Source organism: Xanthomonas sp. (genome assembly GCF_017163755.1).
GTDB lineage: Bacteria > Pseudomonadota > Gammaproteobacteria > Xanthomonadales > Xanthomonadaceae > Xanthomonas_A.
In genome coordinates, this window is the sequence record NZ_JAFIWC010000001.1 from 1 (window position 1) to 115,343 (window position 115,343).

94 protein-coding genes and 1 other RNA gene (1 of these 95 running past the window's edge) are annotated in these 115,343 nt (G+C 70.1%); 46 read left to right on the forward strand and 49 right to left on the reverse strand.

Annotated features, from left to right (window positions below):
• Window positions 1–265: 265 nt before the first annotated feature.
• From zipA to rpsF, 5 genes are all read right to left on the reverse strand, one after another.
• Window positions 266–1,003 (reverse strand): cell division protein ZipA, encoded by a 738-nt coding sequence (gene zipA, locus JR065_RS00005; protein ID WP_206231261.1) that lies wholly within the window; start codon window positions 1,001–1,003, stop codon window positions 266–268.
• A gap of 58 nt (window positions 1,004–1,061) precedes the next feature.
• Entirely contained in the window at window positions 1,062–4,565 is a 3,504-nt protein-coding gene (gene smc / locus JR065_RS00010; RefSeq protein ID WP_206231262.1) for a chromosome segregation protein SMC, read from the reverse strand.
• A gap of 233 nt (window positions 4,566–4,798) precedes the next feature.
• A complete protein-coding gene (gene rplI / locus JR065_RS00015) occupies window positions 4,799–5,248 on the reverse strand; it encodes a 50S ribosomal protein L9 (RefSeq protein WP_206231263.1) in 450 nt (149 codons plus the stop codon).
• Between the two features lie 195 nt (window positions 5,249–5,443).
• Complete coding sequence (rpsR, locus tag JR065_RS00020) at window positions 5,444–5,674, reverse strand: 30S ribosomal protein S18 (RefSeq protein WP_005926280.1); 231 nt, start codon at window positions 5,672–5,674, stop codon at window positions 5,444–5,446.
• Between the two features lie 11 nt (window positions 5,675–5,685).
• A complete protein-coding gene (gene rpsF, locus JR065_RS00025; protein WP_206231264.1) occupies window positions 5,686–6,120 on the reverse strand; it encodes a 30S ribosomal protein S6 in 435 nt (144 codons plus the stop codon).
• Between the two features lie 409 nt (window positions 6,121–6,529).
• Here rpsF and JR065_RS00030 point away from each other — a divergent pair, with 409 nt between their 5' ends.
• On the forward strand, window positions 6,530–7,321 hold the full coding sequence (locus JR065_RS00030; protein WP_343237218.1) for a 4'-phosphopantetheinyl transferase family protein: 792 nt from the start codon (window positions 6,530–6,532) through the stop codon (window positions 7,319–7,321).
• Window positions 7,322–7,336: 15 nt separating this feature from the next.
• Here the strand turns inward: JR065_RS00030 and JR065_RS00035 are convergent, their stop codons facing one another.
• On the reverse strand, window positions 7,337–7,690 hold the full coding sequence (locus JR065_RS00035) for a HesB/IscA family protein (RefSeq protein ID WP_206231265.1): 354 nt from the start codon (window positions 7,688–7,690) through the stop codon (window positions 7,337–7,339).
• Between the two features lie 140 nt (window positions 7,691–7,830).
• Between JR065_RS00035 and asnS the strand changes: the two genes are divergently transcribed.
• The 13 genes from asnS to JR065_RS00100 all read left to right on the forward strand — a co-directional run bounded on the left by asnS (window position 7,831) and on the right by JR065_RS00100 (window position 20,624).
• Complete coding sequence (gene asnS, locus JR065_RS00040) at window positions 7,831–9,231, forward strand: asparagine--tRNA ligase (protein ID WP_206231266.1); 1,401 nt, start codon at window positions 7,831–7,833, stop codon at window positions 9,229–9,231.
• Between the two features lie 22 nt (window positions 9,232–9,253).
• A complete protein-coding gene (locus tag JR065_RS00045) occupies window positions 9,254–9,559 on the forward strand; it encodes a hypothetical protein (protein ID WP_206231267.1) in 306 nt (101 codons plus the stop codon).
• On the forward strand, window positions 9,556–9,870 hold the full coding sequence (locus tag JR065_RS00050) for a hypothetical protein (protein WP_206231268.1): 315 nt from the start codon (window positions 9,556–9,558) through the stop codon (window positions 9,868–9,870). Before JR065_RS00045 ends, JR065_RS00050 begins: the two co-directional genes overlap by 4 nt.
• Window positions 9,871–9,877: 7 nt before the next feature.
• On the forward strand, window positions 9,878–10,507 hold the full coding sequence (locus JR065_RS00055; protein WP_206231269.1) for an FMN-binding negative transcriptional regulator: 630 nt from the start codon (window positions 9,878–9,880) through the stop codon (window positions 10,505–10,507).
• Between the two features lie 143 nt (window positions 10,508–10,650).
• Window positions 10,651–11,460 carry an endonuclease VIII gene (gene nei, locus JR065_RS00060; RefSeq protein WP_206231270.1) on the forward strand — a complete coding sequence of 270 codons (810 nt, stop codon included), beginning with the start codon at window positions 10,651–10,653 and terminating at the stop codon, window positions 11,458–11,460.
• A 198-nt stretch (window positions 11,461–11,658) separates the two neighbouring features.
• Window positions 11,659–12,321: a carbonate dehydratase gene (gene can / locus JR065_RS00065; protein WP_206231271.1), complete on the forward strand. Its 663-nt coding sequence runs from the start codon at window positions 11,659–11,661 to the stop codon at window positions 12,319–12,321.
• Window positions 12,322–12,364: 43 nt separating this feature from the next.
• On the forward strand, window positions 12,365–12,889 hold the full coding sequence (locus JR065_RS00070) for a 3-hydroxyanthranilate 3,4-dioxygenase (RefSeq protein ID WP_206231272.1): 525 nt from the start codon (window positions 12,365–12,367) through the stop codon (window positions 12,887–12,889).
• A 37-nt stretch (window positions 12,890–12,926) separates the two neighbouring features.
• Complete coding sequence (locus tag JR065_RS00075; RefSeq protein WP_206231273.1) at window positions 12,927–15,053, forward strand: FUSC family protein; 2,127 nt, start codon at window positions 12,927–12,929, stop codon at window positions 15,051–15,053.
• Window positions 15,054–15,083: 30 nt separating this feature from the next.
• Window positions 15,084–16,355 carry a kynureninase gene (gene kynU / locus JR065_RS00080; protein ID WP_206231274.1) on the forward strand — a complete coding sequence of 424 codons (1,272 nt, stop codon included), beginning with the start codon at window positions 15,084–15,086 and terminating at the stop codon, window positions 16,353–16,355.
• 49 nt (window positions 16,356–16,404) lie between these two features.
• Window positions 16,405–17,772 (forward strand): FAD-dependent oxidoreductase, encoded by a 1,368-nt coding sequence (locus tag JR065_RS00085; protein ID WP_206231275.1) that lies wholly within the window; start codon window positions 16,405–16,407, stop codon window positions 17,770–17,772.
• 150 nt (window positions 17,773–17,922) lie between these two features.
• Window positions 17,923–19,362 carry an exodeoxyribonuclease I gene (gene sbcB / locus JR065_RS00090; RefSeq protein WP_206231276.1) on the forward strand — a complete coding sequence of 480 codons (1,440 nt, stop codon included), beginning with the start codon at window positions 17,923–17,925 and terminating at the stop codon, window positions 19,360–19,362.
• The gene (locus JR065_RS00095) at window positions 19,359–20,045 is read left to right on the forward strand and encodes a DUF2461 domain-containing protein (RefSeq protein WP_206231277.1); all 687 of its coding nucleotides are present in this window, start codon (window positions 19,359–19,361) and stop codon (window positions 20,043–20,045) included. Before sbcB ends, JR065_RS00095 begins: the two co-directional genes overlap by 4 nt.
• A gap of 42 nt (window positions 20,046–20,087) precedes the next feature.
• On the forward strand, window positions 20,088–20,624 hold the full coding sequence (locus JR065_RS00100; RefSeq protein WP_206231278.1) for a DUF2939 domain-containing protein: 537 nt from the start codon (window positions 20,088–20,090) through the stop codon (window positions 20,622–20,624).
• Between the two features lie 507 nt (window positions 20,625–21,131).
• Here JR065_RS00100 and JR065_RS00105 read toward each other — a convergent pair.
• The 4 genes from JR065_RS00105 to JR065_RS00120 form a co-directional block, all read right to left on the reverse strand.
• Window positions 21,132–21,944 carry a transferase gene (locus tag JR065_RS00105; protein ID WP_206231279.1) on the reverse strand — a complete coding sequence of 271 codons (813 nt, stop codon included), beginning with the start codon at window positions 21,942–21,944 and terminating at the stop codon, window positions 21,132–21,134.
• On the reverse strand, window positions 21,941–22,903 hold the full coding sequence (locus JR065_RS00110) for a 5'-nucleotidase (protein WP_206231280.1): 963 nt from the start codon (window positions 22,901–22,903) through the stop codon (window positions 21,941–21,943). The genes JR065_RS00105 and JR065_RS00110 overlap by 4 nt, the downstream gene beginning before the upstream one ends.
• 146 nt (window positions 22,904–23,049) lie before the next feature.
• Window positions 23,050–23,847, reverse strand: a complete 798-nt coding sequence (locus JR065_RS00115) for an NAD kinase (RefSeq protein WP_206231281.1) — start codon at window positions 23,845–23,847, stop codon at window positions 23,050–23,052.
• Between the two features lie 216 nt (window positions 23,848–24,063).
• Window positions 24,064–29,145 carry an NAD-glutamate dehydrogenase domain-containing protein gene (locus tag JR065_RS00120; RefSeq protein WP_206231282.1) on the reverse strand — a complete coding sequence of 1,694 codons (5,082 nt, stop codon included), beginning with the start codon at window positions 29,143–29,145 and terminating at the stop codon, window positions 24,064–24,066.
• Window positions 29,146–29,394: 249 nt separating this feature from the next.
• Between JR065_RS00120 and JR065_RS00125 the strand changes: the two genes are divergently transcribed.
• From JR065_RS00125 to JR065_RS00135, 3 genes are read left to right on the forward strand one after another with little or no spacing between them, the layout of a single operon-like run.
• The gene (locus JR065_RS00125) at window positions 29,395–30,048 is read left to right on the forward strand and encodes a TetR/AcrR family transcriptional regulator (RefSeq protein WP_206231283.1); all 654 of its coding nucleotides are present in this window, start codon (window positions 29,395–29,397) and stop codon (window positions 30,046–30,048) included.
• The gene (locus JR065_RS00130) at window positions 30,045–31,313 is read left to right on the forward strand and encodes an efflux RND transporter periplasmic adaptor subunit (protein ID WP_206231284.1); all 1,269 of its coding nucleotides are present in this window, start codon (window positions 30,045–30,047) and stop codon (window positions 31,311–31,313) included. Before JR065_RS00125 ends, JR065_RS00130 begins: the two co-directional genes overlap by 4 nt.
• Before the next feature lie 12 nt (window positions 31,314–31,325).
• Window positions 31,326–34,499: a multidrug efflux RND transporter permease subunit gene (locus tag JR065_RS00135; RefSeq protein ID WP_206231285.1), complete on the forward strand. Its 3,174-nt coding sequence runs from the start codon at window positions 31,326–31,328 to the stop codon at window positions 34,497–34,499.
• A 187-nt stretch (window positions 34,500–34,686) separates the two neighbouring features.
• Here the strand turns inward: JR065_RS00135 and JR065_RS00140 are convergent, their stop codons facing one another.
• Window positions 34,687–35,868, reverse strand: a complete 1,182-nt coding sequence (locus JR065_RS00140; RefSeq protein WP_206231286.1) for an acyl-CoA dehydrogenase family protein — start codon at window positions 35,866–35,868, stop codon at window positions 34,687–34,689.
• Between the two features lie 92 nt (window positions 35,869–35,960).
• On the opposite strand from JR065_RS00140, the gene JR065_RS00145 reads away from it, so the two are divergent.
• The 4 genes from JR065_RS00145 (at window position 35,961) to JR065_RS00160 (ending at window position 42,065) form a co-directional block, all read left to right on the forward strand.
• Window positions 35,961–36,944 carry an ArsR/SmtB family transcription factor gene (locus JR065_RS00145; RefSeq protein ID WP_206231287.1) on the forward strand — a complete coding sequence of 328 codons (984 nt, stop codon included), beginning with the start codon at window positions 35,961–35,963 and terminating at the stop codon, window positions 36,942–36,944.
• Window positions 36,941–38,077 carry a homocysteine S-methyltransferase family protein gene (locus JR065_RS00150; RefSeq protein ID WP_206231288.1) on the forward strand — a complete coding sequence of 379 codons (1,137 nt, stop codon included), beginning with the start codon at window positions 36,941–36,943 and terminating at the stop codon, window positions 38,075–38,077. The genes JR065_RS00145 and JR065_RS00150 overlap by 4 nt, the downstream gene beginning before the upstream one ends.
• A 75-nt stretch (window positions 38,078–38,152) precedes the next feature.
• Window positions 38,153–40,933 (forward strand): methionine synthase, encoded by a 2,781-nt coding sequence (metH, locus tag JR065_RS00155; RefSeq protein WP_206231289.1) that lies wholly within the window; start codon window positions 38,153–38,155, stop codon window positions 40,931–40,933.
• A gap of 235 nt (window positions 40,934–41,168) precedes the next feature.
• On the forward strand, window positions 41,169–42,065 hold the full coding sequence (locus tag JR065_RS00160) for an NAD-dependent epimerase/dehydratase family protein (RefSeq protein WP_206231290.1): 897 nt from the start codon (window positions 41,169–41,171) through the stop codon (window positions 42,063–42,065).
• A 171-nt stretch (window positions 42,066–42,236) separates the two neighbouring features.
• Here the strand turns inward: JR065_RS00160 and JR065_RS00165 are convergent, their stop codons facing one another.
• The 7 genes from JR065_RS00165 to JR065_RS00195 all read right to left on the reverse strand — a co-directional run bounded on the left by JR065_RS00165 (window position 42,237) and on the right by JR065_RS00195 (window position 49,207).
• Window positions 42,237–42,968, reverse strand: coding sequence for a transporter (locus JR065_RS00165; protein WP_429001822.1), 732 nt, complete (start codon window positions 42,966–42,968; stop codon window positions 42,237–42,239).
• A gap of 145 nt (window positions 42,969–43,113) precedes the next feature.
• Entirely contained in the window at window positions 43,114–45,237 is a 2,124-nt protein-coding gene (locus JR065_RS00170) for an acyltransferase family protein (RefSeq protein WP_241093266.1), read from the reverse strand.
• Window positions 45,238–45,258: 21 nt separating this feature from the next.
• Entirely contained in the window at window positions 45,259–45,993 is a 735-nt protein-coding gene (locus JR065_RS00175; RefSeq protein ID WP_206231293.1) for a DUF2058 domain-containing protein, read from the reverse strand.
• A gap of 21 nt (window positions 45,994–46,014) precedes the next feature.
• Window positions 46,015–46,251, reverse strand: a complete 237-nt coding sequence (locus JR065_RS00180; protein WP_343237219.1) for a SlyX family protein — start codon at window positions 46,249–46,251, stop codon at window positions 46,015–46,017.
• A complete protein-coding gene (locus tag JR065_RS00185; RefSeq protein ID WP_206231295.1) occupies window positions 46,241–47,587 on the reverse strand; it encodes a UDP-glucose dehydrogenase family protein in 1,347 nt (448 codons plus the stop codon). The genes JR065_RS00180 and JR065_RS00185 overlap by 11 nt, the downstream gene beginning before the upstream one ends.
• Before the next feature lie 15 nt (window positions 47,588–47,602).
• Window positions 47,603–48,580: an FKBP-type peptidyl-prolyl cis-trans isomerase N-terminal domain-containing protein gene (locus tag JR065_RS00190; protein ID WP_206231296.1), complete on the reverse strand. Its 978-nt coding sequence runs from the start codon at window positions 48,578–48,580 to the stop codon at window positions 47,603–47,605.
• 87 nt (window positions 48,581–48,667) lie between these two features.
• Window positions 48,668–49,207 carry a glutathione peroxidase gene (locus JR065_RS00195; protein ID WP_241093267.1) on the reverse strand — a complete coding sequence of 180 codons (540 nt, stop codon included), beginning with the start codon at window positions 49,205–49,207 and terminating at the stop codon, window positions 48,668–48,670.
• Between the two features lie 157 nt (window positions 49,208–49,364).
• On the opposite strand from JR065_RS00195, the gene JR065_RS00200 reads away from it, so the two are divergent.
• The 7 genes from JR065_RS00200 to JR065_RS00230 all read left to right on the forward strand — a co-directional run bounded on the left by JR065_RS00200 (window position 49,365) and on the right by JR065_RS00230 (window position 53,929).
• The gene (locus JR065_RS00200; protein WP_206231298.1) at window positions 49,365–49,598 is read left to right on the forward strand and encodes a hypothetical protein; all 234 of its coding nucleotides are present in this window, start codon (window positions 49,365–49,367) and stop codon (window positions 49,596–49,598) included.
• A 2-nt stretch (window positions 49,599–49,600) separates the two neighbouring features.
• Window positions 49,601–49,963, forward strand: a complete 363-nt coding sequence (locus JR065_RS00205; RefSeq protein ID WP_206231299.1) for a GntR family transcriptional regulator — start codon at window positions 49,601–49,603, stop codon at window positions 49,961–49,963.
• A complete protein-coding gene (locus tag JR065_RS00210) occupies window positions 49,960–50,841 on the forward strand; it encodes an ABC transporter ATP-binding protein (protein WP_206231300.1) in 882 nt (293 codons plus the stop codon). Before JR065_RS00205 ends, JR065_RS00210 begins: the two co-directional genes overlap by 4 nt.
• Complete coding sequence (locus tag JR065_RS00215) at window positions 50,838–51,821, forward strand: ABC transporter permease (RefSeq protein ID WP_206231301.1); 984 nt, start codon at window positions 50,838–50,840, stop codon at window positions 51,819–51,821. The genes JR065_RS00210 and JR065_RS00215 overlap by 4 nt, the downstream gene beginning before the upstream one ends.
• A gap of 50 nt (window positions 51,822–51,871) precedes the next feature.
• Window positions 51,872–52,693: a DUF4097 family beta strand repeat-containing protein gene (locus tag JR065_RS00220; protein ID WP_206231302.1), complete on the forward strand. Its 822-nt coding sequence runs from the start codon at window positions 51,872–51,874 to the stop codon at window positions 52,691–52,693.
• Window positions 52,694–52,729: 36 nt separating this feature from the next.
• Window positions 52,730–53,287: a DUF2884 family protein gene (locus tag JR065_RS00225; protein ID WP_206231303.1), complete on the forward strand. Its 558-nt coding sequence runs from the start codon at window positions 52,730–52,732 to the stop codon at window positions 53,285–53,287.
• A 198-nt stretch (window positions 53,288–53,485) separates the two neighbouring features.
• On the forward strand, window positions 53,486–53,929 hold the full coding sequence (locus JR065_RS00230; protein ID WP_206231304.1) for a hypothetical protein: 444 nt from the start codon (window positions 53,486–53,488) through the stop codon (window positions 53,927–53,929).
• A 153-nt stretch (window positions 53,930–54,082) separates the two neighbouring features.
• Here the strand turns inward: JR065_RS00230 and JR065_RS00235 are convergent, their stop codons facing one another.
• Window positions 54,083–55,501 (reverse strand): class II fumarate hydratase, encoded by a 1,419-nt coding sequence (locus JR065_RS00235; RefSeq protein WP_206231305.1) that lies wholly within the window; start codon window positions 55,499–55,501, stop codon window positions 54,083–54,085.
• 193 nt (window positions 55,502–55,694) lie between these two features.
• Window positions 55,695–56,633, reverse strand: coding sequence for a CAP domain-containing protein (locus JR065_RS00240; RefSeq protein ID WP_241093268.1), 939 nt, complete (start codon window positions 56,631–56,633; stop codon window positions 55,695–55,697).
• Window positions 56,634–56,843: 210 nt separating this feature from the next.
• Here JR065_RS00240 and purB point away from each other — a divergent pair, with 210 nt between their 5' ends.
• From purB to JR065_RS00275, 7 genes are all read left to right on the forward strand, one after another.
• Entirely contained in the window at window positions 56,844–58,211 is a 1,368-nt protein-coding gene (gene purB / locus JR065_RS00245) for an adenylosuccinate lyase (protein WP_206231307.1), read from the forward strand.
• Between the two features lie 186 nt (window positions 58,212–58,397).
• Window positions 58,398–59,654, forward strand: coding sequence for a cupin domain-containing protein (locus JR065_RS00250; RefSeq protein ID WP_206231308.1), 1,257 nt, complete (start codon window positions 58,398–58,400; stop codon window positions 59,652–59,654).
• 6 nt (window positions 59,655–59,660) lie between these two features.
• Window positions 59,661–60,563, forward strand: a complete 903-nt coding sequence (locus JR065_RS00255) for a GNAT family N-acetyltransferase (protein ID WP_206231309.1) — start codon at window positions 59,661–59,663, stop codon at window positions 60,561–60,563.
• Window positions 60,564–60,734: 171 nt separating this feature from the next.
• Window positions 60,735–63,560, forward strand: a complete 2,826-nt coding sequence (locus tag JR065_RS00260; RefSeq protein WP_206231310.1) for a 2-oxoglutarate dehydrogenase E1 component — start codon at window positions 60,735–60,737, stop codon at window positions 63,558–63,560.
• A gap of 43 nt (window positions 63,561–63,603) precedes the next feature.
• The gene (gene sucB / locus JR065_RS00265) at window positions 63,604–64,824 is read left to right on the forward strand and encodes a dihydrolipoyllysine-residue succinyltransferase (protein WP_206231311.1); all 1,221 of its coding nucleotides are present in this window, start codon (window positions 63,604–63,606) and stop codon (window positions 64,822–64,824) included.
• A gap of 137 nt (window positions 64,825–64,961) precedes the next feature.
• Window positions 64,962–66,401, forward strand: coding sequence for a dihydrolipoyl dehydrogenase (gene lpdA, locus JR065_RS00270; protein WP_206231312.1), 1,440 nt, complete (start codon window positions 64,962–64,964; stop codon window positions 66,399–66,401).
• A 145-nt stretch (window positions 66,402–66,546) separates the two neighbouring features.
• Entirely contained in the window at window positions 66,547–67,140 is a 594-nt protein-coding gene (locus JR065_RS00275; protein ID WP_206231313.1) for a TIGR00730 family Rossman fold protein, read from the forward strand.
• 166 nt (window positions 67,141–67,306) lie between these two features.
• Here the strand turns inward: JR065_RS00275 and JR065_RS00280 are convergent, their stop codons facing one another.
• Complete coding sequence (locus tag JR065_RS00280; RefSeq protein ID WP_206231314.1) at window positions 67,307–70,216, reverse strand: EAL domain-containing protein; 2,910 nt, start codon at window positions 70,214–70,216, stop codon at window positions 67,307–67,309.
• 222 nt (window positions 70,217–70,438) lie between these two features.
• Here JR065_RS00280 and JR065_RS00285 point away from each other — a divergent pair, with 222 nt between their 5' ends.
• The 5 genes from JR065_RS00285 (at window position 70,439) to JR065_RS00305 (ending at window position 74,871) form a co-directional block, all read left to right on the forward strand.
• Window positions 70,439–70,993, forward strand: a complete 555-nt coding sequence (locus tag JR065_RS00285; RefSeq protein WP_206231618.1) for an RNA polymerase sigma factor — start codon at window positions 70,439–70,441, stop codon at window positions 70,991–70,993.
• Complete coding sequence (locus JR065_RS00290) at window positions 70,990–72,078, forward strand: hypothetical protein (RefSeq protein WP_206231315.1); 1,089 nt, start codon at window positions 70,990–70,992, stop codon at window positions 72,076–72,078. Before JR065_RS00285 ends, JR065_RS00290 begins: the two co-directional genes overlap by 4 nt.
• A gap of 121 nt (window positions 72,079–72,199) precedes the next feature.
• Window positions 72,200–72,793, forward strand: coding sequence for an IMPACT family protein (locus JR065_RS00295; RefSeq protein WP_206231316.1), 594 nt, complete (start codon window positions 72,200–72,202; stop codon window positions 72,791–72,793).
• Window positions 72,790–74,556, forward strand: coding sequence for an ABC transporter transmembrane domain-containing protein (locus JR065_RS00300; RefSeq protein ID WP_206231317.1), 1,767 nt, complete (start codon window positions 72,790–72,792; stop codon window positions 74,554–74,556). Before JR065_RS00295 ends, JR065_RS00300 begins: the two co-directional genes overlap by 4 nt.
• 99 nt (window positions 74,557–74,655) lie before the next feature.
• Entirely contained in the window at window positions 74,656–74,871 is a 216-nt protein-coding gene (locus JR065_RS00305) for a hypothetical protein (protein WP_206231318.1), read from the forward strand.
• A 184-nt stretch (window positions 74,872–75,055) separates the two neighbouring features.
• On the opposite strand, the gene JR065_RS00310 is transcribed toward JR065_RS00305, so the two are convergent.
• From JR065_RS00310 to hrcA, 6 genes are all read right to left on the reverse strand, one after another.
• A complete protein-coding gene (locus tag JR065_RS00310; protein WP_206231319.1) occupies window positions 75,056–76,165 on the reverse strand; it encodes a prephenate dehydrogenase in 1,110 nt (369 codons plus the stop codon).
• Window positions 76,162–77,070, reverse strand: a complete 909-nt coding sequence (gene pdxY, locus JR065_RS00315; RefSeq protein WP_206231320.1) for a pyridoxal kinase — start codon at window positions 77,068–77,070, stop codon at window positions 76,162–76,164. Before pdxY ends, JR065_RS00310 begins: the two co-directional genes overlap by 4 nt.
• A 332-nt stretch (window positions 77,071–77,402) precedes the next feature.
• Window positions 77,403–78,530: a molecular chaperone DnaJ gene (gene dnaJ / locus JR065_RS00320; RefSeq protein WP_206231321.1), complete on the reverse strand. Its 1,128-nt coding sequence runs from the start codon at window positions 78,528–78,530 to the stop codon at window positions 77,403–77,405.
• 170 nt (window positions 78,531–78,700) lie between these two features.
• On the reverse strand, window positions 78,701–80,623 hold the full coding sequence (dnaK, locus tag JR065_RS00325; protein ID WP_206231322.1) for a molecular chaperone DnaK: 1,923 nt from the start codon (window positions 80,621–80,623) through the stop codon (window positions 78,701–78,703).
• A 143-nt stretch (window positions 80,624–80,766) separates the two neighbouring features.
• Window positions 80,767–81,288, reverse strand: coding sequence for a nucleotide exchange factor GrpE (gene grpE / locus JR065_RS00330; protein ID WP_206231323.1), 522 nt, complete (start codon window positions 81,286–81,288; stop codon window positions 80,767–80,769).
• Window positions 81,289–81,472: 184 nt separating this feature from the next.
• Window positions 81,473–82,534: a heat-inducible transcriptional repressor HrcA gene (gene hrcA / locus JR065_RS00335; RefSeq protein WP_206231324.1), complete on the reverse strand. Its 1,062-nt coding sequence runs from the start codon at window positions 82,532–82,534 to the stop codon at window positions 81,473–81,475.
• Between the two features lie 111 nt (window positions 82,535–82,645).
• Between hrcA and recN the strand changes: the two genes are divergently transcribed.
• Window positions 82,646–84,313 (forward strand): DNA repair protein RecN, encoded by a 1,668-nt coding sequence (gene recN, locus JR065_RS00340; protein WP_206231325.1) that lies wholly within the window; start codon window positions 82,646–82,648, stop codon window positions 84,311–84,313.
• A 609-nt stretch (window positions 84,314–84,922) separates the two neighbouring features.
• On the opposite strand, the gene fur is transcribed toward recN, so the two are convergent.
• Window positions 84,923–85,345, reverse strand: a complete 423-nt coding sequence (gene fur / locus JR065_RS00345; protein WP_179565169.1) for a ferric iron uptake transcriptional regulator — start codon at window positions 85,343–85,345, stop codon at window positions 84,923–84,925.
• A gap of 105 nt (window positions 85,346–85,450) precedes the next feature.
• Between fur and JR065_RS00350 the strand changes: the two genes are divergently transcribed.
• A complete protein-coding gene (locus JR065_RS00350; protein ID WP_206231326.1) occupies window positions 85,451–85,849 on the forward strand; it encodes an outer membrane protein assembly factor BamE in 399 nt (132 codons plus the stop codon).
• A 30-nt stretch (window positions 85,850–85,879) separates the two neighbouring features.
• Here JR065_RS00350 and JR065_RS00355 read toward each other — a convergent pair whose 3' ends face one another.
• Both JR065_RS00355 and JR065_RS00360 read right to left on the reverse strand, forming a co-directional pair.
• Window positions 85,880–86,143, reverse strand: coding sequence for an RnfH family protein (locus JR065_RS00355; RefSeq protein ID WP_206231327.1), 264 nt, complete (start codon window positions 86,141–86,143; stop codon window positions 85,880–85,882).
• Window positions 86,140–86,571 carry a type II toxin-antitoxin system RatA family toxin gene (locus JR065_RS00360; protein WP_206231328.1) on the reverse strand — a complete coding sequence of 144 codons (432 nt, stop codon included), beginning with the start codon at window positions 86,569–86,571 and terminating at the stop codon, window positions 86,140–86,142. The genes JR065_RS00355 and JR065_RS00360 overlap by 4 nt, the downstream gene beginning before the upstream one ends.
• Window positions 86,572–86,632: 61 nt before the next feature.
• Here JR065_RS00360 and smpB point away from each other — a divergent pair, with 61 nt between their 5' ends.
• A complete protein-coding gene (smpB, locus tag JR065_RS00365) occupies window positions 86,633–87,136 on the forward strand; it encodes an SsrA-binding protein SmpB (RefSeq protein ID WP_003467984.1) in 504 nt (167 codons plus the stop codon).
• A 250-nt stretch (window positions 87,137–87,386) separates the two neighbouring features.
• On the opposite strand, the gene JR065_RS00370 is transcribed toward smpB, so the two are convergent.
• Window positions 87,387–89,624 carry a S8 family peptidase gene (locus JR065_RS00370; protein WP_241093289.1) on the reverse strand — a complete coding sequence of 746 codons (2,238 nt, stop codon included), beginning with the start codon at window positions 89,622–89,624 and terminating at the stop codon, window positions 87,387–87,389.
• A gap of 647 nt (window positions 89,625–90,271) precedes the next feature.
• Here JR065_RS00370 and ssrA point away from each other — a divergent pair.
• Both ssrA and JR065_RS00380 read left to right on the forward strand, forming a co-directional pair.
• Window positions 90,272–90,623, forward strand: a transfer-messenger RNA (tmRNA) gene (gene ssrA / locus JR065_RS00375).
• A gap of 217 nt (window positions 90,624–90,840) precedes the next feature.
• Entirely contained in the window at window positions 90,841–91,827 is a 987-nt protein-coding gene (locus tag JR065_RS00380) for a diguanylate cyclase (RefSeq protein ID WP_206231329.1), read from the forward strand.
• Window positions 91,828–92,019: 192 nt separating this feature from the next.
• On the opposite strand, the gene JR065_RS00385 is transcribed toward JR065_RS00380, so the two are convergent.
• The 5 genes from JR065_RS00385 to JR065_RS00405 all read right to left on the reverse strand — a co-directional run bounded on the left by JR065_RS00385 (window position 92,020) and on the right by JR065_RS00405 (window position 99,517).
• Window positions 92,020–93,450, reverse strand: coding sequence for an efflux transporter outer membrane subunit (locus JR065_RS00385; RefSeq protein WP_206231330.1), 1,431 nt, complete (start codon window positions 93,448–93,450; stop codon window positions 92,020–92,022).
• Window positions 93,444–94,181, reverse strand: coding sequence for an SDR family oxidoreductase (locus JR065_RS00390; RefSeq protein ID WP_206231331.1), 738 nt, complete (start codon window positions 94,179–94,181; stop codon window positions 93,444–93,446). Before JR065_RS00390 ends, JR065_RS00385 begins: the two co-directional genes overlap by 7 nt.
• Before the next feature lie 30 nt (window positions 94,182–94,211).
• Window positions 94,212–97,382 (reverse strand): efflux RND transporter permease subunit, encoded by a 3,171-nt coding sequence (locus JR065_RS00395; RefSeq protein WP_206231332.1) that lies wholly within the window; start codon window positions 97,380–97,382, stop codon window positions 94,212–94,214.
• A gap of 150 nt (window positions 97,383–97,532) precedes the next feature.
• Complete coding sequence (locus JR065_RS00400) at window positions 97,533–98,747, reverse strand: efflux RND transporter periplasmic adaptor subunit (protein ID WP_206231333.1); 1,215 nt, start codon at window positions 98,745–98,747, stop codon at window positions 97,533–97,535.
• Entirely contained in the window at window positions 98,744–99,517 is a 774-nt protein-coding gene (locus JR065_RS00405; RefSeq protein WP_206231334.1) for an SDR family NAD(P)-dependent oxidoreductase, read from the reverse strand. The genes JR065_RS00400 and JR065_RS00405 overlap by 4 nt, the downstream gene beginning before the upstream one ends.
• A 350-nt stretch (window positions 99,518–99,867) precedes the next feature.
• Here JR065_RS00405 and JR065_RS00410 point away from each other — a divergent pair, with 350 nt between their 5' ends.
• On the forward strand, window positions 99,868–100,968 hold the full coding sequence (locus JR065_RS00410) for a LysR family transcriptional regulator (protein WP_206231335.1): 1,101 nt from the start codon (window positions 99,868–99,870) through the stop codon (window positions 100,966–100,968).
• Window positions 100,969–101,075: 107 nt separating this feature from the next.
• On the opposite strand, the gene JR065_RS00415 is transcribed toward JR065_RS00410, so the two are convergent.
• From JR065_RS00415 to JR065_RS00475, 13 genes are all read right to left on the reverse strand, one after another.
• Complete coding sequence (locus JR065_RS00415) at window positions 101,076–101,771, reverse strand: OmpA family protein (protein ID WP_206231336.1); 696 nt, start codon at window positions 101,769–101,771, stop codon at window positions 101,076–101,078.
• Between the two features lie 103 nt (window positions 101,772–101,874).
• Window positions 101,875–103,329 carry a WS/DGAT/MGAT family O-acyltransferase gene (locus JR065_RS00420; protein ID WP_206231337.1) on the reverse strand — a complete coding sequence of 485 codons (1,455 nt, stop codon included), beginning with the start codon at window positions 103,327–103,329 and terminating at the stop codon, window positions 101,875–101,877.
• Between the two features lie 299 nt (window positions 103,330–103,628).
• Window positions 103,629–105,047, reverse strand: coding sequence for a cryptochrome/photolyase family protein (locus JR065_RS00425; protein WP_206231338.1), 1,419 nt, complete (start codon window positions 105,045–105,047; stop codon window positions 103,629–103,631).
• A 127-nt stretch (window positions 105,048–105,174) separates the two neighbouring features.
• Window positions 105,175–106,344 (reverse strand): HD domain-containing phosphohydrolase, encoded by a 1,170-nt coding sequence (locus JR065_RS00430; protein WP_206231339.1) that lies wholly within the window; start codon window positions 106,342–106,344, stop codon window positions 105,175–105,177.
• A complete protein-coding gene (locus JR065_RS00435; protein WP_206231340.1) occupies window positions 106,341–107,447 on the reverse strand; it encodes an HDOD domain-containing protein in 1,107 nt (368 codons plus the stop codon). The genes JR065_RS00430 and JR065_RS00435 overlap by 4 nt, the downstream gene beginning before the upstream one ends.
• A gap of 3 nt (window positions 107,448–107,450) precedes the next feature.
• Window positions 107,451–108,587 (reverse strand): sensor histidine kinase, encoded by a 1,137-nt coding sequence (locus JR065_RS00440; RefSeq protein ID WP_206231341.1) that lies wholly within the window; start codon window positions 108,585–108,587, stop codon window positions 107,451–107,453.
• 2 nt (window positions 108,588–108,589) lie between these two features.
• Window positions 108,590–109,699: an FIST N-terminal domain-containing protein gene (locus JR065_RS00445; RefSeq protein WP_206231342.1), complete on the reverse strand. Its 1,110-nt coding sequence runs from the start codon at window positions 109,697–109,699 to the stop codon at window positions 108,590–108,592.
• Window positions 109,700–109,911: 212 nt separating this feature from the next.
• The gene (locus JR065_RS00450) at window positions 109,912–111,330 is read right to left on the reverse strand and encodes a replicative DNA helicase (RefSeq protein ID WP_206231343.1); all 1,419 of its coding nucleotides are present in this window, start codon (window positions 111,328–111,330) and stop codon (window positions 109,912–109,914) included.
• A 209-nt stretch (window positions 111,331–111,539) separates the two neighbouring features.
• Window positions 111,540–112,094, reverse strand: a complete 555-nt coding sequence (locus JR065_RS00455; protein ID WP_206231344.1) for an NADPH-dependent FMN reductase — start codon at window positions 112,092–112,094, stop codon at window positions 111,540–111,542.
• A gap of 71 nt (window positions 112,095–112,165) precedes the next feature.
• Window positions 112,166–112,828, reverse strand: coding sequence for a glutathione S-transferase family protein (locus JR065_RS00460; RefSeq protein WP_206231345.1), 663 nt, complete (start codon window positions 112,826–112,828; stop codon window positions 112,166–112,168).
• Between the two features lie 55 nt (window positions 112,829–112,883).
• The gene (locus tag JR065_RS00465; RefSeq protein WP_206231346.1) at window positions 112,884–113,435 is read right to left on the reverse strand and encodes a GNAT family N-acetyltransferase; all 552 of its coding nucleotides are present in this window, start codon (window positions 113,433–113,435) and stop codon (window positions 112,884–112,886) included.
• A gap of 34 nt (window positions 113,436–113,469) precedes the next feature.
• The gene (locus tag JR065_RS00470) at window positions 113,470–114,633 is read right to left on the reverse strand and encodes an acyl-CoA dehydrogenase family protein (protein ID WP_206231347.1); all 1,164 of its coding nucleotides are present in this window, start codon (window positions 114,631–114,633) and stop codon (window positions 113,470–113,472) included.
• A 106-nt stretch (window positions 114,634–114,739) separates the two neighbouring features.
• On the reverse strand, window positions 114,740–115,343 hold the 3' portion of the coding sequence (locus JR065_RS00475; protein ID WP_277420113.1) for a glycine zipper 2TM domain-containing protein. The gene runs 212 nt beyond the window's last position; the window shows 604 of its 816 coding nt (coding positions 213–816); the start codon falls outside the window, past its right edge; the stop codon is at window positions 114,740–114,742.

A 115,343-nucleotide genomic window follows, 5' to 3' on the forward strand; every position in this document is an offset into this window, starting at 1 on the left:
GGACTCGGGACTCGGGACTCGGGACTCGGGACGGCAGGATGATGTCCCGGGGCAAATCGCTGTCAAGCGATTTGATGCAAAAAGTGCCAGTTTCTTTGAAGAAAAAGCGGTTTTTCTAGCTACGGACCAGCCCATTTTTCTGTAGGAGGGGCTTCAGCCCCGACGCCTTACCGGTAGAGCGTCGGGGCTGAAGCCCCTCCTACAGAACAGCGCAAATGCGGTGAATTTGCGAAAATCCCGAGTCCCGAGTCCCGAGTCCCGAGATTCACCAGCGCGGCGCCTTCGTCAACGGCGGCGCCTGGTGCTGGCGGTCGTAGGCGCGCAGGTCGTCGCGGATGTGGGCGATGCGCTGGCGGCCCAGCGCGTTGCGGCTGTCGTCCAGCACCACGCCGTCGAGCAGTTCGCCCATGCGCTGTACGGTGGGCAGCATCTTTTCCCACGCGTCCAGCGCGGTCAGCGGCGCCGGCAGGGTCAGAAAGAACGCGATCGCCGGCGTCTCCATCTCGCGGATGTGCGCCATGTCGAAGCTGCCCGGCTTCATGATGCTGGCCATGCTGAAGATCGGACCGCGTTCCGGGTGGCCTTCGATCAGGCGATGGAACACGTTCATGTGGCCGAACACCAGGCCGGTCTTTTCCGCGGCCACGACGATGTCTTCGCCGCGCAGCACCTGTCCGGCGCGCGCGGCGACGTACAGCGAGACGATCTTGTCGAAGTCCTGGCTGGGCCGCTTGCCCAGGTCGGTGCCAGCGGCATCGGCATCGGCCTGGGCCAGGCCCAGTTCGGGCTGGCTGGGGGCAGCGTCGCCGGCCGGCAGTTCGTCGAACGCGGCCTGCGGATCGTCGCTGAGCACCGGCTCGCGGCGCGGCTTGGCCGCCGCGTCGGCCGGCTCCACGCGGCGGCCCTGGGTCTGTTTCTTGGGACGACCGAACAGGAAGATCGCCGCGATCAGCAGCAGACCGGCGGCGAGGATGCCGATGCGTAGCATGGCCATGTCGGACATTGAGGGGTTACTCCGGCAAGGTTGCGCAGGGGGAATGGATCTTGTCTAGCATGTCACGTCAGGCTGCGCCCGCCAAACGCGCCGCTTCCTCCAGATCGACGCTGACCAGGCGGCTGACGCCGGGCTCGCGCATGGTGACGCCGCTGAGCTGGTGCGCCGCTTCCATCGTCGCCTTGTTGTGGCTGACGAACAGGAACTGCACCTTCTCGCTCATCTCCTTGACCATCGCCGCCAGGCGGCCGACGTTGGCTTCGTCCAGCGGCGCATCGACCTCGTCGAGCAGGCAGAACGGCGCCGGGTTGAGCTGGAAGATCGCGAACACCAGCGCCACCGCGGTCATCGCCTTCTCGCCGCCGGACAGCAGCGAGATGCTGGACACGCGCTTGCCCGGCGGGCGCGCCATGATCGCCACGCCGGTGTCGAGCAGGTCTTCGCCGGTCAACTCCAGATAGGCGTGGCCGCCGCCGAACAGGCGCGGATACAGCGCCTGCACGCCGGAATTGACCCGGTCGAAGGTGTCCTTGAAGCGGCCGCGGGTTTCGCGGTCGATCTTGCGGATCGCCTCTTCCAGCGTCTCCAGCGCGGTGGTCAGGTCGGCGTTCTGCGCCTCCAGGTACTCGGCGCGCTGCGAGGCCTCGCCGTATTCGCTGATCGCCGCCAGGTTGACCGGCTCCAGGCGGCGCATGCGCGCGTCGATCTGCTGCACCGCCTGCTCCCACTCGGCCGCGTCGGCCTGCTCGGGCAGCGTGTTGATCACGTCCTCCAGCACGAAGCCGGCCTTGACCACCGCCGCCGACAGCTGCTCGGCGCTGAGCACCAGCGCCTGCTGGTCGAGGCGGCGCTGGGCGATGCGCTCGCGCTGCGCCAGCGCCTGCTCGTCGCGCTGCTGGCGGGTCTGCTCGAACGTGCGCAGTTCGTTGTCGACGCTGTCGAGCAACGCGCGCGCCTCGCCGAGCACGCGGTCGGTGCGCACGCGCTCGCTCAATGCGGCCTGGTGTTCGGCTTCCAGCGCGTGCACCGGCGAATCGCCTTCGGTCAGCTGCGCGCTCAGTTCGCCCAGGCGCGAATCCAGCTGCCCGCGCTGGCTGCCCATGCGCTCCAGCGCCTGGCTCAGCGAGGAAATCTGCGCGCGCTGCGATTCCAGGGTCAGCGCCAGCGCGTGCGCGGCGTCGCGCACCCGGCGCGCGGCGTCGCGCGCCAGGTCGCGCGCCTCGGTGAACTGGCGGCGCTCGCTTTCCAGCTGCTGCCGCGCGCCCTCCAGGTCGCCCATGCGGGTGACCGCGTCTTCCAGCCGCGAACGCGCCTCGCGCGCCTGCTCGCGGCTGCTGTCCAGCGTCTCCACCAGCTGCGCGATCTCGCCTTCGATGCGTTCGATGCGGGTGCGCGCGGCATCGACCTTGCCCTGCTGGCTCTGCAGCTGGCCGGCCAGTTCGGACACGCTGCGATGGGCCAGGTACAGCTGGCGCTGCGCGTCCTCGCGCTGCTGCTCGGCCGCCAGCAACTGGTCGCGGTAGCCGGCCAGGCGCTGCTCGAGTTCGGCCTCGCGCTCCTGCAGCGCGTCGATCTGCCCGCGCAGGGTCTGGATCTCGCGCTCGCGCAGCAGCGCGCCCTGCTTGGCCGCGCCGGAGCGCGACACGCGCAACCAGCCCTCGCCCAGGCGCGCACCGTCGCGGGTGATGACCGAATCGCCCTCGCCCAGCTGCGGCAGCAGGGCGCGCGCGGCGGCCAGGTCCTCGGCCGCGTGCAGCCGCGACAGCAGCCGGCGGATCGCGATCGGGCCCTGCACCTTGGCCGCCAGCGAGGTCGGCGCGAAGCTGCCGGCTTCCTCGTCGCTGCTGACCAGCGCGATGCGGCCTTCGCCCAGTTCGCCCAACGCGTCGACCAGGGTTTCCGGCGCCTGGACCAGCACGCCCTCGATCAATTGCCCGAGCGCGCCTTCGACCGCGTTTTCCCAACCGCTCTCCACGCTGAGCCGTTCGCCCACGCGCGCGGCCGAATCCAGCCCGCGCGCCTTCAGCCATGCCACCGCCGCGCCCTGCTCCTGGCCCAGCGCGGCCTGCTGCAGGGTTTCCAGCGACGACAGCCGGCCGCGCGCGGCCTGCGCCTGCTTGCGCACCTCGGCCAGTTCTGACTGCGCGCCGCGCTGCTGCTCCTGCAGCGCCGACACCGCCTGCTTGCGCGCCTCGACCTGCTCGTTGAGCCCATCCAGCGCCGTCCGCTGCGTCTCGTGCTGCAGCTCGACCTGCTCGAACGCCGCGGCCAGCGCGTCCAGGTCCAGCCCGGCGCGCTCGGCGGCCAGGGCCTCGCGGCGCCGCTCGGCCTCCAGCGACTGCCGGTCCAGATAGTCGACGCGGGTGCGCTCCACTTCGCCGGCGCGTGAGGACTCGGCCGCGTCGCGCTGGTGCGCTTCCCAGCGCTGCTGCCAGTCGGCCAGCCTGGCCTCGGCCTCGCGCAGGGCTTCCTGTTTGTATTCGTTGTCTTCCTGCAGTTGCTCCAGCTGCGGCTCGGCCACGTCGACCGATTCGCGCAGCAGCGCCAGCTTGGCCTCGTCGCCGCTGATGTGCTGGCCCAGCTCGGCCAGCGCCGCCTGGGTCTCGTCGCGCGCCTTGTGCAGGCGCTGCGACAGGTCGCGCTGGTGCTGGATCTGCTGCTCGATGCGGGCCAGGGTGCTGCCGACCCGGTAGACCTCGGCCTGGGCCTGGTTCAGCGCCTCGGCGGCTTCCTCGCGGCGCGCGCGCCCGGTCTCGATCCGCGCCTCGGCATCGCGCTGCTCGGCGATGAACTGCTGCAGGCGGGTCTCCTCCTGGCTCAGCGCTTCGCGCAGGCCCTGCAGCTTGCCGTCCAGGCCGCGGTATTCCAGCGCCTTCCACTGCGCGTCCTTGACCCGGCGCTCTTCCTGCAGCGCCTGGTACTGCTCGGCCTGCCGCGCCTGGCGCTTGAGGTGCTCGAGCTGCTTGCCGATCTCCTCGCGCAGGTCGCCCAGCCGCTCCAGGTTCTCGCGGGTGTGGCGGATGCGGGTCTCGGTCTCCTTGCGCCGCTCCTTGTACTTGGAGATGCCGGCCGCCTCCTCCAGGTACACGCGCAGGTCTTCCGGGCGCGCCTCGATGATCTGGCTGATCATGCCCTGCTCGATGATCGAGTAGCTGCGCGGGCCCAGGCCGGTGCCCAGGAACAGGTCGGTGATGTCGCGGCGCCGGCACTTGGTGCCGTTGAGGTAGTAGCTGCTGCTGCCGTCGCGGCTGACCTGGCGCTTGACCGAGATCTCGTTGAACGAGGCGTACTCGCCGGAGATGGTGTGGTCGGAATTGTCGAAGATCAGTTCCACCGTGGCCTGCGACACCGGCTTGCGCGCCGAGGAGCCGGAGAAGATCACGTCGGTCAGCGAATCGCCGCGCAGGCGGCTGGCCGAACTCTCGCCCATCACCCAGCGCACCGCGTCGATGATGTTCGACTTGCCGCAGCCGTTCGGACCGACGATGCCGGTCATGTTGGTCGGCAGGTGCAGCGTGGTCGGATCGACGAAGGACTTGAAGCCGGACAGCTTGATGGTGGACAGGCGCATGGGGCAGGCAATCCAGGCAGTGCGGCCGGCGTGCCGGCGACGGCTGCCGCTAATGAATATCCAGGTGAGGTACTACTTCCAAGCCATTGATACCACTGCGGTTGAATGGACGGGAAAGTGGTACGGATCGGTGAGTATAGCGGCACCGGCCGGCCGCGGGGCCGGCACCGGGCGGCGCAAACGAAACGGGCACCTTGCGGCGCCCGTTTCGGTATTGCTGCGTCGGCCGGGGATCAGGCTTCGGCTTCGACGACCACCTTGACCGTGGCCTCGACGTCGGCGTGCAGGCGCACCAGCACGTCGTACTCGCCGATGTTGCGGAACGCGCCTTCGCCCAGCACCACTTCGCCCTTTTCCAGCGGCAGGCCGGCGGCGGTGAACGCCTCGGCGATGTCGCGCGGGCCGACCGAGCCGTACAGCTTGCCTTCGGTCGAAGCGTTGGCCTTGACGGTCACGCTGGCGCCTTCCAGCTTGGCCGCGCGGGCCTCGGCGTCGGCGTGGATCGACTGCGCCTTGGCTTCGTACTCGGCGCGCTTGGCTTCGAACTCGGCGATGTTGGCGGCGGTGGCCGGCACGGCCTTGCCCTGCGGCACCAGGTAGTTGCGGCCATAGCCCGGCTTGACGTCGACCTTGTCGCCGAGCCCGCCCAGGTTGGTCACTTTCTGCAGGAGAATCAGTTGCATGGTGTTGCTCCGTTATTCGTTAGCGCCGGCCAGGCCGGCGCAACGCTTGCTGTCCGAATAGGACGGGGATGGGATTGCCGGGAATCGGGAATGGAGCACCGGGAGTGGAAAAATCCCCGCCGAAGCCAAGCTATTCCTTAAATAACCCGCACATGGATGTGCGGGCTCTTTCCGAGGGACTCGGATCAACTCACATCAAATATCGTGGTTGTCCGTGTACGGGATCAGCGCCAGGAAACGCGCGCGCTTGACCGCCGTGGCCAGCTGGCGCTGGTACTTGGACTTGGTGCCGGTCACGCGGCTCGGCACGATCTTGCCGTTCTCGGTGAGGTACTGGCGCAGGGTGTTGAGATCCTTGTAGTCGATCTCCTTGACGCCCTCGGCGGTGAACTTGCAGAACTTGCGACGACGGAAGAACTTGGACATGGCAGTGCTCCTTAAGCGGCTTCGGCGGCGTCGCCGTCGGTATCGGTGGCAGCGACGGGCGCATCGCCCTCATCGTCGTCGCGACGACGGCGCTCACCGCGCTCGGGCTTGTCGCCCTTCTCGTCCTTGCTCTTCATGATCAGCGACTGCTCGGTGTCCGGGCCGTCGCGCTTGATCACCAGGTGGCGCAGCACCGCGTCGTTGAAGCGGAAGCTCTCGACCAGCTCGCTCAGGATGGCCTGGTCCACTTCGATGTTGAGCATGACGTAGTGGGCCTTCACCAGGTTCTGGATCGGGTACGCCAGCTGGCGGCGGCCCCAGTCTTCCAGGCGGTGGATGGTGCCGTTGCCGCCCTCGACCAGCGACTTGTAGCGCTCGATCATGGCCGGGACCTGCTCGCTCTGGTCCGGATGGACCAGGAACACGATTTCGTAATGACGACTCATGTGGTTGTACCTTTCGGATGTGGCCCGAGGGCCGGACAGCCCCCCGTGAGACCCGGACTGGGTGCGGTGGGGCAAGGGTTCCCGCCACGACGGGCGCAGGAAGCCGGAAAGTATGGCAGCGCAGGCGGCGCGCCGCAAGGACCGGGGTTACGCTCGCCCAATGCAGCCCGTAGCCTGCTGACCGCAGCGCGACCGAGATCGCCACTCCAGGCCGCCGTCGGTTTTGCGACACTGGCCAGGTGAATCCCCTTTCCCTTGCCATCTCGAGCGCCGCGGCCACTGCACGGCGGCCTTCCCTGCCCGCTCCCGCAGGCCGCGAGCGCGTGCCCAGGCCCGCACGGAAGGGTCGCACCGCAAGGGACGCTGCGCCGCATTGCCCGCTGCGCGCCCCGCCCGCAGGACTCGCCCAGTGAGCGCCGACCTGCTCGCCAGCCCCTCTGGCACCCATGCCGGCCAGCCGCTGCGGCTGGACCTGCCGCCAGCGGTTGTCACGGCCCTGCGCAGCGCGCGGCGCTACCTGCTGGACAACGGCATGCCGCTGTACGCGCTGGCCTTCGATGCCGGGCGCTTCCAGCCGCAGGCCTTCGCCGCCGCGGCGATCGCCTGCCCGGACAGCGTGGCGCGCAGCGTGCGCAAGCGCCAGGCGGAGTTCCTGTTCGGGCGCTTGGCCGCGCGGCTGGCGCTGGGCGAGGCGCTCGGCTCGGCGCAGGCGCAGGCCGAGATCGCGATCGGTGCAGCGCGCGCACCATGTTGGCCGGCCGGCAGCCTGGGCAGCATTTCCCACAGCGACGGCTGCGCGGCGGCAGTGGCGCTGCCGGCCAGCCAGGCCCGTGGCATCGGCATCGACCTGGAACGGCTGCTCGCGCCCGCCGCGCGCGAGGCCGTGCTGGGCGTGGCGATCGATGCGGCGGAGGCGGCCCTGCTGGCGGCGGCTGCCGACGCGCAATGGCCGCACGATGCGTTGCTGACCGCGCTGTTCTCGGCCAAGGAAAGCCTGTTCAAGGCCGCGTTCGGTGCGGTCGGGCGTTATTTCGACTTCGCCGCGGCCCGCGTGTGCGCGGTCGATCTGGGGCAACAGCGCTTGCGCCTGCGGCTGACCGAGACGCTATGCGCGCAGTTCGTCGAGGGACAGGTCTGCGAGATCGGCTTCAGGCGCCTGGACCTGGATCCGCAGCTGGTGCTGACCCACTACGCGTGGTGAGCGCGGCGCGTGCGCTCAGGACGCGGCGGCGGACGCGTGCTCGGCGGCGGTGGTGAAGCTCTCGCCGCAGCCGCATTCGGCGGTGGCGTTGGGGTTGCGGAAGATGAACGTCTCGCTCAGACCCTGCCTGGCGAAGTCGATCTCGGTGCCGTCGACCAGCGGCAGGCTGTCGGCGTCGACGTAGATGCGCACGCCGTCCTGCTCGAACACCGCGTCGCTGGCCTTGGCCTCGCGCGCCAGCTCGGTGACGTGGCCCCAGCCGGAACAGCCGGTGCGGGTCACGCCGAAGCGCAGCCCCAGCGCGCCGGGGGTCTGGGTGACGAAACGCTGCACGCGCTCGTAGGCGACAGGGGTGAGATGGATGGCCATGCGTAGGACTCCGGGGACTGCGAACGATCATTATAGAAGCAAGCCGCGCGGCCGATGTCCGCCGACGCCTCGCAAGCGCCGCTGTTCAGCCAGTACACTTGCCTGTCCCATATCGAGTCGCTGCGGCGAGGATTCAAGTCATGACGGTGGTGAGCGTTGAGCATGCGCTGGCCGGGAAGATCCCGGCGGGCGGCGAGGTGACGGTACGCGGCTGGGTCCGCACCCGGCGCGATTCCAAGGCGGGGCTGTCCTTCGTCAACGTCAGCGACGGCTCCTGCTTCGCGCCGATCCAGGTGGTGGCGCCGGCCGAACTGCCCAACTACGAGTCGGAAGTGAAGCGGCTGACCGCCGGCTGCGCGGTGATCGCGCGCGGGCGCCTGGTCGCCTCGCAGGGCCAGGGCCAGAGCTTCGAGATCCAGGCTGAGGGCATCGAGGTGGTCGGCTGGGTCGAGGATCCGGAAACCTACCCGATCCAGCCCAAGGCGCATTCGCTGGAATTCCTGCGCGAAGTCGCGCACCTGCGCCCGCGCACCAACCTGTTCGGCGCGGTGACCCGCATCCGCAACTGCCTGGCGCAGGCGGTGCACCGCTATTTCCACCAGCACGGCTACAACTGGATCAGCACCCCGATCATCACCACCTCCGACGCCGAGGGCGCCGGGCAGATGTTCCGCGTGTCGACCCTGGACCTGGCCAACCTGCCGCGCGACGGCAAGGGCCAGGTCGACTTCGGCCGCGACTTCTTCGGCAAGGAGACCTTCCTGACCGTGTCCGGCCAGCTCAACGTGGAGGCCTACTGCCTGGCGCTGAGCAAGGTCTACACCTTCGGCCCGACCTTCCGCGCCGAGAACAGCCACACCACCCGCCACCTGGCCGAGTTCTGGATGATCGAGCCGGAGATCGCCTTCGCCGACCTGGCCGAGGACGCGCGGGTGGCCGAGGACTTCCTCAAGTACCTGTTCCGCGCGGTGCTCGAGGAGCGCGGCGACGACCTGGCGTTCATCGCCGAGCGCGTGGACAAGACCGCGATCAGCAAGCTGGAGGCGTTCATCAACTCGCCGTTCGAGCGCATCGAGTACGGCGACGCCATCGCGCTGCTGCAGAAGTCCGGGCACAAGTTCGAGTTCCCCGTGGAATGGGGCCTTGACCTGCAGACCGAGCACGAGCGTTGGCTGACCGAGCAGCACGTGGGCCGGCCGGTGGTGGTGACCAACTATCCCGAGCACATCAAGGCCTTCTACATGCGCCTGAACGACGACGGCAAGACCGTCGCGGCGATGGACGTGCTGGCGCCGGGCATCGGCGAGATCATCGGCGGCAGCCAGCGCGAGGAGCGCCTGGACGTGCTGGACACGCGCATGGTGCAGTTCGGCCTGGACCCGCAGCACTACGGCTGGTACCGCGACTTCCGCCGCTACGGCACGGTGCCGCACGCCGGCTTCGGCCTGGGCTTCGAGCGCTTGGTGGTCTACATCTGCGGGCTGAGCAACATCCGCGACGCCATCCCCTACCCGCGCGCGCCGGGCAGCGCGGAGTTCTAATGCACCCTTGCGAGATCGCCGCATGATCCTGTTCTTCGCCCTGTGCTTCGTCGGCGTGGCGATCGCCGGCTTCAGCGCGTTCGTGATCTTCTGGCCGCTGACCCTGGTGCACATCCGCGACCGGCATCCGGCGCTAGTGGCCGCCTTCGGCGTCGGCGCCTTCCTCAAGCCGGTGGCGCTGGGCTGGCTGCTCGCGCGGCGCTACCGCCCGCTCGGCGACCGCTCGCTGTCCGGGCTGGCGACGCCGGCCTGGCTGTCGCTGCTGACCATCTTCTTCGGCCTGGGCATGGCGGCCCTGCTCTGGCTGCTTTCCCGGGTGACCGCATGAGCTCACATTCCTCCGCCACCGACCAGTGGTTCCTGGCCAGCCTCGGCCGCATCCTGGTATGGGCGCGGCTGCGCGTGCGCGAAGCCGGCACCGCCGAGGTGCTGGACAGCGACGGCAACACCCTCAGCTACGACAGCGAGGACACCGCCCGCGCGGCGCTGTTCGACGCCGAGTTCGTCGCCTTCGACGGCCTGGACGAGGACGATGCGCTGGCGCGCGGCTTCTCGCTGAGCGAGATTTCCCCGCCGCAGGCCGACAACGACGCGGCGCTGCGCGAGCGTATGACCCAGACCCTCGGCACGCGCGCCTGAGCCGGCGGTGTACGCGCCCAAGGCCTTCGTCGAGACCGACCTGCGCGCGCTGGACGCGCTGATCGGGCGCGATCCGTTCGTCACCCTGGTCACCGTCGCCGACGGCCTGCCCTGCGCCACCCCGTTGCCGGTGCTGTACCGCCGCGACGGCGAGCGCGTCGTCATCGAAGGCCACTGGGCGCGCCCGAACCCGCAGTCGCGCCACCACGGCCCGGCGCTGCTGATCGTGCACGGCCCGCACGCCTACGTGTCGCCGGGCTGGTACCCGGACAAGGACGCGATGGCGCGCGTGCCGACCTGGAACTACGCCACCGCGCACCTGCATGGGCAATTGCAGGTCAGCGACGACGAAGCGCTGCTGGCCGACCTCGTGGCGCGGCTCAGCGAGCGCCACGAGACCGCGATCGGCAGCGACTGGCGCTACGAGCCCGACAACGACGCGCACCGGCGCCAGCTGCGCGGCATCGTCGGCTTCCGCTTCGAACCGGAGCGGGTGGAGCTGAAGTTCAAGCTCAGCCAGAATCACCCGCCGGCCAACGTGGCCGCGGTGGCCGCGGCGCTGCAGGCGCAGGCCGATCCGTCGGCGCAGGCGGTGGCGGCGCTGATGCGCGAGCGCTCGCGGCCGCCGGCATCCTGAAGTCGCGCGCGCAGATGCGTACGGGGCGCGACAGGCCCTGCCATTGCCGCCGCGCCCCGCTCCGCCGCAGCCGTCGGTAGCCGACGAATTCCCGCGCGCCACCGCTCACCGACTCTAGACGGTGCGCCTGCTGCAATCGGCGCATGCCCGAAGGCCCCGAAACCCACCACGTCGCCGACCTGCTCAACCAGGCGCTGGCCGGCAGGCCGCTGCACCAGGTGCGGCTCGCGCTGCCGGCGCTGGAAGGCTATCCGTCGCGCCTGCGCGGCCACCGCGTCGAGGCCTTCGAGGCGGTGGGCAAGGCGCTGCTCGGCCACTTCGACAATGCGCTGACCCTGTTCGCCCATAGCCAGCTGACCGGCGTGTGGCGGATCGGCCCGCCGGCGCAGATCCTGGCCGGCGCCGAGCGCGCGCGGGTAGTGCTGGTCGCCGACGATGCCGCCGCGGCGCTGTTCGCCGCGCTGTGGGTGGAGGTATGGCCGAGCGCCGAGATCGCCGCGCACCCGTTCCTGTCCAGGCTCGGCCCCGACGTGCTCGCCGCGCACACCACCGCGGCGCTGTTCGCGCACCGGATGCAAAGCGCGCCGTTCGCCCGGCGCAGCCTGGCGGCGTTGCTGCTGATGCAGGAGTTCGCCGCCGGCATGGGCAACTACCTGCGCTCGGAAGTGCTGTTCCAGGCGCGGCTGGCGCCGCAGCGCAAGCCCACCGAGCTCGCCGCCGCCGAACGCGACGCCCTGGCCCATGCGCTGCTCGAGGTGCCACGGCGCGCCTACCGGGCCAAGTTCGAGGACGCTGCCGGCATCGGCGAGCACTATCTTGCGCAGACCGCGCCGGGCTTCCGCTTCCAGGTGTTCGAGCGCCAGGGCCAGCCCTGCCCCGCCTGCGGCGGCCCGATCGTCATGCAACGCGTGGCCTCGCGGCGCCTGTATCTATGCCCGCACTGCCAACATTGACGCCGCGCGCGGCAGCCTCGCCCGCAGGTGGCGGCCGCAAACGCCGCTAGGCTGCCGTTCACCCTCACGCGTTCGTGGCCCGATCCGCCCCGCGTGCGCGGCGAGGCAGTTCCGGGGAACGCGTTTCTGGCAGCGCCGAGCCGAACGCTCAGCGATGCGCTCCCACCACGCTGCCGGCTTCTGGGATAATGCGCGCCCATGAGCACAATCGATCAGTTGCTGGAAAACAATCGCGCCTGGGCCGACCGCATCAGCCGCGAGGACCCGGAGTTCTTCACCCGCCTGTCCAAGCAGCAGACGCCCGAGTACCTGTGGATCGGCTGCTCCGATTCGCGGGTGCCGGCGAACCAGATCATCGACATGGCGCCGGGCGAGGTGTTCGTCCACCGCAACATCGCCAACGTGGTGGTGCATACCGACCTGAACTGCCTGTCGGTGATCCAGTTCGCGGTGGAAGTGCTGAAGGTGCGGCACATCCTGGTGGTGGGCCATTACGGCTGCGGCGGCGTGCACGCCGGACTGACCCGCGCGCGCCTGGGCCTGGTCGACAACTGGATCCGCCACGTCACCGACGTGGCCGAGAAGCACGAGGCCTGCCTGCACCGCGCCGGCGACCTGCCGCTGCAGCATGCGCGGCTGTGCGAGCTCAACGTGCTCGAGCAGGTGGTCAACGTCAGCCGCACCTCGATCGTGCGCGACGCGTGGAGCCGCGCCCAGCCGCTGAGCGTGCACGGCTGGGTCTACAGCCTGCGCGACGGGCGCGTGCACGACCTGGGCATCGACCTGGACGACATCGACGAACTGCCGGCGCGCTACGATGCCGCGCTGGCCCGCATCAGCCAGGACCGCCACGACCGCTGAGCGGCCACGCCCCCGCGCCACGGCGCTCCCGCAAGGACATCCCATGCTCCCCGCGCCGCTGAACCTGCACGCCTGGATCGACGAACACCGGCACCTGCTCAAGCCGCCGGTCGGCAACAAGTGCGTCTACGCCGGCGACTTCATCGTGATGGTGGTCGGCGGGCCGAACGCGCGCAGCGACTTCCACTACGACGAAGGCCCGGAGTGGTTCTACCAGCTCGAAGGCGAGATGGTGCTGAAGATCCAGGAGGACGGCGCGGTGCGCGAGATCCCGATCCGCGCCGGCGAGACCTTCCTGCTGCCGCCGAAGATGCCGCATTCGCCGCAGCGCATGCCCGACTCGGTCGGCCTGGTGATCGAACGCCGGCGCCTGCCGCACGAGAACGACGGCCTGCTGTGGTTCTGCGAATCGTGCAACCACCTGCTGTACGAAGAGTACTTCCCGCTGCGCGACATCGAGACGGACTTCCCGCCGGTGTTCGCGCGCTTCCACGCCTCCGAGGCGCTGCGCACCTGCGGCCGCTGCGGGCAGGTGCACCCGTTGCCGGCGCCCGCCGCCGCGCCGTGAGCGCACGCGCCATCCAGGATCCGCCCGTCCGGCCGCGATGCTGCGCAGCCTGATCGCGCTCAAGCCGCGCGACGTGCCGGTGCGCGTCGCCCTGCGCAACACCTTCGCGGTGGTCGCGCCGCTGGCGCTCGGCGTGGCCAGCGGGCATACCTCGATCGGCCTGGCGGTGGCCACCGGCGCGCTGAACACGATGTTCTCCGACCAGCCCGGCCCGTACCGGGCGCGGATGCAACGCATGCTGATGTCGGCGCTGGCGGCCGGCGGCGCCGCGCTGCTGGGCATGCTGGTCGGCGCCCATACCCCGGCGTTGGCGGCCGCGGCGCTGCTGCTGGGCCTGGGCGGCGGCCTGCTGGTGGCGCTGGGCCCGGTCGCGGCGCGGGTCGGGCTGACCAGCATGATCCTGCTGGTGATCAGCGCCGACGTGCGCCTGCCAGCGGCGCAGGGCGTGGGCGTGGCCGCGCTGATCTTCGCCGGCGGCGTGCTGCAGATGCTGATGGCGCTGGCTGCCTGGCCGCTGCGGCGCTACCGCCCGGAGCGTTTCGCCCTGGCCGAGCTGATGCGCCAGCTGGCCGGCATCGCGCGGCAGCGGCCGGAGGCCACGCAGGCGCCGCCGGCGACCGAGGCGGTGCTCGAGGCGATGGTGATGCTGCACGGCGAACACCGCTCGCGAGGGCTGGCGGTGCAGTCGTTCCGGATCATCGCCGAGCTGTGCGAGCGCACCCGGCTGGAACTGCTGACCCTGGCCGACCTGCACGCGCGCCTGGGCGAATCGCCGGCGCGGCTGCCGATCGAGCGCGTGCTCGAACGCAGCGCGGTGGTGCTGATGCAACTGGCCTATGCGCTGGACAGCGCCGAGGATCCGGCCGCCGCCGAGGCGTCGATGACCGGTTTCGACGACCTGGTGGAAGCGCTGGCGCAGGTCCAGGCCGACGCCGGGCAGACCCGCGAGCGGCGCCTGCTACGCATCGCCGTGGCGCGCGCGCAGGGCCTGGGCGGACAGCTGCGCGCGCTGGTGCGCAACGGCCACTGGGCCAGCAGCCGCGGCGAGATCCAGGCCGAACTGGCCGAAGCGAAGCTGCCGGCGGCGCTGCGCCCGCTGGCGCCGCTGCAGACGCTGCGCGCCAACCTGACCTTTTCGTCGGTGGCATTCCGGCATGCGCTGCGCTGCGGCGTGTGCCTGAGCCTGGCGGTGCTGTTCGCGCGCTGGCAGGCGATCCCGCACGGCTACTGGATCCCGATGACCACCGCGATCGTGCTCAAGCCGGATTTCGGCGGCACCCTGAGCTTCGGCGCGCTGCGCGTGGCCGGCACCTTCGCCGGCCTGCTGCTGGCCACGGTGCTGGCCCACTTCACGATGGACGGCGCGGCGGTGCGGCTGCTGTTGCTGACCGTGTTCTGCCTGGGCTTCCGCCTGCTGACCCAGGTCAACTACGGCCTGGGCGTGGCCTCGCTGACCGGTATGCTGGTGCTGCTGCTGTCCTTCGAGGACGTGGCGCCCGGCGCGGCGGTCGGCGCGCGGATCGAGGCCACCGTGCTCGGCAGCGCGCTGGCGCTGTTCGCCTACGCCGCGTGGCCGACCTGGGAGCGGCGGCACATCCGCGCCACGCTGGCGCAGCTGCTACTGACCTACCGCGCGCACCTGCTGGCGCTGCTGGAAGGACGCATGGCGGCGCTGGCCGAGACCCGCGCGGCGGCGCGGACCGCGCGCACCAACGTGCAGGCGTCGATCGAGCGCCTGCGCGGCGAGCCGCGGCGCCGGCGCAACCTGCAGGAACTGAAGCTGGCCGAATCGCTGCTGGCCAACGCCAACCGGCTGATCCGCGCGTCGCTGTCGCTGGAGGCGGTGCTGCGCGACAGCCCGCCGCTGCCGCCGCTGCCGGAACTGGACGGCTTCCGCGCCCAGGCCGCGCAGGCGCTGGCACAGCTGGCCGAGGGCCTCGGCGACGGACGCGCGCCACCGGCGGCGACGCTGCGCCAGGACGAGCGGCGCCTGGCCGACGCGCTGGCCGCGCGCGCCCAGGACGCGGACCAAGCCCCCGCCCTGCTCGCCCTGGCCGATACCTGCGACCGCGTCGCCGACAGCGTCGGCACCCTCACCCACCTGCTGCGCAGCGCGCTGCTGCCACCCGCTGCCGCCGACGAAGCGCTACGCCGCGACCGGTAGACTGTGCCGTCGTCTTGCCACTTGCCGCCGATGAACGAGATCCTGACCCGCACCCACGCCACCGCGCTCGATGCCGCCGACCCGCTGCGCGAGCTGCGCCGCGAATTCCTGTTCCCGCAGCACCAGGGCGCCGACCAGACCTACTTCGTCGGCAACTCGCTCGGCCTGCAGCCGCGCGGCGCGCGCGCCGCGGTGCAGGAGGTGCTGGAGAAATGGTCCACGCTGGCGGTGGAAGGCCACTTCACCGGCGACACCCAGTGGATGACCTACCACGAGCTGCTGGCCGCGCCGCTGGCGCGGCTGGTCGGCGCGCTGCCGCACGAGGTGGTGGCGATGAACACGCTGACGGTGAACCTGCACCTGTTGATGGTGAGCTTCTACCGGCCCACGCGCGAGCGCCCGGCGATCCTGATCGAGGCCGGCGCGTTCCCCTCCGACCAGCACGCGGTGGCCTCGCAGATCCGCTTCCACGGCTTCGATCCGGCCACCGAGCTGATCGAAGTGCAGCCGGACGGCGCCGACGGCACCGTGTCGATGGACGCGATCGAGCGCGCCATCGCCGCGCACGGCCCGCGCCTGGCGCTGCTGCTGTGGCCGGGCGTGCAGTACCGCACCGGCCAGGCCTTCGACCTGGGCCAGGTGGCGCGGCTGGCGCGCTCGGCCGGCGCCAACGTCGGCTTCGACCTGGCGCACGCGGTCGGCAACGTCGCGCTGAACCTGCACGAGGACGCGCCGGATTTCGCGGTGTGGTGCCACTACAAGTACCTCAACGCCGGCCCTGGCGCGGTCGCCGGCGCCTTCGTGCACGAGCGCCACGGCCACGGCGACACGCCGCGCCTGGCCGGCTGGTGGGGCCACGACAAGCGCACCCGCTTCCAGATGGCGCCGGACTTCGTCGCCGCGCCCGGCGCCGACGGCTGGCAGCTGAGCAATCCGCCGATCCTGAGCATGGCGCCGCTGCGCGCGTCGCTGGAACTGTTCGAACGCGCCGGGCTGCCGGCGCTGCGGCGCAAGTCGCTGCAGCTCACCGGCTACCTGGAGACGCTGATCCGCGCGCGCCTGGCCGACACCCTGCAGATCGTCACCCCGGCCGACCCGGCGCAGCGCGGCTGCCAGCTGTCGCTGCGCGTGGCCGGCGGGCGCGCGCGCGGACGCGCGCTGTTCGAGTACCTGCAGTCGGTCGGCGTGCTCGGCGACTGGCGCGAACCGGACGTGATCCGCATCGCGCCGGTGCCGCTGTACAACCGCTACCGCGATGTCTACCGCTTCGTCGAGGAAGTGGAAACCTGGGCCGGCGTCTGAGCCGTCCCGCCTTTCGCGGCGCGTGCCGCCCCTCCTGCCGGATATCTTCTTGAGCGTCGCCTCCCCCCGCAGCATCACCCTGATCGGCGCCGGCCTGGCCGGCTCCCTGCTCGCCATCCTGCTCTCGCGGCAGGGCTGGCGCGTCACCGTCTACGAGCGCCGCGGCGATCCGCGCATCCGCGACTACGAGCGCGGCCGCTCGATCAACCTGGCCCTGGCCGAGCGTGGCCTGCACGCGCTGCGCCAGGCCGGCGCCGACGCCGCGGTGATGGCCAAGGCGGTGATGATGCGCGGGCGCATGGTGCACTTCTCCGATGGCCGCCAGCAGTTGCAGCGCTATGGCCGCGACGACAGCGAGGTGATCTGGTCGGTGCACCGCAACGACCTCAACATCACCCTGCTGGAGCTGGCCGAGCAGGCCGGCGCCACCATCCATTTCTACCGCCGCCTGCACACGGTGGACTTCGACGCCGGCTACGCGCGCTTCATCGACGACCGCGACGACCAGCCGCACGACATCCGCTTCCACAGCATGATCGGCAGCGACGGCGCCGGCTCGGCGCTGCGCGCGGCGATGCAGCGCAAGGCGCCGGTGGCCGAGCACACCGAGTTCCTGGACCATTCGTACAAGGAGCTGGAGATCCCGCCGGGCGCCGACGGCGGCTTCCGCATCGAGGCCAACGCATTGCACATCTGGCCGCGCGGCCACTACATGTGCATCGCCCTGCCCAACGACGAGGGCACCTTCACCGTAACCCTGTTCCTGCCCAACGAGGGCGAGCCGAGCTTCGCCACCACGCGCAGCGGGCAGGAGGCGCTGGCGCTGTTCGCGCGCGATTTCCCCGACGCGCTGCCGCTGATGCCGCAGCTGGCCGAACACTGGGAACAGCATCCGCCCGGCCTGCTCGGCACGCTGAGCCTGGAGCGCTGGCACCTGGACGGGCGCGCGGTGCTGCTCGGCGACGCCGCGCACGCGATGGTGCCATTCCATGGCCAGGGCATGAACTGCGCGTTCGAGGACTGCGTGGCGCTGGCCGCGCACCTGCAGCGCGAATCGGACCTGGGCCGGGCGTACGCCGCGTTCGAGGCCGAGCGCAAGCCCAACGCCCGCGCGATCCAGCAGATGGCGCTGGAGAACTACATCGAGATGCGCGACCGGGTCGGCGACGCCGGGTTCCTGCTGCAGCGCCAGCTCGAGCAGGCGCTGCAGGAGCGCCACCCGACCCGCTTCGTGCCGCACTACACGATGGTCACCTTCCTGCGCACGCCGTACGCGCTGGCGCTGCGGCGCAGCGAGATCCAGCGCGATATCCTGGTGCAGGCCACGCAGGGCCACAGCGACCTGTCGCGGATCGACTGGGCCTGGCTGGAACGCATCGTGCACGCGCGGCTGGCGCCGCTGGACGGCGCGCATTGAGGCGATCTGTCTTACCCTGTAGGAGCGGCTTCAGCCGCGACCGGCATTACCGGTAGCGTTGGTCGCGGCTGAAGCCGCTCCTACAAAAGCGAGACCGCGCGTTTGCATCCGCGGCCGACGCGCACTACCCCACACCGCTCTGGTCCGACCATGCCCGACAGCTTCCTCTTCTACGACCTGGAAACCTTCGGCGCCGACCCGCGCCGCACCCGCATCGCGCAGTTCGCGGCGGTGCGCACCGATGCGGCGCTGAACGTGGTCGAAGAGCCGATCAGCTTCTTCGTGCAGCCGGCCGACGACCTGCTACCGTCGCCGATCGCCACGCTGATCACCGGCATCACCCCGCAGCAGGCGCTGCGCGACGGGGTCAACGAGGCCGACGCGTTCTCGCGCATCGCCGAGCAGATGGCGCGTGCGCAGACCTGCACGCTGGGCTACAACTCGCTGCGCTTCGACGACGAATTCGTGCGCTACGGGCTGTTCCGCAATTTCCACGACCCCTACGAACGCGAATGGCGCGGCGGCAATTCGCGCTGGGACCTGCTGGACATGCTGCGGCTGATGCACGCGCTGCGCCCGGAGGGCATCGTCTGGCCGCGGCGCGAGGACGGCGCCACCTCGTTCAAGCTGGAGCAGCTGGCGCTGGCCAACGACGTGCGCAGCGGCGATGCGCACGAGGCGCTGTCCGACGTCCACGCCACCATCGGCATGGCCAGGCTGTTCCGCGAACGGCAGCCGCGGCTGTGGGACTACGCGCTGAAGCTGCGCGACAAGCGCTTCTGCGGCGGCCTGCTCGACGTGGTGGCGATGAACCCGGTGCTGCACGTGTCGATGCGCTACCCGGCCACGCGCCTGTGCGCCGCACCGGTGCTGCCGCTGGCGCGGCACCCGCGCATCGACAGCCGGGTGCTGGTGTTCGACCTGGAAGGCGACATCGAGCCGCTGCTGCGCTACAGCCCCGAGCAGATCGCCGACCGCCTGTACACGCCGCAGGCCGACCTGCCCGAAGGCGAACAGCGCATCGCGCTGAAGGAAGTGCACCTGAACAAAGCGCCGGCGCTGGTGGCATGGAACCACCTGCGCGAGGACGACTTCGCCCGGCTGTGCATCGATCCGGCGCAGATCCAGGCCAAGGCCGCGCGCCTGCGCCAGGCCGGCCCGGAGCTGGCCGAGAAGGTGCGCCGGGTGTTCGGCAACGAACGCGCCGGCACTGTCGCCGATGCCGACGCCTCGCTGTACGACGGCTTCCTCGCCGACGCCGACAAGCGGCTGATGGCGCAGGTCCGCGCCACGCCGCCGGCGCAACTGGCGCCGCTGGAACACGGCTTCCGCGACCCGCGCCTGCCCGAGCTGCTGTTCCGCTACCGCGCGCGCAACTGGCCGCAGACGCTGTCGATCGTCGAGCAGCTGCGCTGGGACGACTACCGGCGCCAGCGCCTGCAGCACGACAACGAGCTGTCCGAACTCAGCTTCGACGGCTTCTATGCGCAGATCGCCGATCTGCGCCTGGCCCATTCCGACGACGCCGCCAAGCAGCGCCTGCTCGACCAGCTGGCCGCCTGGGGCAAGGACCTGCAACGCACCCTATGACCGCCTACTTCAGCGACGCCAGCTTCAAGTTCCTGCGTGCCCTGGCCCGGCACAACGACAAGGCCTGGTTCAACGAGAACCGGCCCAAGTACGAGGCGCACGTGCGCCAGCCGTTCCTGCGCCTGATCACCGACCTGCAGCCGGACCTGGCCCAGGTCAGCACCCACTTCCAGGCCGACCCGCGCGGCGTCGGCGGCTCGCTGTTCCGCATCCACCGCGACGCGCGCTTTTCCCACGACAAGTCGCCGTACAAGACCTGGCAGGGCGCGCGCCTGTTCCACGAGCGGCGCAAGCTGGTGCCGGCGCCGTCGTTCTACATCCACCTGCAGCCGGGCGAGAGCTTCGTCGGCGCCGGCCTGTGGCATCCGGAACCGGACACGCAGCGCAAGGTGCGCCAGTTCATCTTCGACAACCCCGGCAGCTGGAAGGCCGCCGCGCATGCGCCGAAACTGCGCCGCCGCTTCGACTTCGAGGCCAGCGAGATGCTGGTGCGGCCGCCGCGCGGGTTCCCGCCGGAGTTCGAGTTCATCGACGACCTCAAGCACAAGAACTGGGTGTTCTGGCGCCAGCTCGACGACGCCACCATGACCGGGCCGAAGCTGCGCGCGCTGATCGCCGCCGATCTGGCGACGCTGGGGCCATTCGTGGATTATTTGTGCGCGGCGCTGGATCTGGAATTCTGAAGATACAACGCTCCCTGTAGCTTGCTACCGAAGAGGCACACGATGAAAAAATGGCTGGCATTGCTGTTCCTCGCCCTGCTCGCCCTCGGCGGCTACGTCGTCGCCGGGCCGTACCTGGCGATCCGCGGGATCAGCCAGGCGCTGGAACAGCGCGACGCGGCGGCGCTGGAGCGTTACGTCGACTTCCCCACCCTGCGCGTGAACCTGAAGGCGCAGGTCGACGATGCGCTGCTGCGCCGCGCCGGGCCCGAGCTGCAGGCGGGCCTGTTCGGCGGCGCGCTGCTGTCGCTGGCCGGCAGCGTCAGCGGAATGGGCGTCGATGCGATGGTCACCCCGGCAGGGGTCGCCGCATTGCTGCAGGGCGATGCGCTGTGGAAGCGCGCCCGCGGCGACACCGTGGGCGGCGACACCTACGCGGCGCCGCGTCCGCTGCAACCGCTGCGGCAGGCCGAGCACCGCTTCGAATCGACCTCGCGCTTCGTCGCCACCCTCCACACCGCCGACGGCACCGCGGTGCCGTGCGTGTTCACCCGCGACGGGCTGCGCTGGAAGCTCAGCAATATCCTGCTGCCCCTGTAGGAGCGGCTCTCGTGGCCGCGGGCCATCAGCCGCGACATCGATGCCGGAAGAAATCTTCAGTCGCGACTGATGGCCCGTGGCCAGAGTCCCTACAGGAAGCTTGCGACCGACGCGGTGGGTGCAGGCTTCGCGCCCATCCCACAGATCGCGGAAACCATAGCGACTTCCACCTCCGTTCGTCGCGACTGAAGTCGCTCCCACAAGGACTTGCGGCACGCCAGCTGGCCTGCACTGTGGGAGGGACCTCAGTCCCGACTGCTCGATAGCATCCGCCCCAACAACGTACCGGAACCAGGATGGCATCCGCCTGCGCTCGTCGCGACTGAAGCCGCTCCCACAAGGACTTGCGGCAAGCCAGTTGGCTGCACTGTGGGAGGGACTTCAGTCCCGACTGCTCGATGCATCCGCTCCAACAACGTACCGGAACCAAGATGGTATCCGCCTGCGCTCGTCGCGACTGAAGTCGCTCCCACAGTGACGGGCGACCGACATGCGGAGCGAGGCCGCTCAGCGGCGCCAGGCCGTGGCCTCGAACGCCTGCTGCAGGCGCCGGAACGTCGGCCGCAGCTGCCAGCGCGCCGACCACGGCAGGCGCGCCAGTGCGGCGCCCGTATCCACCACCCGCAGATCGCCGGTCCACGCGAACACCACGAGGTTGTCCATCTCCGGCTCGTCCAGGCGCAGCACGCGGCCATCGAAGACCTGGCGCAGCCAGGCCACGTGCTGGCGGGTGTCGGTGTCGTACAGGTTGATCGCCAATACCCCGTCCTCGCTCAGCGCCGCGCGGCAGGCGGCGTAGAAGCCGGGCGTGGCCAGCGCCGCAGGAATGCCGTCGGCATCGTAGGCGTCGAGCAGCAGCAGGTCGTAGCGCCCGCGCCGCTGCGGCAGCAGGTGCGCCGCATCGCCGTGCTCGGCGCGCAGGCGCGCATCGTCGGCGGGAATGCAGAACGCCTCGCGCAGCGCGAGCACGTCGGCATCGCTCTCGATGGCCTCGATCCGCGCCTGCGGCAGGTGGCGGTAACAGAACTTGGCCTGCGAGCCGCCGCCCAGGCCGACGATGCCGATGCAGCGCGGCGTCGGACGCAGCAGCAGGCCGCCGAGCATGCTGCGGGTGTAGCCCACCTCCAGCAGGTCCGGCCACCAGGTGTACATGCGGCTCTGGGTCACCTCGCCCTTGAACTGCAGGCTGGTGTAGCGCCAGCCGCGCTCGACGTACGGCCTTCCCGGCGCAGGCGCAGGCGCGTGGGCGGCACCGCGCAGCAATGCGCGCAGCCGCGCCAGCCGGCTGCCGCCGCCGCTGGCACGCTTTTCCTCGTTCACGGCTTGGCGATGTCGTTGGCCACGCCGTGCGGCACGTGGCCGGCGGCGACGTGCAGGCGCGCGCTGTCGATGTTGTGCTGCGAATCGTCGAAGAAGATGTCGGCGCCGAACGCCTGCAGGAACGGCCCCTTGTGGCGGCCGCCGAGGAACAGCGCCTCGTCCAGGCGCACGCCCCATTCGCGCAGCGTGCGGATCACCCGCTCGTGCGCCGGCGCCGAGCGCGCGGTGACCAGCGCGGTGCGGATCGGCGATGCCTCGCCCGGCGGGAACGCCGCCTGCAGCGCATGCAGCGCGGACAGGAAATTGCGGAACGGCCCGCCGGTGAGCGGCTCGCGCGCGTTCTCGCGCTCGTGGCGGCCGAACGCCTCCACGCCCTGCTCGCGCGACAGCCGTTCGCCCTCGTCGCCGAAGATCACCGCGTCGCCGTCGAAGGCGATGCGCAGCTGCGTGGGCAGGCGCTCGGAATCGATCACCCCGGCCGCCGCGGCCGCTTCCTGCGCGTGTTCGCCGGGCGGCTTGGGCAGGATGGTAGCCGCGGCGATGCCGTGGCTGAGCGCGCGGCGCACCGATTCGGGGTTGGCTGACAGGAACAGGTCGGTGCCGAACGGCTTGACGTAGGGCCAGGTGGCCTCGCCGGAGGTGAAGGTGGCGCGGACGATGCCCAGGCCGTAGTGCTGGATCGAATTGAAGATGCGCAGCCCGGTGTCGGCCGAGTTGCGCGACAGCAGGATCACCTCCACCCGCGGCGTGTCCGGCGGCGTGCCCTGATTGAGCGCCAGCAGCTTGCGCACCACCGGGAACGCCATGCCCGGCGCCAGCACGTCGTCCTCGTGCTCGCGCTGGTAGGCGCTGTACGCCTCCAGGCCCTGCTGCTCGAACAGCGCATGGCCTTCCTCGAGGTCGAACAGCGCACGCGAGGTGACGGCGACGGTTAGCAGGCGGGGGGAGTTGTCGGACATGGGGATTCGCGGGCTGGAGCGACGGGACCGGGGACCGGGAAAGCGTCTCGCGGCAGAGTTTAGCCGAGCACTGGTGTTGTGGCAGCCGGCAGCGGCTGCCTTTACCGGGTCCCGGGTCCCTGGTCCCCGGTCCCCAGTCCCGGCATTCACACCATGAACTGCTCACTCAAGATCCGCTCCTCCAGATTGTGCTCCGGATCGAACAGCAAGGTGACCAGGCGGTCGCGCGATTCGCGGATGGTGACTTCGACCACGTCGCGGGTCTCGTGCGAGTCGGCGGTGACGCTGACCGGGCGCTTGTACGGATCGAGCACGCGGAAGCGCACTTCGGTGTCGGCCTTGAGGATGGCGCCGCGCCAGCGCCGCGGGCGGTATGGCGCGATCGGGGTCAGCGCGATGGTGTGCGAGCCAAGCGGCAGGATCGGCCCGTGCGCGGAGAAGTTGTAGGCGGTGCTGCCGGCGGTGGTGGCCACCATCACCCCGTCGCAGATCAGCTCGTCGACGCGGGTCTGGCCGTTGAGGTCGATGCTCACGTGCGCGGCCTGGCGGGTCTGCCGCAACAGCGACACTTCGTTGTAGGCCAGCGAGCCGGTGGTGGTGCCGGACTCGGTCTGCGCCAGCATCTCCAGCGGGCGCAACTTGGCCGGCTCGGCCTGCGCCAGCCGCGCGACCAGATCGTCGTCGCGGTACTGGTTCATCAGGAATCCGACCGTGCCCAGCTTCATGCCGAACACCGGCTTGCCCAGGCCGCCGTGGCGATGCAGCGTCTGCAGCATGAAGCCGTCGCCGCCCAGCGCGCACACCACGTCGGCGTCGGCCGGCGCGCAGTCGCCATAGCGCGCGATCAGCTGGTCGCGCGCCTGCACGGCCCCCGGCGCGGTACTGGCGAGGAAACAGATACGGGGATCGGAAGGAAGGACGGAAGCATTCATGGGCCCGATCATACCCGGCGCACCGTTACCCGCGCGCTTCAAGAGTCCATCGGTAACGCATGCCGTCCAGCGTGCTGGGCGACACGCAATGCCTCTGGAGCAAAGCCCCCCTTCTGTTAAGGGGGGCGCGGCGATAGCCGCAGGGGATAGGCGAAGCGGCCCGGTGGCGCCAAACGTTTGCGCAGCAAACTTTGGGTCAGGCCCGCAACGCGGGCCTGACCACGGGGGCTACGCCCCGTGCGCCGCCAGCTGTCCCAGCCGCTGCACCGCCACCGACACCGTCGGGTAGTCCAGCGTCTTCTGCGCCGACAGTTCCTGCAGCATGCCCAGGGTGAAGCGCAGGCTGGTGTCCTCGCGCTGCAACCATTGCTGCACCTTGGCCTCGGCGTTGGCGCCGGGCATCGACAGCACCTGCCCGGCGAGCGCGCCGTGGTGCTTGGCCAGCTCGTCGCGCAGCACGCCCCGCGCCACCGCGTGCCAGCGGCCGTTGACCTCCAGCGCGTCGATCTGCTCGAAGATCCACGGCAGCTGCAGCGCTTCGCCCAGGCGGAAATGCACCTTCGACACCTCCACCGGCTTGAGCTTGCGCGTCAGCGCCATCTCGATGATGTCGAACGCCGGCTCCAGGAACCGCAGTTCCGACAGCTGCTGCGCCAGCGCCGCCGGCAGGCCCTTGTCCTGCCACTCCTGCACCAGCGCCTCGTAGGCCGGGCGCTGCGAGTCCGACAGCACGCCGGACGCCACGCGGATGTCGTTGAACGGTTCGTGGTAGCGCGCCACCGCCGCGGTGATGCCGGGCATCGCGCCGGGGCGGAACAGCAGCCAGCGCACGAACGAGCGCTGCAGCTTCCAGATCACCTCCAGCGCATCGATCTGCACCGACTCGGGCACCTTGCCGTCCAGCGCGTCGATCTGCGTCCACAGCGCGCGCGCATCCAGCGTTTCGCGGCTGATCGTGTACGCCTTGGCGACCTCGGCGATGTTGCGCCCGGTGTCCTCCTGCATGCGCATCAGGAAGGTCGCGCCCATGCGGTTGATGGTGGTGTTGGTGACCGCGGTGGCGATGATCTCGCGCTTGAGGCGGTGCCGTTCCATCGCATCGGCGTACTTCTTCTGCAGCGGCTGCGGGAAGTAGCGTTGCAGTTCCTTGGACAGGTAGGGGTCCTCGGGGATGTCGGACTCGAGCAGCTGCTGGAACGCGACCAGCTTCGAGTACGACAGCAGCACCGCCAGCTCCGGCCGGGTCAGGCCCTGGCCGCGGGCCTTGCGCGCGGAGATCTCCGCATCCGACGGCAGGTACTCGATCTGCCGGTCGAGCAGGCCCTGCGCTTCCAGCGTGCGGATGAAATGCTGCTTGGAGCCCAGGCGCTTGACGCTCATCCGTTCCATCAGGCTCAGCGCCTGGTTCTGGCGGATGTTGTCCCACAGCACCAGCGCGGCCACCTCGTCGGTCATCGACGCCAGCAGCTTGTTGCGCGCCTCCAGGGTCAGCTTCTTGGCCTGCACCACGTCGTTGAGCAGGATCTTGATGTTGACCTCGTGGTCGGAGGTGTCCACGCCGGCCGAGTTGTCGATGAAGTCGGTGTTGAGCAGCACCCCGGCCTGCGCGGCCTCGATGCGGCCGAGCTGGGTCAGGCCCAGGTTGCCGCCTTCGCCGACGATCTTGCAGCGCAACTCGCCGCCGTTGACGCGCAGGCCGTTGTTGGCGCGGTCGCCGACGTCGGCGTGGGTCTCGCTGGCGGCCTTGACGTAGGTGCCGATGCCGCCGTTCCAGAACAGGTCCACCGGCGCCTTGAGGATCGCGTTCATCAGCTCGTTCGGCGACAGCTGCTTGACGCCGGCCTCCAGGCCCAGTGCCTCGCGCACCGGCGCGCTGATCTCGATCGACTTGAGCGTGCGCGGATAGATGCCGCCGCCGGCGCTGATCAGCTTGGCGTCGTAGTCGGCCCAGCTGGAACGCGGCAGCTTGAACAGGCGCTCGCGCTCGGCGAAGGACGCGGCCGCATCGGGGTTGGGGTCCAGGAAGATGTGGCGGTGGTCGAACGCGGCCAGCAGGCGGATGTGCCTGGACAGCAGCATGCCGTTGCCGAACACGTCGCCGGACATGTCGCCGATGCCCACGCAGCTGAAGTCCTGGCTCTGGCAGTCGCGGCCCATGGCGCGGAAGTGGCGCTTGACCGACTCCCAGGCGCCGCGCGCGGTGATGCCCATGCCCTTGTGGTCGTAGCCGACCGAGCCGCCGGAGGCGAACGCGTCGCCGAGCCAGAAGCCGTGGTCCAGCGCCAGGCCGTTGGCGATGTCGGAGAACGTCGCGGTGCCCTTGTCCGCGGCCACCACCAGGTACGGATCGTCCTGGTCGTGGCGCACCACGTCGCGCGGCGGCACGATCCTGCCGCCGACGATGTTGTCGGTGATGTCGAGCAGGCCCTGGATGAACAGCTTGTAGCAGGCGATGCCTTCGGCCAGCACCGCGTCGCGGTCGCCGCCGGCCTGGGAGCGTTTGCAGAAGAAGCCGCCCTTGGCACCGACCGGCACGATCACCGTGTTCTTGACCATCTGCGCCTTGACCAGGCCCAGCACCTCGGTGCGGAAGTCCTCGCGCCGGTCGGACCAGCGCAGGCCGCCGCGCGCCACCGCGCCGAAGCGCAGGTGCACGCCTTCCACGCGCGGGCCGTACACGAAGATCTCGCGGTACGGGCGCGGCTTGGGCAGGTCCGGCACCTTGGCCGAATCGAGCTTGAAGCTGATGCAGTGGCCGATCCCGCCGTCGGCGGTGCGCTGGTAGTAGCTGGTGCGCAGCGTCGCCAGGATCACGCCCTTGAAGCTGCGCAGGATGCGGTCCTCGTCGAGGCTGGCGACCTGGTCGAACAGCTTCAGCAGCGCCGCGCCGGTGGCCTCCAGCTGCGCGTCGCGGCCATCGCGGCGCGCGTCGATCACCGGCTGCAGCGCCTTGAGCGTGGCCTCGTCGCCGCCGGCCAGCACGCGCAGTTGCGCGGACAGCGCGGCCTGGCCCTCGGCGATCTGCGCCTTGCTCTCGTTGCCGGTGGCCGGATCGAAGCGGGCCTCGAACAGCTCCACCAGCAGCCGCGCCAGCAGCGGGTAGCGCGCGCAGGTTTCCTCCACGTAGGCCTGCGAGAACGGCACGCCGGTCTGCAGCAGGTACTTGCAGTAGCCGCGCAGGATCGCTACCTGGCGCCAGTTCAGGCCGGCGGAGACGATCAGGCGGTTGAAGCCGTCGTTCTCGGCGTCGCCCTGCCAGATGCGCACGAAGGCTTCGCCCAGGGTCGCATCGGCGCTGGACACGTCTATCGTGCCGACCGTGGACTGTACCTCGAAATCCTGGATGTACAGCGGCGTGCCGTCGACGGTGAGCCGGTACGGGCGCTCGGAGATCACCCGCAGGCCGAGGTTCTCCATCATCGGCAGCACGTCGGACAGCGGGATGTCGTCGAGCTGGCGGTACAGCTTCAGGCGCAGGCTGTCCTCGCCGTCGCGGCGCAGCGACTGCAGGCTCAGATGCAGGTCCTCCGGACCGCGCAGCGCGGCCAGGTGCTCCACGTCGCTGGCGGCGATCTGCGCGGTGGACTCCTCGATGTAGCCGGCCGGCAGCGCGCGGCCGTAGCTGGCCGCCAGGCGCAACCCGTCGCGTTCGCCGTGGCGGGCGACCAGCGCTTCGCGCAGGTCGTCCTGCCAGTTGCGCAGCAGGTGCGCCAGCTTGGCCTCCAGTTCGGTGGTGTCGAACTCCAGCGCCTCGCCGGCCTTGGGCCGTACGATCAGGTGCAGCTGCGCCAGCGGCGATTCGCCGAGCACCACGCTGCTGTCGATGTACTCGCCGTGCAGGGCGTCCTTCAGCAACGCCTCGATGCGCAGGCGCACGTCGGTGTTGAAGCGTTCGCGCGGGATGTAGACCAGCGCCGAGATGAAGCGGCTGTACTTGTCGCGGCGCAGGAACAGGCGACTGCGCACCCGCTCCTGCAGGCCGAGGATGCCCATCGCGGTGCGGTACAGCTCCTCCTCGTTGGACTGGAACAGCTCCTCGCGCGGCAGCGTCTCCAGGATATGCCGCAGCGCCTTGCCGCTGTGGCTGCTCGGCGTGAGCCCGGACTTGCGCATCACGTAGTCGTAGCGCTCGCGCACCAGCGGGATCTCCCACGGCCGGCGGTTGTAGGCGCTGGAGGTGAACAGGCCGAGGAAGCGCTGCTCGGCGATGATGCGGCCCTTGGCGTCGAATTCCAGCACGCCGATGTAGTCCATGTAGCCGGTGCGGTGCACGCGCGAGCGCGCGTTAGTCTTGGTCAGGATCAGCGCTTCCTTCAACCCGGACTCGCTCAGGCCGTGCGCGGCCAGCGTACGCACCGGACGCGCCGGCGACTTGTCGCGGCCGCGCAGCAGGCCCAGGCCGCTGTCCTCCAGCGGCGCCAGCACGTCTTCGCCGCCCTGCTTCTCCACGCGGTATTCGCGGTAGCCGAACAGGGTGAAGTGGTCGGCCGCGGCCCAGCGCAGGAATTCCTGCGCCTCGCGCCTGCCGCTGTCGTCCACCGGCAGGCGCCGGGTGGTCAGGTCGTCGGCCAGCATCAGCATCTTTTCGCGCATCGCGCCCCAGTCGCGCACGATGTTGCGCACCTCGCCGAGGATGCGCTGGATCGCCGCATCCACCGTGGGCATGTCTTCCGGCGGCTGCCGGTCGATCTCCAGCAGCATCAGCGATTCGGGCTTGCCCTCGCCCACCGCGGTGAGCTTGCCGCTCTTGTCGCGGCTCATGCGCAGCACCGGATGGCCGAGCACGTGCACGCCGATGCCCAGGTCCGACAGCGCCATGCTCACCGAGTCGACCAGGAACGGCATGTCGTCGTTGACGATCTGCAGCACCGTATGCGACGACTCCCAACCGTCGCGCTTGAGCGTGGGATTGAAGATCCGTACGTTGGCCGCGCCCGGCTTGCGCTGGCGCGCGAATTCCAGCATCCCGGCCGCCAGCGCCGCCCATTCGTCCACGCTGTGATGGGGGAACTCGTCGTCCTCCATGCGCCTGTAGAACTCGGCGGCGAAGGCCTGCGCCTCGGCCTGGCGCGCGGCCGGATAGCGCTTGCGCAGCGCTGCGTACACCGGCCCCAGGGTGAAACCCGCAGCCGCGGGCACGGCGGCCATGTTCGGCGCCGGCGCGGCAGCGGCCTTGCGTGGCGCGCGCGGCTTCGGCGCGGCGGCGGCCGCGGCAGGCTTGGAGACGGTCTTGGGAGCGGACTTGACGGAAGGCTTGGCCGAGGACTTGGCCGACGAGGTGCGGGTACGGGCGTCTGGTTTGGGTTTCATGACAGGGAGCAACAACGATGCTCGTTGGGAAAGCGAGAATTGTACCGGCGACGGATGCAACTACCTTGCTGCATGGCGCAAACCGATGATCGAACCACGCAGGCCGCCGTTCCAAGCGCGACGTCACGCAGCCGTAACTTCAGCCGCAGCGTCAACCGCATCGTTCGCACGCTAGCGTCGTGTGCGACCAACGCCGGTGCGCTGTCAAGGCTGTTTTAATTCTAAACTGGACGGTATAGTCCACCTCCAATGGCCGCCTCCCCCACCACCGCCTGCCTGCGCCGGGCGCGCGACAAGCGCGTGTATGCCGCCGTGCGCGAACTGATGGCGGAGGTGGGCATGCGCCTGAGCATGGATGCGGTCGCCTCGCGCGCCGGCTGCTCCAAGCAGACCCTGTACAGCCGCTACCGCAGCAAGCAGGAACTGCTGCAGCGGGTGCTGCAGGAGCACCTGGACCTGACCACCGCGCACCTGGGCGCGCCGGGCGGCGATGTGCGCAGCGACCTGCTGCGCTTCGCCTGCGAGCACATGGAGCGGCTGGCCGAACCGCACGTGCTGCCGACCCTGCAGCTGGTCGCCGCCGAGGCGCCGCGCTTCCCCGAGGAGGTGCGCGCGCTGTACCGCGACGGCATCGACGGCCTGATGCAGCGGCTGAGCGACTGGCTGCAGGCGGCGATCGCGCACGGCCAGCTCAGGCATGACGATCCGCACTTCATGGCCGAGTTGCTGCTGGGCATGATCGTCGGAATGGATCTGGAGCGGCAGCGCTTCCTCGCCCCCCATCGCCGCGACGCCGACGCGCGCCGCGCCTGGGCCGAGTTCGCGGTCGACAGCTTTCTGCGCGCCTTCGCGCCGGCCCCACCCCTTTTGTCTACACACCAAGACCGGAGTACCACCCGATGACCTCCCCGCTGCGTTCCCTCGCCCTGGCCTGCGCCGTCTTGGTGGTGTTGGCGTCCTGCAAGAAACAGGAACAGCAGGCCATGCCGCCGCCGGAGGTGGGCGTGCTGGAAGCCAAGCCGCAATCGCTGCCGCTGCAGCGCGAGCTGGTCGGCCGCCTGTCCGCGTACCGCAGCGCCGACGTGCGCGCGCGCGTGGCCGGCGTGCTGGAAAAGCGCCTGTACACCGAAGGCACCGATGTCAAGGAAGGCCAGCCGCTGTTCCAGATCGATCCGGCGCCGCTGCGCGCGTCGCTGGCCTCGGCGCAGGGCCAGCTGGCATCGGCCGAGGCGACCTACGCCAACGCCAAGGTCACTGCCAGCCGCGCGCGCAGCCTGGCGCCGCAGTCCTACGTGTCCAAGTCCGACCTGGATGCCGCCGAGGCCACCGAGCGCACCTCGGCCGCGTCGGTGCAGCAGGCCCGCGCCGCGGTGGAAACCGCGCGCATCAACCTGGGCTACGCCACGGTCACCGCGCCGATCGCCGGCCGCGCCGGCAAGCAGCAGGTCACCGAGGGCGCACTGGTCGGCCAGGGCGACACCACCCTGCTGACCACGATCGACCAGCTCGACCCGCTGTACGTCAACTTCTCGATGAGCTCCGACGAGCTGGCGCAGCTGCGCCAGGCGCAGGCGCAGGGCAATGTGGCGCTGAACGACGAAGGCAAGTCGACCGTACAGGTCAAGCTCGGCGACGGCAGCACCTACGCCCAGCCCGGTACCCTGGACTTCTCCGACACCGCGGTCGACCCGAGCACCGGCTCGGTGACCCTGCGCGCGCTGCTGCCGAACCCGGACCGGGTGCTGCTGCCCGGCGCGTTCGTGAGCTTCGTCGCCAACCTGGGCCAGCGCAACAACGCCTACCTGATCCCGCAGGAGGCGATCCTGCGCGACGCAAACGGCGCCTACGCGCTGGTGGTCGGCAAGGACGGCAAGGTGGCGCGCAAGAACGTGGTCACCGTCGGCCAGCAGGAGGGCAAGTGGATCATCACCTCCGGCCTGCAGGCCGGCGACCAGATCATCGTCAGCGGCCTGCAGAAGGCCAAGGAAGGCGCGCCGGCCAAGGCCACGCCGTGGACGCCGGGCGCACCGGGCCAGGGCACGGCCGCACCGCAGGGTCAGGGCGCCGCCGGCGCCGCGCCGCAGGCCAAGGCCGGCGGCCAACCGCAGGACGCAGCGGGCGGCGACACGCCGGCCGCCGCGGCCGATTCCAAGCCCGAGCAGCAGTAACGGACCCCCGCCATGCCTAAGTTCTTCATCGAACACCCGGTCTTCGCCTGGGTGGTGGCGATCCTGATCTCGCTCAGCGGCGTGATCGCCATCCTCAACCTCGGCGTCGAGTCCTATCCCTCGATCGCGCCCCCGCAGGTCACCGTCACCGCGACCTACCCCGGCGCCAGCGCCAGCACCACCGAACGCGCGGTCACCCAGGTGATCGAGCAGCAGCTGACCGGTATCGATCACCTGCTGTACTTCAACTCGTCGTCGTCCTCCAGCGGCACCGCCACCATCACCCTGACCTTCGAGACCGGCACCAACGCCGACATCGCACAGGTGCAGGTGCAGAACAAGGTATCGCTGGCCACGCCGCGCCTGCCGTCGGAAGTGACCGCGCAGGGCGTGGTGGTGGCCAAGGCCAACGCCGGCTTCCTGGCCGTGCTCGCGCTGCGCTCGGAAAACCCGTCGGTCAACCGCGACGCGCTCAACGACATCGTCGGCTCGCGCGTGCTCGAGCAGATCTCGCGCGTGCCCGGCGTCGGCAGCACCCAGCAGTTCGGCGCCGAATACGCGATGGACATCTGGCTCAACCCCGAGAAGCTGCAGGGCTACCACATGTCCGCGGCGGACGTGTACAACGCGATCAGCGCGCAGAACGTGCAGTTCGCGGCCGGCTCGATCGGTTCGGATCCGGCCCCGACCGGGCAGTCGTTCACCGCCACGGTCTCGGCCGAAGGCCGCTTCAGTTCGCCCGACCAGTTCGAGAACATCATCCTGCGCGCGGACAGCAACGGCACCGTGGTGCGGCTGAAGGACGTGGCGCGGGTGGCGTTCGGCCCGACCAGCTTCGGCTTCGACACCCAGTACAACGGCAAGCCCACCGGCGCGTTCGCGATCCAGCTGCTGCCCGGCGCCAACGCGCTGAGCGTGTCCGAGGCGGTCAAGGCCAAGATGGACGAGCTGCAGCCCAGCTTCCCGCAGGGCGTGAGCTGGTTCACCCCGTACGAGAGCACCACCTTCGTGCGGATCTCGATCGAGGAAGTGGTCAAGACCCTGATCGAGGCGATCGTGCTGGTGTTCCTGGTGATGCTGGTGTTCCTGCAGAACTTCCGCGCCACCATCATCCCCACCCTGGTGATCCCGGTGGCGCTGCTGGGCACCTTCCTGGGCATGTGGCTGATCGGCTTCACCATCAACCAGCTGACCCTGTTCGCGATGGTGCTGGCGATCGGCATCGTGGTCGACGACGCGATCGTGGTGATCGAGAACGTCGAACGCATCATGTCCGAGGAGCATCTGGCGCCGAAGGCGGCCACGCAGAAGGCGATGACCCAGATCACCGGCGCGGTGGTGGCGATCACCGTGGTGCTGGCGGCGGTGTTCATCCCCAGCGCGATGCAGCCCGGCGCCGCCGGCGCGATCTACAAGCAGTTCGCGATCACCATCGCCATGTCGATGGGCTTCTCGGCGTTCCTGGCGCTGAGCTTCACCCCGGCGCTGTGCGCGGCGTTCCTGAAGCCGACCCACAACGACAATCCGAACTGGATCTACCGCACCTTCAACAAGTACTACGACAAGCTGGCGCACCGCTACGTCGGCGCGGTCGGCGGCACCATCCGCCGCGCGCCGCGCTGGATGGCGCTGTTCGCGATCCTGGTGGTGCTGTGCGGGTTCCTGTTCACGCGCATGCCCGGCAGCTTCCTGCCCGAGGAGGACCAGGGCTTCGCGCTGGCGATCGTGCAGTTGCCGCCCGGCGCGACCAAGGCGCGCACCAACGAGGTGTTCGCGCAGATGCGCGGCATCATCGAACAGCAGGACGCGGTGGAAGGCATGCTGCAGATCGCCGGCTTCAGCTTCCTGGGCCGCGGCGAGAACGTCGGCATGGGCTTCATCCGGCTCAAGCCGTGGGCCGATCGCGACGTCACCGCCGCGGACCTGATCGGCCAGCTCAACGGTGCCTTCTACGGCATCAAGGGCGCGCAGATCTTCGTGGTCAACCTGCCCACGGTGCAGGGCCTGGGCCAGTTCGGCGGCTTCGACATGTGGCTGCAGGACCGTACCGGCGCCGGCGAAGAGGCCTTGCTGCAGGCGCGCAACATCCTGCTCGGCAAGGCCGCCGAGCGCCAGGACGCCCTGGCCGGCGTGCGCCCCAACGGTCTGGAGAACGCGCCGCAGCTGCAGCTGAGCGTGGACCGCGTGCAGGCGCAGTCGATGGGCCTGTCGGTCAGCGACATCTACCAGTCGATCCAGATGATGCTGGCGCCGGTGTACGTCAACGACTTCTTCTACGAAGGCCGCATCAAGCGCGTCAACCTGCAGGCCGACGCGCCGTACCGCACCGGCCCGGAGTCGCTGCGCAACTTCTACGTGCCCAGCAGCAGCGCCACCGACAGCAACGGCCTGCCGCAGATGATCCCGCTGAGCACGGTGGTGAAGTCGGACTGGATCTACAGCTCGCCGTCGCTGAGCCGCTACAACGGCTATTCGGCGGTCAACGTGGTCGGCAACCCGGCCCCGGGCGGCAGTTCCGGCCAGGCGATGAGCGCGATGGAGGAGATCGTCAATAACGACCTGCCGCCGGGCTTCGGCTTCGACTGGAGCGGCATGTCGTACCAGGAGATCATCGCCGGCAACACCGCCACGCTGCTGCTGGTGCTGTCGATCGTGGTGGTGTTCCTGTGCCTTGCCGCGCTGTACGAAAGCTGGTCGATCCCGGTGTCGGTGCTGCTGGTGGTGCCGATCGGCGTGCTCGGCGCGATCACCTTCTCGCTGCTGCGCGGGCTGCCCAACGACATCTACTTCAAGATCGGCCTGATCACGGTGATCGGCCTGGCGGCGAAGAACGCGATCCTGATCGTGGAGTTCGCGGTGGAGCAACGCGCGGCGGGCAAGACCCTGCGCGAGGCGGCCACCGAGGCGGCGCACCTGCGCTTCCGCCCGATCCTGATGACCTCGTTCGCGTTCATCCTCGGCGTGCTGCCGATGGCGATCTCCACCGGCGCCGGCGCCAACGCGCGCCATTCCATCGGCACCGGCGTGATCGGCGGCATGGTGTTCGCCACCGTGCTCGGCGTGCTGTTCATCCCGCTGTTCTTCGTGGTGGTGCGGCGCATGCTCGGCGACAAGCTCGACGAGCCGTCGAAGGAGTACATGGCGATCCAGCAGGAAGGGCAGACGCGGAACCAGCCTGATCGGTGAGGAGCTCGGGACTCGGGACCCGGGACTCGGGACTCGAGTCAGGACGCTGAACTGCTACGAGCGGTCGAACTGAAAGCAACAAAAAAGCGGCCGATCTGGCCGCTTTTTTGTTTTCAGCCCTTAGGCTTTTCGAGTCCCGAGTCCCGAGTCCCGAGTCCCGAGTCCCGGGTCCCGGGTCCCGACAACCTCACCGCAAGCCCGTCTCATTCCGCGCAATCACCAACCGCTGGATCTCAGACGTGCCCTCGTAGATCTCGGTGATCTTGGCGTCGCGGAAGTAGCGCTCCAGCGGCATCTCCTTCGAGTAGCCCATGCCGCCGTGGATCTGCACCGCCTGGTGGGTGATCCACATCGCCGCCTCCGAGGCGGTCAGCTTGGCCACCGACGCCTCGGTGGTGAAGCGCTGGCCCTGTCCCTTCAGCCACGCCGCGCGCAGCGTCAGCAGCAGCGACGCGTCGAGCTTGCACTTCATGTCGGCGATCTTGGCCTGGGTCATCTGGAACGCGCCGATCGGCGACCCGAATGCCTTGCGCTCCTTCACGTAGTCCAGCGTGGCCTGGTAGGCGGCGCGGGCGATGCCGATGGCCTGCGAGGCGATGCCGATGCGCCCGGCGTCGAGCACGCTCATCGCGATCTTGAAGCCCTCGCCCGGCTTGCCCAGCACCTCGTCCGGGGTCGCCACGTAGTCCTGGAACTCGATCTCGCAGGTGGCCGAGGCGCGGATGCCGAGCTTGGGCTCGGTCTTGCCGCGATGGAAGCCGGGCTTGTCGGTATCCACCACGAACGCGGTGACGCCGCGCGAGCCCTGCTCCGGCTCGCTCATCGCGTACAGCACGATGTACTTGGCCACCGGGCCGGAGGTGATCCAGCTCTTCTTGCCGTTGATCACGAAGCTGCCGTCGTCCTGCGCGACCGCGCGGCAGCGCATCGCGGTGGCGTCGGAACCGGACTGCGGCTCGGTCAGCGCGAACGCGCCGATGTGGCTGCCGTCGGCGATCGCGCGCACGTACTTCTGCTTCTGCGCCTCGCTGCCGTGCTTGAGGATGCCGGCGCAGAACAGCGAGTTGTTGACCGACATGATGGTCGAATGGGCGGCGTCGCCGGCGGCGATCTCGACCATGGCCAGCACGCAGGACACCGGGTCCATGCCGGCGCCGCCGTACTCCTCGGGCACCTCGATGCCCATCAGGCCGTTCTCGCCGAGCAGGCGGATGTTCTCCAGCGGGAACTCGCCGCTGCGGTCGTGCTCCTCGGCGCTGGGCGCGATCCGTTCCTGGGCGATGCGCCGCGCCACCTCCTGGATCATCAATTGCTCTTCAGTAAAGCTGAAATCCACGTAGAACCCCTCCCGGGCAGATTGGTCCGCCATTGTAGCGAGCCGACCATACGCCCGCGTGTGCGCGACTTGACCGCACCGACCCGTCGGCAGACAATATCTCTATATCGCGATAGGAAGATATTATGGATCTGGAGGACTGGTCGACGCGGCTGAAGGTGTTCGCCGACGCCACCCGCGTCCGCCTGCTGGCCTTGCTGGAGCAGGAAGAACTGACCGTGGCCGAGCTGTCGGCGATCACCCGGCTGGCGCAGCCGCGGGTGTCCACGCACCTGGCCAAGCTCAAGGAAGCCGGGCTGGTGCGCGACCGCCGCGCCGGCGTGTCGGCCTACTACCGCTTCGACGAGGCCCTGCTCGACCCGGCGCAGCGCGCGCTGTGGCTGGCGCTGAGCACCGGCAGCGACGATCCGCTGCTGCGCCAGGACGCCGAGCGCGTGGCCGCGGTGCTGGCCAACCGCGCCGCCGACCAGAACTGGGCCGACTCGGTGGCCGGCGACATGGAACGCCACTACTCGCCCGGCCGCACCTGGGAAGCGCTGGCGCGCACCGCGCTGCCGCTGCTGGAGACCGGCGACGTGCTCGACATCGCCTCCGGCGACGGCGTGCTGGCCGAGCTGGTGGCTCCGCACGCGCGCCGCTACGTGTGCATCGACACCAGCGCGCGGGTGGTCGCCGCGGCCAGCGAGCGCCTGCGCCGGCTGGGCAACGTGGAAGTGCGCGAAGGCGACATGCACGCGCTGCCGTTCGCCGACGCCAGCTTCGACCTGGTGGTGATGATGCATGCGCTGACCTACGCGTCCAAGCCGGCGCAGGCAGTGGCCGAGTCGGCGCGCGTACTGCGTCCGGGCGGCCGCCTGCTGCTGTGCAGCCTGGCCCGGCACGAGCACAAGGCCGCGGTGCAGGCCTACGGCCACGTCAACCTGGGCTTTTCCTCCAAGGAACTGCGCAGGTTCGTCGAGAAGACCGGGATGGCGGTGTCCAGCCTGGATACGGTCACCCGCGAGAAGCGCCCGCCGCATTTCGAGGTGATCTCGATGATCGCAGTGAAGCCGGGACCGGGGACCGGGGACCCGGGACCCGCACAGGCAAAAACAGGAGCAACGGCATGAGCGTCCCCTACACCCCTCCGGTCCCCGGTCCCCGGTCCCCGGTCCCGACGCCCTGGCTGCACCCGCAACGCGCCGAAAAACTCCTGCAGGCCCTGTCCGAGCGCATCCTGATCATCGATGGCGCGATGGGCACGATGATCCAGCGCCACGACCTGCAGGAGGCCGACTACCGCGGCGAGCGCTTCGCCGCCGGCTACGACAGCGCGCACGTGCACGGCCCCGGCTGCGACCACGCGCCGCAGGGCCACGACCTGAAGGGCAACAACGACCTGCTGCTGCTGTCGCGCCCGGAGGTGATCGCCGGCATCCACCGCGCCTACCTGGACGCCGGCGCCGACCTGCTCGAGACCAACACCTTCAACGCCACCTCGGTCAGCCAGGCCGACTACCACCTCGAGCACCTGGTCTACGAGCTGAACAAGGCCGGCGCGCGTGTCGCACGCGAGTGCTGCGACGCGGTCGAAGCGCTCACCCCGGACAAGCCGCGCTTCGTGATCGGCGTGCTCGGCCCGACCAGCCGGACCGCCTCGATCAGCCCCGACGTCAACGATCCGGGCTTCCGCAACACCAGCTTCGACGAACTGCGGCAGACCTACCGCGAGGCGGTCGAAGGCCTGATCGACGGCGGCGCCGACACGCTGATGGTCGAGACCATCTTCGACACCCTCAACGCCAAGGCCGCGCTGTACGCGGTCGAGGAAGTGTTCGAGACGCGCGGCGGGCGGCTGCCGGTGATGATCTCCGGCACCATCACCGACGCCTCCGGGCGCACCCTGTCCGGACAGACCGCCGAGGCGTTCTACGCCTCGGTCGCGCATGGCCGGCCGCTGTCGGTGGGGCTGAACTGCGCGCTCGGCGCCAAGGAGCTGCGCCCGCACGTGGAGACCCTGGCGCGGATCGCCGACGGCTACGTCAGCGCGCACCCCAACGCCGGCCTGCCCAACGCGTTCGGCGAGTACGACGAGACGCCCGAGGAAATGGCCGCGACGCTGCGCGAGTTCGCCGAGTCGGGCCTGTTGAACCTGGTCGGCGGTTGCTGCGGCACCACCCCGGCGCACATCCGCGCCATCGCCGAGGCGGTGCGCGGCATCGCGCCGCGGCAGCCGCTGGCCGCACAGGCGCAGGCGGCCTGAGGCCGTCCCACCCGCTGCACGCGCCGCGCTGCACGTTGAGTTAGTTCACGCAAACGACCCTGGAAAGCCGAGCCCATGTCCCCCGTCCGCATCACCCGCCTGTCCGGCCTGGAGCCGTTGCTGCTCACCCCCGACCTGCTGTTCGTCAACGTCGGCGAGCGCACCAACGTCACCGGCAGCGCGCAGTTCCGCAAGCTGGTCAAGGAAGAGCGCTACGAGGAAGCGGTGGAAGTGGCGCGGCAGCAGGTGGCCAGCGGCGCGCAGATCCTCGACGTCAACATGGACGAGGGCCTGATCGACTCGGAGAAGGCGATGACCCGCTTTCTCAACCTGATCATGTCCGAGCCGGACATCGCGCGCATCCCGATCATGGTCGACTCCTCCAAGTGGAGCGTGATCGAGGCCGGGCTCAAGTGCCTGCAGGGCAAGAGCGTGGTCAACTCGATCTCGCTCAAGGAAGGCGAAGCGGTGTTCGTCGAGCACGCGCGCAAGGTGCTGCGCTACGGCGCCGCCGCGGTGGTGATGGCGTTCGACGAGCAGGGCCAGGCCGACACCTGCGCGCGCAAGGTGGAGATCTGCACCCGCGCCTACCGGATCCTCACCGAGCAGGTCGGCTTCCCGCCGGAAGACATCATCTTCGACCCGAACATCTTCGCCATCGCCACCGGCATCGAGGAGCACGACAACTACGCGGTGGACTTCATCGAGGCCACCCGCATCATCCGCAAGACGCTGCCGCACTGCCACGTGTCCGGCGGCGTGTCCAACGTGTCGTTCTCCTTCCGCGGCAACGAGACCGTGCGCCAGGCGATCCATTCGGTGTTCCTGTACCACGCGATCGCCGCCGGCATGGACATGGGCATCGTCAACGCCGGCGGCATGCCGATCTACGACGACCTGGACCCGGACCTGCGCCAGCGGGTCGAGGACGTGGTGCTGAACCGCCGCCGCGACGGCACCGAACGCCTGCTGGAGATCGCCGAGCGTTACAAGGGCAAGAAGGGCCAGAGCGGCGTGGAGGACCTGGCCTGGCGCGACAAGCCGGTGCGCGCGCGCCTGGCGCATGCGCTGGTGCACGGCATCGACGCCTTCGTGGAGACCGACACCGAGGAGGCGCGGCAGCTGTCCGCGCGCCCGCTCGACGTGATCGAAGGCCCGCTGATGGACGGCATGAACGTGGTCGGCGACCTGTTCGGCGCCGGCAAGATGTTCCTGCCGCAGGTGGTGAAGTCGGCGCGGGTGATGAAGAAGGCGGTGGCCTACCTGCTGCCGTACATCGAGGCCGAGAAGCTGCGCACCGGCGACACCGGCAAATCCAACGGCAAGATCATCATGGCCACGGTCAAGGGCGACGTGCACGACATCGGCAAGAACATCGTCGGCGTGGTCCTGGCCTGCAACAACTTCGACGTGGTCGACCTCGGCGTGATGGTGCCCACCCAGACCATTCTCGACCGCGCCCGCGCCGAGAACGCCGACATCATCGGCCTGTCCGGGCTGATCACCCCGTCGCTGGAGGAGATGAGCCATGTCGCCCGCGAGATGCAGCGCCAGGGCTTCTCGCTGCCGCTGCTGATCGGCGGCGCCACCACCTCGCGCGCGCACACCGCGCTGAAGATCGACCCGCACTACGCCGCGCCCACGGTGTGGGTGAAGGACGCCTCGCGCGCGGTCGGCGTGGCGCAGTCGCTGATCTCCAAGGACCTGCGCGCCGCGTTCGTGGCCGCCAACGACGCCGACTACGCCGAGATCCGCCAGCGCCACAGGAACCGTGGCGACGCCAAGCGCCTGGTGTCGCTGGAGAAGGCGCGCGCGCAGCGCTTCGACGGCGGCTGGGACCGCTATACGCCGCCGGCGCCGAAGCAGCCCGGCCTGCACGTGTTCGACGACTACCCGCTGCCCGAACTGATCGAGCTGATCGACTGGACCCCGTTCTTCCAGGCCTGGGAGCTGGCCGGCAGGTTCCCGGCGATCCTCAGCGACGCGGTGGTCGGCAGCCAGGCCAGCGAGCTGTACCGCGACGCGCGGGCGATGCTCAAGCGCATCGTCGACGAGAAATGGCTGACCGCCAGGGCGGTGTTCGGGCTGTGGCCGGCGAACAGCGTCGGTGATGATGTGGAGGTGGTGCTGGGGCGGGACTCGGGACTCGGGACCCGGGACTCGGAAGCGCCGGTCTTGACCGCCGAAACCGCTGCGGATGCTTCTGTCGAGTCCCGAGTCCCGAGTCCCGAGTCCCGCCACCTCCTCCACTTCCTGCGCCAACAAGTCGACAAGCCCATCGAGCGCCCGGACTTCTGCCTGGCCGACTTCATCGCGCCGAAGGCCTCGGGCAAGCAGGACTGGATCGGCGCGTTCGCGGTCACCGCCGGCATCGGCATCGAGCCGCACGTGGCGCGTTTCGAGGCCGCGCACGACGACTACAACGCGATCCTGCTCAAGGCGCTGGCCGACCGCCTGGCCGAGGCGCTGGCCGAACGCCTGCACCAGCGCGTGCGTCGCGAGTTCTGGGGCTATGTCGACGACGAGGCGCTGGACAACGAGGCGCTGATCGCCGAGAAGTACCGCGGCATTCGCCCTGCCCCCGGCTACCCGGCCTGTCCCGAGCACAGCGAGAAGCAGACGTTGTTCGCGCTGCTCGACGCCGGCCGCAACGCCGGCATGACGCTGACCGAGAGCTTCGCGATGCTGCCCACCGCCGCGGTGTCGGGCTACTACTTCAGCCATCCGCAGAGCCAGTACTTCGTGGTCGGGCGGCTGACCAAGGAACAGGTCGCCGACTACGCGCGGCGCAAGGGCGTGCCGTTGCTGCAGGCCGAACGCTGGCTGGCGTCCAACCTGGACTACGACCCGGAATGACTGGGGCCTGTTAACGCCGCGCGTGGCCGCCTGCCTCCGCGTGCCGGCCCGGACGCCTCCCGCGCGCTGCTCCGCGGCCGCCGCCGGTGCGACGCCGGCCCGCCGCCACACATCGCCGGCCGGCGCGATGCCGCCACACGCGGCCAAGCCGCGCCGCGGCTTCGGCGCTATCCTTGCCGCCCTGACACCGCTGCGCCTCGCCGGACCATCTCCCCATGACATCGAAACGTCGCGCATGAGGATCCTGGTCACCGGCAGCGCCGGCCGCGTCGGCCGCGCGATCCATATCCGCCTGTCGCGGCAATACGGGGTCAGCGGCTTCGACATCGCGCCCTCCTCCACCACCGCCTGGGTCGGCGACCTGGCCGACGTCGGGCTGTTGCGGCGCGCGATGCAGGACGCCGACGCGGTGGTCCATGCCGCGGCGCTGCATGCGCCGCACGTGCCCTACGTGTCGGCCGCCAGGTTCCGCCAGATCAACGTCGACGGCACCCGCCGCGTGCTCGACGCGGCGACCGCCTGCGGCGTGCGCCGGATCGTCTTCACCAGCACCACCGCGCTGTACGGCAGCGCCGCCAGCCCCGCCGACGGCGCCGCCTGGGTCGACGAAGCGCTGCCGCCGCAGCCGCAGACCATCTACCACCACACCAAGCTGGAAGCCGAAGCGCTGCTGCGCGAGGCCGCCGTCCAGGGCGGGCCGAGCGTGCGCATCCTGCGCATGTCGCGCTGCTTCCCCGAACCGGCCGACGTGATGGCGGTGTTCCGCCTGCATCGCGGCATCGATGCGCGCGACGTCGCCGAAGCGCACGCCGCGGCGCTGCTGCATGCCGGACCGGCCGAGGCCACGTTCGTGATCTCCGGCGCCACCCCGTTTCTGCGCGAGGATTGCCCGGCGCTGCACCGCGAACCGCAGGCGTTGCTGCGGCAGCGCGCGCCGCTGCTGGTCGGCGAATTCCGGCGCCGCGGCTGGCTGCTGCCGACGCGGATCGACCGCGTCTACGTCGCCGAGCGGGCGATGCAGGCGCTGGATTGGCGGCCGCGCTACGGGTTCGAGGAGGTGCTGGCGCAGTTCGACCAGCACGTCCCGGAGGTCCTGCCGCCCGGCAACGGCATCGCCGCCGCCAGCGAGTGACCGCAAGCTGCCGCTGCTGACCTGATGGCGCGTCGGTTGCGCCGATCTCGATCAGCTGGGCGGTACCGCTGAAGCAGGAATACAACGGGCAGAACGCGAGCGTCTGCAATTCACCTTTGGCGGCAGCGCTGACGAACTGCCGGCCGCCAGGGCGCGGCGCGCCCCAGGCGCTCAATGAAACCAGAACGACACACCGAAGCCGCCCTGCCAATCCGGCGTGCGCGAGGACAGTCCGCGCAGCACCGACAGGTCCAGCTGCATGCGCCCGCCGAGCAGCCAGGTCAGCCCGGTGCCGAGCGCGCACATCTCGTCCTCGCCGCCGCCGATGCCGGCTTCGGCATAGGCGCTGAGCCCGCCCTGCGCGTAGAAGGTGTAGCTCGGCGACACGGTCCAGCCATGGCCGTGATCGGCGTCGCTGAGGTTGGCGTACAGCGCCGCGCCGCGGCCGCCGTCCAGGTCCCAGCCGGCGCTCACGCCCAGGTCGTAGCGGCGGCCGGCGTCGCCGTATGGCGCGCGCCCGGCCGGCACCCGGGCGGTTCCCAGCAAGGCCCAGGAGAAATCCTCGCGCGCGCTCGGCAACGCCCATTTCATGCCGACGCTGGCATCGCCGCCGCCATGGCCGCGGCGGTCGACGCCCGCGCCTCGTTGCCGTTGCCACACCTGGCCGTCCACGCCCAGCTGCAGCTCCATGCGTTCGGCCAGCGCGATCCGCAGCAGGCTGGCAGCCACGTACTCGCGGCTGCGCACGCCGCCGCTGCGGTCGTAGCTGATGTCGGGCAGCCCCTGCTCCCACGCCGCACTGCCGGCCGGCAGCGTCGAGGAGGCGAAGCCGATGCCGGGACGCTCGAATGCGGGCGCGTCGTCGGCGTGCGCGGCAGGGCCGGCACCCAGGCCGGCGCACAAGGCCAGCGCCGCTGCGCCGGCGCGCAGCCGATGCGGCCCGTGTCGGCTGGCGGGCGCAACGGCGCCGTAAGCGGAACCCGAACGGCACGAAGGCGATGCAGTCATCTCGATGGTTTCCGGATCGACCGAATGAACAAGCGCGGGATCAGCGCGCCGAAGGCGGCGCCACCACCGCGCGCAGGTGCGCCGAGAAGCCAGGCAGCAGTACCCGGTTGCCGTAGCCGCTGAGGTGATCGGCGTCGAAGAACAGCGGACGTCCGTCGCGCATCGCCGCGCAGGCAGCGGCGTCGCACAGGCTCGGCAGCGGGTCCCACACCGACGCGTGCGGCAGCCGCGCGGCGATGCGCTGCAGGCTCTGCAGCACCGGTGCGCGGTAGCGCTCCATGAACCTGCGTTCGGTGACCATGCCGCGCGCGCAGATCGCGTTGCGGCGATTGAACCAGTCCGCGCAGCGGTACGGCGGCGCGCGCAACAGCGGTTTCGGCGCCTCGAACACGATGCGCACGCCGCGCAGCGCCAGCGGCCGCAGCAGCTCGACCGTGGCCTCCTCGGTCGCGGCGCGCACCGCGCGCTCCTGCTCGCTGTACTGGCTGGCCATCAGCGCCGGTTCGTCGAACAGCTCGGTCTGCTCGGCCAGGCGCGGCAGCCGCAACGCCGGCAGGAACAGCACGTCGCCCGGCTGCGCATGCGCCGATACGTCGGCCAGGCTGCTTCGGTGATAGGCTTGGCAGCCGGGATTTTGCGCCTGCCAGGCCTGCATGCCGGCGATCGCGCAGCCCCCGGCACCGTACAGGCGCACGCTGACGCCGCTCTCCACGGCGAAGCGGCGCAACAGTTCGTTGTAGGCCAGCGCGTGCGAATCGCCGGCCACGAACAGCTGTCCGCCGTCTCGGTTGCGCAGGTCGCATTCGCCGCGCTCGAAGCGCTTGGCGCTGCCGACTTCCACCTGCACCTGGCTCGAACGCAGCGTGCAGTTCGGATAGTCGCCACGCAGGCCCTTGGCATAGGCGTACCAATCCAGCGGATGGCGGCTGACCACGCTCAACGAATAGTGGCGCTGGGTTTTCACCAGCAGCGAGTGCACGCCGGCCGACAGCAGCACCAGCGCCAGCCCGGCGGCGACCACCCGTCCGGGCGGGCGTTGCGCCAGCGCGCGGCCATGGCGCCAGGGCAGTTCCACGAACCGGTACGACGCCATCGCCAGCAGCGCGACCAGCAGCAGCGCCACGCCGCGCGATGGCGCCGAATCCAGGCCCACGGTCCAGCGGAACAGCACGAACACCGGCCAGTGCCACAGGTACAGCGAATACGACACGCGCCCCACCGCCACCACCGGCGCCAGTGACAATCCGCGCTTGATCCAGCCGTGCGCAGGCCCGTGCAGCAGCGCCAGCAGGCCCAGCGTGCCCACGGCCGGCCACAGCCCGTCGGGCCACGGCGAGTGGCCGGGGCGCGCGCGCCACAATCCGTAGCCGACCATCGCCAGCGCCAGCAGGATCAGCGGCGAGCGCCACGACCACGCGCGCGCCGGCACCGGTACCGGTACCGGCGCGTAGCGCCCGCTCAGCTCCAGCCCCTGGTACAGCAGCACGCCCAGGCCGAGCTGCCAGAAGCGGGTGGTGGTCAGGTAGAACGCATCGACCTGCTCCGTGCCCGACCGCGTGCGCATCCATGCATAGCCCAGCGACGCCGCAGAGCCCAGCGCGACCAGCGCCAGCGACAGGACCCGGCCCCTACCGCCCCGGTGCCAGGCCAGGAACAGCAGCGGAAACAGCAGGTAGAACTGTTCCTCCACGCCCAGCGACCAGGTGTGGGTGTATGGATTGAATTCGGCCTTGGGCGAGAAATAGTCATTGCCGGTCGCGGCGAGCACCCAGTTGCTCAAGCCCACGAAGGCCATGCGCCCGGTCTTGGCGCTGGTCTCGCTCAACCACGATTCGGGAATGAACAGGCCGCTGAGCGCGCCGGTCAGCAGCAGACAGGCGACCAGCGCCGGGGCGATGCGCCGCAGGCGGCGCGCGTAGAACTGCACGAACACGCGCCAGCTGCCGGCCGCCGGCAGGCGCTGCAGCGATGCGCTGACCACGAACCCGGAAATGACGAAGAACACGTCCACGCCGGTGAACCCGCCCGGCAGCCAGGACGGATCGAGGTGGTAGACGATCACCGCCAGCACCGCGAGCGCGCGCAGTCCGTCCACGTACGGCAGATAGCCGCCACCGGCACGCCCATGGCCCGGCCGCGGCGTACCGCCGGTTCCGGCGCCCATCCCTGGGACCTGCATCAGCGCTTACCAGACCAGGTCGTCGGGAATCTGGTACTTGGGGTCGGCGTAGGGATCTTCCCCGGCCGTGGCGTTGGGATCCACGCGCAGCGCCACCGCGGCCGGGAAGATCGCCTCGGCAGCGTCGAGCAGCGCCGCGCTGACCAGCAGGTAGCGCCCGTTCTGCTGCAGCACGCCCAGTTCGCCGGCGTTGAGCGCCTTGAGCTGGTCGGCATTGACGTAGATGCGCTTGATCTTGCCGCCATAGGGAAAGTGGCGCGCGATATCGGCTTCGGCGTCGTTCAGCGCCTTGCCCTGGAGCAGTTCGTCGAGCTTGGCCCGCGCCTCGCGGCGCAGGCGCGCCTCTTCCTGCTTCAGCCGCTCGGCCTCGATGCGCTCGTCCTTCTCGCGCTGCGCGCGGATCGCGTAGGCCTTGGCCAGGTCGATGTCCTCGCGCGAACGCGGCGGGCGGTTGCCCTGCGGCCGCGGCTGCGCGCCGCGCGGCTTGCGCGCCTCGTGCGCGCGGCCGCCGTTGCCGGGCTTGCCGGCGTTGGCGCCGGCATTGGCGTGCTGCGCGCCGGCATTGCGCGGCGGGCGACCGTCGGCCGCCGCGTTCGGCTGCGACCGGTGTTGCCCGGGCGCCCCCGCCCGCGGCGCATGGCCCCGCGCTGCGTGGGACGCCGGGGACGGGGCTTTGCGTTCGGGCTTGGGCGCGGGCTTGAAGCCCAGGCCGAGCAGCTGGTCGCGGAGGGTATCGCTCATCGTGGCAGGATCTGTTCGGTATCAGTAATGCGGAGGCGGCGGTTCGTCGGCCGGATCGGAGTACAGCGTGCTGCGCACCTTGCCCAGGTCGTCCAGCAGGTGGCGCAGCAACGCGGCGTTGCGCTGGCCTTCGGCTCGCGCCTCGGCCAACGCATCGCTCAGTTCGGACAACGCCTGTTCCTGGAAGGACAGGCGCGTCTCGAGCTCGATCAACCGGTTCTCCAGCAGTCGATCCTGGGTGGAGAAATCATGCTTCACGGATCGAGCGCCCGCGGCCGATGCCATAGTACGCCAGGCCGAACGCCTCGATTTCCTGCGGGTCGTAGAGGTTGCGGCCATCGAACACCACCGCGTCGCCGAGCAGTTCCTTCATGCGGGTGAAGTCGGGGCTGCGGAACTGCTTCCACTCGGTGACCACGACCAGCGCATCGGCGCCTTCCAGCGCGTCGAAGGCCTCTTCGCAGAAGCTCAGGTCGTCGCGTTCGCCGAAGATGCGCTTGGCCTCATGGGTCGCCTCCGGATCGTAGGCACGCACCTTGGCCCCGGCGTCCCACAGCTGCGCCAGCAGGCGGCGGCTGGACGCGGCGCGCATGTCGTCGGTGTTCGGCTTGAACGCCAGGCCCCAGACCGCGAAGGTCTTGCCCTTGATCGATTCGCTGCCGTCGTAGTGGCGCTGGATCAGTTCGTACAGGTGGCCCTTCTGCGCCTCGTTGACCGCCTCCACCGCCTCGAGCAGCTTCGGGTCGTGGCCGTACTGCTGCGCGGTGCGCGCCAGCGCCTGTACGTCCTTCGGGAAGCACGAACCGCCGTAGCCGGCGCCCGGATAGATGAAGTGCCAGCCGATGCGCGGGTCCGAGCCGATGCCCTGGCGCACCTTCTCCACGTCCGCGCCGACGCGCTCGGCGATGTTGGCGATCTCGTTCATGAAACTGATCTTGGTCGCCAGCATCGCGTTGGCCGCGTACTTGGTCAGCTCCGCCGAACGCACGTCCATTTCGACGATGCGGTCGTGGTTGCGGTTGAACGGCGCGTACAGGCGGCGCAGGCGCGCGGCCGTGCCCGGCTTGCTGAAGCCGATGACGATGCGGTCGGGACGCATGCAGTCGGCGACCGCGTCGCCTTCCTTCAGGAACTCCGGGTTCGACACCACGTCGAACTCGATGTTCTCGCCGCGCGCTTCCAGTTCGGCGGCGATCGCCGCGCGCACCTTGTCGGCGGTGCCGACCGGCACGGTGGACTTGTTCACCACCACGGTCGGACCGTGGATGTGCTTGCCGATCGTGCGCGCCACCGCCAGCACGTACTGCAGGTCGGCGCTGCCGTCCTCGTCCGGCGGCGTGCCCACCGCGATGAACACGATATCTCCATGCGCAATGGCGCTCGCCGCGTCGGTGGTGAAGAACAGCCTCCGTGCGGCGTGATTGGCCTTGACCATCGGCGAGAGGCCAGGCTCATAGATCGGGACCACGCCCTGGTTGAGCCCATCCACTTTGGCTTGGTCGATGTCCACGCAGACCACGTGATGGCCGACTTCGGCCAGACAGGTTCCGGTGACCAGCCCGACATAGCCGGTGCCGAATATCGCTACGCGCATGAAATCTCCTTTCGGTTATTGAAGGATGCCCAACAGTTCAACATCAAACGTAAGCGTCGCGTCCGGGCCGATCGGGCCGCCCGGCGTGCCCTGCGGGCCATAGCCCAGGTTGGACGGAATCCAGAACCGGTACTTGGAGCCCACCGGCATCAGCGACACGCCTTCCGACCAGCCCGGGATCACCTGGTCCAGCCCGAACTCCACCGGCTGGCCCTTCTGGTAGGAGCTGTCGAACACCGTGCCGTCCAGCAGCTTGCCTTCGTAGGCCACGCGGACCTTGCTGGTCGGCATCGGACGCTCGCCGCTGCCCTGGCGCAACACCATGTACTGCAATCCTGACGCGGTGGTGACGACGCCCTTCTGGGTCTTGTTCTGGGCCAGGAAGTCGTTGCCCTTCTTGCGGTTCTCGGTGCCCAGCGTCGCCTGCTTGGCGGTCATTTCCGCCTGCTTGGCCGCCGAGAAGGCCTGCAGCGTGGCCGCGGCCTGCTCCTGGGTCATCGCCAGTTCGCCCTTGGCGAAGGCCGCGCGCAGCGCGCTGAACAGCGTCGGCAGGTCGAGGTCGTCCTTGATCCGCGCCAGCGACGGGCCGACCGCGCGATCGCCGAGCATCAGCCCCACGTTCTGCTTGGACACCGGCGGCGGCTGGCTGCCCGGCGCCATGCCCGGCACCTGCTGGCCGCTGCGCGCGGCCATCTGCGTGCGCAGCGCGGCGTCGGTAGCCTGGGTCTGCTCGTCGGACAGCAGTGGCTTGCCGCCATTGAACGCGTTCTCGATGGCGCGCTGCATCGACGCCAGGTCGATGTCCTGGGCGATGGGCTCGAACGAGCGCGCCACGTCCAGGCCGATCGCATAGCTGACCTTCTGCTTCTCGCTGCTCAGCACCACCTGCTTGGAGGCATCCGCGCCGCCCGCGGCCGTCTGCGCGGCCGCGCCGTTGGCCACTGCCATGCCCATCAACAACGACGCCGCGGCGCCGCGCATTCCCATCTTCATTCGTTGCTTTCCTGGAAGTGAACTGGATACGCCGTCATTGGCGTGAGGCCGCATTGTCGCACGCGCGGCGGAGATGTCGATTCACGATCAGCGCCGCGCCGGCGCCGCTTTCAGTTCGCGTTCGATGGCCGCCTGCAAGGCCGGATCATCCGGCGTGACCTTGCTCGGGAATTGCGCCACCACGCGTCCGTCGCGCGCGATCAGATACTTGTGGAAATTCCACCCCGGCGCCACGCCGGTGGCCTGGGTCAGCTGCCTGTACAGCGGCGTGGCGTCGGCGCCCAGCACGTGCACCTTCTCGAACATCGGGAACTTGACCCCGTAGGTCAGCGTGCAGAATTCCTGGATCTGCTGCTCGGAACCCGGTTCCTGGCCCTTGAAGTCGTTGGACGGGAAGCCGAGCACGCTGAAGCCCTGCTTGGCGTAGCGCTGCTGCAACTGTTCCAGGCCGTCGTACTGCGGCGTGTAGCCGCATTTGCTGGCGGTATTGACCACCAGCAACACCTTGCCGCCGTAGGCCTTGTTCAGGTTCACCTTGTCCTTGCCGGCCAGCGGGCGGTAGTCCAGGTCCAGCAGCGACGCCGCCCAGGCGCTTCCGGCCACCCCTATCGCGGCCAACATCGTCATTGCGATCAATCGTTTATGCAGTTTCATCGGAGGCACTCGGTGGTCGTGAGAGGGACGCGGCGCACTAGGCCATCGGTTGGGTCGGTCATCGTGTTGACATGACGTGTGACGGTGTTATAGTTAAATACAACACCACTCATCCAACGCAGGGGACACGATGAACATCCAACGCCTACAGCGCAGCCTTCCGGCCCTGGTGGTCGTCGGCGCCCTGCTTTCGGTGAGCTGGGTCGGCGCCGAGCGCAGCCACGGACGGTCGCCCGATTATGGCGCCAGCGAGCCGCAGGAAGACAGCCGTGAGTCCGCCCCGCCGCGCCCGGCGCGGCGGATGCGCACGTCGCTCTCGATGCCCTATTTCTCCTTCGCGCAGTCGCTGCGCCCGCGGAGCTGACCATGAGCGATATCCAATGGAGCGATGGCGCTCCCATCTACCGCCAGCTGAAGGATCGCGTGATCGCGATGATGCTGGACGGGATCATCAAGCCCGGCGACGCGCTGCCCTCGGTGCGCCAGGTCGCCGCCGAGTACCAGCTCAATCCGATCACCGTCTCGCGCGCCTACCAGGAACTGGCCGACGAAGCCCTGGTCGAGAAACGCCGCGGGCTGGGCATGTTCATGACCGAGGAAGCGGCCAAGAAGCTGCGCGGCAGCGAGCGCGACCGCTTCCTCAACGAAGAATGGCCCCTGGTGCTGGAGCGGATCCAGCGGCTGGGGCTGACATTGGAAGACTTGCTGCCACCGGGGAAAACATCATGAATGCCGCTGTCGCTGCACCCGAATCCGTCGTTTCCGCCCGCGCCCTGCGCAAGGCCTACAACCACAAGCCGGCCCTGGCCGACACCTCCTTCGTCATCGAGCCCGGACGCATCGTCGGCCTGATCGGCCCCAACGGCGCCGGCAAGACCACCGCGCTCAAGGCCCTGCTCGGGCTGACCTCGGTCGAAGGCGAACTGCGGGTCCTGGGGATGGACCCGCGCAAGCAACGCGATGACCTGATGAACGACGTGTGCTTCATCGCCGACGTGGCGGTGCTGCCGCGCTGGATCCGGGTGCGCGAGGCGATCGACTTCGTCGCCGGCGTGCATCCGCGCTTCGACCGGGCCAAGTGCGAGCGCTTCCTGGCCAACACCAAGCTCAGCCCCAAGCTGCGCGTGCGCGAGATGTCCAAGGGCATGATCGTGCAGCTGCACCTGGCGCTGGTGATGGCGATCGACGCGCGCCTGCTGGTGCTGGACGAACCGACCCTGGGCCTGGACATCCTGTACCGCAAGGAGTTCTACCAGCGCCTGCTGGAGGACTACTTCGACGAGCAGAAGACCATCGTCATCACCACCCACCAGGTCGAGGAGATCGAGCACATCCTCACCGACGTGCTGTTCATCCGCGACGGCCGCATCGTGCTCAGCGCCGACATGGAGCACATGGCCTCGCGCTACACCGAGCTGCTGGTGCCGGCCGAGCACGTGGAGGCGGCGCGGGCGCTCAAGCCCATCGACGAACGCGCACTGCCGTTCGGCAAGACCGTGCTGCTGTACGACGGCGTGCCGCAGGCGCAGCTGGCCGAACTCGGCGAAACCCGCAGTCCCGGCCTAGCCGACCTGTTCGTGGCCATCATGAAGGGGACCTACGCATGAACGCTTCCGCCAAGCCGATCACCAAGCTGTCCACCTTCCGCTGGCTGCTCAAGCGCGAGTTGTGGGAACACCGCGGCGGGTTCGTGTGGGCGCCGGTCATCACCGGCGGCATCATCACCGTGCTGTACGCCCTGCTCGCCCTGATCGGCACCGTCGCCGGCCGCGGCAATCGCGGCGACAGCTTCAACATCGACGGCGGCCCGGAGAAGGTCCACCAGATCGTCGGCGCGTTCGGCGACGGGATGATGCTCGCCGGGGTGATCCTGGCCTGCGTCGTGCTGGCCTTCGTGGTGTTCTTCTACGCGCTGGGCTCGCTATACGACGACCGCCGCGACCGCAGCGTGCTGTTCTGGAAGTCGCTGCCGTTGTCGGACCTGCAGACAGTGCTGTCCAAGGCGGCGTGGGCGCTGCTGCTGGCGCCGCTGGTGGCGGTGGGCGTCGGCCTGCTGATCGGCCTGGCGCTATGGGTGGTCACCGCCCTGACCCTGACCGTCAACGGCGTCACCGAGAGCGCGGCGGTGTTCACCCACTCGCATCCGCTGCGCATCATCGGCGGCGTGCTGGCGAGTCTGCCGATCTACATCATGTGGTCGCTGCCGACCGTCGGCTGGCTGATGTTCTGCTCGGCCTGGGCGCGCACCAAACCGTTCCTGTGGGCGGTGCTGATCCCGATCCTGGGCTGCGTGATGGCGAGCATGATGGGCATCCTGCCGATGCTCAACGTCCGCCACGACCTGATCTGGTACACGGTGGTCTACCGCGGCCTGCTCAGCGTGGTCCCGGGCACCTGGTACGGCCCGCTGAGCGAAGGCGCGCAGGGCACCGCGCAGATCAACTCGCCCGACGAGCTGGCCAACGCGATCCACCTCACCGATGCCTGGCGCATCTTCCAGGGCGCGGACATCTGGGTCGGCGCCGCGATCGGCGTGGCCTTCATCGTCGCGGCGATCTACCTGCGCCGCTGGCGCGACGAGAACTGACCGCTCGTCGCGGCTCTCCGGCACCCACCTTCACTCAAGGAACCCACGACATGCGCAAGTCCCTATTGCTGTGCACGCTGCTGCTGGCGCCCGCGCTGGCCCTGGCCGACGAGTGCGAGCACTCCGCCGCGCGCGAACTGAAACTGGACTTGGCCGGCGCCAAGGCGGTGGTGTTCGAGGTCCAGCAGCACGATCTCAGGCTCACCGGCACCGCCGGCGGCGCATCGGCGCTGCGCGGCCGCGCCTGCGCCTCGCGCGCCGAGCTGCTGCCGCAGCTGACGCTGAGCCAGCGCCGCGACGGCGACAAGCTGGTGGTGACGCTGGCGCGCGACAACCCGCGCAGCTTCTCCATCGGCAACCAGTACGCCTACCTGGACATCGCCGGCAGCGTGCCGAACAATTTGCCGGTACAGCTGAAGGTCGGCTCGGGCGATGCCCAGGTCAGCGGCGTGTCCACGCTCAGCGCCGACGTCGGCTCCGGCGACGTGGAGGTGCGCGCGGTGCGCGGGCTGGTCACCGCCGCGGTCGGCTCGGGCGACCTGGACGTGCGCGACGTCGGCAGCCTCAACCTGCTGTGGGTCAACTCCGGCGACGTGAAGATCGAACGCGTCGGCGGCGACGCCAAGATCGGCAAGATCGGCTCCGGCGACCTGGAGCTGGCCGGGGCGCGCGGCAACGTGCAGATCGGCTCGATCGGCTCCGGCGATGCGGACGTGCGCGATGTCGGCGGCGACCTGACGCTGGAATCGGTCGGCTCCGGCGACCTGGGCGCACGCGGCGTCGGCGGCAACCTGAGCGTGCAGCGCGTGGGCAGCGGCGACGTCCACCACAGCGACGTCAAGGGCCGCGTCAGCCTGCCCGCCAAGCGCTGATCGCGCCGCCACTTCCCCAGAACCAGGAGAGATTCCATGCAACCACGCCATCTGCCGCTGGCCGCGCTGGCCCTGATGCTGGCGCTCAGCGCCTGCCAGCGTTCGGCGCCGCAAGCCGACGCCGATACCACGTCCGGCCGCGGGCACGGCCTGACCTTCAACGGCGGCGACATCACCCTCCACGCGGACGGCGCGCCCGACGCGACCATCACCCGCGCCGGCGACCTGCTGATCGACGGCAAACCGGTCGCGGTGACCCCGGCCCAACACGCGCTGGTCGCGGCCTACCGCGAGCAACTGGAGGCGGTCGGCCTGCAGGGCCTGGAGATCGGCAAGCAGGGCGCCGCGCTCGGGGTCAAGGCCGCCGGCGACGCGCTGGCCGGCGTGATCAGCGGCGATGCCGACAAGGTCGGCGCGCAGATCGAGGCCCAGGCCGAGAAGCTCAAGCACGAGGCGCTGAAGATCTGCGACCGGGTCGCGACGCTGCGCCTGGCGCAGGACACGCTGGTGGCGCAACTGCCGGCGTTCCGTCCGTACGCCAGCCTGGATGCCAGCGACATCAGCGACTGCCGCGACGAGAGCAGCCAGCACTGAGCGAAGGCGCGGCCTGTCGTCCAATGGCGGCAGGTCGTGTCGCCGCGGCGCGTGCACGGAGCAAAGAAGAGCCAGGACATGGGCGATCGTCCCGCGCCCGAGCGACGACCCGGCCCAGGTGCGCGCAACGGCGGCCCGGCGTGTGGGAACGGATGGCACGCCCTAGAATGGCGGGACTTTCCATCGCCCCCGCCACCCATGAAAAAGCTATTGCTGCTGTTGTCCCTGCTGTCCCTGTGCCTGGCGTTGTCCGCATGCGGCCCGCGCGAGGGCGCGGCGGCGGATCCGTCATCGCGCGCCGAACGCGGCAAGCCGCGCGTGGCGGTCGGCAGCATGACGGTGATGCTGCGCCGCGCCCCGGCCGCCAACGCGTCGATCGGCCCGGACGGCAGCCTCAAGATCGACGACATCGAACTGCCATTGCCGGCCGCGCAGCGCACGCAGCTGCAGAACCTGTTCATGCACCTGCAGATGCAGCGCCAGCGCGTGCTCGAGACCGCCGCGCCGGATCCGAACATGCGCTCGGTGCGCATGGCCACCACGCCCGAGATCTCCGCACTGCAGGCCGAGGTGCTGCGCGACATCGCGCCGTTGAAGCCCTACGAGGAGAGCTTCGGCAATCTGCAGGCCGAGCGTCGGTAGCTTTGGGCGGGGATTGGGCGCGACGGTGCCTGGAACGAGCGTCCTCGCTGTACTGACGCGCTCTGACGGCGGCGCTCGTCGCGCGCGCGCCGCGCCGCAGGGTTGTGGCGATCGGCCGGCGGCGATCCGCCGGCCTCGTGCTCGCGGCGTGGCTCAGCCGCCCCCGCCCCCGCCGGCGTGGATGCCGCCCTGGGTCAGCGCCGCCGGGTCGAGCAGCTTGCGCAGCTCCGCCTCGTCCAGGCCGCTGTCCTCCTTGGCCACCTCCAGCACCGGGCGGTTCTCCTTGTAGGCGCGCTTGGCGATCGCCGCCGCCTTCTCGTAGCCGATGATCGGGTTCAGCGCGGTGACCAGGATCGGGTTGCGGTCCAGCGCCTCGCGTACCCGCTCCTGGCGCACCTTCAGCCCGGCGATGGCCGAATCGGCCAGCAGCCGCGACACCTGGCTCAGCAGGCCGATGCCGTCAAGCAGGTTCGCCGCGATCAGCGGCAGGGTCACGTTCAACTGGAAGTTGCCGGTCTGCCCGGCCACGGTGATCGCGGTGTGGTAGCCGATCACCTGCGCGCAGGCCATCACCGTCGCCTCCGGGATCACCGGGTTGACCTTGCCCGGCATGATCGAGCTGCCCGGCTGCAGCGCCGGCAGCTCGATCTCGCCGAGGCCGGCCAGCGGGCCGGCGTTCATCCAGCGCAGGTCGTTGGCGATCTTGATCAGCGCCACCGCCAGCGCGTTGAGCTGGCCGGACAGCTCCACCGCATCGTCCTGCGCGGCCAGCCCCTCGAACTTGTTCTCGGCGCTGTCGAACCGGGACTTGCCGAGCGCCGACAGCGCTTTGGCTGCCTTGCCGCCGAAGCGCGGGTCGGCGTTGATGCCGGTGCCGATCGCGGTGCCGCCCAGCGGCAGCCGGCGCAGGCGCTTGAGGCTGTCCTCGATCCGCGCCTGCGCCGAGTCCAGCTGCGCCGACCACGCCGAGAACTCCTGCTGGAAGGTCAGCGGCATAGCGTCCATCAGATGAGTGCGCCCGGTCTTGACGATGCCGGCGAAAGCCTTGCCGCGCTTGTCGATGGTCTTGCGCAAGTGCTTGAGCGCCGGCAGCAGGTCCTGCTCGGCGGCCAGCTGCGCCGACACGCGGATCGCCGTGGGCACCACGTCGTTGGAACTCTGGCCCAGGTTGACGTGGTCGTTGGGGTGCACCTTGTCCGTGCCGGCGCCCTGCTTGAGCAGGCGGGTCGCCAGCGTGGCGATGACCTCGTTGGCGTTCATGTTCGACGAGGTGCCCGAACCGGTCTGGTAGATGTCGATCGGGAACTGCGCATCGTGGGTGCCGGCGGCCACGTCCAGCGCCGCGGCCTGCACCGCCTTGGCCACGCCCTTGGGCAGCAGCCCGAGCTCGGCGTTGACCCCGGCGGCGGCGGCCTTGATCAGCCCCAACGCGCGGATGAAGCCGCGCGGCATCGGCCGGCCGGACACCGGGAAGTTCTGCACCGCACGCTGGGTCTGCGCGCCCCACAGCGCTTCGGCGGGCACCTGCAGCTCGCCCATGCTGTCGTGCTCGACCCTGAATTTGTCGCTCATACGCCAATCTCCGCATCTGCAAAAGTAGGAATCCGACCCGGACGGGTCGCGACGGACGCTCCGGGAGTGGCGGCTGGCGAAGCTGCGGCTGGCCGACGCATTATCCGCGGCGCGCCGCCGTGCGCCAGCAGTGTGCAACAGCGGATGTTACGGGCGCCTGGACGATGCCGGCGGAACGCCGGCCACGACGCGCTCACGGCGCGATGCGGAACCAGTACCGGTAGTCGCGCCCCTGCCCGGCCAGGCGCACGTCGCGGATGCTCACCTCGTAGACCACGCCCGGGCGCAGCGCCGGCACGCGGAACTGCAGGTGGTTGGGCAGGCCGAAGCCGTCGCTGTCGTAGCGCACGGCGGTGACCGCCACGCCTGGTCCGCCGCGTTCGCCGACCGCGATTCGGGCGTGCGAGTAGTCGACGTCGCGGTTGGCGAACTTGCGGCCGCGGTCCATCAGCGCCGAGAACGACAGCGCCGCACCGGCGGCGTAGTAGCGCTGCGGGTAGTCGCCCACCGGCCAGGCGACGAAATCGCGCTGGGTGCGCGCCACGGTACCGGACGCGGCCGGGACGAAGCGCAGCGCCGCGCCGCTGCTGACCTCGTCGCCGCCGGCGCGGCCGGCGACCATGCCGAAGGCGATCCGCTGCAGGAACGGATCGAGCAGCCAGCGCCGGTGGCCCAGGCCGTCGGCGACGGCGTTGCGGGTGTCGGTCAGCCAATCGATGACGATCTCGTCGGGGCCGGCGAAGACCAGATACGGCGAACGGGTCCCGCCGTAGAGCAGGCTGCTGCGCGCGCCCCTGGCCGCGGCAGCGGAGAAACAGCGCCAGTCCGGCGTCGGCGCGTGGCTGAGCCGGCCGTTGGCGGCGATGAGCAGTGCCGCCTGGGTCGCTTCGGCCTCGGCCGCCTCGTCGTAGGCGACCGGGTCCAGCCCGTGCCGCGCGCGGATGTCGTTGACCAGCGCAAGCACCCGGCGGCGCTGCGCCGGCAGCAGTTCGCCGGCGCGGCACGCGGCGATCGACGGCTGCACCCGGTAGAGATCCGCCGCGCGCCGGGCGAAATCGTCCTGCTGCGCGGCCGCCGGCAGCGCGGCGGACACGGCGAGCAGAGCGAAGGCACGGGCGAGGATCGAGCGCATGGGCCGGGACGGCGATGGCGGAGGCCACACGATAGAAGCGTACGTGCCGGTTCGCCGGTCCACGATGGCGCGCATGCGGCGCTCCGTTCAGCCCGGCGCTGCCACCCGGCCGGCGCCGCCCGCCGCCCCGTCCGGCCGCCGGCGCCGGCCGGCGTCGCGCGCGGCCGGCGTAGAATATCCGCCCCACCGCCTTCCCCAAGCCCGCTGCCCATGTCGGATTCCGCCCTGCTCGCCCTGTCCCCGCTCGATGGCCGCTACGCCGGCAAGGTCGACGCGCTGCGCCCGATCTTCTCCGAATACGGCCTGATCAAGGCCCGGGTCAAGGTCGAGATCGAATGGCTGCTGGCGCTGGCCGCCGACCCCGGCATCGCCGAGCTGGCGCCGTTCTCGGCCTCGGCCACGCAGACCCTGCGCGCGCTGGCCGACGGCTTTTCGGTGCAGCACGCGGCGCGGGTCAAGGAGATCGAGCGCACCACCAACCACGACGTCAAGGCGGTGGAGTACTTCATCAAGGAACAGCTGAAGGACGATGCCGAGCTCGGCCCGGCGCTGGAGTTCGTGCACTTCGCCTGCACCAGCGAGGACATCAACAACCTCAGCTACGGCCTGATGCTGGAGCAGGCGCGGCGCGAGGTGCTGCTGCCGGCGCTGGACGCCATCGCCGCCACCTTGCGCGCGCTGGCCCATGCCCAGGCGGCGCAGCCGATGCTCTCGCGCACCCACGGCCAGACCGCCTCGCCGACCACGCTGGGCAAGGAGATCGCCAACGTCGTGGCGCGCCTGGAGCGGCAGCGCCGGCAGATCGCCGCGGTCGAGCTGACCGGCAAGATCAACGGCGCGGTCGGCAACTACAACGCGCACATGGTCAGCTATCCGGACGTGGACTGGCCGGCGTTCGCGCAGCGCTTCGTCGAAGGCCTGGGCCTGGTGTTCAACCCGTACACCACGCAGATCGAGCCGCACGACAACATCGCCGAGATCGGCGACGCCGCGCGCCGCGCCAACACCGTGCTGATCGACCTGGCGCGCGACATCTGGGGCTACATCTCGCTGGGCTACTTCAAGCAGAAGCTCAAGGAAGGCGAGGTCGGCTCGTCGACGATGCCGCACAAGGTGAACCCGATCGACTTCGAGAACGCCGAAGGCAATTTCGGCATCGCCAACGCGCTGTTCGAGCATTTCAGCGCCAAGCTGCCGATCAGCCGCTGGCAGCGCGACCTCACCGACTCCACCGTGCTACGCGCGCTGGGCACCGCCTTCGGCCATACCCAGGTGGCGCTGGACTCGCTGGCCAAGGGCCTGGGCAAGCTGACCGTGAACCCGGAACGCCTGGACGCCGACCTGGACGCGGCCTGGGAAGTGCTCGCCGAAGCCGTGCAGACGGTGATGCGCCGCCACGGCCTGCCCAACCCGTACGAGCAGCTCAAGGCATTGACCCGCGGCCAGGGCATCACCGCCGCGTCGATGCAGGCCTTCGTCGAATCGCTGGAACTGCCGGCCGACGCCAAGCAGCGCCTGCGCGAGCTGACCCCGGGCGGCTACGCCGGCCTGGCCGAGCGCCTGGCGCGCGCGATCTGAAGCCGGGCGCATCGCGCAGGTGCCGTGCATGCAGCCGCCGTCGCTCGACCTGGACATGCCGGGCTTGGCCCGCACCGCATGCGCCGGGCCACGGTGCCGCCGCCGCTTGATCCACCTCAATGCCGTGCGCGGCGTCCGCGGCGCATGCTCGGCGCCGCCCGCCTACCGACCTCCCAGGGAATTCCCATGACCCGCACCGCCCGCACCGCCCGCCCGCCGGCCCTGCCGTTCGAGATCCAGGCACGCAAGCACTTCCCGCTCGGCATGCCGGCGGCGACGTTCCTGCGCGACTACTGGCACAAGCGCCCGCTGCTGATCCGCAACGCCTTCCCCGGCTTCGTCTCGCCGATCGAACCCGGCGACCTGGCCGGGCTGGCCTGCGAGGAAGCCGCGCTGTCGCGGCTGGTGCTGCACGAGCGCGCCGGCGACCGCTGGACGGTGCGCAGCGGCCCGTTCGAGGAAGCCGAATTCCCGGGCATGCCCGACCACGACTGGACCCTGCTGGTGCAGGACGTGGACAAGTGGGACCCGGACATCCGCGCCCTGCTCGAACAGTTCCGCTTCCTGCCGCGCTGGCGCGTGGACGACGTGATGGTCAGCTTCGCCGCGCCCGGGGGCTCGGTCGGCGCGCACGTGGACCATTACGACGTGTTCCTGCTGCAGGCTCACGGCCGCCGCCGCTGGCAGATCGACGCCAGCGTGGCGATGGGCCGTCCCGCGCCGCCGACCGAGTTCCGCGACGACGTCGAGCTCAAGCTGCTGCGCCGCTTCGACCCGACCCACGACTGGGTGCTCGGCCCCGGCGACATGCTCTACCTGCCGCCGCTGGTGCCGCACCACGGCGTGGCCGAGGACGCCTGCCTGACCTTCTCGGTGGGCATGCGCGCGCCGTCGTCGGCCGAGCTCATCGGCGACTACCTGGACACGCTGATCGACGGCGCCGACGAGGCGCTGCGCTACCACGACGAGGACCTGAAGGTCCCGGCCGATCCCTACGAGATCGACGCGGTGGCGATGGGCCGGGTGGTCGAGGCGCTGAACGCGCTGCGCATGAACGATCCGGACCGCCTGGGCGACTGGTTCGGCCGCTTCATGACCACCTACCGCGCCGCCGGCGAAGTCCGCCCGGCCGCCGACGCCCCGGACGCCGAGGCGCTGGCGGCGGCGCTGGAGCAGGGCCTGGAGTTGCAGCGCCACCCCTGGGCGCGGCTGGCCTGGCGACGGGCCAAGCGCGGCGCCACGCTGTTCTGCAGCGGGCTGGAGTTCGCGCTGCCGGTCAAGGACGCGCAGCGCCTGGCCGCCGCCGAACTGCTCGACGGCGCCGGCTATGCCGCGCTGTCGCCGCGCGGGCGCGAAGTGCTGTCGGAACTGGTCCAGGCCGGCTACTACCAGCCGCTCGACGACGGCCAGCACGATGACGGGCAGGATCACCCACAGGACTGAAGAACCATGGCCCCTCCCGGCTTCCGCATCGAGCAGCTCGACTACGCCGTCCACGCGGCCGAGCTGCGCGCGTTGCGCGAGTCGGCCGCGGCGCAAGCGCCGGCGACCGAACCGACCTGGGATGCGCTGGACCCGCTGAGCCACCACCTGCTCGCCCGCGCCGACGACGGCCAGCCAATCGGCAGCGCGCGGCTGAGCCCGGAGCACCGGATCGAGCGCCTGGCGGTGCTGGCGCCGTGGCGCGGGCGAGGGGTCGGCGCGGCGCTGTTGCGCGCGCTGGTCGACGAGGCGCGGCAGCGGCGCTGGCCGCGGCTGGGCCTGGACGCACCCGCCGCCGCGGTGGACTTCTTCGCCCGCCTGGGCTTCCTGCCGACCGCGCCGTGCCCGGGCGACGCCGGCCCGGCGCTGCAGCCGATGCAGCGCGCGCTGGACGGCGCCGCGGCGGTGGACGACGCGGCCACGGCCGTGGCCGCCAGCGCCGCGCTGGTGGCGCATGCGCGCCGCCAGCTGCTGATCTACAGCCGCGCGCTGGACCCGGGCCTGCTGGATACCGCGCAGGTGCTCGAGCAGTTGCGGCGTCTGGCGGTGGCCACGCACGACAAGCAGGTGCGGGTGCTGCTGCACGACGCGGCCGCGCCGCAACGCGCCGGCGCGCCGCTGCTGGCGCTGGCGCAACGCCTGCCGAGCGTGTTCCGCTTCCGCCAGGTGGTCGATCCGGTCGACCAGGGCTATGCCGCCGCGTACCTGGTCAACGACAGCGGCGGCTACTACTTCCGTGCGCTGGGTCACCGTTACGACGGCGAGACCGATCTGGCCGGCCCGGGCCGCGCGCGCCAGCTGCGCGAGGCGTTCGAGCGCGTGTGGGAGCGTTCGCGCGATTGCGCCGAGCTGCGCGCGCTGGGCTGGTAGCGCGGCGCCGATGTCGTCGTTTCATGAACCCGCCGGACCGGAAATGTCCGAAATGCACCCCCGGCTGTCTCATGGGGGTATAATTTTTTCGCTTGATTACGCCCGCGCAGGCCTGTGTGTCAGCCGGTTCCTATCGCAAGCCAACCCACAAAGCGACCCGACCCCACCATCGTGGACAATCTACTAAAGCAGTTTGCGCAGTCATCGCAACTCGCCGGCGGCAATGCCGCCTATATCGAAGACCTGTACGAGCAGTACCTGGTCTCTCCCGACAGCATCGACCCCAAGTGGAAAACCTACTTCGACGGCTTCCAGGGCCGCGATGCCGGTGACGTCCCCCACTCCGCGGTCATCGCCCACATCGCCAGCGCCGCGCGCCAGGCCGCCAACAGCGGCACCAGCCCCGGCGGCGACGAGCGCGAGCGCCATGTCGGCCGCCTGATCACCGCCTACCGCTCGCGTGGCCACCTCGGCGCGCGGCTGGATCCACTGGGGCTGACCCCGCCGGTCAATCCGCCGGATCTGGGCCTGCCGTTCCACAGCCTGTCGGAAAGCGACCTGGGCAGCGAGTTCAGCACCGGCGGCCTCGGCGGCCAGCCGCGGATGAAGCTGCGCGACCTGCTGGCGCGGCTGAAGGCGACCTACACCGGGTCGATCGGCGCCGAGTTCATGCACATCTCCGAGTTCGAGCAGCGCCAGTGGATCTACCAGCGCCTGGAGAGCGCCGGCGGCAACATCGCCGGCGACACCGACAGCCGCCGCCGCACCCTGGAGCGGATCACCGCCGCCGAGGGCCTGGAGCGCTACCTGCACACCAAGTACGTCGGCCAGAAGCGCTTCTCGCTGGAAGGCGGCGACTCGCTGATCCCGATGCTGGACGTGATGGTGCGCCGCGCCGGCGCCGATGCGGTCAAGGACATCGTGGTCGGCATGGCCCACCGCGGCCGCCTCAACGTGCTGGTCAACACGCTGGGCAAGAACCCGCGCAAGCTGTTCGACGAGTTCGAAGGCAAGTTCGAGCACGCCCACGACGACCGCGCGCATACCGGCGACGTCAAGTACCACATGGGCTTCTCCGCCGACGTGGCGGTGGCCGACGGCAAGTCGGTGCACCTGGCGCTGGCGTTCAACCCCTCGCACCTGGAAATCGTCGACCCGGTCGTGGTCGGCAGCGTGCGCTCGCGCCAGGAACGCTACGGCGACGCCGAGCGCAAGACGGTGCTGCCGGTGGTGATCCACGGCGACGCCGCCTTCGCCGGCCAGGGCGTGGTGATGGAGCTGTTCCAGATGTCGCAGGCGCGCGGCTTCGCGGTCGGCGGCACCCTGCACATCGTGGTCAACAACCAGATCGGCTTCACCACCAGCGCACGCGACGACGCCCGCTCCACGCTGTACTGCACCGACGTGGCCAAGATGATCGGCGCGCCGGTGTTCCACGTGAACGGCGACGACCCGGACGCGGTGGCGTTCGTGGCCAACCTGGCCTACGACTTCCGCCAGCAGTTCAAGAAGGACGTGGTCATCGACCTGGTCTGCTACCGCCGCTGGGGCCACAACGAGGCCGACGAGCCGGCCGCGACCCAGCCGGTGATGTACCAGACCATCCGCAAGCACAAGACCACCCGCGAACTGTACGCCGCGCAGCTGGAGAGCGAGGGCGTGCTGCAGGCAGGCCAGGCGCAGGCGCTGGTCGACAGCTACCGCAACAAGCTCGACTCGGGCGAGTACACCACCGAACTGGCCACGCGCAAGGCCGACGAGTTCGCGATCGACTGGTCCAAGTACCTGTCGGGCAAGCTCGCCGACAAGGTCGACACCCGGGTCAAGCGCAAGACGCTGGACCAGCTGGCCAAGATCATCACCACGATCCCCAGCGGCGTGGAGCTGCATGCGCGCGTGGCCAAGATCTACGAGGACCGGGTCAAGATGGCCGCCGGCGAGCTGCCGGCCGACTGGGGCTTCGCCGAGAACCTGGCCTACGCCACCCTGCTCGGCGAGGGCCACAAGCTGCGCCTGGTCGGCCAGGACGCCGGCCGCGGCACCTTCTTCCACCGCCACGCGATCCTGCACGACCAGAAGACCGACAGCTATTACCTGCCGCTGCGCCAGCTGGTCGAGAACCCGGAAGACGCCACCGTGATCGACTCGCTGCTCAGCGAGGAAGCGGTGATGGGCTTCGAGTACGGCTATTCGACCACCGATCCCAATGCGCTGTGCATCTGGGAAGCGCAGTTCGGCGACTTCGCCAACGGCGCGCAGGTGGTGATCGACCAGTTCATCGCCGCCGGCGAAGCCAAGTGGGGACGCATCAGCGGCCTGTCGCTGTTCCTGCCGCACGGCTACGAGGGCCAGGGCCCGGAGCACAGCTCCGCGCGCCTGGAGCGCTTCCTGCAGCTGTGCGCGCTGGAGAACATGCTGGTCTGCGTGCCGACCACGCCGGCGCAGTGCTTCCACATGATCCGCCGGCAGATGTGCATGACCACGCGCAAGCCGCTGGTGGTGATGACGCCCAAGTCGCTGCTGCGCCACAAGCTGGCGGTGTCCACGCTGGAGGAGCTGGCCGACGGCGAGTTCCAGCACCTGATCCCGGACGCGAAGGCCGACCCGAAGAAGGTGAAGCGCGTGGTGGCGTGCTCGGGCAAGGTCTATTACGACCTGCTCGAGGACCAGACCAAGCGCGGCCAGGACGACGTGGCCATCCTGCGCGTGGAACAGCTGTACCCGTTCCCGCGCGAGCTGCTGGCCGCCGAGCTCAAGCGCTACAGCAACGCCACCGACCTGGTCTGGTGCCAGGAAGAGCCGCAGAACCAGGGCGCCTGGTACCAGATCAAGCACCATCTGCAGGCTTGCCTGGGCGAGGCGCAGAGCCTGCACTACGCCGGCCGCCCGCGTTCGCCGTCTCCCGCCGCCGGCCATTTCGCCGAGCACGTGGAAGAACAGCTGAAGCTGGTCGCCGACGCGCTGCTCAACCCGTTCAACGACCAAGTCGCTGAATAACCATTTCACCCTTCCAAAAAAGACCCCACTAGGACGCCCCTGCATGGCCACCGAAGTCAAAGTTCCGGTACTGCCCGAATCCGTATCCGACGCCACCATCGCCACCTGGCACAAGAAGGCCGGCGACGCGGTCAAGCGCGACGAGAACCTGGTGGACCTGGAGACCGACAAGGTCGTGCTGGAAGTGCCCTCGCCGGTCGATGGCGTGCTGAAGGAGATCAAGTTCGAGGCCGGCGCCACGGTGACCAGCTCGCAGCTGCTGGCGATCATCGACGAAGGCGCGACCGCCGCCGCGGCTCCGGCCGAGGCGCAGGCCAAGGTCGCCGACGCGCCCACGCCGGAGGCGCCCAAGGCCGCCGCCGCCGAAGCGCCGAAGGCGACCAAGGCCGAGGCGCCGAAGGCGTCCGGCGACGTCTCCACCCTGCCTCCCGGCGCGCGCTTCGCGGCGATCACCGAAGGCGTGGACCCGGCCCAGGTCGACGGCACCGGCCGCCGCGGCGCGGTGACCAAGGAAGACATCCTCAACTATGCCAAGAACGGCGGCGCCGGCAAGGCCGCCGGCGCGCGTCCGGAAGAGCGCGTGGCGATGACCCGCGTGCGCAAGCGCATCGCCGAGCGGCTGATGCAGTCGAAGAACTCGACCGCGATGCTGACCACCTTCAACGAGGTCAACCTGGCCAAGGTCTCGGCCGCGCGCAAGGAGCTGCAGGACGAGTTCCAGAAGGCGCACGGCATCAAGCTCGGCTTCATGAGCTTCTTCGTCAAGGCCGCGGCCAACGCGCTGCAGCGCTTCCCGCTGGTCAACGCCTCGATCGACGGCGAGGACATCATCTATCACGGCTACAGCGACATCTCGATCGCGGTGTCGACCGAGAAGGGCCTGGTCACGCCGGTGCTGCGCAACGTCGAGCGCCAGTCCTTCGCCGACATCGAGAAGGGCATCGCCGACTACGCCAAGAAGGCGCGCGACGGCAAGCTGAGCCTGGAGGAACTGCAGGGCGGCACCTTCACCGTGACCAACGGCGGCACCTTCGGCTCGCTGCTGTCGACCCCGATCATCAACCCGCCGCAGAGCGCGATCCTGGGCATGCACGCGATCAAGGAGCGTCCGATCGCCGAGAACGGCCAGGTCGTGATCGCGCCGATGATGTTCCTGGCGCTGTCCTACGACCACCGCATCATCGACGGCAAGGACTCGGTGCAGTTCCTGGTCGACATCAAGAACCAGCTGGAAAACCCGGGCCGGATGCTGTTCGGGCTGTAATCCAGCTGCCGGGACTCGGGACTCGGGACCCGGGACCCGGCAATGCAGATCAAGCAGGACTCGGGACACGCAGGCGATTGCTTGCGAGTCCCGAGTCCCGAGTCCCGAGTCCCGCAAAAGCACAGGACTCCTGCAACATGTCAGAACAAAATTTCGACGTCGTCGTCATCGGTGCCGGTCCGGCCGGTTATCACGCTGCAATCCGCGCCGCCCAGCTGGGCCTGAAGACCGCCTGCATCGATGCGGCGCTGGGCAAGGACGGCAAGCCGGCGCTGGGCGGCACCTGCCTGCGCGTGGGCTGCATCCCGTCCAAGGCGCTGCTGGATTCCTCGCGCCAGTTCTGGAACATGGGCCACCTGTTCAGCGAGCACGGCATCAGCTTCAAGGACGCCAAGATCGACGTCGAGGCGATGGTCGGGCGCAAGGACAAGATCGTCAAACAGTTCACCGGCGGCATCGCGATGCTGTTCAAGGCGAACAAGATCACCCCGTTCTACGGTTTTGGCGAACTGCAGCCAGGCAACGTGGTCAAGGTCAAGCAGCACGACGGCAGCGAGGTCGAGCTCAAGGGCACCAACGTCATCATCGCCGCCGGTTCGGATTCGATCGAACTGCCGTTCGCCAAGTTCGACGGCGACACCATCGTCGACAACGTCGGCGCGCTGGACTTCACCGAGGTGCCCAAGCGCCTGGCGGTGATCGGCGCCGGCGTGATCGGCCTGGAACTGGGCAGCGTGTGGAAGCGCCTGGGCGCCGAGGTCACCATCCTCGAGGCGCTGCCGGACTTCCTGGCCGCGGCCGATGCCGAAGTGGCCAAGGCCGCGCTGAAGGAATTCAAGAAGCAGGGCCTGGACATCCAGCTCGGCGCCAAGGTCAGCAAGACCGAGGTCGCCGGCAAGGGCAAGAAGAAGGAAGTCGTCGTCACCTATACCGACGGCGAAGGCGAGAAGAGCCTGACCGTGGACAAGCTGCTGGTGGCCGTGGGCCGCCGCGCCGCCACCAAGGGCCTGCTGGCCGAAGGCACCGGCGTGAAGGTCAACGAGCGCGGCCAGATCGAGGTCGATGAGCATTGCCACACCGGCGTCGACGGCGTGTGGGCGGTCGGCGACTGCGTGCGCGGGCCGATGCTGGCGCACAAGGGCTTCGAGGAAGGCATCGCGGTCGCCGAGCTGATCGCAGGCCTGCCCGGCCACGTCAACTTCGACACCATCCCGTGGGTGATCTACACCGAGCCGGAGATCGCCTGGGTCGGCAAGACCGAGCAACAGCTCAAGGCCGAAGGCGTGCCGTACAAGACCGGCAGCTTCCCGTTCGCCGCCATCGGCCGCGCCGTGGCGATGGGCGAGCCGGCCGGCTTCGTCAAGGTCATCGCGCATGCCGAGACCGACCGCGTGCTCGGCCTGCACCTGGTCGGCGTCGGCGTCTCCGAGCTGGTCCACGAAGGCGTGCTGGCCATGGAGTTCAACGGCTCGGCCGACGACCTGGCGCGCATCTGCCATGCCCACCCGACCCTGTCCGAGGCGATCCACGACGCCGCGATGGCGGTGAGCAAGCGGGCGATCCACAAGGCCAATTGATGCGGCCGGGACTCGGGACCAGGGACTCGGGACTCGTGCAGAGCCCAGCCCACTGACGAACGCCGGGCCTCGCCCGGCGTTCTGTTTTCCGAGTCCCGAGTCCCGAGTCCCCAAAAATCATCCTACCTCTCGAACTTCCAAGTCCATGAAAAGCATCTGCGTCTACTGCGGCTCCAATGCCGGCAACAAACCCGCCTACGTCGAGCGCGCGACCGAGCTGGGCACGCGCATCGCCGAGCAGGGCCTGCGCCTGGTCTACGGCGGCGGCAACGTCGGCCTGATGGGCACCGTGGCCAACGCAGTGCTCGCCGCCGGCGGCCAGGTCACCGGCGTGATCCCCAAGCAACTGGCCGACTGGGAAGTCGCGCACCGCGGGCTGACGGAACTGGAGATCGTCGGCTCAATGCACGAGCGCAAGTCGCGCATGTTCGACCTGTCCGACGGCTTCGTCGCCCTGCCCGGCGGCTTCGGCACGATGGAGGAGATCTTCGAGATGCTCACCTGGCGCCAGCTGGGCATCGGCAACAAGCCGTGCGCGTTCCTCGACGTGGAGGAGTTCTATGCGCCGCTGATCGGCATGATCGATCGCATGGTCGACGAGCGTTTCCTGCACCCGGCCCAGCGCGCCGACCTGTGGTACGGCAGCGACATCGACACGATGCTGGCGTGGATGCGCGACTACACGCCGGCGCAGGCGTCGAAGTGGATCGACGAAAAGCGCCGCAACGCGTTGCGCTGAAGACTCGCCCGCTCCCGCCCAGCGGCACTCCCAAAGGCGCATGGCGATGCCACGGCATCTGCGGCGCCTTGTTGTTCGCAGTGCGCATCGACGCGCAGCGCCGCAACGCGCCGCACTGACGCCTCCCCACCGCGCGGCGGCGCGTGGCAGCGCGAGCGCACTTCCATCAATCGCGAGGCGCCGGCCGCCCTAGCAGATAGCCCTGGCCGTAGTCGCAGCCCAGCTCGCGCAGCGTGGCCAGTTGTCGTTCGGTCTCGATGCCCTCGCCGATCGTCTCGATCCCGAGCGTGCCGGCCAGCGCGAGGATGCCGTGGACCAGGGCCTGGCTGCCCGCGCCGCCGTCGCCGTGCAGGCCGGCGACGAAGCTCTGGTCGATCTTCAGCGCCGAGATCGGGAACCGGTGCAGGTACGACAGCGCCGAGAACCCGGTGCCGAAATCGTCGAGTTGGATCAGCACGCCGCGGTCGCGCAGTTTCTCCAGGATCGACAGGGTGCTCGGCGCGTCGTCGAGCAGCGCCACCTCGGTGATCTCCACCCGCAGCCGGTGCGGATCGGCGCCGGCGTCCTCGATCAGCCCGAACAGGCGCTCGGCGAACCCCGGCGAACGGAAATGCCGCGGCGACACGTTGACCGAGACGTAGCCGCTGCCGCCGTCGCTGGCCAGGCGCCGGATCACCTGCGCGTACAGCAGCCAGTCGACCTGCTCGATCAGGCCGCTGTCCTCGCCCAGGTCGATGAACTGGCTCGGCAGCAGCAGCCCGCGGCTTTCATGGCGCCAGCGCAACAGCGCCTCGTGGCCGACCACCTGACCGTCGGCCAGGCGCACGATCGGCTGGTAGAACGGCTGGAAGTCGCCGTTGTTGATCGCCCGGCGCAGGTCCGCCTCCAGGTCCAGGCTGCGCAGCGCCGCTTCGCGCATCGCCTCGTCGAACACCGCGCAGCGGTCCTGGGTCTGCGCCTTGGCGCGGTACATCGCCGCATCGGCGTCGCGCAGCAGTTCCTCGCCGCTGCGATAGCGCGGATGCCAGGCGGCGATGCCCAGGCTGCCGGACGGGAACAGCTCGCGTCCGGCCACCCACATCGGCTGACCGAGCGCGGCCAGCACCCGCTCGGCCAGTTCGCGCACGCCGTCCAGCCCGTCCTGGCACGGCACCAGCATCGCGAACTCGTCGCCGCCCAGCCGCGCGACCACGTCGCCGGCGCGCATCGTCGACACGATGCGCTGGGCCACCTCCACCAGCATCTGGTCGCCGGCGGCATGGCCGATGCTGTCGTTGACCAGCTTGAACCGGTCCAGGTCCAGGAACAGCACCGCGAACGCCATGCCGTCGCCGTCGCGTGCGCGCTGGATCGCCTCGCCGAGGCGGTCGAGCAGATGCGCGCGGTTCGGCAGGCCGGTCAGCGCGTCGTGCAGCGCCTGGTGGGTGAGCCGCTGCTCGGCGCGCCAGCGCTCGGCGATCTGCGACAGCAACTGCTGGTTGACTTCGGCCAGCTCGCCGGTGCGCTCGGCCACCCGCCGTTCCAGCTCGGCGTGCGCCAGCCGCAGCCGTTCCTGCGCGCGCTGCCGCGCCAGCCCGCCGCCGACGTTGTGCGCGACGAAGTTCAGCAGGCGCTGGTCGTCCTCGGTGAAGCGCACGTCCGCCGAATAGCTCTGCACCACGATCGCCCCGACCACCTCGCCTTCGTCGAACAGCGGCACGCCCAGCCAGCTCTGCGCATGCGCGCCGAACTCCTGCGCCTGGCGCGAATCGACCAGCTGGTCGATGCCGGCGCGGTCCAGCAGCAGCGGACGGCGCATGCGCACCACGTGCTCGGTGAGCCCGTTGCTGAGCCGCCGCGCCGGGCGGTCCGGGCTGTATTCGTCGACCGAGTAGGCGAACTCCAGCATCTTGCCGCCGTCGGACAGCAGCGCGATGTACAGGTTGCGCGCCTCGATCAGGCCGCCGACGATGGCGTGCACCTCGGCGTAGAACTGCTGCAGGCTTTCGGAGCGGATCGCCAGCTCGGCGATGCGGAACAGGGCGCGCTGCAGGGTCTCGGCGCGCTTGCGCTCGACGATCTCCTCCTGCAGGTCGTGGTTGGCGCGCTGCAGTTCCTGCGTGCGCAGCTGCAGCTCCTGGGTGCGCTGCTGCACGCGCCGCTCCAGCCGCACCTGCGCGTGGCGGCGGTCCATCGCGGTCAGCACGTGCTGGGCGACGTAGGCCAACAGGGCGCGGTCGGCGTCGGTATAGCGGATCGCGCGATCGTAGTTCTGCACCACGATCGCGCCGCAGACGCGGCCTTCGCGCAGCATCGGCACGCCCAGCCAGTCCTTGCTTTCCGGGCCGCGCTGCGGGTCGTAGTGCACGCCGAGCCGCGCGCGCACCTGCTCGGACGGGCCGCGCACCGCCCGGCCGTGGCGCAGCAGCGCGAAGGTCAGGCTGTTGGGCATCTCGTGCAGGCGGTAGCGGCGCTGCGGGTCGGCGACGAAGTCGTCCTGCTGGTCGGCGAAATACAGGAAGCGCATGCTCTGCCGGTCTTCCTCGCATTCGACGATGTAGCAGTTCTCCGCATACATCAGCGTGTCCAGCGTGGCGTGGATGCGTTGCAGCATCTGGCCCATTTCCAGGTCGGCGCCGGCCAGGTCGGCGATCTCGTACAGCGCCTGCTGCAGCTGCTTGGATTTTTCCAGGCCTTCGATGCGCGCGCGCAGCCGCGCCGCGTCCAGGATCGCGCCGCCGAACGCGGCGGCCGCCGCGCACCACGCCGCGCGCTCGACGGCCGGCAGCGGCCGCGGCACGGTCGCCACGGCCGCCACCCGCATGCCGCCCGGAAGGTCCTGCAGGTGCAGCAAGGTGTCCGGCGCCGGCGGCGGCGGCGCCGCGACGGCGAGCGAGTCCTCGGCCAGCGCGCGCAGCCGTGCGCTGGCGCCGGGACTGGCGCTGCACAGGCGGCCGATCGCATCGTCGCAGCAGGCGATGGCCACCTCGCTGCCCGCCGGCAGCAGCCCGCGCAGGGCCAGGACGATGCGATCCGGCGCGGAACCGGTGGCGTCGAGCGGCTCCTCGGGGGCGATCGCGGTCGGCTTGAACAACATCGAAAACCACTCCTGACTGATGCCGGACGTACCCGGCACCTCCCCCGGCCGCCAGCATACCTGCCCGTGAACGCGCCTACATGCGCCAAACCCCGTTGCCCGCGCCCGTGCGTTCAACCGCACATGTCCCTCGCCCACGACACCCGCGCCGACGCCGGCACGGCCGGCCGCGCCCGGCCGCCGCGCTATGCGCCGGGCGCGCGAACGCTTAGGCTTGCCGCCGTGGACGTCCTGGTCGAAGCGAGCGATGAAGCCCTGATGCTGGCCTATGCGGGCGGCGACGCGGGCGCGTTCGAGACCCTGTACGCGCGCCATCGGCGCCGCCTGTACCACTACCTGCTGCGGCAGCTGCGCGACGTCGCGCTGGCCGAGGAGATGTTCCAGGACGTGTGGCAGCGGGTCATCGCCGCGCGCCAGGGCTGGCAACCGGACGCGGCGTTCAGCACCTGGCTGCTGCGCATCGCCCACAATCGGCTCGGCGATCACTGGCGCGCCGCCAAGCACCGCCCGGCGGCGCCGGCCGACGCCGAGCAGCGCACCGCCAGCGTGGCCGACCCCGATACGCCGGAGCGCCAGCTGTCGGCATTCGAACAACGGCGCCAGCTGCAACTGGCGCTGGACGAACTGCCGGAGGAACAACGCGAAGTGCTGCTGCTGCGCCTGGAACAGGAACTGAGCCTGGAGGAGATCGGCCGGATCACCGGCGTCGGCCGCGAAACGGTGAAGTCGCGGCTGCGCTATGCAATGGACAAGCTGCGCACGAGGCTTGGCGGATGAACGAACACGAGCCGCTGACGCCGGAGGAACGCGCGCTGGCCGAGCGCCTGCGCCTGGGCCCGCAGGCGGCGCCGTCGCCGGCGCTGGACGCGGCGGTGCTGGCGGCCGCGCGTGCGGCGGTAGCCAGCGATGGCGGCGGCGTGCGCGCCGGCGTGCCGTACGCGGCACCGCCGGCCGCGAGCGCGACCCCGCCTCCCGATGTTCCCGTTGCGCGCCAAGCGCCGCGGCTGCCTGGCGTGCGCCGCTGGTCGGCGGCGATGGGCGTGGCCGCGTCGTTGGCGCTGGCGATCGGCATCGCCTGGCAATTGCGTCCGCTGCCGCCGTCGATACCGCACGCCGCGCCGGTGCCGGCCGAGGACGCTGCCGCGGAAGAACCCGGCGATTTCGGCAGCGCACCCGCGGCCTCGGCATCGGCGGCCGCCACCGATGCGGCGCCGGCGGCGCGAGCGGCACCCGCGCCCGAAAGGGCGCCCCCCGCCGCCGAGTCCCGTCAAGCCCGGGCAGAGACGTTGCATGAGCCGGTCGCCGCGCCACCGTCGCCGATGAAGGTCCTGTCGCCGCCGAAACCGACGCCGTTGCCCGCGCCGGCGGTCGAGGCCCCGCCGGCGGCGGCGCCGCAGGCGTTTCCCGAGCCCGCATCGGCGGCCGGCGGCGCAGAGCGTGGCGAGCAGTACGCGACGCAGCCGCGCGAGCGCGATGCGATCAGCGCGCAGGCCACGCCGGCGCCCGTGTTGCAACGCCGGCAGGCGCCGAAGTCGGCGCCTGCGCCCGCCAGCGCCGACGCGCCACGAGGCGCGCTCGCCGAAGCGCAGGGCGATCTTTCGGCGGCACCGCCACCGCCGCCTGCCGCGCCGGCTTCGGCAGCGGCGCCTACCGTGCTCGCCGCCGACGCCGCCGCGAGCGCCGCCGCCCATGCCGCGGCCGACGCCGATGCGCGGCTGCCGCCGCGGCAATGGCTGGCGCGCATCCGCCAGCAACGCGACGCCGGCGAGTACGACGCCGCGCGCGCCAGCCTGCGGCTGTTCCGGCAACACCATCCGCAGGTCCGCATTCCCCGCGACCTGCGCGCACTGCTGGACGACTGACGCGGCCGGCGGCTTGCGCGCCACCCTTTTCGTCCGCGCCGTTGCGCATGCAGCGCGCACGCGACGGTCAGCGGCGCGGTGGCGGAGGGACGGCGCAGCGGCGTCGTCTAGAATGGCGCCGATGCCCGATACGCTCGCCCATCCCGTCAGCCATGGCGTGGAGATCAAGCACAGCCGTTTCCTCGCCCAGGCCGCGCCGATCGCCGAGGCGTCGGCCGCGCTGGCGTTCGTGCAGCAGGTCGAAGTGGCCGATGCCACCCACAACTGCTGGGCGTACCGGCACGGCGACGACTACCGTTCCAGCGACGACGGCGAGCCGTCAGGCACCGCCGGCCGCCCTATCCTGGCGGCGATCGACGGCCAGGGCTTCGATCGCGTGGTGGTGGTGGTCACGCGCTGGTACGGCGGCATCAAGCTGGGCGCCGGCGGCCTGGTCCGCGCCTACGGCGGCACCGCCGCCGAATGCCTGCGCGCCGCGCCGCGGCAACCGCTGCTGGCGTGGAGCACGCTGCAGTTGGACTGCGGCTTCGACGACCTGGGCCTGGTACATGCGGCGCTGCATGCGTACGCGGCGGAGAAACTCGGCGAACGCTTCGATGCCGACGGCGCGCAGCTGACCGTGAGATTGCCGCGCGATCAAGCCGACGCCTTGAAAAGCCGGCTGCGCGACGCCACCCGAAACAGGGTCCGCTTCTCGGAAACCTCCCCCGCATGAACGATCGCCCGGCCGATTCGGCCAAGTCGCTGCGCAAGCTCGGCAGCCTGCGCACCTTGTGGCCGTTCGTGCAACGCCAGCGCGGCCTGTTCGGCGCGTGGCTGGTCGCGCTGGCGGTATCGTCGACCGCCACGCTGAGCCTGCCGCTGGCGGTGCGGCAGATGATCGACCACGGCTTCTCCGACGGCGGCCGGATCAACCAGTCGTTCGCGTTGCTGTTCGCGGTCGCGGTGGTGCTGGCCCTGGCCACGGCCACGCGCTACTACTTCGTCTCGCTGCTCGGCGAAAAGGTCGTCGCCGACCTGCGCGCGCGCCTGTACGCGCACCTGATCGGGCTCGACGCCGGCTTCCACGACCGCAACCGCAGCGGCGAACTGGTCTCGCGCCTGTCCGCCGACAGCGAACTGCTGCGCGGCGTGATCGGCAGCACGATGTCGGTGGCGCTGCGCAGCACGGTCACCGTGATCGGCAGCGTGGTGATGCTGTTCGTCACCAGCCCGCACCTGGCGGCGTACGCGCTGCTCGGCATTCCGCTGGCGGTGCTGCCGATCGTGCTCGGCGCGCGCCGGCTGCAGAAGATCTCGCGCGCCAGCCAGGACCGCGTCGCCGACGCCAATACGCTGGCCGCCGAGACCCTGGGCGCGGTGCGCACGGTGCAGGCGCACGCGCGCGAGCCGTACGAGCGCGGCCGCTTCGGCGAAGCGCTGGCGGTATCGGTGGATACCGCGCGGCGCCGCGTGCGCGCGCAGGCGATCGTCACCGCCGCGGCGATCGTGCTGGTGTTCGGCGCGATCGTGCTGGTGCTGTGGTCCGGCGCGCACGAAGTGGCCAGCGGGCAGATGAGCGCCGGCGCGCTGGGCCAGTTCGTGCTGTACGCGATGTTCGGCGGCGGCTCGATCGCCTCGCTGGCCGAGGTATGGAACGACCTGCAGCGTGCGGCCGGCGGCATGGGCCGCATTGCCGAGTTGCTGCAGGAACGTCCCGACGTGGTGGCGCCGGCGCAACCGCGCGCGCTGCCGCAGCCGCTGCGCGGCGAGGTGCATTTCGACCAAGTGGTGTTCCGCTATCCGCAGCGCCCCGGACACCCGGCGCTGGACGGCTTCGACCTGCACATCCGTCCTGGCGAGACCGTGGCGCTGGTCGGCCCGTCCGGCGCGGGCAAGAGCACCGTGCTGTCGCTGCTGCTGCGCTTCCACGATCCGCAAGCCGGCGCGGTGCGCGTGGACGACGCCGACCTGCGCGAGTTGGACCCGGCGCAGCTGCGCCAGCAGATCGGTCTGGTGCCGCAGCAGCCGACGCTGTTCGCCGCCAGCGCCGCCGACAACATCCGCTACGGCCGCCTGGACGCCAGCGATGCCGAGGTCGAGGCGGCCGCGCGCGCCGCCGAGGCCGGCGACTTCATCGCCCAGCTGCCGCAGGGCTACGCCAGCGAACTGGGCGAACGCGGCGCGCGCCTGTCCGGCGGCCAGCAGCAGCGCATCGCCATCGCCCGCGCGCTGTTGAAGGACGCGCCGATCCTGCTGCTGGACGAGGCCACCAGCGCGCTGGACGCGCAGAGCGAACGCGCGGTGCAGCAGGCGCTGGACCGGCTGATGGCCGGGCGCACCACGCTGGTGATCGCACACCGCCTTGCGACGGTGCTGAAGGCCGACCGCATCGTGGTGATGGACCAGGGCCGCATCGTCGCCCAGGGCACCCATGCCGAGCTGCTGGCGCAGGGCGGCCTGTACGCGGAACTGGCGCGCCTGCAGTTCATCGACTGACCACACTGCGCTAACGCCGCGGCGACTAGGTTCGGCGATGCCGCCCATGCGGCCGCGGTTCGCCCGCGAACCGCGTCCATCCATCCCAGGAGACGCGCCATGTCCTTCCGCCAGCTACCTGCCATCGGCCCCGATGGCGAGGCCTATCTGATCACCGAGTTCCAGGACGAACCGCAGCAGCAGCAACAGCAGGCGCAGCAGGACCAGCCGACAGGGCCGACGCTGCGCTACGAACTGGCCGACGGCCGCAAGCTGATCCGGCGCGGCCAGCAGTTCACCACCACCGGCGGCGAACTGACGCTGACCGCGGTTTGATTGCGTACGGTCGCTTGCGATGCATCGGCGCGCCCCGCGCCGATGCCGCAAGCATGGCCGCTGGCGATTATTTGACCAATCCGTTCGACGGCCCCGAGGCGCAACGCGCGCGGCCACTTATCCACATGTTTGCGCGACGTCCATCCACATCCGCTGTGGATAGCGACGCCATGGACCAGGCCCGCTAGGACAGCACGCGGCCGATGCCTTCCGCATCGATCTCCCGCGCCGCCGCCGCTATCGCGGCGCGGTCGCTGGCCGGATCGAAACCGATACGGAAATGCAGTTCGCCGGCCGGCGTGCGCGACGAATGGATCGAGGCCAGGCTGACGCCGTGGCGCTCGAACACGTACAGCAGCGTGCGCAGCGAACCGGCGCGGTCCTGCGGCAGGTACACGCTCAGCGCCAGCGCCTCGGTCAGGTCGGCCAGCAGGTAGCCGACGCGCTCGTAGCTGTAGTTGCCCTGCGCGATCGCCGCCTCGCCGAGCGCCTGCCGGTTGGCGTCGAGGAAATCGGCGCGGAACTGCGCGCGCGCCGCGTCGTCGCCCTGCCGCACCTGATCGCGCAGCCGCGTCAGCTGCCGGATCAGGCCGTCGAGCACGGCGCCCACGTGCGGATTGCCGAACTGGATGTCCTCGTAGATCGCCGGGTTCAGCGCCAGGATGCGCGCGATGATGGCCGTGTCCAGTTCGAACGAGGCCGAACGGTACGGCATCAACGCCGCCAGCGGCCCCAGCGCCGGCGCGTGCTCGCGCAGCACTCCGGCCTGCGCCAGGTGGCTGGCGTGCACCATCGCCTGCACCAGCGCCATCACCTGGTCGTGGTGGTCCGGCGTGGTGCGCACGCAGTGCGCTTCCAGCGCCGCGCACAGGGTCTGCAGCCAGCCGTGCCAGCGCTGCAGCCGCGCTTCGCAGACCACCATCACCCGGCCCTTGAGCGTGGGCGACTTCGGCGGCGCGGTCATCGGGTGCAGGCCGGCCACCTCGGCCTGCGAGGCCAGCATCGCCGCCACCGGCTCGCGCTTGACCGAGGTCACGTCCAGCCACAGCTGGTCGCGCTCGCGCCCGGCCGCGCGCCGCACGTAATCGCCGATCAGCGTCGGCGTGTGCCGGATCGGCGCGGAGAAGATCAGCACCTGGGCCCGCTCGAGCAGGGCGTCCTCGCCCAGCGACGCGGGATCGGCCGGATCGTGGCCGACCACCTCAAGCTGCATGCGCTCGCGGAAGAAACCGCCGAGCCAGCGGCCATAGGCGCCGGCGCTGCCGACGATGCCGATCACCGGATGCGGGATCACGCCACGCGCTCGGCGACGAACCGGATCGGCGAGGCCAGTGCCGCCGGCGTCGCCGCGAGCACGTCGAACTCCTCGTGGCCGGCGGCCAGGGTGGCCTCCAGCGCCGCGTGCACGCCGGCGATGGCGCGCCCGATCGCCTGCTCGAACGGCTCGCCGCGCAGCAGGAACCCGACCAGCAGCGCCATCAGCACATCGCCGGTGCCGGCCACGTCCACCGGCAGCAGCGGCGAGGACCAGCGATAGACCGCGTCGCGGCTGACCGCCAGGGTCAGTAGCCGCCCGGCATCGCCGCCCACGCTGTGCGCGATCACCCACTGCGGACCGCGCGCCAGCAGCGTGCGCGCCGCCGCGATCGCATCGTCCTGGGCCAGCGCCGGCAAGCCGGTGAGGCGGCCGAGCTCGAACGCGTTCGGCGTCACCAGCCAGGCGTGCGGCAACAGCCGTTCGGCGAAGATCGTCTCCAGCCCGGGCTCCACGTAGGGGCCGGTATGGGTGTCGCCGATCACCGGGTCCAGGCAATAGCGCAGCGACGGCACCTGCGGCAAGGTGGCGTCGAGCCAGTCGGCGAACGCCGCGCCGTTGCCGACGCTGCCGAAGTAGCCGGAGATCAGCATGCGCGCCCGCTGCGGCAGGCCGCGTTCGCTGGCCCCGAGCAGCAGGTCGGCGAACCAGTCCGACGGCAGCACCTTGCCGCGCAGCGTGTCGTAGAACGGCGCATTGCTCAGCAGCGTGGTCGGAATCTCCGCCACGCGCAGGCCCAGCGCGCGCAGCGGCGGCACCGCCGCGCTGTTGCCGGCGTGGCCGTAGACCAGCTGCGACTGCACGGAGATCACATCGACCGGCGAGGGACCGTCCGGACGCTGCCGGCGGCCGTGGATCAGATGACTTTCAGCGGATGGGTTCATCGCCGTAGTTTAAGACCAGGCGGGACTCGGGACTCGGGACTCGGGACTCGGGACTCGGGACTCGGGACTCGGGACTCGGGACTCGGGACGGCAGGATGATGTCCCGGGGCAAATCGATGTCAAGCGATTTGATGCAAAAAGGGCCGCTTTTTTTAGAAAAAAAGCGGCCCTTCTTGCGGCTTCGGCGCAACCGCTTTTCTGTAGGAGGGGCTTAGCCCCGACGCCTTACCGATAACGCGTCGGGGCTAAGCCCCTCCTACAGAAAAGCGCAAATGCACCGAACTTGCGAAAATCCCGAGTCCCGAGTCCCGAGTCCCGAGCCCCGAAAAACCTCAAGACGTCATCCGATCCCAGAACCCCTTCACCCCATCGATGAACGTCGCCGACTTCGGCGAATGCTTGCGCGCGTCCTCGCCGGTGAAGGTGGCTTCGAACTGTTCGAGCAGCTTGCGCTGGTCGGGGGTCAGGTTGACCGGCGTCTCCACCACCACCCGGCAGTACAGGTCGCCTTCGCTGCGGCTGCGCACCGAACGCACGCCCTTGCCGCGCAGGCGGAACAGCTTGCCGGTCTGGGTCTCGGCGGGGATGCGGATCTCCGCCTCGCCGCCGAGCGTGGCCACGCGCACGGTGTCGCCGAGCGCGGCCTGGGAGATGCGGATCGGCACCTCGCAGTGCAGGTCGTCGCCGTCGCGCTGGAAGATCGCATGCTCGCGCACCCGCACTTCCACGTACAGGTCGCCCGGCGGCGTGCCGGCCGGACCGGCCTCGCCCTCGCCCGCCAGGCGGATGCGATCGCCGTTGTCGACGCCGGCGGGGATCTTCACCGACAGCACCTTGGTTTCCTCCACGCGTCCGGCGCCGTGGCAGCTGCCGCACGGGTTCTGCACGATCTGGCCGCGCCCGGCGCAGTGCGGGCAGCTCTGCTGCATCGCGAAGATGCCGCGCTGGATACGCACCTGGCCGCGACCGTGGCAGGTGCTGCAGGTCTCGACCTTGCCGTCTTCCGAGCCGCTGCCGTGGCAGTGCTCGCACTCGCCCAGGGTCGGGATCTCGATGCGGCGCTCGATGCCGACCACCGCTTCCTCCAGGTCCAGCTCCAGCACATAGCCGATGTCCGCGCCGCGGCGCGCCGCGCGTCCTCCGCCTGCACCGCCGAAGATGTTGCCGAAGATGTCGCCGAAGATGTCGCCCATGTCCGGGCCGCCGGGCCCGCCACCGCCGCCGCCCATGCCATGCTCGAATGCGGCGTGGCCATGCGCGTCGTACACGCGGCGCTTGTTGCCGTCCGACAGCACCTCGTAGGCTTCCTTGCACTCCTTGAACGCCGCCTCGGCGGCATGGTCGCCGGGGTTGCGGTCCGGGTGGTACTTCATCGCGCAACGGCGATAGGCCTTCTTCAGTTCTTCGTCGCTGGCGGTACGGGCCACGCCCAGCACTTCGTAGTAGTCGCGTTTGCTCATTGATCGGGACTCGGGACTCGGGACTCGGGACCCGGCAGGAAGGGGAAGTGATTCAAAGCAGCTACTCCAGGCGATAACGGCAGGACCGGAAAAAATGCAGGACCGGAAAACATCGGGACCCGGCAAGTCGCCTTGCCGAGTCCCGGGTCCCCGGGTCCCGAGTCCCGGCCTTACTTCTTGTCGTCCTTGACCTCGGTGAACTCGGCGTCCACCACGTCGTCGCCGGCCGGCGCCTGCGCGCCCGCCGCGCCCGGCGCGGCACCGGGCTGGTCACCGGCGGCGGCCGCGGCGTACAGCGACTGGCCGGCCTCTTCCAGCGCCTTGGTCTTGGCCTCGATCTGGGCCTTGTCGTCGCCCTTCATCGCCGTTTCCAGGTCCGCCAGCGCCGCCTCGACCTTGCCGATCACGTCGCCGCCGACCTTGCTGCCGTGCTCGGTGATCGCGCTGCGGGTGGCGTGGATTAGGCCGTCGGCCTGGTTGCGCGCCTGCACCAGCTCGTGGAACTTCTTGTCTTCCTCGCGGTTGGCTTCCGCGTCGGCGACCATCCGCTGGATCTCGTCGTCCGACAGGCCCGAGCCGGCCTTGATCTCGACCTTCTGCTCCTTGTTGGTCTTCTTGTCCTTGGCCGACACGTGCAGGATGCCGTTGGCGTCGATGTCGAAGGAAACCTCCACCTGCGGCAGGCCGCGCGGCGCCGGCTCGATGCCGGACAGGTCGAACTTGGCCAGCGACTTGTTGTAGCGGGCCTGCTCGCGCTCGCCCTGCAGCACGTGCACCGTCACCGCGGACTGGTTGTCCTCGGCGGTGGAGAAGGTCTGCGAGGCCTTGGTCGGGATCGTGGTGTTCTTCTCGATGATCTTGGTGAACACGCCACCCAGGGTCTCGATGCCCAGGCTCAGCGGGGTCACGTCGAGCAGCAGCACGTCCTTGACGTCGCCGGCCAGCACGCCGCCCTGGATCGCGGCGCCCAGCGCCACGGCCTCGTCGGGGTTGACGTCCTTGCGCGGCTCCTTGCCGAAGAACTCGGCCACGGCCTGCTGGACCTTCGGCATGCGGGTCTGGCCGCCGACCAGGATCACCTCGGTCACGTCGCTGGCGCGCAGGCCGGCGTCGTTGAGCGCGGTGCGGCACGGCTCGATGGTGCGCTTGACCAAGTCCTCGACCAGCGCCTCGAGCTTGGCCCGGGTCAGCTTGATGTTCAGGTGCTTCGGGCCCGACGCGTCGGCAGTGACGTACGGCAGGTTCACTTCGGTCTGCTGCGAGGAGGACAGCTCGATCTTGGCGCGCTCGGCCGCGTCCTTCAGGCGCTGCAGCGCCAGCGGATCCTTGCGCAGGTCGATGCCCTGGTCCTTGTTGAACTCCTCGACGAGGTAGTCGATGACGCGCTTGTCGAAGTCTTCGCCGCCCAGGAAGGTGTCGCCGTTGGTGGCCAGCACCTCGAACTGCTTCTCGCCGTCGACGTTGGCGATCTCGATGATCGACACGTCGAAGGTGCCGCCGCCCAGGTCGTACACCGCGATCTTGCGGTCGCCGCCCTGGCCCTTGTCCAGGCCGTAGGCCAGCGCCGCGGCGGTCGGCTCGTTGATGATGCGCTTGACGTCCAGGCCGGCGATGCGGCCGGCGTCCTTGGTCGCTTGGCGCTGGCTGTCGTTGAAGTACGCCGGCACGGTGATGACCGCCTCGGTGACGGTCTCGCCGAGGAACGCTTCGGCGGTCTTCTTCATCTTCTCCAGCACCTGCGCGGAGATCTCCTGCGAGGCCAGCTTGCGGCCGTCGGCCGTGGCCACCCACGCATCGCCGTTGTCGTGCTGGACGATGCCGTACGGCACCAGGCCGATGTCCTTCTGCACTTCGGCGTCGGTGAACTTGCGGCCGATCAGGCGCTTCACCGCGTAGAAGGTGTTCTTGGGGTTGGTGACCGCCTGGCGCTTGGCCGAGGCGCCCACCAGCACTTCGCCGTCCTTGGTGTAGGCGACGATCGAAGGCGTGGTGCGGTCGCCCTCGGAATTCTCGATGACGCGGGCCTTGCCGCCGTCCATGATCGCCACGCACGAGTTGGTCGTGCCCAGGTCGATGCCGATGATCTTGCCCATTGGATGACTCCTGAAATTTCGATGTCTACCGGCTGCTGCCGGGGTCTGGTTCGGATATAGGGATGGCCGGGTTTCATTCAAGCCATCACTGCAAATTAGCGTTCCGCCGTCGGCGCGGCGGGTTCGCCGCCCGCCGCGCACGTTCAGTCGTGCTTGGCGACCACCACCAGCGCCGGCCGCAGCAGCCGGTCGTTGAGCAGATAGCCCTTCTGGAACACCTGGACCACGTGGCCCGGCGCGATGCCGTCGGCCTCGGCCTGGCTGATCGCCTGGTGGTGCTCCGGGTTGAACGGCTGCCCGGTCGGATCGAGCAGGGTCAGGCCGTTGTCGGCGGCGACCTTGAGCAGCTGCTTGTAGGTCAGTTCCAGGCCGTCGCGCAGCGGGCTGGGTTCGCTGCCGGCGGCGGTCAGCCCCGCGTCCAGGCTGTCGAACACCGGCAGCAGGTCGCCGAGCAGGCGCTCGTTGGCGAACTTGCGCGCCTGCTCCACGTCGCGGGCGATGCGCTTGCGCTGGTTCTCCAGGTCGGCGCGCTCGCGCAGCGCGTCGGCCTTGACCAGCGCCAGCTCGGTGCGCAGGGTCTCGACTTCCGCCTGCAGCGGATCGGTCGTCGGCTGCTGCGCCTCGGTCAGGCGTTCAGAATCGAATTCGGGCTGTTCTTGGTTCATTTCCGGTTCCCTGGCGGGAGGTACACCCGCCCTACCGGACAACCTATGTGGGCACTGGAGGGGGATTCAAGATGCTGTGTTGCGTTTTTCGGGACCGGGGACCGGGGACCAGGGACCCGGAGCGACACGGTTCCTGGGGCTTGGCTGGCTGGCGAAAGGCGGTTTGCCGGTCGCGGCGCGGCGGTCAGCGTTCGGTCGGCGGTGTCGGGTCCAGCGCCGCGCCGAGCACCTCGGCGGCGGTCTGCACCAGCGGGATGACCCGGTCGTAGGCCATGCGCTTGGGGCCGATCACCCCGAGCACGCCCAGCACCTGGCCGCCGGCGCCGTAGGGCGCGGTGACCAGCGAGACGCTCTCCAGCGGCACCACCCCGGTCTCCTCGCCGATGAAGATGCGCACGCCCGGCGCCTGGATGGTGCGTTCGAGCAGCTGCAGGATCTCGCGCTTGCTGGCGAAGACCTCGAACAGCTCGCGCAGCCGCTCCAGATCGGACAGGTCCTGCACGCCCATCAGCCTGGTCTGCCCGGCCAGCACCATGTCCTCGCCGCCGGCCGGGGCCAGCGCCTGCTCGGCCAGCTCCACGCTGTGCGCCAGCAGCTGTTCCATCTCCGCCTGGGCGTGGCGCAGGTCGCGCAGCAGGGTGGCGCGGATGTCGGCCAGGCCGCGCCCGGCGAACTGCGCATTGAGGTAGTTGGCCACCCGCTCCAGTTCGGCCGGCTCGTAGGCCTTGCGCGGCTCGATGACCCGGTTCTGCACCTCGTTGTCGGAGAACACCAGGATCGCTAGCACCCGGCGCGCGTCCAGCGGCACGAAGTCGATATGCCGGAACGCGAACTGCTCGCGCTTGGGCGCGCTGACCACGCCGACGAAATGGGTCATCGCCGACAACAGCTCCGAGGCGCTGCCGAGCAGCGCCTGGGTCCCGGCGGCGCTGGACATCTCCGCGCGCAGCCGCGCCACCTCGCCCTCGGCGGGCGGGCGCATCTGCACCAGGCTGTCGACGAACACCCGGTAGCCGTTGGCGGTGGGGATGCGCCCGGCCGAGGTGTGCGGCGAGCTCAGCAGCCCGGCGTCCTCCAGGTCGGCCAGGATGTTGCGGATCGTCGCCGGGCTCACGTCCAGCCCGGCGTGGCGCGCCAGGGTCTGCGAGCCGACCGGCTCGCCGTCGTGGATATAGCGCGAGATCAGCGTGCGCAGCAGCTGCCGGGCACGCGGGTCGAGCGAGGAATGGACCGGAGAGGCGCGCATGGAATCAACCCGTGAGACTGGACACTAGATAATGACGGCTTGCCGGCTTGGCAAGTCATTGGCCCAACTATCCGCGCATGCTAGCTTTGCGCGGCCTCGACCCCGACCACCATGCTAAGACATCTCTCGATCAAGGATTTCGCCGTCGTACGCGGCACCGAGCTGGAATTCGGCCCCGGCATGACCGTCGTGTCCGGCGAAACCGGCGCCGGCAAGTCGCTGATGGTGGACGCGCTCGGCTTCCTGTCCGGGCTGCGCGCCGACAGCGGCGTGGTCCGCCACGGCGCCGACCGCGCCGAGTTGTCGGCCGAGTTCGCCCTGCCCGACGACGCCCCGGCGCGCGCCTGGCTGCGCGAGAACGAGCTCGACGACGACGAACAGTGCCAGCTGCGCCGGGTGATCCGCGCCGACGGCGGCTCGCGCGCGTGGATCAACGGCCGCCCGGTGACCCTGTCGCAGCTGGCCGAACTGGCCGGCCGCCTGGTCGAGATCCACGGCCAGCACGAACACCAGGCGCTGCTGTCGCGCGGCAGCCAGCTCGGCCTGCTCGACGCCTACGCGCGCAACGAGGCCGAACGCGCCACGGTGCGCGCCGCCGCCACGCGCTGGCAGGGGCGGCTGGCCGAGCGCGAGGCGCTGATGGCGCAGGGCGACGTCTCCGACCGCATCGGCTTCCTCGAACACCAGCTGGCCGAACTGCAGCGCGAGGACCTGAGCCCGGCGGCGATCGCCGCGCTGGACAGCAACCACCGCCGCCAGGCGCACGCCGCCGCGCTGATCGGCGCCTGCGAAGGCGCGGCGCTGCGGCTCAATGGCGACGACGCGCCGGCGGTGCTCGAACTGCTGCAGCAGACCCGCCACGAGCTGGCCAAGGTCGGCGAATACGACGCGCGCCTGGCCGAGGTCGACGCGCTGCTCGACAGCGCCACGATCCAGCTGGAGGAAGCGCTGGCCCTGGTCGACCGGGTCCGCGACGACCTGGACGCCGACCCGGCCCAGTTCGAGGAGATGGAACGCAAACTGGGCCGGCTGCACGACCTGGCGCGCAAGCACCGGGTGGCGCCGGAGGCGCTGGGCGAGCACCGCGACGCGCTGCTGGCCGAGGTCGAGAGCCTGCGCGGCGCCGGCGAGCGGCTGGACGTGCTCGACGCGGAGATCGCGCGCGCCGCCCAGGCCTGGCGCGACGCCGCGGCCGCGCTGAGCGCTACCCGCACGCGTGGTGCCGAGGCGCTGTCGCGCGACACCACCGCGCTGATCGGCGAGCTGGGCATGGGCGGCGGCCGCTTCTTGATTCAGCTGGAGCCGCACGAGACCGAGCGCCCCGACCCGGCCGGCGCCGAGCGCGTCGAGTTCCTGGTCGCGGCCAATGCCGGGCAGCCGCCGCGGGCGCTGCGCAAGGTCGCCTCCGGCGGCGAGCTGTCGCGCATCTCGCTGGCGATCGAGGTCGCCGCGCTGGGCCTGGACGCGGTGCCGACGATGGTGTTCGACGAGGTGGACTCGGGCATCGGCGGCGCGGTCGCCGACATCGTCGGCAAGAAGCTGCGCGCCCTGGGCGAGCAGCGCCAGGTGCTGTGCGTGACCCACCTGCCGCAGGTCGCCGCGCAGGGCCACGCCCACTATCGGGTCAGCAAGGCGCCGGTCGAGGGCATGACCCAGAGCTCGGTCGAACTGCTGGCACCGCGCCAGCGCGAGGAAGAACTGGCGCGGATGCTGGGCGGGGTCGAGGTGAGCAAGGAAGCGCGCGCGGCGGCCAAGCGGCTGCTATCGAGCGCGGGCTGAGCGGCTGCACGCTCCGCTGGGCTGGGGCGTCGGCAGCTAAGCTGGAGCACCACTTCGGGAACTGCGCCGAGGTAGCTTGAGCCATCCGTTTGGAAGCCTGCGAACCCTTCGGATCGCGTCGGTCGGGGCTGAAGCCCCTCCTACAGTGCACCCGCGAGTCGCGCAAGCTGCCCCTGTAGGAGCGGCTTCAGCCGCGACGAACGGAGCCCTCCACCCGGCGCCGGAAACAGTCGGAACCGATGGTCTACGCCACCCAGAGTTTCCCCAGCGCACCATCGGGTCGGCAACTAGCCCATGTAGCAGCGGTTTCAACCGCGACAAACGGAGTCTTCCAACTGACCGGCTGCGGAAACAGTCGGGACTGATGGTCTACGCCGCCCAGAATTTCCCCAGCACCATCGGGGGAGCGGTTTCAACCGCGACAAATGGAGCCATCCAGCTGGCCGGCTATGGAAGCAGGCGGAACTGAAGTCGCGGCCACAAGGCACCGGCCGGCTCGCCGCACGTGTCCCTGTGGGAGCGACTTCAGTCGCGACGACCGGAGCCGGAATCCGCGACGGCTGCAGCAGCCTTGCCGAGCCCGCCGCTGCGCCCGCGAGGGCGCCCGCCTCAGCCCTTCTTGCCCGCCGGCCGCTTGCTGCGCACGTACAGCACCAGCGAGTGCTCCTCCAGCTCGTAGCCGTGATCGGCGGCGATCTTGCGCTGCAATTCCTCGATCTCGGCGCTTTCGAACTCGATGACGTTGCCGGTGTCCACGTCCACCATGTGGTCGTGGTGGCCGCCGCGGTCCAGTTCGTAGACGGCCTGGCCGCCCTCGAAATTGTGCTTGAGCACCAGCCCCGCCGCCTCGAACTGGGTCAGGACGCGGTACACCGTGGCCAGGCCGATCTCGTCGCCGTGGTCCAGCAACTGGCGATAGATTTCTTCCGCGGTCATGTGGTGACGCGCCGACTTCTGCTCGAGCAGCTCCAGGATCCGCATGCGGGGATGCGTGACCTTCAGGCCGACTTTGCGCAGATCGTGGGATTCCATGGCGTCTCCGTTCATAGCGGGTTTAGCGCCAGCTGCCTGGGGTGGGTCGCGGCGGTCGCCGGGAGTGTATCATCGACGCGATTTCACTCAGCACCCCCGTCCCCGATGCGCAATCTCCTGCTGGTCGCCGTTGTTGCCCTGTCCACCGCTGGCTGCGGGATCATCTACAAGCAGCCCATCTATCAAGGCAACCTGATCAAGCAGGCCGCCGTCGATCAGCTCAAGGTCGGGCAGAGCAAGCAGCAGGTCAGCGCGCTGCTCGGCACCCCGTCGATCCCCGATCCGTTCCATGCCCAGCGCTGGGACTATACGTCCACCGAGCGCGTCAACCGCACCGGCAGGACCGAGATCAAGAACTTCGTGGTCTATTTCGAGAACGACAGCGTGGCCCGCTGGGAAGGCGACTATTTCCCCGACCGCGACTCGGAACTGGCCAGGAACAGCGTGCGCCAGTTCGGCCGCAACCTGGCCAAGGACAAGAAGAAGCAGCGCCGCGGCGAGTAAGCCGGACCGCGCGCGGCCCGTCCGGCGGCGCTAGCGCGGCTTCGCGCGGCGCCGCCGCGCGTCCTTCGGATCGGCCAGCAGCGGCCTGAGCAGCTCGACCCGGTCGCCGTCGCGCAGCGCCTGTCCCGGCGCGGCGACGATGCCATGGACCGCGCACGGCATGTCGACGGATGCCTCCGGCAGCGCCGCCGCGGCCACCGCGTCGGCCACCGTCGCCCCGGCAGGCAGGTGCAGCTGGCGCGAGACGAACCGCTCCGGCCACGCCAGCACCACCTCGACCCGCAGCACGCTCATGCGTCTTCGCGGTCGGCCACGCGGACGAAATCGTTGACCATGCGGTCGGCCAGGCTCTGGAACCCCAACGCCAGGGCCGGCCCCAGCAGGCGCGAGGTCGGCTCGAAATCCAGCATCAGGCTGACCTTGCTGGCATGGTCGTTGAACGACTGGAACTCCCACTGCCCCTGCAAGCGCTTGAACGGGCCGTCGCGCAGCATCATATCGATGCGGTGCGGGCGCTCGAGCCGGTTCTCGGTGGTGAACCAGGTGCGGAACGAGCCCAGGCCCAGGTCCAGCCGCGCGACCAGGTGCCGGTCGCTCTGCTCGAGCACATGGGCGGCATCGCACCAGTTGAACCGGCGCGGATAGGCGGCGACATCATTGACCAGGTCGAACATGCGCGTGGAGGCGTGTTCGACCAGGGCGCTGCGGCGGATGATAGGCATTCGGTGCGGGGGAGTAAGACCAAGACGTTCGGGAGGCTCCCGAATCGGAGACAATAGCAAGATGAGCAAGAAACCCGCCAAGGATAAAGCAAACGGCGCGACGGCCAACAAGACCATCGCGTTGAACAAGCGTGCGCGCCACGAATACCACCTGGAGGACCGCTATGAAGCCGGCCTGGCCCTGCAGGGCTGGGAGGTCAAGTCGATCCGCGCCGGCCGCGCCAACATCGGCGAGAGCTACGCGTTCGTGCGCCAGGGCGAGCTGTTCCTGTTCGGCGCGCAGTTCACCCCGCTGATCCAGGCCTCCACCCACGTGGTCGCCGACGACCGCCGCACCCGCAAGCTGCTGCTGCACCGGAGCGAGATCGACAAGCTGATCGGACGGGTCGAGCGCGACGGCTACACGCTGGTGCCCACCGCGATGTACTGGAGCAAGAACAAGATCAAGCTCGAGATCGCGCTGGCCAAGGGCAAGCAGGACCACGACAAGCGCGACGCCGCCAAGGACCGCGACTGGGCCCGCGACAAGCAGCGGATCATGCGGCGGCACAACAAGAACGCGTGACCGGGGACCGGGGACCGGGGACCGCAGGATGATGTCCGGGTGCAAATCGCTGTCAAGCGATTTGATGAAAGAAGTGCATCTATTTTCAAGAAAAGTCGCGCTTTTCCATAGCTTCAGCATGCCGGCATTTGTGCTCCCCGGATGACCTCCGGTGCTGATGCCCAAGGCACCCAAAGCACCTGCCACGGAGGCAATGCGCTCGCGCTGAATCCCCGGTCCCCGGTCCCTGGTCCCTGGTCCCCGGCCACCATCACGTCGCCGCCAGCATCCGCATCAGGCTCGGCACGCCGTGCCCCTGCATGTAGCGGTCGCGCTGCAGGTCGGTGCAGTGGCTCAGCAGCAAGGACTTGATCCGGTCCGGACAGCCGATGAACTCGCGGCGCACCGACAGGAACGCGGCGACCAGGCCGGAAATGTGCGCCGCGGCCATGCTGGTGCCGCTCATCTCCACCATCCAGGTGCTCGGGTCGTCGGCCGCAAAGCGATGATGCGCCGACACGATCTTCTCGCCCGGCGCCACCACGTCGGGCTTGTGCCGGCCGTCGGCGGTAGGGCCGCGCGAGGAGAAATACGACACCCCGTAGCTGTGCGGGCTGCTCTTGTGCACCGAACCCACCGCCAGCGCCTCTTCCAGGTTGGCCGGATCGCCGATGCTCAGGTCCAGGTTCAACGGATACGCCTCGCCGTCGTTCTGCACCAGCCAGGCCAGGCCGTCGTTGCCGGCGGCGACCACCACCACCACGCCCTGCCGCCACAGCCGGCGCAGCTCGTTGCACAGCGGGGTGAAGCCGCAGCCGTAGCTCTCGGCGTCGAAGTACCCGCCCAGGCTCAGGTTGACGCCGTGGATCACCAGTTCGCCGGCGCGCTCGTTGATGTCGGCGACCTGCTGCACCCCCTTGATGATCCACGAATCGCGGCCGTTGCCGTCGTCGTCCAGCACCTTCAGGCCGTACAGCCGCGCCTGCGGCGCCATGCCGGCGAAGGCCAGCGGCGCCTCGTCGGCGCCGGGCAGCGGTGCCTGGCACTGCCCGGCGATGATGCCGGCGACATGGGTGCCGTGGCCGTTGCCGTCCAGCCCGGAAAACCCGTCGCCGTCGCTGCGGCGCAGCTCGCGCGCCGGCCCGCGCACGGTGCAGTCCCATTGCGCCGCCACCGTCTCGCGCACGCCGGCCTGGCGGAAATGCGGATGCGCCGCGGCGATGCCGGTGTCCAGCACCGCCCAGCCGATGCCGTCGCCGAGCGCGCGGTACGCCACCTGCGCCGCATCGGCCTGGATGACGCTGCGCGACTGGTGGATCAGCGCGCGCTTGCCGGCGTCGCGCCACAGCCGCTTCAGGTTCAGATGCCGGTAGCGGTCGCGCAGGCTCTCGATCTCGAACCGGGTCAATCGTACCGAGACGTAGCGCTGCAGGCTGTCTTCCAGCGCGATCGCCTCGTCCAGCGCCTCGCCCTGCAGCCCGGTCGAGGCCTGCGCCAGCTCGCGCAGCGCGGCCAGCAGCGTGACCCGCAGCTGCGCCGGCGACCGTTCGCCCGGCAGCCGCTCCAGTTCGATCAGCACCTCGTGCCGGTAACCCGGATCGCGCGCCTCGAGCTGGTCGGACAGGTCCTTGATCAGCACCGGCCGCGCGATCGGCTGATCGAAGCCCACGCCCACCGCGCGCCGCACTTCGGCGCGCACCTCGGGAATGGACAGGTAACCCGAACCGGAATGGGGATTGCGCCGCCAGTCCGGGTTCAGCCGCGCGGCGGCGATGTTGCGGAAGCGCCCTTGCGCATCGCCGATGTCGTCGCTCAGGTCCTCGTCGAAGGCGACCGGATCGCCGCTGTCGGCGACGTTGACCCAACGCCGCACGCAGGCGGGGAACGGCAGCGTCTGCTGCCCGGTCCACTCCTTGAACATGCTGCGCACCACCGGCAGCCCCAGCGGCGAGCCGACGGTCAGCAGCAGCGTCACCTCGCAGCCGTCGGCGTCCAGTTCGCGCAGCACGTCGTAGGCGATCATCGAGCCCTGGCTGTGGGCCACCACCACGAACGGGCCGCCGCCGGCGCGCATGCGCTGGAGCAGGCTCTGGCGCATCTGCTCGCGCCGCGCCGGCACGTAGAACAGGTCGTGCACGTCCTGCAGCAAGGCCGCGGAGATCAGCTTCAGCAGCATCCGGTTGATCGCATCGAGCGGGCCCTGCGCACGCACCGCGGCAGCGCCCGGCGCGGCCGCCTGCAGTTCGTCCAGCAGCCGGTGCAGGCGCTCGCGCTCCTGGGCGCTGTCGGCCAGGGTGTCGGCCAGCTGGCGCAGATCGTCCAGTTGCGGCGCCACGCCCAACGCGCTGAGCACGCGCTGCTCGGCCTGGTTCAGCGCCGGTCCCTGGTCCTGGTCCTGGCAGCTGCCCGGCTCCGGCGCCGGATAGCGCTCGCGATTGACCCAGTACGCCATGCGGGTGCGCTCGCCCATGCCGCGCCCGAACAGCGCCTTGTCCCACTGGCAGCGCAGCACTTCGGCCGGCGGCTTGTTGCCGATGCCGTGCACGTAGATCACGGTGCGGGCGCGCCCCTGGGCCAGGGTGCCGGCACCGGCGGCGGCCCGTGCGGCGGATGCGGATGCTCCGGCAGTGCCGCGGGGAACCGCGTTCCCGGCGGCGCGCCTGGATACGCTCGCCTTGGCCGTTGCGGCCGCGGCCTTCGCCGGCCTGCCCGTCTCCGGCTTGGCGACGGCGGGCCTGGCCGGCCTGGACGCGGCCTTCGTCGCGGCGCCTGCCTTGGACTTGGACTTGGACTGGGCGGCCACGGTCCTGCCCGCCTTGCGCACCGGCTTGGCCGCCTGCGCCGCCGGCCTGGCGTCCGTCCCGGCACCGCCACGCCGCGCCGTGGCGCCCGTCTTGGCCGGCCGCGCCCGGCTTGCCGCACCGCCCTCGCCGCGTCCGGCCGGGCCCGAGCCGCCGGCCGGCCGGGTACCGCTGCCACCACGCGCACGCGCTTGCTTGGTTGCCATCGAGATGCTCCTTGCCTGGGGGAACCGGCCGGGCGCCAGGGCCGCGACCTGCGCCGGGTGAAGCCAGCTTAAGTCGCGCATGTCGCACAGCTTGTGACTCCCCTCCCCGATCCCTACACTGTGCAGGTCAGCGTTTTACGTTTGTCCCCGGGGGTGCACTGGTTTCGACGGGGGTTGCAAAATCGCTTGGCGCATGCCGAGGGGGCAGCTTTCCTCGTAAATCCAGCCGCAAACTTATAGTTGCCAACGACGACAACTACGCACTGGCCGCTTAAGGCCTAGCCCCGAAATCGCTTGTGTCCGTGCTCGCGACGTAGGGTCATTATCACGGAATCGCCGGTAGTGGCTGCCTGTCAGCTATTGGCTAAATGAAGCAGGCTGGTCCCGGGATGCGCTTCGCACATCGTGCTGTTCCGGGATGAGATCCAACGATGAGCTAAGCATGTAGTGCCGGGGATGGAGTGCCTTCGGACGGCGGTTCGATTCCGCCCACCTCCACCAATAACAGAACCCCAACCGTTCGCGGTTGGGGTTTTTTTATGCCTGTCGCCCTGTCGGCGGCAGCGGCGGAACGCGATGGATGCGCTGCGGCAACGCGCGGCATGGTACTTGCATCGGCTACCGAAGCCTTTCGGAACGTTCGCAGAGCGCATCTGCGGCCCTTTCAAGCCTGGCCCCTGCCCGCCGCTAATGATGCCGACTTCTACGAACCGCCTACGTGAGCGCTAACCTCCGCCACAGCTTCAGGCTCGGGATCGTCAAGATCCTCGGGCCGACCACGTCTGCCGTGCTGTTGCTGTTCGCGCTGTACCAGATCGCGCGGGCGCAGCCGTGGCCGGCCGGGGCCGGGGCCGTGCTGGCGGCGCTGGCCGCGCTGGCCACCTGGCAGGCGCTGCGCAGCGACAACGGACGCATGGGCGCGCTGCTGAGCCTGGCCTGGCTGCTCGGCTGCGCGCTGGTCTGCTACACGCTCCAGCACAGCGCGCTGCCGTGGCTGTACCTGGTGATGATGAGCAACTTCTTCGTGACCACGCGCACGATCGCGCTGGCCTGCAACGCCACGCTGATCGCGGTGATGGCGTTCACGCCCGGCACCCTGCTCGGCACCGAACACGCGTTCTCGACGCTGGCGGTGTCGCTGCTGATCTCCGGCCTGGGCTATGTGCTTTCCACGCGCCTGCGCGACGACCGCGTGCACCTGGAAGAGCTGGCCTCGCGCGACGCGCTGACCGGCCTGCCGAACCGGCGCACCCTGGAAAAGGCCTTGACCCAATGCATGAACGATCCGCACCGTGCGACCCGCCGCCGCGGCCTGATCGTGCTGGATATCGACCACTTCAAGGAAGTCAACGACCTGTACGGCCATGCCGCGGGCGACCAGGCGCTGGCCGACCTGGCCACCATCCTGCGCTTCGAGGTGCGCGCGCCCGATTCGGTGTACCGCTTCGGCGGCGAGGAGTTCGTGGTGGTGGTGCGGGTGGAAACGCGCGATGCACTGGCCGCGGTCAGCGAGCGCCTGCGCAAGGCCACGCGCAATGCCCTGCGCGGGCCGGGCGGGCGCATCACCGTGTCGCTGGGCGCGGCGATGCTGTGCGACGAGCAGAACTGGCAGGACTGGTTCTCGCGCGCCGATGGCGCGCTGTACCGGGCCAAGGACGCCGGCCGCGACAGCTACATGGTCGCCGAGGACCTGCCGCCGTCCTGAGCGGCGTCCGCGCGGGCCGGTCCGGCACGATCCGGATATGGTCGCGTCAGCAGGTTGCCCGCCGACGCCTGCGCCAGCTTCGGCCGCCCAGGCCATATCCGCATCATCGCTGCAGTCCCGCGTGCATCGCAGGCCCACCCGTGCAAACCATGCATGCTGGCGCCGCCGGCTCACGGCGGCGCCAGCGCAACGTCAGCGTTGCGACGCCACCGCCACGTCTTCCTGCACGGTCGCGTCCTGCCCCCAGCCGCCGAGCGCCTTGTACACCCGGACCACGCCGATGTTCACCGCCGCCTGCGCGTCGGCGAGCGCGTCGTCGGCGGCCAGCTGGGTGCGCTGCGTGTCGAGCAGGGTCAGGAAGTCCTCCGAGCCCTCGCGGTAGCGGATCTGCGCCAGCGTCTCGGCGCGCCGCGCGGCCTCGGCCTGCTCGACCACGATCTGCAGCCGCGCCTGCTGCTTGGCGTAGGCGGTCAGCGCGTTCTCGGTGTCTTCCAACGCGCCGAGCACGGCCTTCTCGTACTCGGCGGCGACGCCGTCGGCCTGCGCCTCGCTCGCGCGCAGCCGCGCCCGCACGGTGCCGTAGTCGAACGCGGCCCAGCTGATCGACGGGGTCAGCGACCAGGCCTTGCTGCTGCCCTGCAGCAGCGAGCCGGCATCGCCGGACAGGAACCCGACGAAGCCGCTGAGGCTGATCCGCGGGAACAGGTCGGCGGTGGCCACGCCCACCCGCGCGGTGGCCGCGGCCAGGCGGCGCTCGGCGATGCGCACGTCCGGACGCCGCCGCAGCAGCTGGGTGGTATCGCCCAGCGGCAGGGCGCGCGCGTAGGCCGGCGTCTCGCGCGGCGCCAGCAATGCATCCAGCATGCCCGGCTGCTGGCCCAGCAGCACCGCCAGGCGGTGCCGGGCCTGGGTCTCGCTGACTTCGAGTAGCGGGATATCGGCCTCGATCGCCTTCAATCGCGCGCGGCTGATCTGCACGTCCAGCTCGCTGCCGGCGCCCAGCTGCCAGCGCGTCTCGGTCAGGCGCTGGGTGTCGCGCAGGTTGTCCAGCGTGCTGCGCGCCACCGCGATGCGCTTCTGCGCGCCGCGCAGCTCGAAGTAGTTGCGCGCCACTTCCGCCGCCACGGTGACCTGGGCGTCGGCCATGCCGGCCTGTTCGGCTTCCAGGTCGGCACGCGCCGCCTCGCTGGCGCGGCGCTGGCGCCCGAACAGGTCCAGCTCCCAGCCGGCATCGAAGCCGAGGCTGTAGCTTTCGCTGAGCACGCGCTCGCCGCCGGCATCCGGGTCCGGCGCCTTGCTGCGGGTGTAGTCGCCGCCGGCGGTGACGTGCGGCGCCTGGTCCAGGCGCCGCTCGGCGAAGGCCGCGCGCGCCTGGTGCACGCGCGACAACGCGATGCGCAGGTCGGGATTGGCGCGCAGGCTCTGGTGCACCAGTTGCTCGAGCACCGGGTCGTCGAACTGCGCCCACCACGAGGCCACCGGCGACTCGCTCGCGAACACCGGCGCCGCGGCGCCCTGCAGCGTCACCGGTGCCTGCGCCGGCGCCTGGTAGTCCGGGCCGACGCTGGCGCAGGCGGTCAGCAGCGCCAGCGCCAGGGTTCCGATCAGCGGTCGCATCACCATGGCAGCACCTGCCCCAGGTGGGTGTAGCTGCCGGTGGGGCCGTCCGCGTCCAGCAGCGCCATCTGCACGCTGCTGCGCGCGCCGTCGGCCACTTCCAGCTCGCCTTCGCCGGCGTTCATGTCGGTCTTCACGTAGCCGGGGTGGATGGTGTTGACCTTGATCGGGGTGTCGCGCAGTTCGTAGGCCAGCTGCACTGTCCACGCATTCACCGCGCTCTTGGACACGTTGTAGGCCGGCACCTTGAAGTCGTAGATCGGCGAACCGGGCTGGCTGTGCAGGGTCAGCGATCCGAGCAGGCTGGACACGTTGACGATGCGCGCGGCCGGGGCGTTGCGCAGCAGCGGCAGGAACGCCTGGGTCACCGCGATCAGGCCGAACAGGTTGGTGTCGAAGGTCGTGCGCCAGGTCTCCAGGCTCTGCTGCGAGACCGCCAGCTTGAAGTCGTCGACGATGATGCCGGCGTTGTTGACCAGGATGTCGAGCTTGCCGTGGCGCTCGGTCACCGCCGCGGCCGCGGCGGCGATGCTCGCCGCGTCGGTGACGTCGAGCGTGAGCGCCTCAACCGGCAGGCCCTCGCCCTGCAGCTCCAGCACCGCGGCGGCGGTGCGCGTGGAATCGCGCCCGGCCAGCAGGGTGTGCACCCCGGCCTCGGCCAGCTGGCGCACGGTGTGCAGGCCGATGCCACGGGTGGCGCCGGTGACCAGGGCGATCTTGCGGGTGTTGTCGTTCATGGGAATTCCAGGAATGGGGGACGTGGTAGATCAGATGTGCGCCTGCGCATCGGCGTGCGCCGGTGCATGCGACACCAGCGGACGTCCGGCCAGCTTGCGCAGGGCGACGTAGAACACCGGGGTCAGGAACAGGCCGAACAGGGTGACGCCGAGCATGCCGGCGAACACCGTCATGCCGGTGACCGAGCGCACCTCGGCGCCGGCGCCGTGCGAGAACACCAACGGCACGGTGCCGGCGATGAAGGCGATCGAGGTCATCACGATCGGGCGCAGACGCAGGCGGCAGGCTTCCAGCGCCGATTCGACGATGCCCTTGCCCTGCAGCTCCAGTTCGCGGGCGAACTCGACGATCAGGATCGCGTTCTTGCACGCCAGGCCCATCAGCACGACCAGGCCGACCTGCACGAACACGTTGTTGTCGCCGCCGGTGAGCCACACGCCGAGCAGCGCCGACAGCAGCGTCATCGGCACGATCAGGATCACCGCCAGCGGCAGCGTCCAGCTTTCGTACAGCGCCGCGAGCACCAGGAAGGCGAGCAGCACCGCCAGCGGGAACACCACCAGCGCGGCATTGCCCTGGGTCGACTGCTGGTAGCTCAGGTCGGTCCACTCGATCTCCATGCCGGTGGGCAGCACCTGCTTGGCCAGCTCGGTCAGCTTTTCCATCGCCTCGGCCGAGGACAGCATGCGCGCATCCGCTTCGCCGGCCAGGTCGGCCGCCGGATAGCCGTTGTAGCGCAGCACCGGGTCCGGACCGAAGGTCTGCTTGATCGTCACCATCGAGCCGATCGGCACCATTTCGCCGGCGGCATTGCGGGTACGCAGACGCGCGATGTCCTCGACGCTGTCGCGGAACGGCGCGTCGGCCTGGGCGATCACCTGCCAGGTGCGGCCGAACTGGTTGAAGTCGTTGACGTAGGCCGAACCCAGGTAGGTCTGCAGGGTGTCGAACAGATCGGTCAATGCCACGCCCTGGGCCTTGGCCTTGACCCGGTCGACCTCGGCGTCCAGCTGCGGCACGTTGGCCTGGTAGGTGCCGATCGGGTAGCTCATGCCCGGGGTCTGCACCACCGCGCCCTGCAACGCGTTGACCGCGCTCTGCAACGCACCGTAGCCCAGGTTGGCGCGGTCCTCGATGAACAGCTGGTAGCCGTTGCCGTTGCCCAGGCCGAGGATCGGCGGCGGCATGAACGCGAACGCCTGGCCCTCGGGAAGCTCGGAGATCCTGCGGTTGATTTCGGCGTTGATCTCCAGCGCGCTGCGGTGGCGGTCGGCGAACGGCTTGAGCGTCAGGAACACCACGCCGGTGTTGGGCGTGTTGGTGAACTGCAGCGCGTTCAGGCCGGGGAACGAGATCGCGTGCTCAACGCCCTCGGTCTGCATGGCGATGTTGGTGACCTTGCGCAGCATCGCGTCGGTGCGTTCCAGCGAGGAACCCTCGGGCAGCTTCACGCCGGCGATCAGGTACATCTTGTCCTGGGTCGGGATGAAGCCGGCCGGCACCGCCTTGAACATCACGCCGGTGACCACCAGCAGGCCGATGTAGACCACGAACACCGCACCGCGCTTGCCGAGGATGCGCGACACGCTGCCCTGGTAACGCTCGGAGCTGCGGTTGAAGAAGCGGTTGAACGGACGGAACAGCCAGCCGCCGAACAGGCGGTCCATCAGCCGCGACGGAGCGTCCTTGGGCGCGTCGTGCGCCTTCAGCAACCGCGCGGCCAGCGCCGGCGACAGGGTCAGCGAATTGATCGCCGAGATCACCGTGGAAATGGCGATGGTCACCGCGAACTGCTTGTAGAACTGGCCGGTCACGCCCGACAGGAACGCCATCGGCACGAACACCGCGCACAGCACCAGCGCGATCGCGATGATCGGGCCGGACACTTCCTTCATCGCCTGGTGCGCCGCGGCCAGCGGGGTCAGGCCTTCCTCGATGTTGCGCTCGACGTTCTCCACCACCACGATCGCGTCGTCGACCACGATGCCGATCGCCAGCACCAGCCCGAACAGGGTCAGCGTGTTGATCGAGAAGCCCAACACGTACAGCGCGGCGAAGGTACCCACGATCGACACCGGCACCGCGATCAACGGAATGATCGAGGCGCGCCAGGTCTGCAGGAACAGGATCACCACCAGCACCACCAGCAGCACCGCTTCCAGCAGCGTGTGCACCACGGCGCTGATCGAGTCGCGCACGAAGATCGTGGTGTCGTACACCGCCTCGTACTTCACGTCCTCCGGGAACTGCTTGGTGAGCTCGTCCATCGTGGCGATCACCTGATCGCGGATCTCCAGCGCATTGGCGCCCGGCGCCTGGAAGATGCCGATGCCCACCGCGTTCTTGCCGTCCAGCTGCGAGCGCAGCGTGTAGTCGCCGGCGCCCAGCTCCAGGCGCGCGACGTCGGCCAGGCGCACGGTCTCGCCGTCCACGCCGGTCTTGAGCACGATGTCGCCGAATTCCTGCTCGCTGCGCAGGCGGCCCTGCGCGTTGATCAGGGTCAGGAACTTGCTTTCGGGCATCGGCTCGGCGCCGAGCTGGCCGGCCGAGACCTGCACGTTCTGCTCGCGCATCGCGGTGACCACGTCGCTGGCGGTCAGGCCGCGCGCGGCGATGCGCTCCGGATCGAGCCAGGCGCGCATCGCGTAGTCGCCGCCGCCGAACACCTGCGCATCGCCCACGCCCTGGATGCGCGCCAGCGGATCCTTGACGTGCAGGCGCGCGTAGTTGCGCAGGTACAGGGTGTCGTACTTGCCCTTCGGCGAGGTCAGGTGCACGACCATCAGGAAGGTCGGCGACTGCTTCTGCGTGGTCACGCCCTGCCGACGCACGTCCTCGGGCAGGCGCGCCTGCGCCTGGGCGACGCGGTTCTGCACCTTGACCGCGGCGTCATCCGGGTCGGTGCCCGGGCGGAAGGTGATGGTCATCTGCAGCACGCCGTCCGAGCCGGCCACCGACTTGAGGTACATCATGCCCTCGACGCCGTTGATCGCCTCTTCCAGCGGCGTGGCCACCGTCTCGGCGATGACCTTGGGGTTGGCGCCCGGATACACCGTGCGCACCACCACCGAAGGCGGCACCACTTCGGGGTATTCGCCGATGGGCAGCAGCGGGATCGAAATCAGTCCCGCGGCGAAGATGATGATCGACAGCACCGCGGCGAAGATCGGCCGGTCGATGAAGAATCTGGAAAAGTCCATGGGTGGTAGTCCTGGAAAACGATGAAGAGGTTGCCGGGCGCGCGGCTACGCGCACGCCTCGACGCCGGGCCTGGCGTCGGGCGGTGGTGAGCGTCCGCCGGGACCGCTAGGTCCCGACGGTGTGCCGCCTGCGGTTCGCGTAAAAGCGGGTCAGTCCTGCGCAACGGCCTTGCTGCCCGGCGCCGGCGCGGCCGGCCCCAGGGCGACGGTCTTGGCCTGCACCGGCATGCCCGGCATGAACACCTTCTGCACGCCGTCGATGATGACCTTGTCGCCGGCCTTGAGCCCCTGCTGCACGATGCGCAGGCCGTCGGCGGTGACGCGCCCCAGCTGCACGTCGCGGCGCTGCGCCTTGCCCTGCGCGTCGACCACGTAGACGTACTTGCGGTCCTGGTCGGTGAGCACCGACTTGTCGTCGATCAGCACGGCGTTGAAGCGTCCGCTGCCGAGCAGGCGCACGCGGGCGAACAGGCCCGGGGTGAAGTTGCGCTCGGCGTTGTCCAGCAGCGCGCGCACGCGGATCGTGCCGGTGCTGCGGGTGACCTGGTTGTCGAGGAAGTCGACCTTGCCCGCATGCGGGAAGCCGTTCTCGCCGACCAGGCCCACCTGCACCGGCAGCTGCCCGTCGCGCTCGCTCGGACGCTCGCCGCTGCGCGCCATCTGCGCATAACGCAGGAAGGTGCTTTCGTCGGCATCGAAGTACACGTGCACCCTGTCCAGCGACACCAGCGTGGTCAGCACGCTGGCGCTGTCGCCGGCGGTGACCAGGTTGCCCGCGGTGACCATCGCGCGGCCGGCACGACCGTCGATCGGCGCGCGCACCTGGGTCCATTCCAGGTTCAGGCGTGCGGTATCGACCGCGGCCTGAGCGGCCAGCACGTTGGCCTGGGCCTGGTCGTCGGCGGCGCGGCGCTGTTCCCAGCTCTCGGTCGAGATCACCTGCTGCTCGGCCAGCTTCTTGGCGCGGGCGCCTTCGCTGGCGCTGAGCGCGGCCTGGCTGCGGGCGCGCGCCAGGTCGGCGTTGGCCCGCGCCAGTTCGGCGCGGTAGCTGCGCGCGTCGATGGTGAACAGCACGTCGCCCTTCTTCACTTCCTGGCCTTCGACGTAGTTGACCTTCTCGATGTAGCCGGACACGCGCGGGCGCAGGTCGACGTTCTCGACCGCTTCGACGCGGCCGCTGAACTCGTCCCACTGGCTGATTTCCTTCTGCAGCGCGGGGGCCACGCTGACCGCCGGCGGCGGCGGCGCGCCGCCCTGCTCGCCGGCCTTGTTGCCGCAGGCGGCCAGGGCCACGGCCAGCAGCGCGAACGCCAGCGGGCGCAAGGCGCGCGTTGGGGAGTGGAAAAGCGTCGGTACAGCGTTCATGGGGATACCTCGGGAGTGGAGGGAGAGAAACGGAATTCGGTCATCAACGAGGTACGCGGCGATGCGCCGTAGTGCTTGTCGACCTCGACCACGGCACGGTCGGGCACGCCGCGGCCGGCGAGCAGCGACACCGCGGCGCGGCCCACGCTCAACGCGCTGAACCACTCCGGGCAGGCATCGAGGCCGGCCTCGGTGCTGCATACCGGTTGCGTCAGCGACAGCAGCTGCACGCGCACGCCGAGCGGCTTGGCCTCTTCGTGCAGCACCTGCGCCAGCATCCGGATCGCCGCGGCGGCGACCGAGCTGTCGCCATGGCCGGCCCAGGCGCGCAGCGCGCACGGGCTGCCGAGCAGCACGTAGCGTCCGCCGCGCTCGGCCTGCGCCAGCAGCGGCAACAGGTGCCGCGCCGCGGCCAGGTGCGGCAGCAGATCGTGGTCCAGGCGCCGGCGCAGCGCGGCCAGCGGACGGTCCAGCAGGCGCCCGGGCTGCAGCGGCGTGCCCAGGCTGGCCACCACCGCCGCCAGCGGCCGCGGCCGTTGCGCGACCACGGCGGCCAGCGCCGCCGCCGAGGCGTCGTCGGCCACCGAGCCCTGCACGGTGGCGAACGCCGGCTCGTCGACGAAGCGCTGGCGCAGTTCGCTCAGCCGCGCCGGGTCGCGCCCGGAGACCAGCACCGGGCTGCCCGCCTCCAGCAGCGCGGCGACCACGCCCTGGCCGACGTTGCCGGCGCCGCCCAGCACCAGGACCTCGGGGTCCAACGTCCCGCTCACGGGACTTTTACTCCCGCTGACGGGACAATCGAAATGCGGCCCAACCGGCCCAGCGAACGCTGTCCCAGTTGCACCACGCTGCCCGCCTGGGCGCGGGGCGGTGGGGTAAACTCACGGAAGGCTTGCGGGTAGGCGCTTTTCCCGGACAGGGCGGGTCCAGGCGCAGCCGAGGCACGGCTGCGAACCCGTGCGATGAAGCGAAGAACAGTGCGCAGCAACATGGCGAAAACCCTGCCTGACGACGAATGCGTACAAGGTAGGCGTCAAAGCCGCACTTGATTAGTCCGGATTTAGGGGAATAATCATCCCGCCAACGGTCCAATTCCTTTCCGCCACCCCGGGAACCCGTCATGACCCACGATCTCAACGACACCCTGATCTTCGTCAAGGTGGTCGAACAGGGCAGTTTCATCGCCGCGGCCAATGCGCTCGGCCTGCCCAAGACCACCGTCAGCCGCAAGGTCCAGGACCTGGAGGCGCGCCTGGGCGCGCGCCTGCTGCACCGGACCACCCGCCGCCTCGGACTGACCGAGGCCGGCGCGGTCTACCACGAGCACTGCCAGCGCATCGCGCGCGAACTGGAAGAGGCCGAAAGCGCGGTCGGCCAGCTGCAGGCCGGGCCGCGCGGCTGGCTGCGCTTCAGCGTGCCCTACTCGGCCGGCATCTCCTGGGTCGCGCCGATCCTCGGCGAGTTCCACAAGCTGCACCCGGAGGTGCGGCTGGAGATGATCATGACCAGCGACAAGGTCGATCCGATCGCCGAGGGCGTGGACGTGGCGCTGCACATGGGCGCCTTGCTCGACTCGACGATGGTCGCGCGCAAGCTGGCCACGTTCCGCACCCAGGTCTTCGCCAGCCCGTACTACATCGAGCGCCACGGCGAGCCGCTGCACCCGGACGACCTGCAGCACCACCGCACGCTGGCGCTGAGCAACGGCCGCACCGGTGGCGGCCGGCTCAGTTGGGGCCTGCGCAACGGCAAGCAGAGCGGCGACTTCCCGATCCAGCCGATCCTGCTGGCCAACGATTCGGCCGCGCTGATCGGCGGGCTGGTCTGCGGCGAAGGCCTGGTGCTGGCCAGCGACGCGACGATCAAGCCGCTGATCGAGGCCGGCAAGGCGCGGCGCGTGCTCGGTGGCTGGGTCGGCCCGGACCTGGACTTCAACGCGGTGTTCCCCGGCGGGCGCATGCTCTCGCCGAAGGTGCGCGCCTTCGTCGACTTCCTGGTCGACAAGCTCAACTTCGACGTCAGCTACATGATGGCGCAGTGCCCGGCCAAGCTGGCCACGCAGCAGGCCGAGCAGGACCGGGAATTCACCCTGTGCAGTGGCGTGGCGATGAACACCCAGTCGCAGCCGGCGTTCGAGGCGCTGGAGGCGCTGGAGCCGGCCGACGCGATCGGCAGCGACGAAGCGGCGCCGCGCGAGCAGGAAGAGGAAGCGCTGGTCTAGCGCGTACTGGCGCGCCGCGCCGGGTGCGGCGCACTTCCGCGTCGTTCGACGGGCAAAAAAAACGGGCCGCTGCATGCGGCCCGTTCTTCTTCATGTCGCCTGCGCACTCACGAACGCAGCGGGATCACCCGGATCTCGACGCGGCGGTTCTGCGCGCGCCCGGCCTCGGTACCGTTGTCGGCGATCGGGAACTTCTTGCCCGCGCCCAGCGTCTCGATGCGCTCGCGCTGCACGCCCTGCGCGCTCAGGTACGCCGCCACCGAGGCGGCGCGCTGCTCGGACAGGCGCTGGTTGACCGCGTCGCTGCCGATGCTGTCGGTATGACCGACCACCTCGATCATGGTCTGGTTGTATTCGCCCAGCGTGCTGGCCACGCCGTTGAGCGCCGAGTAGAACTGCGGCTTCAGCGTGGACTGGTTGAAGTCGAAGGTGATGCCGTCAGGCAGGTTCAAGGTGATGTTGTCGCCGTCGCGGCGCACGTCGATGCCGGTGTTGGCGGTGCGCTCGCGCAGCGCGCGCTCCTGGCGGTCCTGGTAGTTGCCGATGGCCGCGCCGCTGAGCGCGCCGATGCCGGCGCCGATCATCGCGTGCTGGCGGCGCTCGGTGGCGCTGTTGCCGCTGAGCAGGCCGGCGGCGACGCCGACCGCGGTACCGATCAGCGCGCCGCGGCCGGTGCGGTTCTGCTGTTCGGTGGGATTGCCGTACGGGTCGCTCTGCACGTATGAGCCGCCGGTGGCGCAGGCGGACAACACCAGGGCGCTGGCCAGCGCCACGGAAATTCCTTTGACAATGCTGCGGTTCATCGCGCGCTCTCCCAACCTGGATTGAAGTGCCGCAAGCATAAACAGCGCGCCGCGACGCGAGGATGAATACGCACTGGCGCGACGCATGGCGCAGGGACGCCGTTCAGGAAGCGGGCAACAGCGCGTCGGCGTCCTCGGCGCGCAAGGCGTGTTCCCAGTCGCCCATCAGCGCCAGGTACAGCAGCTTGTCGAACTCGCGGCCGATGCGGCGCATCACCGCGTCCGGATCCGGGATCAGCCGCGCGTCGCCGACCAGGCCGAAGTGCACGCGGTGGTTGTAGCTGAGGATCGACACGCCGACGCCGATCGAGCCGGTTTGCGGCACCCAGAACATCATCTCGCGCACCGGACTGCCGGCCAGGTACAAGGGCTGCTGCGGCCCGGGCACGTTGGTCGCCACCGCGCTCGCCTTGCGGCTGAACAGGTCCAGCGCGAGCGACTGCAGTCCCGCCGGCGCCATGCCTACCGCCGCCAGCAGCCCGAACACGACCATCGCCTGGCGCGACCGCTTCAACTGGTCCATGCACTCGGCCACCCGTTGCACGCGCCGCACCGGATTGGCCTCGCCCACCGGCAGGTCCAGGAACACCAGCCCGAAATGGTTGCCGAGCTTGCGCGCGTGTTCGAGCGGGCGCAGGTTGACCGGCACGGTCGCGCGCAGCGTCACCCCGTCGAGCGCTTCGCCGCGTTCGAGCATGTAGTCGCGCAGCGCGCCGGCCACCGTCGCCATCAGCACGTCGTTGACCGTGCAGTCGCAGGCGCGGCCCACCGCCTTGACCTCGTCCAGATTCAGCGGCTCGGCCCAGGCCACGCGCTTGCTCACGCCCAGGCGCCCGCGCAACAGCGTCGGCGGATCGTCGGACAGCACCAGCGCGTTGAGCAGCTCGCGGCCGATCTCCCCGCCCTCCTTCGCCAGCATCGCCGGCAGCTGGTGGTCGCGGTACATCGCGCGGCCCTTGTCGAGCATGCGCCCGCCCAGCTTCAGGTAGCGATCGATCGCGCCGACCCGGCGCACCACCTCGACCCCGTCGTCCTTGAGCCAGGCCCGCCCCAGCTGCTCGGACGGGCTGGGGTCGCGGCTCACGTCGGTCAGCGACAACAGCACCTGCACCAGCGCGATGCCGTCGGCGTAGCTGTGGTGGATGCGCGCCACCAGCGCCGAGCCGCCCTCGTAGCGCTCGATCAGGTGGAACTGCCAAAGCGGCTTAGACTTGTCCAGCGGCGTGGACGCCATCTGCCCGGCGAAGCGTTCCAGCGCCTGCTTGCCGCCGCGGCCGGGCAACGCCGACAGGCGCACGTGCCAGTCCAGGTCGAAGTCGTCGTCGTGCTGCCAATATGCGCCGGTGGCCGTCTGCAGCGGCCGTTGCTGGAAGCGCGGGAACGCCAGGAACCGCTTGCGCACCAGTTGCTTGAGCCGCTGCAGCGGCATCGGCTCGGCCAGCATCAGCACGCCGGTGATCATCATCGGGTTGGTCGGCCGCTCCATCCGCAACCAGGCCGTATCCACGCGCGACATCGGTTCGCGCCGCGGCTTGCCACGAGCTTTGCTGGTCGCCATGCCCCCTCCTATCGTGGCCCGAGTGAATCACGCCGCGGCGAAGGGCGTCAATCGCAGCGGCCGTGGCGGACGGCGTGCATGCCGGGCGTCGTGCAACCACTGTCGGGGCCGTGTGCGTCGGGCAATGCGACCGGTTCACGCGACGCATCGCTTGGCGCGATCAACGAGTCGCCTCGCCGGTCGGTGGCGCGCCATGCGCCGAAGCTGCCGCTGGCGACGGCAACCGGCGCAGCGCAGGGGCGCGCGCGCGGCAGTCGGCACGCGCATCCGGCGCAGCGGCGCGAACGCCTCCGGCCGGCTCAGCCGTTCCTGGCGCGATAGGCCGCCAGCGCCGCATCGCGGCCCACCGTCAGGTCCACGATCGGCTGGCGCGGATAGCCCGGCGCGCACGCGGCCAGCTGCAGCGGCCACTGCCACGGCGCATGGCGCTGCTTGGCCGGCAGCGGCGCCAGCTCCGGGACCCACCGCGCGATGTAGCGCCCGTCCGGATCGAAGCGCTGCGCCTGCGTCACCGGATTGAAGATGCGGAAGTACGGCGCGGCATCGGCGCCGGTGCCGGCGACCCATTGCCAGCCCAGCGTGTTGTTGGCCAGGTCGGCATCGACCAGCGTGTCCCAGAACCAGCGCGCGCCTTCGCGCCAGTGCACGCGCAGATGCTTGCACAGGTAGCTGGCCACGATCATCCGCACCCGGTTGTGCATCCACCCGGTGTGCCACAGCTCGCGCAATCCGGCGTCGACGATCGGCACGCCGGTGCGCCCGTGCCGCCACGCCTGCAGCAACGCCGGGTCCGGCGCGGCCCAGGCGAAGCGGTCGAAGCGCGGATCGAGGTTGCGCTCGGGCGTATGCGGAAAGTGATGCAGCAGGTGGTGGGCGAAATCGCGCCAGCCGAGCTGGCGGATGTAGCCGTCGATGTCGGCGCCGGTGGCTGCGCTGCGCTGCCGCTCCAGTTCGGCGACGACGCGCCACGGCGCGATCTCGCCGAAATGCAGATGCGGCGACAGCCGCGAGGTGCCGACGCGGTCAGGCCGGTCGCGGTCGTGCAGGTAGCCGCGCATCGCGCCGTCGACGAACACCTCCAGCGCCTCGTGCGCGCCGTCCGCGCCCGGCTGCCAGACCTCCCAGAAGCCGCGATCCCAGTCGCGTCCTGGCTGCAGGCCCAACTGTTCCAGCGCGACGCTGTGCCAGGCCGCCGGCAGCGCCGGCAGGTACTGCGGCGCGGGGTCGGGCGGCGGCATGCGCCACTGGCTCAACGCGCTGCGCCAGAACGGCGTGAACACCTTGTACGGCCCGCCCTGCTTGGTCGCCAGCGTCCACGGCTCGAACAGCAGCGAAGCGTTGCTGCTGCGCACCTCCAGGCCCTGCTCGCGCAGCGAACGCTTGATCCGCGCATCGCGCGACTGCATCGCCGGCTCGTAGCGCCGGTTCCAGTACACCGCCACCGCGCCGGTCTCGTCGATCAGCCGGCGCAGCGCCGGTTCCGCCGCGCCGGTGCGCAGGAGCAGGCGCGAGCCGCGCTCGGCCAGTTGCCGCTGCAACGCCTGCAGCGAGCGGTGCAGCCATGCGCGCGACGCGGCGCCCGGCGCCCATGCGCCGTCGTCCTCGGGACTGTGCAGGTACAGCGGCACCGGCGTGTGGCCGGCGTCCAGCGCGGCGCGCAAGGCGGGTTGATCGTCCAGGCGCAGGTCGCGCCGGAACCAGACGATGGCATAGCTCATGCGGACGAAGGCGGCGAAGGACGCGACAGGATACGGCGCGCATGCCATGCCGGCGTGAGCGCCTGCGCGCCGTGTTCCTGCCCCGTGCCGGGAATGCAACGATCACGCCCGTGGCGGGCGTCCGCGCCTAGGCCATCGCGGCCGCGGATGCGACGGCGGCGGCGCTTTCGTCGCCGCCGAAGCTGACCAGCAGCGGCTCGACGATGGCGCCGGCCGCCTGCAGGTTGCGCAAGGCCAGGATCGAGGTCAGGCTCAGTTCGCTGCCGTGCGCCAGCAGCATCATGCCGCGCTTGGACACCACGTCCTGCTCCAGCCGCCAGCCCGGCACCAGGTCGCAGACCTTGGCCTTGCGGATGCCGCTGCGGGTATTGAGCTGCAGGTCGGCGAGCGCATCGATCAGGCCGCGAGGCAACGGCGGCTCGACCGTGCGCAGTTCCTGCACCGCGCGCGCCAGCGGCAGCTTGCGCGCCAATCCGCGCACCAGCAGCAGCGACGCGCGCAGCAGGTGCGCGCCGCGGACCACGTCCGGCGACGCGTCGGCCGGCGGCGGCAGCGCCTGGTAGCGCACGATCTCGGCCACGGCCTGCATGCGCGGGATCGCGGTCAGCAGGCGGTGCGCGACCAGCGGATGGCCGTCGATCAGCTTCTGTTCTTCCTCGGTCAGCTCGTCGCCGGCGATCTCGCGCTGCACGATGTCGCCAGGCACGCTGACGCAGCCGATATGGCTCAGCGCCGCGGCCACTTCCACCACCCAGCGGTTGGGCCACGGCAGCTTGTCGGTGACATGGCGCACGCAGGCCTGCAGCTGCGCCGAGCGCTGGAACGCCCACGGCGCGACCATCGACAGTACCTCGGTGAGCATGCGTGTGGTGCCGGCCAGGGTGGTTTCCAGCAGCTCGCGCTCCAGCAGCGTGGAGCGATGCAGCGCCACCGCCTGCTCCAGCGTGGCCACCAGCTCGTCGGTCGGGCACGGCTTGCACAGGAAGCGGAAGATCGCGCCGTGGTTGATCGCGGCGATCGCGGAGGTCGCATCGGCCTGGCCGGTCAGCAGCAGGCGCACGCTGTCCGGCGCGCGTTCGCGCGCCAGCGCCAGGAACGCGGCGCCGTCCATGCCCGGCATGCGCATGTCCGAGACGATCACCGCGAACGGCGGGCCGGCGGCGATCGCGGCCAGGCCGGCCTCGCCGCCGTCGGCGGTGACCACGTCGAACTGGCCGAACAGGTTCCGTTCCAGCGCCGCCAGCAGGTTGGGTTCGTCGTCCACGCACAGCACGCGCGGCAGTTCGGGTTCGCTCATGGGATCTGCTCCGCTTCGCGGATCCGGGCGCAGGCGGCCTGCCATTGCGGCAGCTCCGCGGCCACGCCCATCGCCTGCAGGTAGTCGGCATCCGGCGCCTCGCCCCTGGCCAGGGCCACCGCCACGTGGACCACGCCCACCGCGTCGAACTGGCGGTGCTCCACGCGGCCCGGGCAATGGTGGTGCGCGACCGCCTCGACGATCGCGCCCGGCAGGCCCCACACGCCGAGCAGGTAGGCGCCGATCTCGGCATGCGAGGGAAATCCGCTGCTGTCCGGGTCGGCGTCGCGGCACAGCCGGTCGATGTCCGGCAGCAGGCGGCCGATGTTGGCGAGCAGCGCCGCGGTCACCACGATGTCCTCCGACGCATAGCCCTTGGCGATCGCCGCCGCCAGCCGCGAGGCGCGCACCGCGTTGGTGCGGATCGCGTCGGCCGAGTCGCCGCCGTCGCTGTGGAACACTTCGCTGGCCAGCACCAGCGTGCGCAGCAGGCTGATGCCGATGCGCCCGACCGCGTCCTTGATGTCGTTGACGCGGTGGCCGTTGCCGAAGAAGGCGCAGTTGGCCAGCTGCAGCACCTTCGCCGCCAGCGCCGGATCGCCCTCCACCACCTCGGCGATCTGCGCGACGCCGCAGTTGCAGTCGCCGAGCAGGCGGTTGAGCCGCTCGAACATGCGCGGCGCCGACGGCAGCCCGCCGATGCGCCCGGCCACCGCCTGCACCGCCGGGTCGGCGAGCAGCACCTGCAGGGCCACGGCGCGGTCGATCGCCTCGATCAGCGCATCGCCGTCGCACGGCTTGGCCAGGAACTGGTGGGCCACGTCGAGCGACCGCAGCGCCGCTTCCTGCTCGGTATGCCCGGACAGGATGATGCGGATGGTCCGCGGCCAGCGCTCGCGCACCCGGCGCAACAGCTCGGCTCCGTCCATCAGCGGCATGCGCATGTCCGACACCACCACGTCGGCCGGCGCGCCGGCCAGCGTGGTCAGCGCTTCGGCGCCGCTGCCGGCGAACGCCACGTCCCAGTCCCGGTCGGCCATGAACAGGGTCCGTTCGATGCCGGCCAGCACCTGTTTTTCGTCATCGACGAACAATACGCGCATGATTCACTCCGCCGCGGACGCGGCGACGACGAGCGGCAGGCGCACCACGAACGTGGTGCCGCCGCCCGGCGTGGGTTCGAAGAAGATCCGGCCCTGGTGCTTCTCCACCACGGTCGAGTAGACGATCGCCAGCCCCTGGCCGGTGCCCTTGCCTACCGCCTTGGTGGTGAAGAACGGATCGAACACCTTGGTCTGGATCGCTTCGGGAATGCCGGGACCGTCGTCGCTGACGCGGATGTCCACGTGGGTGTCGCCGGCGCGGCGCAGGCTCACGCGGATGTGCCCCTGCTCGCGCACGCCGGGCACCAGGGTATCGCCGATGGCGTGCGCGGCGTTGACCACCAGGTTCAGCACCACCTGGCCGATCTCGTCGCGCAGGCACGGCACCTGCGGCACGTCGTCGGCGAAATCGGTGTCCAGCGCCGCCACGTATTTCCATTCGTTGCGCGCCACGGTGGCGGTGGTGGTGACCAGCTCGCGCAGGTCCACCGGCTCCTTCTCGCCGCCGGACGGATGCGAGAACGCCTTCATCGCGCCGACGATCTTGGCGATCCGGTCCAGCCCCTCCAGCGACTGCTGCAGGGCTTCGGGCGTCTGCTGGCGCAGGTACTGGAACTTGGACGACTTGACCTGCGCGTCGAGCGCGGCGATCAGCTCCGGCGCCACGCCCTGCGCGCGCGCCGCCTCCACCACCTCGAACGCCTTGTCGATCACCTGGTCGACCATGGCCTTGGCCTTGCTGACGAAGGCCACGTTGTCGCGCACGTACTGCGCAGGGGTGTTGATCTCGTGGGCGATGCCGGCGGCCAGCTGGCCGATCGACTCCATCTTCTGCGCCTGCAGCAGCGCCGCCTGCGCCTTGCCCAGGTCGGCCAGCGCATGTTCCAGCTCCTGCCGCTCCTGGTTCAGCTCGCGCGTCTTCATCGCCACGATCTTGCCCAGCGAGATGTTCTGCTGCAGCGTGGCCAGTGGCGAGGTGGCCGCGTCGTCGCGCGCGGTCACCCGCTTCTTCAGCACGGCGATGACCTTGTCGCGCGCGGCCAGCTGGCGGCGCAGCTCCACGATCAGCGCGGCGCTGGACTCGGCGTCGGCGTCGGCGATGTGCGAGGCGACGTGGGAAACGGAAGGGTCGGTGGACATGCTCATCTCCCGATCGCCACGCCGGTGAAGGTCTGGTTGACGTGCAGGCCGTTGAACTGCTCGCCGTAGGTGGAGAAGCCGAACACGCGCTGGGCGGCCATGAAATCGCCGACCGGCCCTTGCATCTGCGTCTGCCCGAACTCGATGCGGCGCAGGATGCAGTCGGAGCCGATCACCAGCGCCGGGTCCGGCACCTGCTCGCGCATTTCGGCAAAGCCCTCCTGCAGCGTGGCGATCACGTCCACCGCCTTGCCGACCGACACCACCATCGCTTCCTCTATCGCGCAGTAACAGGTCAGAGACAGGTCCTCGTTGACCCGCATGATCGAACGCACGTAGGGCTCGCCGGCGATGGTCAGCAGCAACGGGTAGGTCGAGAACACTTGCGGATTCAGCGCCTCCACGCTCATGCCGATGGCCTCGGCGTAGGCGATGGCGGCCGGCTGCCCGTCGATCTCGCGGATCAGCCGCGCCTGCGGGTCGGCCTCGGTGATCACCAGTTCGATCTCGCTGGCGACGAAGTGCTGCAGCTTGAACACCACGAACGGATTGCGCGATTCGAACAGGGTCAGCACCGCCGCGTCGATCATGAAGCGGCCGTCGTAATAGACCTGGGTGCGTTCGAAGCGCAGGTTGTCGCCGGCCGATCCGCCGAGCAGCGGCACGTTGCCGATCATCCGGTACAGCGCCGCGGCCAGGTATTCCTCACAGCTGGACAAGCCGTCGACCAGCAGCAGCGCGAAGAACTGCCCGGCCTTGCCGGCCGTGGCGCTTTGCACCGCCTCGGCGGCGACCGCGGCCTGCGCCTGCAGGTCCGCCAACGGGGCGATCAGCAGCGGCTGCGCGCGCAGCACGCCGCCGCGCAGGCCGGCGACCAGAATCCCGCTGCTCTGGAAGCCGCGCTCGCCGATTTGTCCGGCCGCGGTGCAGCCGACCACCGGGCAGTCGAAACCGGCCTTGATCGCCGGCCCCAGCGCTTCCAGGTCGTACTCGGCATCGCAGAACAGCAGCACCGCGTCCAGCGGGGCCTCGCCGAGCTGGGCGCGCAGCGACGCGACCGCGGCGACGGCGTCGCGATCGGCGGTTTCGGCTTGGGTGACGGTGAGTGGCATGGCGATGTCCGGAAAGCAGGTCTCCTGGATATCGACAACCCGGCGCCGGTGTTGAGCACGGCGACGGCGCCCTGTGACAGAGATATCTTTAACGTTCAGATGAATACGCGATCCGGCCGATCCGGCCGCGTCTGGCCCGGCCCGAGCGCGACGCGTGGTTCCTGCGGGAACGGCCGCCCTCGCCCGCTTCGACCCCCTCGCCCGCGACGCTGCTACTCGAACGCGCCGATCGAGTCGTGGGCTAGGTTGTCGAAGCGGGTGTATTCGCCGAAGAACTTGAGCTTGCACGACCCGGTGGGGCCGCCGCGGTGCTTGCCGATGATGATCTCGGCCAGGCCCTTGTCCGGCGAATTTTCCTTGTTGTAGTAGTCGTCGCGGTAGATGAACACGATCATGTCCGCGTCCTGCTCGATGGCGCCGGACTCGCGCAGGTCGGCCATCACCGGGCGCTTGTCGGTGCGCGTTTCCAGCGAGCGGTTGAGCTGCGACAGCGCGATCACCGGCACCCCCAGCTCCTTGGCCAGGCCCTTGAGCGAGCGCGAGATCTCGGAGATCTCGGTGGCGCGGTTCTCGCTGTTGCCGGGCACCGACATCAGCTGCAGGTAGTCGATCACGATCAGCCCCAGGTCGTGCTCGCGCTTGAGCCGGCGCGCCTTGGAGCGCAGGATCTCCGGCGACACGCCCGGGGTGTCGTCGATGAAGATCTTGGTTTCCTTGAGCATCTTGATCGCGCCGGTGACCCGCGCCCAGTCCTCGTCCTCGAGCTGGCCGGTGCGCAGCCGCTGCGCGTTGATGCGCCCGTTGGACGAGATCAGGCGCATCGCCAGCTGCGAGGCGGACATTTCCATCGAGAACACCGCCACCGCCTTCTTCGACTTGATCGCCGCATACTCGGCGATGTTCAGCGCGAAGGTGGTCTTGCCCATCGCCGGGCGCGCGGCGAGGATGATCAGGTCGGTCGGCTGCAGGCCGGCGGTCATCGCGTCGAAATCGTTGTAGCCGGTGGCCAGGCCGGTGATGTTGCCGCCGTTCTCGAAGCGGCTGCGCAGCTCCTCGAACGCATCCTTCAGCGCGCCGGGCATCGCCACGAAGTCGCTGCGCCCGCGCGCGCCGGCCTCGGCGATCTTGAACACCGCCTTCTCGGCGGTGGCCAGCAGCTCCGAACTCTCGCGGCCTTCCGGCTGGAAGCCGTCGTTGACGATGTTGGTGCCGACCTCGATCAGCTGCCGCAGCACCGCCTTGTCGCGCACGATCTCGGCGTAGGCGCCGATATTGGCGGCCGACGGCGTGGTGCTGGCCAGTTCGATCAGGTAGGCGCCGTCGCCGACCATCTCCAGCTTGCCCTGCGACTCGAACCACTCGCCCAGCGTCACCGCGTCGAACGGGCGCCCCTTCTCGGCCAGCTCGCGGATCGCGCGATAGATCAGCTGGTGGTCGCGGCGGTAGAAGTCGTTGTCGGTGAGCTGGTCGTTGACCCGGTCGTAGGCGTCGGGCGCCAGCATCAGGCCGCCGAGCACGGCCTGTTCGGCCTCGATCGAATGCGGCGGCACGCGCAACTGGTCGATGCGCGGCTCGCTGCGCTCACCGCGCTCGCTCTTGCGGTCGCCGCGGTAACCGGGACGGGCGGACATGGGGGCGGAGTTTCCTGTAGTGACGAAATACGCGGCGGGCGCCAAGGACGCCCGCCCGTCGGGCATCTTAGTCAGTGGCGGGCGGCGCGGCCAGGGACAAGTCTGTGGACAACCCGTTGAGAACCCGGGATAAGCCCGGCAGTTATCGCGCCGCCGCGTCTCACCGAATGCGACCTGGGCCCCGCCCTCGCCCCGCGACCGGGCCGCGCTCAGGCCTGCAGTTCGTCGATCCAGGCGATGAACTTGTCGACGAAGCCCTGCAGGAACTTGCGCGTGTCGTCGCTGGCGATCGTGCCGTCGGCGTCGATCATCCCTTGCTTGAACTGCAGGAACACCTCCGGCTGGCCGAGCACCGGCATGTCCAGGTAGGCCAGGATGTTGCGCAGGTGCTGCTGCGCCAGCGCGGTGCCGATCGTGCCGATCGAGGCGCCGCACACCGCCGCCGGCTTGCCGGCGAAGGCGCTGTCGCCATACGGGCGCGAGCCCAGGTCGATCGCGTTCTTGAGCACCCCGGGGACCGAGCGGTTGTACTCGGGCGTGACGAACAGCACCGCGTCGGCGCCGCTGACCTGGGTCTTCAGGCGCCGGCCCTGCTCGGGGTAGTCCTGGTCCTGGTCCTGGTTGTACAGCGGCAGGTCGCCGATCTCGACGTAGTCGAAACGCGCGCGATCGCCCACCAGCTTCTCCAGCGCATGCGCCAGGCGCTTGTTGAACGATTCCTGACGCAGGCTGCCGACGAACACGGCGATGCGGTACTGGCTCATGGCGTACTCCTTGCGAAATAGTGGCCGCCAGCCTAGCCGCAGGCGGCGCTGGGCCAGGTGAACGCGCCGCGTCAGCCCTCGCCCAGCGCCAGCCGTGCGGCGACCGCGCCGGGAAGCGGCGGCAGCGCGACGAACCCCGGCGTATCGGCCACCCGCCGCAGCCAGTCGCACAGCTGCGGGTAGCCATCGAGCGCGATGCCGGCGTCCCCGGCGCAATGGGTGTAGGCGAACAGGGCGATGTCGGCCACCCCATAGTCGGGCCCGGTGAACCAGGCCTGCGCCTGCAGGTGCCGTTCCATCACCGCCAGCGGCTGCGCCGCTCCTGCGCGCAGCCGCGGCAGCTCGGCGCGGCGCGGCGAGTCCGCCTCGGTCCAGCCGCGGATGAAGCGCGCCACCGCGACGTAGGGCTCATGGCTGTACTGCTCGAAGAACAGCCAGCTCAACGCCTGCGCGCGCTGCCACGCGTCGGCCGGCAGGTAGCCGCTGCCCTCGGCGAGCCAGCACAGGATGGCATTGGACTCGGTCAGCACGCGGCCGTCGTCGCGCTCGAGCATCGGCACCTTGCCGTTCGGGTTCTTGGCCAGGTACTCGGGCGTGCGGGTCTGCCCGCCGGCGCTGTCGATCTCCACCCAGCGGTAGCCACAGCCCAGTTGCTGCAGCAGCAAGCGCACCTTGTAGCAGTTGCCCGACCAGGACATGCCGTAGACGGTCAGCGGGAAACGTTCGAAGGCCATGCGCCGCCCCCCTGCAGGTGGGGAACGGCGCGCGATGCGGCGATGCCGGCCCGGTTCACGGCCGAGCCGCGTGCCGCGCGCGCCAGTCCTCGCGCGACTGGCCCCAGATCTCCACCTCGTGCTGATCGTGCGGCTCGGGCAGCCGCCCCTGGCGCAGATAGCGCGAGCCCAGCTTGGCGGCCACGGCCTTGGAGTTGGCGTTGTCCGCGGCGATGGTGTGGATCACCTCGGTCCAGCCCAACTGCTCGAAGGCCCAGTCGATCGCCGCGCGCGCCGCTTCCGGCGCATAGCCCTTGCCCCAGTGCTCGCGGCCGATCGACCAGCCGACCTCGGTGCCGGGCCAGGCGTACGGCTGCCACGGTCCGATCCTGCCGATCCACTGCCCGCTGGCCTTCTCGATCACCGAGAACATCGAAAAGCCCTGCAGCTGCCAGCTGCCGACCAGCGCCGCCAGGCTGCGCCAGGCGACCGGCGGCGACTGCGCGCCGCCGATATGGCGCGTGGCCTCGGCATCGCCGGCAAAGCGCGCGAAGGCCTCGAAGTCCTCCGCGCACGGCGGGCGCAGCAGCAGGCGCTCGGTCTCCAGGCGCAGGTCGAAGATGCTCATCGTTTTCCTCCAGGTCGTGAATGCGGCGGTACGCTCAGAACGCGTTGATGCCGGTCAGCTCGCGTCCGACCACCAGCTGGTGCACGGTCTCGGTGCCTTCGTAGGTGATCACCGATTCCAGATTCAGCGCATGCCGGATCGCGCCGTACTCGGTGGTGATGCCGGCCCCGCCGAGCAGGTCGCGGCATTCGCGGGCGATGTCCAGCGCCATGCGCACGTTGTTCCACTTGGCCAGCGACACCTGCGCCGGCTGCAGCGTGCCGGCGTCCTTCAGCCGCCCCAGCTGCAGCGCCAGCAGCTGCGCGGCGGCGATGCGCCGGGCCATGTCGGCCAGCTTGATCTGCGCGCTCTGCGTGGCCGCCAGCGGCCGCCCGAACAGGATCCGTTCGCCGGCATAGGCCAGCGCCTCGCGCAGGCAGGCGATCGCCGCGCCGATCGCGCCCCAGCTGATGCCGTAGCGGGCCTGGGTCAGGCAGCCCAGCGGCCCCTTCAGCCCGCGCACGCCGGGCAGGCGCTGCGCATCGGCCACGCGCACCTCGTCCAGGAACAGCGCCGAGGTCACCGAGGCGCGCAGGCTCATCTTGTGGGTGATCTCCTGCGCGCCGAAGCCGGGCGTACCGGCCTCGATCAGGAAGCCCTGCACGCCGTCCTCGGTCTGCGCCCAGATGATCGCCAGGTCGGCCAGGTTGCCGTTGGTGATCCACATCTTGCCGCCGTTGAGACGCCAGCCGTCGCCGTCGCGCACTGCGCGGGTCTGCATGCTGGCCGGATCCGAGCCGCCCTGCGCCTCGGTCAGGCCGAAGCAGCCGATCACCTGGCCGGCGGCCATCGCCGGCAGCCAGCGCTGGCGTTGCGCCTCGCTGCCATAGGCGTGGATCGGATACATGCACAACGACGACTGCACGCTGACGAAGCTGCGCAGGCCGCTGTCGCCGCGCTCCAGTTCCTGGCAGATCAGCCCGTAGCAGACCGCGTTGAGCCCGGCGCCGCCGTATTGCTCCGGCAGCGATGCGCCGAGCAGGCCGAGCTGCGCCAATTCCGGCACCAGTTCGGCGGGAAAGCGCGCCTGATCGAACGCATCGCCGATGATCGGCAGCACCTTGGCATCGACGAAACGCGCCACCGCCTGCTGGATCGCGCGCTCCTCCTCGCTCAGCAGCGAGCGCACGTCGAACAGGTCGTCGGGAGGCAGCGGCATGGCGATACTCGGCGGGCGGAAGCCGCATTGTATCGGCGTCGCGCCGCGGCGGAAAAAGAAAGGCCGGCAAGGCCGGCCTTTCCATCCGTCGCTGGAAACGCGCCGGTCAGCGCTGGCTGACGCCGTCGTCCACCGACGCGGTCTGCGTCACCAGGCGCCCGTCGAGCACCGGCAGGCGGTCGCTGTTGGGCTTGTCGTCCATGCGCACGGTCTTTTCCTGGCCGTCGTAGCGGTAGGTGACCTCGTAGCCCTTGACCACGTCGTCCTTGCCCATCGAGATGCGGCTGCCCGGCTTGCTGTCCATGCGCATCGTGCCGGTGCTGCCGTCCTCGTTGCGATAGGTCACGTTGTAGCCGGTGATGCGCGAAGACTCGGCGGTGCTGTTCTCGGTATGGCACTGGCGCTCGGTGCGGTTCACTACGCGGCCGCCGACATGGTTGCGGTCGACCCGATTGCCGACGAAGCCACCGGCCACCGCGCCGGCCGCGGTGGCGGCCTTGCGGCCGTTGCCGCCGCCGACCTGGTTGCCCAGCAGGCCGCCGATCACCGCGCCGGCGACGGTGCCGCCGACGTTGCCGTCGCGCTCGGGCAGCCGCTCCTGCACCACCACGTCCTGGCACACTTCGCGCGGCGTGGTCGTGGTCGAGGTCTCGCGCAGCGCCTCGGTGCCGATCACCGTCGCGTAGCGCTCCTCCTTCTGCGTGATCGGA

Bases quoted from the DNA above. Each gene is read 5' to 3' on its own strand.
- grpE (WP_206231323.1), bottom strand. From the start codon at position 81,288: ATGAACCAAGAACAGCCCGAATTCGATTCTGAACGCCTGACCGAGGCG.
- JR065_RS00135 (WP_206231285.1), top strand. From the start codon at position 31,326: ATGCCTAAGTTCTTCATCGAACACCCGGTCTTCGCCTGGGTGGTGGCG.
- JR065_RS00235 (WP_206231305.1), bottom strand. From the start codon at position 55,501: ATGAGCGACAAATTCAGGGTCGAGCACGACAGCATGGGCGAGCTGCAG.
- JR065_RS00220 (WP_206231302.1), top strand. From the start codon at position 51,872: ATGCGCAAGTCCCTATTGCTGTGCACGCTGCTGCTGGCGCCCGCGCTG.
- JR065_RS00195 (WP_241093267.1), bottom strand. From the start codon at position 49,207: ATGACGATGTTGGCCGCGATAGGGGTGGCCGGAAGCGCCTGGGCGGCG.
- smpB (WP_003467984.1), top strand. From the start codon at position 86,633: ATGAGCAAGAAACCCGCCAAGGATAAAGCAAACGGCGCGACGGCCAAC.
- JR065_RS00250 (WP_206231308.1), top strand. From the start codon at position 58,398: ATGACCCGCACCGCCCGCACCGCCCGCCCGCCGGCCCTGCCGTTCGAG.
- JR065_RS00130 (WP_206231284.1), top strand. From the start codon at position 30,045: ATGACCTCCCCGCTGCGTTCCCTCGCCCTGGCCTGCGCCGTCTTGGTG.
- JR065_RS00190 (WP_206231296.1), bottom strand. From the start codon at position 48,580: ATGAAGATGGGAATGCGCGGCGCCGCGGCGTCGTTGTTGATGGGCATG.
- nei (WP_206231270.1), top strand. From the start codon at position 10,651: ATGCCCGAAGGCCCCGAAACCCACCACGTCGCCGACCTGCTCAACCAG.
- sucB (WP_206231311.1), top strand. From the start codon at position 63,604: ATGGCCACCGAAGTCAAAGTTCCGGTACTGCCCGAATCCGTATCCGAC.
- kynU (WP_206231274.1), top strand. From the start codon at position 15,084: ATGAACGAGATCCTGACCCGCACCCACGCCACCGCGCTCGATGCCGCC.
- JR065_RS00050 (WP_206231268.1), top strand. From the start codon at position 9,556: ATGAGCTCACATTCCTCCGCCACCGACCAGTGGTTCCTGGCCAGCCTC.
- JR065_RS00120 (WP_206231282.1), bottom strand. From the start codon at position 29,145: ATGAAACCCAAACCAGACGCCCGTACCCGCACCTCGTCGGCCAAGTCC.
- JR065_RS00115 (WP_206231281.1), bottom strand. From the start codon at position 23,847: ATGATCGGGCCCATGAATGCTTCCGTCCTTCCTTCCGATCCCCGTATC.
- JR065_RS00400 (WP_206231333.1), bottom strand. From the start codon at position 98,747: ATGAACGCTGTACCGACGCTTTTCCACTCCCCAACGCGCGCCTTGCGC.
- JR065_RS00410 (WP_206231335.1), top strand. From the start codon at position 99,868: ATGACCCACGATCTCAACGACACCCTGATCTTCGTCAAGGTGGTCGAA.
- JR065_RS00230 (WP_206231304.1), top strand. From the start codon at position 53,486: ATGAAAAAGCTATTGCTGCTGTTGTCCCTGCTGTCCCTGTGCCTGGCG.
- JR065_RS00435 (WP_206231340.1), bottom strand. From the start codon at position 107,447: ATGCGCGTATTGTTCGTCGATGACGAAAAACAGGTGCTGGCCGGCATC.
- JR065_RS00455 (WP_206231344.1), bottom strand. From the start codon at position 112,094: ATGAGCCAGTACCGCATCGCCGTGTTCGTCGGCAGCCTGCGTCAGGAA.
- sbcB (WP_206231276.1), top strand. From the start codon at position 17,923: ATGCCCGACAGCTTCCTCTTCTACGACCTGGAAACCTTCGGCGCCGAC.
- JR065_RS00350 (WP_206231326.1), top strand. From the start codon at position 85,451: ATGCGCAATCTCCTGCTGGTCGCCGTTGTTGCCCTGTCCACCGCTGGC.
- JR065_RS00205 (WP_206231299.1), top strand. From the start codon at position 49,601: ATGAGCGATATCCAATGGAGCGATGGCGCTCCCATCTACCGCCAGCTG.
- JR065_RS00140 (WP_206231286.1), bottom strand. From the start codon at position 35,868: ATGGCGGACCAATCTGCCCGGGAGGGGTTCTACGTGGATTTCAGCTTT.
- JR065_RS00225 (WP_206231303.1), top strand. From the start codon at position 52,730: ATGCAACCACGCCATCTGCCGCTGGCCGCGCTGGCCCTGATGCTGGCG.
- JR065_RS00470 (WP_206231347.1), bottom strand. From the start codon at position 114,633: ATGCCGCTGCCTCCCGACGACCTGTTCGACGTGCGCTCGCTGCTGAGC.
- JR065_RS00305 (WP_206231318.1), top strand. From the start codon at position 74,656: ATGTCCTTCCGCCAGCTACCTGCCATCGGCCCCGATGGCGAGGCCTAT.
- JR065_RS00100 (WP_206231278.1), top strand. From the start codon at position 20,088: ATGAAAAAATGGCTGGCATTGCTGTTCCTCGCCCTGCTCGCCCTCGGC.
- JR065_RS00300 (WP_206231317.1), top strand. From the start codon at position 72,790: ATGAACGATCGCCCGGCCGATTCGGCCAAGTCGCTGCGCAAGCTCGGC.
- zipA (WP_206231261.1), bottom strand. From the start codon at position 1,003: ATGTCCGACATGGCCATGCTACGCATCGGCATCCTCGCCGCCGGTCTG.
- JR065_RS00200 (WP_206231298.1), top strand. From the start codon at position 49,365: ATGAACATCCAACGCCTACAGCGCAGCCTTCCGGCCCTGGTGGTCGTC.
- JR065_RS00390 (WP_206231331.1), bottom strand. From the start codon at position 94,181: ATGAACGACAACACCCGCAAGATCGCCCTGGTCACCGGCGCCACCCGT.
- JR065_RS00295 (WP_206231316.1), top strand. From the start codon at position 72,200: ATGCCCGATACGCTCGCCCATCCCGTCAGCCATGGCGTGGAGATCAAG.
- JR065_RS00095 (WP_206231277.1), top strand. From the start codon at position 19,359: ATGACCGCCTACTTCAGCGACGCCAGCTTCAAGTTCCTGCGTGCCCTG.
- pdxY (WP_206231320.1), bottom strand. From the start codon at position 77,070: ATGAACCCATCCGCTGAAAGTCATCTGATCCACGGCCGCCGGCAGCGT.
- dnaJ (WP_206231321.1), bottom strand. From the start codon at position 78,530: ATGAGCAAACGCGACTACTACGAAGTGCTGGGCGTGGCCCGTACCGCC.
- JR065_RS00170 (WP_241093266.1), bottom strand. From the start codon at position 45,237: ATGGGCGCCGGAACCGGCGGTACGCCGCGGCCGGGCCATGGGCGTGCC.
- JR065_RS00210 (WP_206231300.1), top strand. From the start codon at position 49,960: ATGAATGCCGCTGTCGCTGCACCCGAATCCGTCGTTTCCGCCCGCGCC.
- JR065_RS00360 (WP_206231328.1), bottom strand. From the start codon at position 86,571: ATGCCTATCATCCGCCGCAGCGCCCTGGTCGAACACGCCTCCACGCGC.
- JR065_RS00240 (WP_241093268.1), bottom strand. From the start codon at position 56,633: ATGCGCTCGATCCTCGCCCGTGCCTTCGCTCTGCTCGCCGTGTCCGCC.
- JR065_RS00255 (WP_206231309.1), top strand. From the start codon at position 59,661: ATGGCCCCTCCCGGCTTCCGCATCGAGCAGCTCGACTACGCCGTCCAC.
- JR065_RS00280 (WP_206231314.1), bottom strand. From the start codon at position 70,216: ATGTTGTTCAAGCCGACCGCGATCGCCCCCGAGGAGCCGCTCGACGCC.
- JR065_RS00035 (WP_206231265.1), bottom strand. From the start codon at position 7,690: ATGGCCATCCATCTCACCCCTGTCGCCTACGAGCGCGTGCAGCGTTTC.
- metH (WP_206231289.1), top strand. From the start codon at position 38,153: ATGTCCCCCGTCCGCATCACCCGCCTGTCCGGCCTGGAGCCGTTGCTG.
- JR065_RS00465 (WP_206231346.1), bottom strand. From the start codon at position 113,435: ATGAGCATCTTCGACCTGCGCCTGGAGACCGAGCGCCTGCTGCTGCGC.
- dnaK (WP_206231322.1), bottom strand. From the start codon at position 80,623: ATGGGCAAGATCATCGGCATCGACCTGGGCACGACCAACTCGTGCGTG.
- JR065_RS00185 (WP_206231295.1), bottom strand. From the start codon at position 47,587: ATGCGCGTAGCGATATTCGGCACCGGCTATGTCGGGCTGGTCACCGGA.
- JR065_RS00075 (WP_206231273.1), top strand. From the start codon at position 12,927: ATGCTGCGCAGCCTGATCGCGCTCAAGCCGCGCGACGTGCCGGTGCGC.
- JR065_RS00385 (WP_206231330.1), bottom strand. From the start codon at position 93,450: ATGGTGATGCGACCGCTGATCGGAACCCTGGCGCTGGCGCTGCTGACC.
- JR065_RS00070 (WP_206231272.1), top strand. From the start codon at position 12,365: ATGCTCCCCGCGCCGCTGAACCTGCACGCCTGGATCGACGAACACCGG.
- lpdA (WP_206231312.1), top strand. From the start codon at position 64,962: ATGTCAGAACAAAATTTCGACGTCGTCGTCATCGGTGCCGGTCCGGCC.
- JR065_RS00290 (WP_206231315.1), top strand. From the start codon at position 70,990: ATGAACGAACACGAGCCGCTGACGCCGGAGGAACGCGCGCTGGCCGAG.
- asnS (WP_206231266.1), top strand. From the start codon at position 7,831: ATGACGGTGGTGAGCGTTGAGCATGCGCTGGCCGGGAAGATCCCGGCG.
- JR065_RS00125 (WP_206231283.1), top strand. From the start codon at position 29,395: ATGGCCGCCTCCCCCACCACCGCCTGCCTGCGCCGGGCGCGCGACAAG.
- purB (WP_206231307.1), top strand. From the start codon at position 56,844: ATGTCGGATTCCGCCCTGCTCGCCCTGTCCCCGCTCGATGGCCGCTAC.
- JR065_RS00440 (WP_206231341.1), bottom strand. From the start codon at position 108,587: ATGTCCACCGACCCTTCCGTTTCCCACGTCGCCTCGCACATCGCCGAC.
- smc (WP_206231262.1), bottom strand. From the start codon at position 4,565: ATGCGCCTGTCCACCATCAAGCTGTCCGGCTTCAAGTCCTTCGTCGAT.
- JR065_RS00460 (WP_206231345.1), bottom strand. From the start codon at position 112,828: ATGGCCTTCGAACGTTTCCCGCTGACCGTCTACGGCATGTCCTGGTCG.
- rplI (WP_206231263.1), bottom strand. From the start codon at position 5,248: ATGCAACTGATTCTCCTGCAGAAAGTGACCAACCTGGGCGGGCTCGGC.
- JR065_RS00395 (WP_206231332.1), bottom strand. From the start codon at position 97,382: ATGGACTTTTCCAGATTCTTCATCGACCGGCCGATCTTCGCCGCGGTG.
- JR065_RS00150 (WP_206231288.1), top strand. From the start codon at position 36,941: ATGAGCGTCCCCTACACCCCTCCGGTCCCCGGTCCCCGGTCCCCGGTC.
- JR065_RS00355 (WP_206231327.1), bottom strand. From the start codon at position 86,143: ATGAGCGTGCTGCGGGTCGAGGTGGTGCTGGCGTGGCCGGAGCGGTTC.
- JR065_RS00160 (WP_206231290.1), top strand. From the start codon at position 41,169: ATGAGGATCCTGGTCACCGGCAGCGCCGGCCGCGTCGGCCGCGCGATC.
- JR065_RS00215 (WP_206231301.1), top strand. From the start codon at position 50,838: ATGAACGCTTCCGCCAAGCCGATCACCAAGCTGTCCACCTTCCGCTGG.
- JR065_RS00425 (WP_206231338.1), bottom strand. From the start codon at position 105,047: ATGAGCTATGCCATCGTCTGGTTCCGGCGCGACCTGCGCCTGGACGAT.
- JR065_RS00450 (WP_206231343.1), bottom strand. From the start codon at position 111,330: ATGTCCGCCCGTCCCGGTTACCGCGGCGACCGCAAGAGCGAGCGCGGT.
- JR065_RS00445 (WP_206231342.1), bottom strand. From the start codon at position 109,699: ATGCCACTCACCGTCACCCAAGCCGAAACCGCCGATCGCGACGCCGTC.
- can (WP_206231271.1), top strand. From the start codon at position 11,659: ATGAGCACAATCGATCAGTTGCTGGAAAACAATCGCGCCTGGGCCGAC.
- rpsF (WP_206231264.1), bottom strand. From the start codon at position 6,120: ATGAGTCGTCATTACGAAATCGTGTTCCTGGTCCATCCGGACCAGAGC.
- JR065_RS00110 (WP_206231280.1), bottom strand. From the start codon at position 22,903: ATGTCCGACAACTCCCCCCGCCTGCTAACCGTCGCCGTCACCTCGCGT.
- hrcA (WP_206231324.1), bottom strand. From the start codon at position 82,534: ATGCGCGCCTCTCCGGTCCATTCCTCGCTCGACCCGCGTGCCCGGCAG.
- fur (WP_179565169.1), bottom strand. From the start codon at position 85,345: ATGGAATCCCACGATCTGCGCAAAGTCGGCCTGAAGGTCACGCATCCC.
- rpsR (WP_005926280.1), bottom strand. From the start codon at position 5,674: ATGTCCAAGTTCTTCCGTCGTCGCAAGTTCTGCAAGTTCACCGCCGAG.
- JR065_RS00045 (WP_206231267.1), top strand. From the start codon at position 9,254: ATGATCCTGTTCTTCGCCCTGTGCTTCGTCGGCGTGGCGATCGCCGGC.
- JR065_RS00420 (WP_206231337.1), bottom strand. From the start codon at position 103,329: ATGGCGACCAGCAAAGCTCGTGGCAAGCCGCGGCGCGAACCGATGTCG.
- recN (WP_206231325.1), top strand. From the start codon at position 82,646: ATGCTAAGACATCTCTCGATCAAGGATTTCGCCGTCGTACGCGGCACC.
- JR065_RS00275 (WP_206231313.1), top strand. From the start codon at position 66,547: ATGAAAAGCATCTGCGTCTACTGCGGCTCCAATGCCGGCAACAAACCC.
- JR065_RS00175 (WP_206231293.1), bottom strand. From the start codon at position 45,993: ATGAGCGATACCCTCCGCGACCAGCTGCTCGGCCTGGGCTTCAAGCCC.
- JR065_RS00145 (WP_206231287.1), top strand. From the start codon at position 35,961: ATGGATCTGGAGGACTGGTCGACGCGGCTGAAGGTGTTCGCCGACGCC.
- JR065_RS00430 (WP_206231339.1), bottom strand. From the start codon at position 106,344: ATGAGCGAACCCGAACTGCCGCGCGTGCTGTGCGTGGACGACGAACCC.
- JR065_RS00415 (WP_206231336.1), bottom strand. From the start codon at position 101,771: ATGAACCGCAGCATTGTCAAAGGAATTTCCGTGGCGCTGGCCAGCGCC.